General features: G+C 71.8%; 101 protein-coding genes, 1 pseudogene and 2 riboswitches (1 of these 104 cut by a window edge). Of the genes and pseudogenes, 33 read left to right on the forward strand and 69 right to left on the reverse strand.

Annotated elements, in window-relative coordinates; translation table 11 throughout:
* The 4 genes from ACIQGV_RS24380 to ACIQGV_RS24395 form a co-directional block, all read right to left on the reverse strand.
* Positions 1–225 carry the start of an AAA family ATPase gene (locus ACIQGV_RS24380; protein ID WP_402497344.1) on the reverse strand. 456 nt of this gene lie to the left of the window's left edge, so 225 of the gene's 681 nt are visible here — the first part of the coding sequence; it begins with the start codon at positions 223–225; the stop codon falls past the left edge of the window.
* 34 nt (positions 226–259) lie between these two features.
* Positions 260–1,081 (reverse strand): ABC transporter permease, encoded by an 822-nt coding sequence (locus ACIQGV_RS24385; protein WP_402497347.1) that lies wholly within the window; start codon positions 1,079–1,081, stop codon positions 260–262.
* Positions 1,082–1,166: 85 nt separating this feature from the next.
* The gene (locus ACIQGV_RS24390) at positions 1,167–2,141 is read right to left on the reverse strand and encodes an ABC transporter ATP-binding protein (RefSeq protein WP_402497349.1); all 975 of its coding nucleotides are present in this window, start codon (positions 2,139–2,141) and stop codon (positions 1,167–1,169) included.
* A 183-nt stretch (positions 2,142–2,324) separates the two neighbouring features.
* Entirely contained in the window at positions 2,325–3,542 is a 1,218-nt protein-coding gene (locus tag ACIQGV_RS24395; protein ID WP_402497351.1) for an NYN domain-containing protein, read from the reverse strand.
* A gap of 224 nt (positions 3,543–3,766) precedes the next feature.
* On the opposite strand from ACIQGV_RS24395, the gene ACIQGV_RS24400 reads away from it, so the two are divergent.
* Positions 3,767–3,940, forward strand: a complete 174-nt coding sequence (locus ACIQGV_RS24400) for a hypothetical protein (protein ID WP_402497354.1) — start codon at positions 3,767–3,769, stop codon at positions 3,938–3,940.
* Positions 3,941–4,062: 122 nt separating this feature from the next.
* Here the strand turns inward: ACIQGV_RS24400 and dnaE are convergent, their stop codons facing one another.
* A complete protein-coding gene (gene dnaE / locus ACIQGV_RS24405) occupies positions 4,063–7,602 on the reverse strand; it encodes a DNA polymerase III subunit alpha (protein WP_402497355.1) in 3,540 nt (1,179 codons plus the stop codon).
* 205 nt (positions 7,603–7,807) lie between these two features.
* Between dnaE and ACIQGV_RS24410 the strand changes: the two genes are divergently transcribed.
* The 5 genes from ACIQGV_RS24410 to ACIQGV_RS24430 all read left to right on the forward strand — a co-directional run bounded on the left by ACIQGV_RS24410 (position 7,808) and on the right by ACIQGV_RS24430 (position 13,912).
* Complete coding sequence (locus ACIQGV_RS24410) at positions 7,808–9,136, forward strand: DUF2252 domain-containing protein (protein ID WP_402497357.1); 1,329 nt, start codon at positions 7,808–7,810, stop codon at positions 9,134–9,136.
* 103 nt (positions 9,137–9,239) lie between these two features.
* Entirely contained in the window at positions 9,240–9,935 is a 696-nt protein-coding gene (locus tag ACIQGV_RS24415) for a hypothetical protein (protein WP_402497360.1), read from the forward strand.
* 90 nt (positions 9,936–10,025) lie between these two features.
* A complete protein-coding gene (locus ACIQGV_RS24420) occupies positions 10,026–10,826 on the forward strand; it encodes a thioredoxin domain-containing protein (protein ID WP_402497362.1) in 801 nt (266 codons plus the stop codon).
* A gap of 116 nt (positions 10,827–10,942) precedes the next feature.
* The gene (locus ACIQGV_RS24425) at positions 10,943–12,604 is read left to right on the forward strand and encodes an alkaline phosphatase D family protein (protein ID WP_402497365.1); all 1,662 of its coding nucleotides are present in this window, start codon (positions 10,943–10,945) and stop codon (positions 12,602–12,604) included.
* 351 nt (positions 12,605–12,955) lie between these two features.
* Complete coding sequence (locus tag ACIQGV_RS24430) at positions 12,956–13,912, forward strand: zinc metalloprotease (protein ID WP_402497367.1); 957 nt, start codon at positions 12,956–12,958, stop codon at positions 13,910–13,912.
* 1 nt (position 13,913) lies between these two features.
* Here the strand turns inward: ACIQGV_RS24430 and ACIQGV_RS24435 are convergent, their stop codons facing one another.
* Positions 13,914–14,483, reverse strand: coding sequence for a dienelactone hydrolase family protein (locus ACIQGV_RS24435; protein ID WP_402497369.1), 570 nt, complete (start codon positions 14,481–14,483; stop codon positions 13,914–13,916).
* Positions 14,484–14,577: 94 nt separating this feature from the next.
* Between ACIQGV_RS24435 and ACIQGV_RS24440 the strand changes: the two genes are divergently transcribed.
* Positions 14,578–15,678: a mechanosensitive ion channel family protein gene (locus ACIQGV_RS24440; RefSeq protein WP_402497371.1), complete on the forward strand. Its 1,101-nt coding sequence runs from the start codon at positions 14,578–14,580 to the stop codon at positions 15,676–15,678.
* Positions 15,679–15,684: 6 nt separating this feature from the next.
* On the opposite strand, the gene ACIQGV_RS24445 is transcribed toward ACIQGV_RS24440, so the two are convergent.
* The 6 genes from ACIQGV_RS24445 to ACIQGV_RS24470 all read right to left on the reverse strand — a co-directional run bounded on the left by ACIQGV_RS24445 (position 15,685) and on the right by ACIQGV_RS24470 (position 21,488).
* Positions 15,685–16,434, reverse strand: coding sequence for an SDR family NAD(P)-dependent oxidoreductase (locus tag ACIQGV_RS24445; RefSeq protein WP_402497373.1), 750 nt, complete (start codon positions 16,432–16,434; stop codon positions 15,685–15,687).
* Between the two features lie 102 nt (positions 16,435–16,536).
* A complete protein-coding gene (locus tag ACIQGV_RS24450) occupies positions 16,537–18,126 on the reverse strand; it encodes a Na+/H+ antiporter (RefSeq protein WP_402497374.1) in 1,590 nt (529 codons plus the stop codon).
* Positions 18,127–18,222: 96 nt separating this feature from the next.
* Complete coding sequence (locus ACIQGV_RS24455) at positions 18,223–18,693, reverse strand: GNAT family N-acetyltransferase (protein ID WP_402497377.1); 471 nt, start codon at positions 18,691–18,693, stop codon at positions 18,223–18,225.
* Positions 18,690–19,634, reverse strand: a complete 945-nt coding sequence (locus ACIQGV_RS24460) for an RluA family pseudouridine synthase (RefSeq protein WP_402497378.1) — start codon at positions 19,632–19,634, stop codon at positions 18,690–18,692. Before ACIQGV_RS24460 ends, ACIQGV_RS24455 begins: the two co-directional genes overlap by 4 nt.
* Before the next feature lie 83 nt (positions 19,635–19,717).
* Entirely contained in the window at positions 19,718–20,413 is a 696-nt protein-coding gene (gene lspA, locus ACIQGV_RS24465; protein WP_402497381.1) for a signal peptidase II, read from the reverse strand.
* A 61-nt stretch (positions 20,414–20,474) separates the two neighbouring features.
* Positions 20,475–21,488, reverse strand: coding sequence for a TraR/DksA family transcriptional regulator (locus ACIQGV_RS24470; protein WP_402497383.1), 1,014 nt, complete (start codon positions 21,486–21,488; stop codon positions 20,475–20,477).
* A gap of 594 nt (positions 21,489–22,082) precedes the next feature.
* On the opposite strand from ACIQGV_RS24470, the gene ileS reads away from it, so the two are divergent.
* On the forward strand, positions 22,083–25,235 hold the full coding sequence (gene ileS / locus ACIQGV_RS24475) for an isoleucine--tRNA ligase (RefSeq protein ID WP_402497386.1): 3,153 nt from the start codon (positions 22,083–22,085) through the stop codon (positions 25,233–25,235).
* Between the two features lie 360 nt (positions 25,236–25,595).
* Here the strand turns inward: ileS and ACIQGV_RS24480 are convergent, their stop codons facing one another.
* The 16 genes from ACIQGV_RS24480 to rsmH all read right to left on the reverse strand — a co-directional run bounded on the left by ACIQGV_RS24480 (position 25,596) and on the right by rsmH (position 43,545).
* On the reverse strand, positions 25,596–26,813 hold the full coding sequence (locus ACIQGV_RS24480; protein WP_402497388.1) for a DivIVA domain-containing protein: 1,218 nt from the start codon (positions 26,811–26,813) through the stop codon (positions 25,596–25,598).
* A gap of 55 nt (positions 26,814–26,868) precedes the next feature.
* Positions 26,869–27,156: a YggT family protein gene (locus tag ACIQGV_RS24485; protein ID WP_004001943.1), complete on the reverse strand. Its 288-nt coding sequence runs from the start codon at positions 27,154–27,156 to the stop codon at positions 26,869–26,871.
* A gap of 59 nt (positions 27,157–27,215) precedes the next feature.
* Positions 27,216–27,857, reverse strand: coding sequence for a cell division protein SepF (locus ACIQGV_RS24490; RefSeq protein ID WP_402497634.1), 642 nt, complete (start codon positions 27,855–27,857; stop codon positions 27,216–27,218).
* A 128-nt stretch (positions 27,858–27,985) separates the two neighbouring features.
* Positions 27,986–28,705 carry a YggS family pyridoxal phosphate-dependent enzyme gene (locus ACIQGV_RS24495; RefSeq protein ID WP_402497637.1) on the reverse strand — a complete coding sequence of 240 codons (720 nt, stop codon included), beginning with the start codon at positions 28,703–28,705 and terminating at the stop codon, positions 27,986–27,988.
* A 5-nt stretch (positions 28,706–28,710) separates the two neighbouring features.
* Entirely contained in the window at positions 28,711–29,442 is a 732-nt protein-coding gene (pgeF, locus tag ACIQGV_RS24500; protein WP_402497391.1) for a peptidoglycan editing factor PgeF, read from the reverse strand.
* Positions 29,439–30,629 carry a cell division protein FtsZ gene (gene ftsZ, locus ACIQGV_RS24505; protein WP_402497393.1) on the reverse strand — a complete coding sequence of 397 codons (1,191 nt, stop codon included), beginning with the start codon at positions 30,627–30,629 and terminating at the stop codon, positions 29,439–29,441. The genes pgeF and ftsZ overlap by 4 nt, the downstream gene beginning before the upstream one ends.
* A gap of 290 nt (positions 30,630–30,919) precedes the next feature.
* Positions 30,920–31,711: a cell division protein FtsQ/DivIB gene (locus tag ACIQGV_RS24510; RefSeq protein ID WP_402497395.1), complete on the reverse strand. Its 792-nt coding sequence runs from the start codon at positions 31,709–31,711 to the stop codon at positions 30,920–30,922.
* A gap of 35 nt (positions 31,712–31,746) precedes the next feature.
* A complete protein-coding gene (murG, locus tag ACIQGV_RS24515; RefSeq protein ID WP_402497398.1) occupies positions 31,747–32,844 on the reverse strand; it encodes an undecaprenyldiphospho-muramoylpentapeptide beta-N-acetylglucosaminyltransferase in 1,098 nt (365 codons plus the stop codon).
* 6 nt (positions 32,845–32,850) lie between these two features.
* On the reverse strand, positions 32,851–34,224 hold the full coding sequence (gene ftsW / locus ACIQGV_RS24520) for a putative lipid II flippase FtsW (protein WP_402497400.1): 1,374 nt from the start codon (positions 34,222–34,224) through the stop codon (positions 32,851–32,853).
* Positions 34,225–34,241: 17 nt separating this feature from the next.
* Complete coding sequence (gene murD, locus ACIQGV_RS24525; protein ID WP_402497402.1) at positions 34,242–35,660, reverse strand: UDP-N-acetylmuramoyl-L-alanine--D-glutamate ligase; 1,419 nt, start codon at positions 35,658–35,660, stop codon at positions 34,242–34,244.
* The gene (gene mraY, locus ACIQGV_RS24530; protein WP_402497638.1) at positions 35,642–36,712 is read right to left on the reverse strand and encodes a phospho-N-acetylmuramoyl-pentapeptide-transferase; all 1,071 of its coding nucleotides are present in this window, start codon (positions 36,710–36,712) and stop codon (positions 35,642–35,644) included. The genes murD and mraY overlap by 19 nt, the downstream gene beginning before the upstream one ends.
* The gene (murF, locus tag ACIQGV_RS24535; RefSeq protein ID WP_402497405.1) at positions 36,712–38,127 is read right to left on the reverse strand and encodes a UDP-N-acetylmuramoyl-tripeptide--D-alanyl-D-alanine ligase; all 1,416 of its coding nucleotides are present in this window, start codon (positions 38,125–38,127) and stop codon (positions 36,712–36,714) included. Before murF ends, mraY begins: the two co-directional genes overlap by 1 nt.
* 4 nt (positions 38,128–38,131) lie before the next feature.
* A complete protein-coding gene (locus ACIQGV_RS24540) occupies positions 38,132–39,787 on the reverse strand; it encodes a UDP-N-acetylmuramoyl-L-alanyl-D-glutamate--2,6-diaminopimelate ligase (RefSeq protein ID WP_402497407.1) in 1,656 nt (551 codons plus the stop codon).
* A 37-nt stretch (positions 39,788–39,824) separates the two neighbouring features.
* Positions 39,825–41,792: a peptidoglycan D,D-transpeptidase FtsI family protein gene (locus ACIQGV_RS24545; protein ID WP_402497409.1), complete on the reverse strand. Its 1,968-nt coding sequence runs from the start codon at positions 41,790–41,792 to the stop codon at positions 39,825–39,827.
* Positions 41,793–42,066: 274 nt separating this feature from the next.
* The gene (locus ACIQGV_RS24550; protein WP_402497411.1) at positions 42,067–42,537 is read right to left on the reverse strand and encodes a hypothetical protein; all 471 of its coding nucleotides are present in this window, start codon (positions 42,535–42,537) and stop codon (positions 42,067–42,069) included.
* 51 nt (positions 42,538–42,588) lie between these two features.
* The gene (gene rsmH, locus ACIQGV_RS24555) at positions 42,589–43,545 is read right to left on the reverse strand and encodes a 16S rRNA (cytosine(1402)-N(4))-methyltransferase RsmH (RefSeq protein WP_402497413.1); all 957 of its coding nucleotides are present in this window, start codon (positions 43,543–43,545) and stop codon (positions 42,589–42,591) included.
* 265 nt (positions 43,546–43,810) lie between these two features.
* On the opposite strand from rsmH, the gene ACIQGV_RS24560 reads away from it, so the two are divergent.
* From ACIQGV_RS24560 to ACIQGV_RS24575, 4 genes are all read left to right on the forward strand, one after another.
* A complete protein-coding gene (locus ACIQGV_RS24560; RefSeq protein ID WP_402497415.1) occupies positions 43,811–44,359 on the forward strand; it encodes a beta-class carbonic anhydrase in 549 nt (182 codons plus the stop codon).
* A gap of 242 nt (positions 44,360–44,601) precedes the next feature.
* Positions 44,602–45,639, forward strand: coding sequence for an AAA family ATPase (locus tag ACIQGV_RS24565; protein ID WP_402497418.1), 1,038 nt, complete (start codon positions 44,602–44,604; stop codon positions 45,637–45,639).
* Entirely contained in the window at positions 45,639–47,021 is a 1,383-nt protein-coding gene (locus ACIQGV_RS24570) for a DUF58 domain-containing protein (RefSeq protein WP_402497420.1), read from the forward strand. Before ACIQGV_RS24565 ends, ACIQGV_RS24570 begins: the two co-directional genes overlap by 1 nt.
* On the forward strand, positions 47,018–49,486 hold the full coding sequence (locus ACIQGV_RS24575) for a DUF3488 and DUF4129 domain-containing transglutaminase family protein (RefSeq protein WP_402497422.1): 2,469 nt from the start codon (positions 47,018–47,020) through the stop codon (positions 49,484–49,486). The genes ACIQGV_RS24570 and ACIQGV_RS24575 overlap by 4 nt, the downstream gene beginning before the upstream one ends.
* A gap of 212 nt (positions 49,487–49,698) precedes the next feature.
* Here ACIQGV_RS24575 and ACIQGV_RS24580 read toward each other — a convergent pair whose 3' ends face one another.
* The 3 genes from ACIQGV_RS24580 to ACIQGV_RS24590 form a co-directional block, all read right to left on the reverse strand.
* Positions 49,699–50,091, reverse strand: coding sequence for a DUF3040 domain-containing protein (locus ACIQGV_RS24580; protein ID WP_402497424.1), 393 nt, complete (start codon positions 50,089–50,091; stop codon positions 49,699–49,701).
* A gap of 278 nt (positions 50,092–50,369) precedes the next feature.
* The gene (locus tag ACIQGV_RS24585) at positions 50,370–51,140 is read right to left on the reverse strand and encodes a class I SAM-dependent methyltransferase (RefSeq protein WP_402497426.1); all 771 of its coding nucleotides are present in this window, start codon (positions 51,138–51,140) and stop codon (positions 50,370–50,372) included.
* Between the two features lie 233 nt (positions 51,141–51,373).
* The gene (locus tag ACIQGV_RS24590; RefSeq protein WP_402497428.1) at positions 51,374–51,949 is read right to left on the reverse strand and encodes an SAV_6107 family HEPN domain-containing protein; all 576 of its coding nucleotides are present in this window, start codon (positions 51,947–51,949) and stop codon (positions 51,374–51,376) included.
* Positions 51,950–52,143: 194 nt separating this feature from the next.
* Here ACIQGV_RS24590 and ACIQGV_RS24595 point away from each other — a divergent pair.
* The 4 genes and pseudogenes from ACIQGV_RS24595 to ACIQGV_RS24610 form a co-directional block, all read left to right on the forward strand.
* A pseudogene (locus tag ACIQGV_RS24595) lies at positions 52,144–52,846 on the forward strand (ATP-binding cassette domain-containing protein); the annotation flags it as partial.
* A gap of 540 nt (positions 52,847–53,386) precedes the next feature.
* Positions 53,387–55,528: a YhgE/Pip family protein gene (locus ACIQGV_RS24600; protein ID WP_402497430.1), complete on the forward strand. Its 2,142-nt coding sequence runs from the start codon at positions 53,387–53,389 to the stop codon at positions 55,526–55,528.
* 23 nt (positions 55,529–55,551) lie between these two features.
* Entirely contained in the window at positions 55,552–56,181 is a 630-nt protein-coding gene (locus ACIQGV_RS24605) for a TetR/AcrR family transcriptional regulator (RefSeq protein WP_402497432.1), read from the forward strand.
* Positions 56,182–56,613: 432 nt separating this feature from the next.
* Entirely contained in the window at positions 56,614–58,125 is a 1,512-nt protein-coding gene (locus ACIQGV_RS24610) for a phytoene desaturase family protein (protein ID WP_402497433.1), read from the forward strand.
* A 19-nt stretch (positions 58,126–58,144) separates the two neighbouring features.
* On the opposite strand, the gene ACIQGV_RS24615 is transcribed toward ACIQGV_RS24610, so the two are convergent.
* The 6 genes from ACIQGV_RS24615 to ACIQGV_RS24640 form a co-directional block, all read right to left on the reverse strand.
* Complete coding sequence (locus ACIQGV_RS24615) at positions 58,145–59,098, reverse strand: hypothetical protein (RefSeq protein WP_402497435.1); 954 nt, start codon at positions 59,096–59,098, stop codon at positions 58,145–58,147.
* Between the two features lie 56 nt (positions 59,099–59,154).
* Positions 59,155–60,078 (reverse strand): methylenetetrahydrofolate reductase [NAD(P)H], encoded by a 924-nt coding sequence (metF, locus tag ACIQGV_RS24620; RefSeq protein ID WP_402497437.1) that lies wholly within the window; start codon positions 60,076–60,078, stop codon positions 59,155–59,157.
* A gap of 141 nt (positions 60,079–60,219) precedes the next feature.
* Positions 60,220–60,867: a thiamine phosphate synthase gene (gene thiE, locus ACIQGV_RS24625; protein WP_402497439.1), complete on the reverse strand. Its 648-nt coding sequence runs from the start codon at positions 60,865–60,867 to the stop codon at positions 60,220–60,222.
* 82 nt (positions 60,868–60,949) lie between these two features.
* Positions 60,950–61,315: an Rv2175c family DNA-binding protein gene (locus tag ACIQGV_RS24630; RefSeq protein ID WP_402497441.1), complete on the reverse strand. Its 366-nt coding sequence runs from the start codon at positions 61,313–61,315 to the stop codon at positions 60,950–60,952.
* Between the two features lie 64 nt (positions 61,316–61,379).
* On the reverse strand, positions 61,380–62,555 hold the full coding sequence (locus ACIQGV_RS24635) for an NAD(P)/FAD-dependent oxidoreductase (RefSeq protein WP_402497640.1): 1,176 nt from the start codon (positions 62,553–62,555) through the stop codon (positions 61,380–61,382).
* A gap of 110 nt (positions 62,556–62,665) precedes the next feature.
* Positions 62,666–63,037, reverse strand: coding sequence for a hypothetical protein (locus tag ACIQGV_RS24640; protein ID WP_402497443.1), 372 nt, complete (start codon positions 63,035–63,037; stop codon positions 62,666–62,668).
* Between the two features lie 55 nt (positions 63,038–63,092).
* Positions 63,093–63,205, forward strand: a riboswitch (TPP riboswitch).
* Here ACIQGV_RS24640 and thiO point away from each other — a divergent pair.
* From thiO to ACIQGV_RS24670, 6 genes are all read left to right on the forward strand, one after another.
* Entirely contained in the window at positions 63,203–64,354 is a 1,152-nt protein-coding gene (gene thiO, locus ACIQGV_RS24645) for a glycine oxidase ThiO (RefSeq protein ID WP_402497446.1), read from the forward strand. It overlaps the preceding riboswitch by 3 nt.
* Positions 64,351–64,551, forward strand: a complete 201-nt coding sequence (thiS, locus tag ACIQGV_RS24650; RefSeq protein WP_402497449.1) for a sulfur carrier protein ThiS — start codon at positions 64,351–64,353, stop codon at positions 64,549–64,551. The genes thiO and thiS overlap by 4 nt, the downstream gene beginning before the upstream one ends.
* Positions 64,552–64,554: 3 nt before the next feature.
* The gene (locus ACIQGV_RS24655; protein WP_402497451.1) at positions 64,555–65,349 is read left to right on the forward strand and encodes a thiazole synthase; all 795 of its coding nucleotides are present in this window, start codon (positions 64,555–64,557) and stop codon (positions 65,347–65,349) included.
* A gap of 93 nt (positions 65,350–65,442) precedes the next feature.
* Positions 65,443–67,371 (forward strand): Stk1 family PASTA domain-containing Ser/Thr kinase, encoded by a 1,929-nt coding sequence (gene pknB, locus ACIQGV_RS24660; protein WP_402497453.1) that lies wholly within the window; start codon positions 65,443–65,445, stop codon positions 67,369–67,371.
* 107 nt (positions 67,372–67,478) lie between these two features.
* Positions 67,479–68,384 (forward strand): deoxyribonuclease IV, encoded by a 906-nt coding sequence (locus ACIQGV_RS24665; protein WP_402497455.1) that lies wholly within the window; start codon positions 67,479–67,481, stop codon positions 68,382–68,384.
* An 80-nt stretch (positions 68,385–68,464) separates the two neighbouring features.
* Positions 68,465–69,031: a DUF4396 domain-containing protein gene (locus ACIQGV_RS24670; RefSeq protein WP_402497457.1), complete on the forward strand. Its 567-nt coding sequence runs from the start codon at positions 68,465–68,467 to the stop codon at positions 69,029–69,031.
* An 18-nt stretch (positions 69,032–69,049) separates the two neighbouring features.
* Here the strand turns inward: ACIQGV_RS24670 and ACIQGV_RS24675 are convergent, their stop codons facing one another.
* Positions 69,050–69,682: a sulfite oxidase-like oxidoreductase gene (locus ACIQGV_RS24675; RefSeq protein WP_402497459.1), complete on the reverse strand. Its 633-nt coding sequence runs from the start codon at positions 69,680–69,682 to the stop codon at positions 69,050–69,052.
* 176 nt (positions 69,683–69,858) lie between these two features.
* Here ACIQGV_RS24675 and bfr point away from each other — a divergent pair, with 176 nt between their 5' ends.
* Positions 69,859–70,335 carry a bacterioferritin gene (bfr, locus tag ACIQGV_RS24680; RefSeq protein WP_402497461.1) on the forward strand — a complete coding sequence of 159 codons (477 nt, stop codon included), beginning with the start codon at positions 69,859–69,861 and terminating at the stop codon, positions 70,333–70,335.
* A gap of 10 nt (positions 70,336–70,345) precedes the next feature.
* On the opposite strand, the gene ACIQGV_RS24685 is transcribed toward bfr, so the two are convergent.
* Both ACIQGV_RS24685 and ACIQGV_RS24690 read right to left on the reverse strand, forming a co-directional pair.
* Positions 70,346–70,579, reverse strand: a complete 234-nt coding sequence (locus tag ACIQGV_RS24685) for a bacterioferritin-associated ferredoxin (RefSeq protein ID WP_402497463.1) — start codon at positions 70,577–70,579, stop codon at positions 70,346–70,348.
* Between the two features lie 164 nt (positions 70,580–70,743).
* Positions 70,744–72,096: a class II 3-deoxy-7-phosphoheptulonate synthase gene (locus tag ACIQGV_RS24690; RefSeq protein ID WP_402497465.1), complete on the reverse strand. Its 1,353-nt coding sequence runs from the start codon at positions 72,094–72,096 to the stop codon at positions 70,744–70,746.
* Between the two features lie 96 nt (positions 72,097–72,192).
* Between ACIQGV_RS24690 and ACIQGV_RS24695 the strand changes: the two genes are divergently transcribed.
* Positions 72,193–72,249: a trp operon leader peptide gene (locus ACIQGV_RS24695; protein WP_399642122.1), complete on the forward strand. Its 57-nt coding sequence runs from the start codon at positions 72,193–72,195 to the stop codon at positions 72,247–72,249.
* A gap of 105 nt (positions 72,250–72,354) precedes the next feature.
* Positions 72,355–74,235, forward strand: coding sequence for an anthranilate synthase family protein (locus ACIQGV_RS24700; protein ID WP_402497468.1), 1,881 nt, complete (start codon positions 72,355–72,357; stop codon positions 74,233–74,235).
* Here ACIQGV_RS24700 and ACIQGV_RS24705 read toward each other — a convergent pair.
* The 5 genes from ACIQGV_RS24705 to ACIQGV_RS24725 all read right to left on the reverse strand — a co-directional run bounded on the left by ACIQGV_RS24705 (position 74,187) and on the right by ACIQGV_RS24725 (position 79,217).
* A complete protein-coding gene (locus ACIQGV_RS24705) occupies positions 74,187–75,182 on the reverse strand; it encodes a 2-hydroxyacid dehydrogenase (protein ID WP_402497471.1) in 996 nt (331 codons plus the stop codon). The genes ACIQGV_RS24700 and ACIQGV_RS24705 overlap by 49 nt on opposite strands.
* A gap of 214 nt (positions 75,183–75,396) precedes the next feature.
* The gene (locus tag ACIQGV_RS24710) at positions 75,397–76,425 is read right to left on the reverse strand and encodes a 6-phosphofructokinase (protein WP_402497473.1); all 1,029 of its coding nucleotides are present in this window, start codon (positions 76,423–76,425) and stop codon (positions 75,397–75,399) included.
* 131 nt (positions 76,426–76,556) lie between these two features.
* Positions 76,557–77,237 (reverse strand): response regulator, encoded by a 681-nt coding sequence (locus ACIQGV_RS24715; RefSeq protein WP_402497475.1) that lies wholly within the window; start codon positions 77,235–77,237, stop codon positions 76,557–76,559.
* The gene (gene macS, locus ACIQGV_RS24720; protein ID WP_402497477.1) at positions 77,234–78,448 is read right to left on the reverse strand and encodes a MacS family sensor histidine kinase; all 1,215 of its coding nucleotides are present in this window, start codon (positions 78,446–78,448) and stop codon (positions 77,234–77,236) included. The genes ACIQGV_RS24715 and macS overlap by 4 nt, the downstream gene beginning before the upstream one ends.
* Before the next feature lie 40 nt (positions 78,449–78,488).
* Entirely contained in the window at positions 78,489–79,217 is a 729-nt protein-coding gene (locus ACIQGV_RS24725) for a lysophospholipid acyltransferase family protein (RefSeq protein ID WP_402497479.1), read from the reverse strand.
* Positions 79,218–79,393: 176 nt separating this feature from the next.
* On the opposite strand from ACIQGV_RS24725, the gene ACIQGV_RS24730 reads away from it, so the two are divergent.
* Complete coding sequence (locus tag ACIQGV_RS24730) at positions 79,394–80,173, forward strand: alpha/beta hydrolase (protein ID WP_402497482.1); 780 nt, start codon at positions 79,394–79,396, stop codon at positions 80,171–80,173.
* Complete coding sequence (locus ACIQGV_RS24735; protein WP_402497485.1) at positions 80,166–80,774, forward strand: hypothetical protein; 609 nt, start codon at positions 80,166–80,168, stop codon at positions 80,772–80,774. Before ACIQGV_RS24730 ends, ACIQGV_RS24735 begins: the two co-directional genes overlap by 8 nt.
* Before the next feature lie 54 nt (positions 80,775–80,828).
* On the opposite strand, the gene ACIQGV_RS24740 is transcribed toward ACIQGV_RS24735, so the two are convergent.
* The 6 genes from ACIQGV_RS24740 to ACIQGV_RS24765 form a co-directional block, all read right to left on the reverse strand.
* Complete coding sequence (locus tag ACIQGV_RS24740) at positions 80,829–81,575, reverse strand: endonuclease/exonuclease/phosphatase family protein (RefSeq protein WP_402497487.1); 747 nt, start codon at positions 81,573–81,575, stop codon at positions 80,829–80,831.
* Between the two features lie 99 nt (positions 81,576–81,674).
* Positions 81,675–82,628, reverse strand: a complete 954-nt coding sequence (locus ACIQGV_RS24745; RefSeq protein ID WP_402497489.1) for an ROK family glucokinase — start codon at positions 82,626–82,628, stop codon at positions 81,675–81,677.
* 55 nt (positions 82,629–82,683) lie between these two features.
* Positions 82,684–83,157, reverse strand: coding sequence for a DUF5304 domain-containing protein (locus tag ACIQGV_RS24750; RefSeq protein ID WP_402497490.1), 474 nt, complete (start codon positions 83,155–83,157; stop codon positions 82,684–82,686).
* A 57-nt stretch (positions 83,158–83,214) separates the two neighbouring features.
* Entirely contained in the window at positions 83,215–84,399 is a 1,185-nt protein-coding gene (locus tag ACIQGV_RS24755; protein WP_402497492.1) for an ArsA family ATPase, read from the reverse strand.
* A gap of 33 nt (positions 84,400–84,432) precedes the next feature.
* Positions 84,433–84,876, reverse strand: coding sequence for an SRPBCC family protein (locus ACIQGV_RS24760; protein WP_402497494.1), 444 nt, complete (start codon positions 84,874–84,876; stop codon positions 84,433–84,435).
* Positions 84,877–85,012: 136 nt separating this feature from the next.
* The gene (locus tag ACIQGV_RS24765; RefSeq protein ID WP_402497497.1) at positions 85,013–85,804 is read right to left on the reverse strand and encodes a metallophosphoesterase; all 792 of its coding nucleotides are present in this window, start codon (positions 85,802–85,804) and stop codon (positions 85,013–85,015) included.
* A gap of 309 nt (positions 85,805–86,113) precedes the next feature.
* Between ACIQGV_RS24765 and ACIQGV_RS24770 the strand changes: the two genes are divergently transcribed.
* Positions 86,114–87,910 carry an AMP-dependent synthetase/ligase gene (locus ACIQGV_RS24770; protein ID WP_402497499.1) on the forward strand — a complete coding sequence of 599 codons (1,797 nt, stop codon included), beginning with the start codon at positions 86,114–86,116 and terminating at the stop codon, positions 87,908–87,910.
* 25 nt (positions 87,911–87,935) lie between these two features.
* Here the strand turns inward: ACIQGV_RS24770 and ACIQGV_RS24775 are convergent, their stop codons facing one another.
* Positions 87,936–89,516, reverse strand: coding sequence for a GMC oxidoreductase (locus tag ACIQGV_RS24775; protein WP_402497643.1), 1,581 nt, complete (start codon positions 89,514–89,516; stop codon positions 87,936–87,938).
* A 608-nt stretch (positions 89,517–90,124) separates the two neighbouring features.
* Positions 90,125–91,267, reverse strand: a complete 1,143-nt coding sequence (locus ACIQGV_RS24780; protein WP_402497501.1) for a glycosyltransferase family 4 protein — start codon at positions 91,265–91,267, stop codon at positions 90,125–90,127.
* 80 nt (positions 91,268–91,347) lie between these two features.
* On the opposite strand from ACIQGV_RS24780, the gene ACIQGV_RS24785 reads away from it, so the two are divergent.
* Positions 91,348–92,622, forward strand: a complete 1,275-nt coding sequence (locus ACIQGV_RS24785) for a glycosyltransferase 87 family protein (protein WP_402497504.1) — start codon at positions 91,348–91,350, stop codon at positions 92,620–92,622.
* Here the strand turns inward: ACIQGV_RS24785 and ACIQGV_RS24790 are convergent.
* On the reverse strand, positions 92,583–93,896 hold the full coding sequence (locus tag ACIQGV_RS24790) for an MATE family efflux transporter (protein ID WP_402497506.1): 1,314 nt from the start codon (positions 93,894–93,896) through the stop codon (positions 92,583–92,585). The two genes, ACIQGV_RS24785 and ACIQGV_RS24790, sit on opposite strands and share 40 nt — an antisense overlap.
* 121 nt (positions 93,897–94,017) lie before the next feature.
* Here ACIQGV_RS24790 and ACIQGV_RS24795 point away from each other — a divergent pair, with 121 nt between their 5' ends.
* A complete protein-coding gene (locus ACIQGV_RS24795; protein ID WP_402497508.1) occupies positions 94,018–94,548 on the forward strand; it encodes a PadR family transcriptional regulator in 531 nt (176 codons plus the stop codon).
* Here ACIQGV_RS24795 and ACIQGV_RS24800 read toward each other — a convergent pair.
* From ACIQGV_RS24800 to ACIQGV_RS24820, 5 genes are all read right to left on the reverse strand, one after another.
* A complete protein-coding gene (locus tag ACIQGV_RS24800) occupies positions 94,536–95,726 on the reverse strand; it encodes a hypothetical protein (protein WP_402497510.1) in 1,191 nt (396 codons plus the stop codon). The genes ACIQGV_RS24795 and ACIQGV_RS24800 overlap by 13 nt on opposite strands.
* A gap of 29 nt (positions 95,727–95,755) precedes the next feature.
* Positions 95,756–96,772 (reverse strand): NlpC/P60 family protein, encoded by a 1,017-nt coding sequence (locus ACIQGV_RS24805; protein WP_402497512.1) that lies wholly within the window; start codon positions 96,770–96,772, stop codon positions 95,756–95,758.
* A 216-nt stretch (positions 96,773–96,988) separates the two neighbouring features.
* Entirely contained in the window at positions 96,989–98,023 is a 1,035-nt protein-coding gene (locus tag ACIQGV_RS24810) for an NlpC/P60 family protein (RefSeq protein WP_402497514.1), read from the reverse strand.
* 249 nt (positions 98,024–98,272) lie between these two features.
* Positions 98,273–99,622, reverse strand: a complete 1,350-nt coding sequence (locus ACIQGV_RS24815; protein ID WP_402497516.1) for an NYN domain-containing protein — start codon at positions 99,620–99,622, stop codon at positions 98,273–98,275.
* A gap of 37 nt (positions 99,623–99,659) precedes the next feature.
* A complete protein-coding gene (locus ACIQGV_RS24820; RefSeq protein WP_402497518.1) occupies positions 99,660–99,899 on the reverse strand; it encodes a hypothetical protein in 240 nt (79 codons plus the stop codon).
* A 155-nt stretch (positions 99,900–100,054) separates the two neighbouring features.
* Between ACIQGV_RS24820 and ACIQGV_RS24825 the strand changes: the two genes are divergently transcribed.
* Positions 100,055–100,798, forward strand: coding sequence for a rhomboid family intramembrane serine protease (locus ACIQGV_RS24825; protein ID WP_402497521.1), 744 nt, complete (start codon positions 100,055–100,057; stop codon positions 100,796–100,798).
* Complete coding sequence (locus ACIQGV_RS24830; RefSeq protein WP_356688975.1) at positions 100,795–101,076, forward strand: Lrp/AsnC ligand binding domain-containing protein; 282 nt, start codon at positions 100,795–100,797, stop codon at positions 101,074–101,076. The genes ACIQGV_RS24825 and ACIQGV_RS24830 overlap by 4 nt, the downstream gene beginning before the upstream one ends.
* Before the next feature lie 42 nt (positions 101,077–101,118).
* Here the strand turns inward: ACIQGV_RS24830 and ACIQGV_RS24835 are convergent, their stop codons facing one another.
* The 6 genes from ACIQGV_RS24835 to ACIQGV_RS24860 all read right to left on the reverse strand — a co-directional run bounded on the left by ACIQGV_RS24835 (position 101,119) and on the right by ACIQGV_RS24860 (position 108,196).
* Positions 101,119–102,480 carry an aminotransferase class V-fold PLP-dependent enzyme gene (locus ACIQGV_RS24835; protein ID WP_402497523.1) on the reverse strand — a complete coding sequence of 454 codons (1,362 nt, stop codon included), beginning with the start codon at positions 102,478–102,480 and terminating at the stop codon, positions 101,119–101,121.
* Positions 102,481–102,611: 131 nt separating this feature from the next.
* Positions 102,612–102,728, reverse strand: a riboswitch (SAM riboswitch).
* Positions 102,729–102,804: 76 nt separating this feature from the next.
* Positions 102,805–103,869, reverse strand: coding sequence for an anthranilate phosphoribosyltransferase (gene trpD, locus ACIQGV_RS24840; RefSeq protein ID WP_402497525.1), 1,065 nt, complete (start codon positions 103,867–103,869; stop codon positions 102,805–102,807).
* Positions 103,870–103,989: 120 nt separating this feature from the next.
* Positions 103,990–105,627: a cytochrome bc complex cytochrome b subunit gene (locus ACIQGV_RS24845; protein ID WP_402497528.1), complete on the reverse strand. Its 1,638-nt coding sequence runs from the start codon at positions 105,625–105,627 to the stop codon at positions 103,990–103,992.
* Entirely contained in the window at positions 105,624–106,682 is a 1,059-nt protein-coding gene (locus tag ACIQGV_RS24850) for a Rieske 2Fe-2S domain-containing protein (RefSeq protein ID WP_402497530.1), read from the reverse strand. The genes ACIQGV_RS24845 and ACIQGV_RS24850 overlap by 4 nt, the downstream gene beginning before the upstream one ends.
* The gene (locus tag ACIQGV_RS24855; protein WP_402497532.1) at positions 106,679–107,491 is read right to left on the reverse strand and encodes a c-type cytochrome; all 813 of its coding nucleotides are present in this window, start codon (positions 107,489–107,491) and stop codon (positions 106,679–106,681) included. The genes ACIQGV_RS24850 and ACIQGV_RS24855 overlap by 4 nt, the downstream gene beginning before the upstream one ends.
* Positions 107,492–107,575: 84 nt before the next feature.
* Positions 107,576–108,196 carry a heme-copper oxidase subunit III gene (locus ACIQGV_RS24860; RefSeq protein ID WP_402497534.1) on the reverse strand — a complete coding sequence of 207 codons (621 nt, stop codon included), beginning with the start codon at positions 108,194–108,196 and terminating at the stop codon, positions 107,576–107,578.
* A gap of 145 nt (positions 108,197–108,341) precedes the next feature.
* Between ACIQGV_RS24860 and ACIQGV_RS24865 the strand changes: the two genes are divergently transcribed.
* Positions 108,342–108,743 (forward strand): two-component system response regulator, encoded by a 402-nt coding sequence (locus ACIQGV_RS24865; RefSeq protein ID WP_402497537.1) that lies wholly within the window; start codon positions 108,342–108,344, stop codon positions 108,741–108,743.
* A 54-nt stretch (positions 108,744–108,797) separates the two neighbouring features.
* On the opposite strand, the gene ACIQGV_RS24870 is transcribed toward ACIQGV_RS24865, so the two are convergent.
* The 4 genes from ACIQGV_RS24870 to coxB form a co-directional block, all read right to left on the reverse strand.
* Complete coding sequence (locus ACIQGV_RS24870; RefSeq protein WP_402497539.1) at positions 108,798–110,054, reverse strand: Ig-like domain-containing protein; 1,257 nt, start codon at positions 110,052–110,054, stop codon at positions 108,798–108,800.
* Positions 110,055–110,211: 157 nt separating this feature from the next.
* Positions 110,212–110,610, reverse strand: coding sequence for a cytochrome c oxidase subunit 4 (locus tag ACIQGV_RS24875; protein WP_402497541.1), 399 nt, complete (start codon positions 110,608–110,610; stop codon positions 110,212–110,214).
* Positions 110,607–112,346, reverse strand: a complete 1,740-nt coding sequence (ctaD, locus tag ACIQGV_RS24880) for a cytochrome c oxidase subunit I (RefSeq protein ID WP_402497544.1) — start codon at positions 112,344–112,346, stop codon at positions 110,607–110,609. The genes ACIQGV_RS24875 and ctaD overlap by 4 nt, the downstream gene beginning before the upstream one ends.
* Positions 112,343–113,302, reverse strand: a complete 960-nt coding sequence (gene coxB, locus ACIQGV_RS24885; RefSeq protein WP_402497546.1) for a cytochrome c oxidase subunit II — start codon at positions 113,300–113,302, stop codon at positions 112,343–112,345. The genes ctaD and coxB overlap by 4 nt, the downstream gene beginning before the upstream one ends.
* Positions 113,303–113,467: the final 165 nt, after the last annotated feature.

The raw sequence follows: 113,467 nt of genomic DNA on the forward strand, positions 1-113,467 counted from the left end.
GTTCCACAGCAGCCCCAGGAGCACCCCGCACACCGCCGTCGCGACGACGACGACGGCGGCCTCCCGCAGTTCGGTCTTCATCCCCGGACCGTCCTTGCCGTAGCCGTACGCGTCCGCGCTCCCGGTCCCGCCCGACGGCGAGGGCCAGGCGGTGTAAGGCGAGGGCGACTGGCTGTGCGCCGACTGTTCGTGCGGCGGCGGGGGCGGAGTCAACGGTGCGGTCACCCTGACATCGTGCCAGGCCCGCCCGGCGCGTGCGTCACCGGACGGCAGCCCGGCGGTAGGCCCACGTCGCCACGGCCAGCGAGATCGCCCCGACCCCCGCGCAGACGGCCAGGTCCGCGGCGACCACGGCCCAGTCCGGACGGGCCGAGAAGGTGCGCGCATACGCCTCGACCCCATAGGTCGAGGGCAGCAGATCACGGGCGAACCGCACGAACTCCGGCATCCGCTCCGGCGGCAGCACCCCGAGCAGCAGCGCCGCCGACATGCCCAGCTGCCCCAGGACGGTCGCCAGCTCCGGCCGCGGCGCGAGCAGCCCGAGCGCCGCCCCCAGCCCGGACAGCGCGGCCCCGGCGAGCGGCACCACCGCGAGCAGCACCCACAGGTTGGCCAGCGGCAGCCCGAACAGCACGCACCCGAAGGCGGCCGTGACGAAGGTCCCCGGCACGGTGAAGGAGGCGTACGCGCCCGCCGCGCCCAGCACGACGGCCGCCGGCGGGACCGGCAGGGTCGCGTAGTGGTCGAGGCCGCCGGTGGCCCGCAGCTGCCCGAAGTACTGCGCGAGCAGGTTCAGCGCGACGAAGGCGACGACCAGCACCGCCGAGCCGGCCACGACCGACTCCGCCTGGCTGCCGCCGTCGACGACCCCGCGCATCATGATCAGGATGCCGATCGACTGGAAGGTCGCCACGAACAGCAGCGGGATGCGCGCCACCCGCGCCCGGGACAGCTGGGCCCGGTACACGGCCGCCGTCGACGGCCACAGCCGTGCCCGCGGCCCGAGCTCGGCCGCCTCGGCGGACCGCTCCTCCACGTCCAGGGCACCGCCCGGCAGCACCTCTGCGGGTACGACACTCACCTCGCGCTGCTCCCCTTCCTGGGGTTCACTGCGGATCTCGCCCCAACCCGTGCATTCTCCCGTACGACGGCGGCGGCTCTGCCGTTCACGCCTTCACCAGACCCTGCCGGGCCGCCCCGCCGAGCGTCAGGTAGACGTCCTCCAGGCTGGGCGTGGCCAGCGTGAAGTCGTCCAGCGCGGCGAACGCGGCCCCGCCGGTGACGGTGGCGACCACCGCACGGGCCTCCTCCGGGGCGAGCCGCAGCGTCCAGCGGCGCCCGGACTCCTCGGCCCCCTCGCGCAGCGCGGCGACCTCCGGCACGTCCAGCGGCGGCCGGTCGCGCCACACCAGCTCCACCCGTACCTCGCCGGCCACCCGTTCCTTCAGCCCGGCCGGGGTGTCGCACGCGATGACCCGGCCCCGGTCGAGGACGGCGACCCGGTCCAGGACCGTCTCGGCCTCGATCACGTTGTGGGTGACCAGCAGCACCGTCGTACCGCGCTCGGCACGCCGCCGGTCCACCGCGGACCACACGGCCCGCCGGGCCACCGGGTCCATCGCGGTGGTCGGTTCGTCGAGCACCAGCAGCGGCCGCTCGCCGACCAGCACGGCGGCGAAGCAGGCCAGCCGCCGCTGTCCGCCGGACAGCTTCTTCAGCGGCCGTGCGGCGAGCGCGGTCAGGTCCAGTTCCTCCAGGACGGCGTCCCGCTCGGCCCGCGCCCGCCGCGCGTCGAGGCCGCGCAGCCGCCCGGTCGTCTCGACGGCCAGGGACACGGTCAGCTCGTCCAGCGCGGTCGACTCCTGCCCGAGGTAGGCGAGGATCCGCGCGGCCCGCTCAGGGTGCCGCACGATGTCGTGCCCGAGGATCTGCACACTGCCGCCGTCGGGCCGCATCAGCCCGGTGAGCTGCCGGACGAGGGTGGTCTTGCCGGCGCCGTTCGGCCCGAGCAGCCCGAAGATCTCGCCGCGCCGGATGTCCAGCGTCACCCCGTCGGTGGCCCGCACCTCGGCCGTGGCGGGTGCGCCCCGCCTGCCCCGTACGGCCGGATAGATCTTGGTCAGCCCGCGTGCCGCGCACACGACATCACCGTTGTGTTTGAGTGCCTGTGGCGCGCGCGTACTCACAAGGGACGAGCCTACGGGGTCGGCGGGACACTTCCGCCCCGGGGTCGGCCACTCGCCGCATATGCGCAGCTCGCCGCCACAAGTCCGCGGCGGGACACAAATCCATCGCAAGCGGACTCCGGGCGCGGCCCCGGCGGCTCAGTCCCCGGCGGGCGCGTGCTCCGTGGCCGTGCGCACGTCGACCTCCCGCCAGAACCCGGCGCGGATCGCGTAGCGGTCGTGCTCGTCGATCTGGTCGTCCTTGTGGGCGAGCAGCCCGAAGCGGGCCGCGTAGCGCAGCAGCTCCCCGTCGATGCGGTGCGGGACCCGCGGGTACATCCCGGACAGCTTCTGCAGATGACCCTGGTCGCCGAGGCGTGCCATCCAGCGCCGGGCGAACACCTGTCCCACCTCGTACGGGTCCCCGCCGACCGTGGTGATGTCCTCCTCGCGGTCGGCCCATCGCTGCTCCGCGGAGGTCAGCTGGGCCAGGGTGGGCATCGCGGCGATCTCGGGCGGCTCGGCGGCGACGCCGGGGCGGTCCACCCAGCCCTTGTCGGAGGACCAGCGCAGGGTGGCGCTCGCCGGGTGCTGGGCGGGATGACCGCCGGGACCGCGCAGGGCCGCGAGGTCCTTGGGCGTGGGCACGCCCTTGGGCGCGGGCACCCGCTCCTCCCCCGCGGCGGGCGGGGCCGCGGCGGCGGCGTGGTGCGCGGGCTCCTCGGCGGGCCGCTCGGTCGCGGCGAGCCCGGAGTCGGGCAGCGGCGCGGAGAGGATCGCGGCGATCTCGGGGCGCGGCACGGGCGGCGGCGCGCAGACGCCGGTCAGCTCCTTCGCCCGTACGGCCTTGGTGATCCAGGCCCGGTCCAGCACACGGCGTTCGTCGGCCTCGGCGACCAGGTCCTCGGACTGGTTGAAGTCGCCGTCGGCGGCCTGGACGGCCCAGAGATGGACGGCGACACCGTGTTCCTTGGCGGCCATCATGCCGGGCAGCAGATCGCCGTCGCCGGTGACCAGGACGACGTCGGAGCAGGCGCGGTTGCGGGCCAGCTCGGTGAGCTCGGCGTGCATGGCGGCGTCGACGCCCTTCTGCGCCCAGCGTCCGTCGCTGCGGGTCAGGGCACCGAGCCGGACGGTGACCCGGGGCATCACGCGCAGCCTGCGGTGTTCGGGCTGCGGGACGCGGTCGGGGGCGCCGTCGAACCAGTAGATGCGCAGCAGGGGGCGCTCGGTGTCGGACTCGGCGCGTTCGCGCAGACCCTGGATGAGTGCGGCGTGGTCGACGGTGATGCGGGACCTGGAGGGTTCTCCGGCAAGGAGGCTGGCGGCGGCCCCCAGCAGATACCCGGCGTCCACCAGGACGATGCAGCGGTCCACGCGACTCACCCTCTTCCTGGGAGGTTTGCTTCGGACTTCCTTCGAGTCTGCCCGACGGCGCCTGGGTTAACGGCCGGAACTGGATCTTCGGCGTGGCGTTTCCGGGCGTCACCGTGCGACCGCACCTGTCACACACGGTAATTATCCGAAATGCGCTCTTTGTCAGCCTATGTGAATCTGGTCGCGGCTCTGGCCCTCAGATCCCCCACAGGAGGCAGATCACCATGGCCAAGAACAAGAAGCAGGACCGAAGTCGGCAGCAGTCGCCGATGGCCGAACGCGGCCGGCAGCAGGCGCAGCAGACGGCGATGCAGTCGGAGGCGGAGCACCGCATGGCGCAGGTGACCCCGAACGACGTCGCGCGCAAGGGCCGGCAGAAGCGCTTCGGGCACAACTGACGCCGTCATGACGGGTCGTCGGGACCCGGGCGCGCGACGAGGGGCGCACCCTTTCACAGGGTGCGCCCCTCGCGCTGTCCCGGGTGCGCCGCCCGGCGCCGCCCCGGCCGTCCCGCGGCCGGTCAGCCGGCCAGACAGGACGGGCCGAGCAGCACCTTCAGATCGCCGAAGAGCGCCGGGTCGGGCTTGACCCGGTGCCGGTCCAGACGCAGCACGGTCGTTCTGGTCGGCCCCTGGAGCTTGATCCGGACCTCGCTGTCGCCCTTGTGGTGGCTGAGGATCTCGCCGAGGCGGCTGACCATCGGCGGGGTGACCTTCATGGCCGGGATGGTGAGGATCACCGGCGCGTTGGTGCCGGCCGTCGACAGGTCGGGGACCATCAGCTCCATCGCCACCAGCCGCGGCACGTCCTCGCGCTTGTCGAGGCGGCCCTTGACGAACACCACCGCGTCCTCGACGAGTTGCGTCGACACCAGCTGATAGGTCGCGGGGAAGAACATGCACTCGATGGAACCGGCGAGGTCCTCCACGGTGGCGATGGCCCAGGCGTTGCCCTGCTTGGTCATCTTGCGCTGGAGGCCGGAGATGATGCCGCCGATGGTGACGACCGCGCCGTCCGCGTGCTCACCGCCGGTGAGCTGGGAGATCCCGGCGTCGGCCTTGTCCGACAGCACGTGCTCCAGACCGAACAGCGGATGGTCGGAGACATAGAGGCCGAGCATCTCCCGCTCCTGCGCGAGCAGGTAGGTCTTGTCCCACTCGTCCGGGGTGAACTCCACGTCCAGTCCGAAGCCGGGCTCGCTGTCGCCCTCGTCGCCCATGCCGCCGAAGAGGTCGAACTGGCCCTCGGCCTCCTTGCGCTTGACCGCGACCACGTTGTCGATCATCGGTTCGTACTGCGCGGTCAGGCCCTTGCGGGTGTGGCCCATGGTGTCGAAGGCGCCGGCCTTGATCAGCGACTCCGTGGTGCGCTTGTTGCAGACGACCGCGTCGACCTTGTCGAGGTAGTCGGGGAAGGAGGCGTACTTCCCCTTGGCCTTGCGGCTCTTGATGATCGACTCGACGACGTTGGTGCCGACGTTGCGCACGGCGGACAGACCGAAGAGGATCACGTCGTCGCCCTGGGCGGCGAAGTTGGACTCGGACTCGTTGACGTTCGGCGGGAGCACCCGGATGCCCATGCGGCGGCATTCGTTGAGGTAGACGGCCGACTTGTCCTTGTCGTCCTTGACCGAGGTGAGCAGCCCCGCCATGTACTCGGCCGGGTAGTTCGCCTTGAGGTAGGCGGTCCAGTAGGAGACCAGGCCGTAGGCGGCGGAGTGCGCCTTGTTGAAGGCGTAGCCGGCGAACGGGACCAGCACGTCCCACAGGGCCTGGACGGCCTCGTCGCTGTAGCCGTTCTTGCGGGCGCCGGCCTGGAAGATGGTGAAGTTCTTCGCCAGTTCGTCGGGCTTCTTCTTGCCCATGACGCGGCGGAGGATGTCGGCCTCGCCGAGCGAGTAGCCGGCGATGATCTGGGCGGCCTTCTGCACCTGCTCCTGGTAGACGATCAGGCCGTAGGTGACCGCCAGGACCTCTTCGAGAGGCTCCTCCAGCTCCTTGTGGATCGGCGTGATCTCCTGCTGCTTGTTCTTGCGCAGCGCGTAGTTCGTGTGCGAGTTCATGCCCATCGGGCCCGGCCGGTACAGGGCCGACACGGCGGAGATGTCCTCGAAGTTGTCGGGCTTCATCAGCCGCAGCAGGGACCGCATGGGGCCGCCGTCGAACTGGAAGACGCCGAGGGTGTCGCCGCGCTGGAGCAGTTCGAAGGTCGTCGGGTCGTCCAGGGGCAGGGCCAGCAGGTCCAGGTCGATGCCCTTGTTGGCCTTCACCATCTTGACGGCGTCGTCCATGATGGTGAGGTTGCGCAGGCCGAGGAAGTCCATCTTCAGCAGGCCGAGCGACTCGCACTGCGGGTAGTCCCACTGCGTGATGGTCACGCCGTCGGTGTGCCGCACCCAGATCGGGGCGTGGTCGACGATCGGCTCGCTGGACATGATCACGCCGGCCGCGTGCACACCCATCTGCCGGACCAGGCCCTCCACACCGCGCGCGGTGTCGATGACCTTCTTCACGTCCGGCTCGTTCTCGTACATCGCCCGGATCTCGCCCGCCTCGCTGTAGCGCGGGTGGGAGGGGTTGGTGATGCCGTCGAGGTCGATGCCCTTGCCGAGGACGTCGGCGGGCATGGCCTTGGTGAGCCGGTCGCCCATGGCGTACGGGTAGCCGAGGACGCGCGCGGAGTCCTTGATGGCGTTCTTGGCCTTGATCTTGCCGTAGGTGCCGATCATGGCGACCTTGTCGGAGCCGTACTTCTCCGTCACGTACCGGATCACCTCGACGCGCCGGCGCTCGTCGAAGTCGATGTCGACGTCGGGCATGGAGATGCGCTCGGGGTTGAGGAAGCGCTCGAAGATCAGTCCGTGCGGGATCGGGTCGAGGTCGGTGATGCCCATGGCGTACGCGACGATCGAGCCGGCCGCGGAGCCCCGGCCGGGGCCGACGGCGATGCCCTGCTTCTTGGCCCACATGATGAAGTCGGCGACCACGAGGAAGTAGCCGGGGAAGCCCATCGAGATGATGGTGTCCATCTCGTACTCGACCTGCTTCATGCGGTCGTCGGGGATCCCGTCCGGGAACCGGCGGTGCATGCCCCGCATGGTCTCCTCGCGGAACCAGCTGACCTCGGTGTAGCCGTCGGGGATGTCGAACTTCGGCATGAGGTTCTTCTCGACGAACATGCCGGTGGTGTCGACCTGCTCCGCGACCAGGAGGGTGTTGCGGCAGCCCTCCTGCCAGGCGTCCGAGGAGTCGACGGCGTACATCTCGTCCGTGGACTTGAGGTAGTAGCCGGTGCCGTCGAACTTGAAGCGGTCCGGGTCGGAGAGGTTCTTGCCGGTCTGGATGCACAGCAGGGCGTCGTGGGCGGTGGCCTCGTGCGCGTAGGTGTAGTGCGAGTCGTTGGTGACCAGCGGCGGGATGCCGAGCTTCCTGCCGATCTCCAGCAGGCCGTCGCGGACCCGGTGCTCGATCTCGATGCCGTGGTCCATCAGCTCCAGGAAGTAGCGGTCCTTGCCGAAGATGTCCTGGTACTCGGCGGCCGACTTCAGGGCCTCGTCGAACTGGCCGAGGCGCAGCCGGGTCTGGAGCTCGCCGGAGGGGCAGCCGGTGGACGCGATCAGGCCCTCGGACCACTGGCTGATGGTCTCCTTGTCCATCCGGGGCCACTTCTGGAGCCAGCCCTCGGCGTAGGCGTCGGAGGAGAGCCTGAAGAGGTTGTGCAGTCCGGTGGCGTTCGCCGCCCAGATCGTCTTGTGGGTGTAACCGCCGGAACCGGAGACGTCGTCGCGCTTCTGGTGCGGCTGGCCCCACTGGATCTTGCGCTTGTTGCGGCGGGACTCGGGGGCGACGTACGCCTCGATGCCGATGATCGGCGTGACCCCGGCCTTCTTGGCCGTGTGGAAGAAGTCGTAGGCGCCGTGGAGGTTGCCGTGGTCGGACATGGCGATGTGCGTCATGCCCATCTCGTTGCACGCGTCGAACATGTCCTTCAGCCGCGCGGCACCGTCCAGCAGCGAGTACTGGGTGTGGACGTGCAGGTGCGTGAACGGCGGCTTCGACACGGGGGGCCCTCCAGGGGAAACACTCGGCGACGGTCTGGCGGACAGTTCTGGGGTCAGCGTCGAAGTCTATGCCTCGCCACTGACACCCGGGCCGCATCCCCACGTACCTTCACAGCGGGGGGTCACGGGCACTTCGCGGGGCCCTCGCCCGTTGAGGACGACAGAAACGCTGTCGTACATGTCATGCACCAGGAGGCACCCAGCGATGTCGGTTCCCCAGCTCAGCGACGAGCAGCGCGGCGAGGAGATCCTCGCCGTCTTCGACACCGCCTTCGGCGAGCTCCTGGCCGCCGACCCGGCCGCGTTCCGTGTGAAGTTCCGCAAGATGGCGGCCTCGGCGTTCGCCTTCTACCGGGGGACGGCGTCCCTCTTCTACCACGACCTGAGCGCCCCGGGCACGGACGCCGGACCGTACCTGGACGAGCGCACCTCGCGCGTGTGGATCCACGGCGACCTGCACGCGGAGAACTTCGGCACGTACATGGACTCCACGGGCCGGCTGATCTTCAACGTCAACGACTTCGACGAGGCGTACGTGGGCCCCTTCACCTGGGACCTGAAGCGCTTCTCGGCGTCGATCGCCCTCATCGGCTACGCGAAGGCGCTGAGCGACGCGCAGATCACCGAGCTGGTGGGGGTGTACGCCGCCGCCTACCGCGAGCGCGTCCACGCCCTGGCCGCCGGCGCCAAGAGCGACGAGGTGCCGCCCTTCACCCTGGACACCGCCGAGGGCGCCCTGCTGGACGCCCTGCGCGACGCCCGCTCGCTGACCCGCTTCGGGCTGCTGGACTCGATGACCGAGATCCGCGACTTCGAGCGCCGCTTCTCCGGCGGCGGCGGCTCCGTCGAGCTGGACGCGGCCACCCGCTACAAGGTGCTGGCGGCCTTCGACGGCTATCTGGAGACCCTGCCGGAGACCTCGCTGGCCCGCCCCGACTCCTACCGGGTCAAGGACGTCGTCGGCCGCCGCGGCATCGGCATCGGCTCGGCCGGCCTGCCGTCGTACAACATCCTGCTGGAGGGCCACAGCGACGCCCTGGAGAACGACGTGGTGATCTACGTCAAGCAGGCGCAGACCCCGGCGGTCTCCCGCCACATCGGCGACCGGGCGATCCGCGACTACTTCCGCCACGAGGGCCACCGCACGGTGATCTCCCAGCGCGCCCTCCAGGCGCACGCCGACCCGTGGCTGGGCTGGACCGAGCTGGACGGCGCGGGCCAGCTGGTCGCCGAGGTCTCGCCGTACGCCGTGGACCTCGACTGGGGCGACATCGACGACCCGGAGGAGATCGCGGCGGTCGTCGCCGATCTGGGCCGGGCCACGGCGTCGATGCACTCGGCGGCCGACGACACCTCGGGCGAGTCCCTCGTCCCGTTCTCCACCGAGCGGGCCATCGACGCGGCGATCGCCGCCGACGAGGAGGGCTTCGCCCCCCTGCTGGTGGACTTCGCGCACAGCTACGGTGCACGCGCGCGTGCCGACCACCAGATCTTCGTGGACCTGTTCCGCAACGGCCGGATCCCGGGACTGTGAGACATCTCCCCAGGAGGCCGCTCCCGAGGTTCACGTCGCCCCCGAAGCTCACAGGGAGCCTTTAGGGCTCCCTTATGCGGGTGCGTGCCACACTTTCCGGACGATGGACATATCAGGGACCCAGCTCAGAGCCGTACGCGCGGCGCTGTTCACGGCGATGGTCGTGACACTCAGCGCCGCGTCGCACGTGCTGCTGTCCGGGGTCCCGCTGCCGGCGGGCACGGTCGCGGTGATCGCCGTCGCCGTGTTCGCCGCCGCCTACGCCCTGGCGGGCGCCGAGCGCGGCTTCGGCCGGATCGCCGCCCTGCTGATCCCGCTGGAACTGGCCGCCGACACGGTCTTCACGACCGGCCAGCACACCTGTTACGGCCAGGCGGGCGGCCCGGTCGCGGGTCCTCTGCGCTCGGTGGGCCTGGACCTGCTGTGCGCCGGTGAGGTGGGCGGCCCGCTGGCCCGGGTGACCGGCGCCCATGGCACCGACCGGATCGTGACCCTGCTGGGCGAGGCCCGGCCCGCCACCGCCTGGCTGCTGCTGGGCGCCCATGTCGGCGTCGGGCTGCTGGCCGCCCTCTGGCTGCGGCGCGGCGAGCGGGCGCTGGCCCAGCTGATGCGGGCGGCCGCCGCGACCACCTTCCGGCCCCTGCTCCTCGCGGTCGCCGCGGTCGCCGTACGGCGCACCCCGGCCCGCCCCCGCCGGCCGCGTCCGGTGCACCGTACGGCCCCGGTCCGCGAGCTGCTGCTCGCGCACTCCCTGGGACGGCGCGGACCGCCGTGCTCCCCCGCCCTCGCCGCCGTCTGAGCGCGGCCGAGGCACCTCTCTGAGCACAGGCAGTCCCCCCTCACGTATTCCGCGTACGACGTGTACGCGTCCCAGATGGAGATCACCGGCATGAGCAAGCGGAACAGCCAGGCGGCGAAGACGGCGGCCCGTGAGCGGCTGCGCGTGGAGCGCGAGCGCGAGGCGAAGAAGGCGAAGGCCAGGCGGCAGCTGATCGTCGCGGGCACGGTCGTCGGCGTGCTGGCCGCGGCGGGCGGCATCGGCTTCGCGGTCGTCCAGGCCAACCAGCCCGGCAAGTGGGAGGAGGCCGCGAAGGCGACGGTGGTCGCGCCGGCCAACACCTCCGGCAAGGACGGCGCCACGGTCGTCATCGGCGACTCCAAGACCGACAACCTCGTCCACCTCTACGAGGACCCGCGCTGCCCGGCCTGCGCCGGCTTCGAGCAGACCGTCGGCGAGACCGTCAACAAGGGCATGGAGGACGGCGACTACAAGCTGTCCTTCACCATCGGCACCTTCCTCGACGGCAACCTCGGCGGCGAGGGCTCCAAGAACGCCCTCAGCGCCCTCGGCGCCGCGCTGAACGTCGGCCCCGAGGCGTTCCTGGACTACAAGGCCGCGCTGTACTCGGCGAAGTACCACCCCGAGGAGTCGACCGACGATCTCGCCGACGACAGCTACCTGATCAAGGTGGCGGACACCGTCGACGCGCTGAAGAACAACAAGAAGTTCCAGGACGCCGTGGAGAAGGGCACCTACGACGCCTGGGCGATGCGGATGAGCAAGTCCTTCGACGACTCCGAGGGCGTGGAGTCCACCCCCACCATCAAGATCAACGACAAGGTGATCAAGAACCCCGACAGCGTCGCCGCGTGGCAGACGGCGCTGAAGGACGCGGGCGTCACCAAGTAGGTCACGGGCCGCCGGGCGACACCGGGCGGAAGAGCGGGCGAACTCTTGGGAGTTCGCCCGCTCTCGCCGTCCTCATGTCTTACATGTTGGACTACCGATCAGTAATCTGATCGCCCGTGACCAGTCGCCACAGATCTCTCATAGATCCCAACCTGCCCGCTCCGCGCCGCCGTTCGGTCGTCAAGGCCGCCGCCGCCGGAGCCGTTCTCGCCGCTCCGCTCGCCGCGAGCCTGCCCGCACGCGCCGCGGAAGCGGCCCCCGCCTTCCTGCACGGCATCGCCTCCGGCGACCCGCTGCCCGACGGCATCCTGCTGTGGACCCGGGTGACCCCGGCGCCCGAGGCGGTGCCCGGTTCGGGGCTCGGCCCGGACACCCCGGTGAGCTGGACCGTCGCGACCGACAAGGCGCTGACGAACATCGTCGCCAAGGGGTCCCTCACCGCCACCGCCGCCTCCGACCACACGGTCAAGGCGGATGTGCGCGGCCTCGCGCCCGCCACCGACTACTTCTTCCGCTTCTCCGCGGGCGGCACCGACTCGCCGACGGGGCGCACCCGCACCGCGCCCGCCGCCGACGCGGCCGTGGCGAACCTGCGCTTCGGCGTGGTCTCCTGCGCCAACTGGGAGGCCGGCCACTTCTCCGCCTACCGCCATCTCGCCGCCCGCGCCGACCTGGACGCCTGGCTGCACCTGGGCGACTACATCTACGAGTACGGCACCGGCCAGTACGGCACCCGCGACACCGTCGTACGGCCGCACGCCCCGGCCCACGAGATCGTCACCCTGGCCGACTACCGCACCCGGCACGGCCGTTACAAGACCGACCCGGACCTCCAGGCCCTGCACACCAAGGCGCCGGTCGTCGCGATCTGGGACGACCACGAGTTCGCGAACGACGCCTGGTCCGGCGGCGCGGAGAACCACACCGAGGGCGCGGAGGGCGCCTGGGCCGCACGGCAGTCCGCCGCCAAGCAGGCGTACTTCGAGTGGATGCCGGTGCGCCCGGCGATCGCGGGCACCACCTACCGCCGGCTGCGCTTCGGCAAGCTCGCCGACCTCTCGCTGCTCGACCTGCGCTCCTTCCGCTCCCAGCAGGTGAAGCTGGGCAACGGCGAGGTCGACGACCCGGACCGCACACTGACCGGCCGGGCCCAGCTGGACTGGCTGAAGGCGGGGCTGAAGTCCTCCGACACCACCTGGCGGCTGGTCGGCAACTCGGTGATGATCTCGCCGTTCGCCATCGGCTCGCTGTCCGCGGAGATCCTCAAGCCGCTGGCCGAACTGCTCGGCCTGCCCAAGGAGGGCCTCGCGGTCAACACCGACCAGTGGGACGGCTACACCGACGACCGCCGTGAACTGCTGGCGCATCTGCGCTCCCACGCCATCCGCAACACGGTCTTCCTGACCGGCGACATCCACATGGCGTGGGCCAACGACGTCCCGGTGAACGCGGGCACGTACCCGCTGTCGGCCTCCGCGGCCACGGAGTTCGTGGTCACCTCGGTGACCTCGGACAACCTGGACGACCTGGTGAAGGTGCCCGAGGGCACGGTCTCGGCCGTCGCCTCCCCGCTGATCCGGGCCGCCAACCGGCACGTCCACTGGGTCGACACCGACCGGCACGGCTACGGCGTGCTGGACATCACCGCGGACCGCGCGCAGATGGACTACTACGTGCTGTCCGACCGCACGAAGGCCGACGCGACCTCCGCCTGGGCGCGCTCCTACCGCACGCGCAGCGGCACCCAGAAGGTCGAGCGCACCTACGACCCGGTCTGAACCGGACCACTGAAGGGCGATTTTCAGCCAAGCGAGGCATGTTACTGAGCCGTTGAGGCGCGATCACATCGCTACGGCGGGTGGCGTGTTCCGGGGACTTAATCCGGACACACCACCCGCCCTCGTCACCGCTCCTGTTACATCCGGGTACCGGACTCCGGACGAGCCGTCCGGCCGCTTTCCCAATCCTCCCCGTTCGCCGGGAATTTGATTGGGCCTGATCACCGCTCTTGGCGAGTCTGCATGTCCACGTAATCTCCGGGCGGCGGCCAGGAAGATCCCTGGCCCGCGTACTCCCCACCGCATCCGCTAGGAGTCAGCATGCGTGCGCTCGCCCGGATATCCCCCCATATGAGCAGACGTCTTCTCACCACGGCCGCCGTGGCCGGAACCCTGCTGCTCACCCCGCTGACGGCACCCGCCGGTGTCGCCGCGGCCGGCACCACCGGCGCTGAATGCGCCGAGACCGCCCCCGCGCATGCGGCCGCCCGTGAGGCGAAGCCGGCCGCGGGCACGCAGACCGCCGAGCCCAACGAGGTCACCTCCGCCAAGGCGCAGGCCATGGACGCCGATCTGCAGAAGCGGCTCGACAAGCTGCGTGTGAGCGGCAAGCGCGTCACGGCCGCCGCCGCGACCACCGTCCCGGTCTACTTCCACGTCATCCACAGCGGCACGACCGGCAAGCTCTCCGCCGCCGCGGTCGACGCCCAGATGAACGTCCTGAACGCGGCCTACGCCGGCCAGGGCACCGGAAACGTCGACTCCGGCTACCGGTTCACGCTGGCCGCGACGGACTACACCGACAACGCGACCTGGTACAACCTCAGCTCCGGCTCGACCGCGGAGAAGGCGATGAAGTCCGCCCTGCGCAAGGGCGGCCCGGGCGCGCTCAACATCTACACCGCCAAGCTCGGCGGCGGGCTGCTGGGCTGGGCCACCTTCCCCAGCTCCTACAGCTCCAGCCCCTCCATGGACGGCGTGGTCGTGCTGGACGCCTCGCTGCCGGGGGGCTCGGCCGCCAACTACGACGAGGGCGACACCGCGACCCACGAGGTCGGCCACTGGATGGGGCTGTACCACACCTTCCAGGGCGGCTGTAACGGCAACGGCGACTACGTGACCGACACCCCGGCCGAGAAGAGCGCCGCCTACCAGTGCCCCACCGGCCGCGACACCTGCACCAACAAGACCGGCGCGGACCCGATCCACAACTTCATGGACTACACGTACGACGCCTGCATGTACCAGTTCACCGCGGGTCAGGTGACGCGCATGCAGCAGAGCTGGGCCGCCTACCGCGCGGGCTGAGTCAGAAGCTCTCCAGGAAGCCGAGCGCCACCCGCCAGGTGGCCTCGGCCGCCTCGGCGTCGTAGTCCGGCAGGTCGGGGTCGGTGTACAGATGACCGGCCCCGGCGTACCGGTAGACCTCCACGTCGGCACCCGTGCGGCCCATCTGGAGATACCAGGAGCTCAGCCAGTCGTCCGTCTCGAAGGGGTCGGGCTCGGCGACATGCAGCTGCACCGGCAGCTCGTCCGCCGAGGCGTTCGGCGCGATGTCCGAGGTGCCGTGCAGCAGGAGCAGGCCGCGCGCCTTCTCGTCGCCGAGGGCGAGGGTCTGCGCGACGGAGGCACCCAGCGAGAACCCGGCGTAGACCAGCCCGCGCCCGGAGTAGGGCGCCGCCGCCAGCACGGCCCGCCGCAGCAGCTCGTCCTTGCCGATCTCGTCCTTGCAGGCCATGCCCTCCTCGACCGTCTCGAAGGTGCGCCCCTCGAAGAGGTCGGGTGTCCACACCTCGTGACCGGCCGTGCGCAGCCGGTCGGCGGCGGCGCGCACCGCGGGCCGCAGTCCGTAGGCGGAGTGAAAGAGCATGATGTTCATGAGGCCATGGTGCCAGCCGGGAACGGCGCCACCGCACACGGATCGTCACAGGACTCCGTGTTCATGACGGCGTGATCCGGTTACGTTCTCTGGCATGGAGAACATACTCCGCCCATTGATCGTCATCGGCGGCTCGGTCCTCCTCGCGCTGCTCATCGGCTGGGCGACGGACCGGCTGCTGAGCCAGGCGGACCGGCGGCACAGTGAGACCCCGCTGTGGGGGCTGCTGCGCCGCGGCCGCATCCCGTGGCACGTCGTGCTCTGCACGGCCCTGCTGAGAGGCTCGTACCATCGCGCGAAAGTACTGGAGGACCACGAGGTCGGCATCGGCCAGGCGCTGACGCTGGTGCTCATCGGCTCGACCGCCTGGCTGGTGATACGGATCGCCGCCGCCGTGGTCGAGACGACGTACACCCGTTACGCACGCGCCCACCGGGATCCGGCCCGGGTCCGCCGGGTCCGCACCCAGGTGACACTCATCACACGGGTGGTGGCGGCGGTCGTCGGGGTGGTGGCCGTGGCCGCGATGCTGCTGACCTTCCCGGCCATGCGCGCGGCCGGTGCCTCGCTGCTCGCCTCGGCGGGCATCATCGGCATCGTCGCCGGTGTCGCCGCGCAGTCCACGCTGAGCAACATGTTCGCCGGGCTCCAGATCGCCTTCGGCGACATGGTGCGCATCGGCGACACGGTCGTGGTGGACGGCGAGTGGGGCACGGTCGAGGAGATCACGCTGACCTTCCTGACCGTGCGGACCTGGGACGAGCGCCGGATCACCATGCCGGTGTCGTACTTCACGTCCAAGCCGTTCGAGAACTGGTCGCGCGGCACCCCGGAGATGACCGGCATCGTCTACTGGCACCTCGACCACTCCGCGCCGGTGGACGCGATGCGCGAGAAGCTGCGGGACATCCTGCGCGAGTGCCCGGCCTGGGACGGACGCGCCTTCGGGCTGGACGTCACGGACACCACGCCCAACACCATGGAGGTGCGGGCGCTGATGACCGCGAAGGACGCGGACGACATGTGGAGCGTACGGGTCCGTGTGCGTGAGGCGATGATCCGCTGGCTGGTCACCGAGCACCCCTACGCGCTGCCCCGGGTCAACACCGCGGACGCGACGCTGCCCGGGGCCCGGACCTCGCTCGACGGCGCCCGCCCCCGGCGTGCCACGGACCCGCAGCGCAGCGACCGCTGAGCGTCCTCAGTGGCCGCGCTCGGCCCCGCCGTTGACCTGGAGGATCTGGGAGGTGAGATGCCCGGCGCCCGGGGACGCCAGCCAGTGCAGTGTGGCGGCGACGTCCCCGGGCTCCCCGGCCCGGCCGGTGGAGGTCTCGCCGATCAGCCGCTGCCGGCGGGCCTCCTCGACGGGCCCGCCGAAGAACTCCGTGTCCTCGACGTAGCCGGGCGCGACCGCGTTCACGGTGATGCCGCGCGGACCGAGCTGCCGCGCCAGGTCGTGCACATACGGGTGCAGCCCCGCCTTCGAGGCCGCGTAGGCCCCGCTGCCCGAGCCGCGGTAGGCCGCGATCGAGCTGAGGAACAGCACCCGCCCGCCGGGCTCGGCGAGCCGCTCCTTGAGTGCCTCGGTGAGCAGGACGGCGGTGAGGACGTTGAGCCGGAAGTTCACCGTCCAGTCGTGCAGCACACCGTCCAGCGGGTCCCCGTCCTCCGTGCCGGAGGCCCGCGGCTCCAGTGCGCCGTTGCCGCCCGCGGAGTGCACCAGCACGTCCACGGTGCCGAGCTCCTGCCGCACGAACTCCGCCACCCGCCGCACCTCGGCCGGCTCGGCCAGGTCCGCCGCGAAGGACAGCGCCCCCGGCACCCCGGCCTTCTCCAGCACCTCGGCCCGCCGTCCGAGCAACAGGACGCGGTCCCCGTCGGCGGCGAAGACACGGGCTGCGGCGAGCCCGATCCCGGTCCCGCCCCCACTGATCACAACGTTCCGAGTCATGATCACAGCCTACGAGGACGAGGGCCCCGGGAGCCCGAGATCCACCGGTGAGGCGGGCGACCGGGGAACGGGGGCCGGACCCGGCGGACCGGCCCGGACCGTTCATCTGAGGCTGCGCACATCCAGCTGCCGCAGGACCCGGTCCACCACCTCCGGGTCGGCCCCCGGCTCGCTGCGGGCGGCGAGCACCTCGTGGCGGGCCGCGCTGAGCATCTCCGCCTCGATGCGCCGCAGCCGCTTCGCCCGCCGTGCCCGCTGCTCGTGCGCCTCCCGCCGCTCCTCCTCCCCCATCTCGGGATGGATCCGCACCCCGATGTCGAAGGCCCGCCGCAGCATCCGCTCGGACACCTCCTCCGGCAGTTCCTCGACCTCCTCGATCTCCCGCAGCCGCCGCTTCGCCGCCTTCGCCGCCCGTACCGCCAGCGTCTTCTCGAACTCCTGCTCCCGCTCGGTGTCGGCCTGCACCCCCAGCCGCCTCACCAGCCACGGCAGGGTCAGCCCCTGGAGCACCAGCGTCGCCATGATCACCCCGAAGGCGATGAAGATGATCTCGTTGCGGTCGGGGAAGGGCGAGCCGTCGTCGGTCTCCAGCGGGATGGCCAGCGCCAGCGCCACCGAGGCCACCCCCCGCATCCCGGACCACCACATCACGACGGTCTCCCGCCAGCTCACCGGGATGTCCTCGTCCTGGTCGCGCCGCCGGGCGTGCAGCCACTTGGTGAGCCAGGTCGCCGGCAGCAGCCAGGCCAGCCGTACGAGGATCACGACGGCCGCGATCGTCGCCGCCCAGCCGAGCATCTCGCCCCACCGCCCCGACGCGGTCCGCACCGCGATGTGGAGTTCCAGCCCGATCAGTCCGAACGCCACGCCGGTGACGAGTGTGTCGACGATGTCCCAGAAGGCGTGCCCGGCGAGCCGGGTCATCACGTCGTCGGCGTCGGCGGCGTACTCGGCGAGGAACAGCGCGGTGACCAGCACGGCCAGCACCCCGGAGCCGTGCAGCTCCTCGGCCAGCACATAGGCGGCGTACGGCACCAGCAGCGTCAGCCCGATCTGCAGCGTCGGGTCGCCGAGCAGGTCGAGCAGGCGGTTCGACGCCCAGCCGAGCGCCAGCCCGACGGCCAGCGCCACCACGGCGGACAGCACGAAGTCGACGGCCGCCTCGCCGTGGGAGTAGTGCCCGCTGACGACGGCGGCGATCGCCACGTGGTAGAGCACGATGGCCGTCACGTCGTTGAAGAGCCCCTCGCCCTCCAGGATCGACACCAGCCGTCTGGGCAGCCCGAGCTGTCCGGCGACGGCGGTCGCGGCGACCGGGTCGGGAGGCGCCACCAGCGCGCCCAGCGCGAACGCGGCGGCGATCGGCAGCCCGGGCACGATCGCGCTGGAGACCCACGCGACGCTCAGCGTGGTGACGAACACCAGCGCCACGGCCAGCAGGAAGATCGGCCGCCGGTTCGCCGCGAACTGCCGCCAGGAGGTCCTGCGCACGGCCGCGTACAGCAACGGCGGCAGCAGCAGCGGAAGGATCAGATCCGGCGGTACGTCGACGTTCGGCACGAACTCGAGCAGCGCGAGGGCGATCCCGAACAGCGTCATCAGCACCGGCGCGGGCAGCCCCAGGCGGTCTCCGAGCGGGACGCTCAGCACGGCCCCGAGCAGCAGCAGGAAGACCAGGGCCAACTGTTCCACGCTCGGCGCTCCGGGTTCGGACGATCACAAACGATCACAGGCAGACCTCAAGCCTGCCACGCCACCCGCCCCGTCAGCGGTTTCACCGCCGCTCGGCTACAGCGCGCGCCGCATCGCCCGGTGCGGGATCCCGGCTTCCCGGTACTCCGGTCCGTACGCGTCGTACCCGAGGCGCTCGTAGAAACCCAGCGCGTGGGTCTGCGCGTGCAGGTCCACGGCGGCGAGGCCACGCGCACGGGCCGCGTCCTCGACGGCGCGCACCAGGGCCGCGCCGACACCCAGCCCGCGGGCCTCCGCGGCGACAGCGAGCCGGCCGAGCGAGCCGACCGTGGCGTCGCCGCCGGTCTGGGAGGCGGCCGCCTCGCCGTACAGCAGCCGCCCGGTGCCGAGCGGTACGCCGTCCTCGCTCACGGCCAGCACGTGCACCGCGCCGGCGTCGTGGACGTCGTACTCGATGTCCTGCGGGACGCCCTGTTCGACGACGAAGACCTGCTTGCGCACCGCGAAGCACGCCTCACGGTCGGCGGGGTCCTCGGCGATCCGGACGGTGCAGGGCGCCGGGCTCATCCGTAGGTCTCCTCGCGGACCTGGTCGAGAGCCTTCTGCAGGTCGGCGGGGTAGTCGCTGGCCAGCTCGACCCAGCTGCCGTCCCCGGGGTGCTCGAAGCCCAGCCGGACCGCGTGGAGCCACTGGCGGGTCAGCCGCAGCCGCTTGGCGAGCGTCGGGTCCGCGCCGTAGGTCAGATCGCCGACGCAGGGGTGGCGGTGGGCGGACATGTGGACGCGGATCTGGTGGGTGCGGCCGGTCTCCAGCTTCACGTCGAGCAGGGAGGCGGAGCGGAACGCCTCGATGAGGTCGTAGTGCGTGACGGACGGCTTGCCCTCCGCGGTGACCGCCCACTTGTAGTCGTGGTTCGGGTGGCGGCCGATGGGCGCGTCGATGGTGCCGCTGGTCGGGTCCGGGTGGCCCTGGACGAGCGTGTGGTACCGCTTGTCGACCGTGCGCTCCTTGAACTGGCGCTTGAGCGAGGTGTACGCGCGCTCCGACTTGGCGACCACCATCAGACCGGAGGTGCCCACGTCCAGGCGGTGCACGATGCCCTGGCGCTCCGCGGCACCGGAGGTGGAGATGCGGTAGCCGGCCGCCGCGAGACCGCCGATGACGGTCGGGCCGGTCCAGCCGGGCGAGGGGTGGGCGGCGACGCCGACGGGCTTGACGATGACCACGACGTCGTCGTCGTCATGGATGATCTCCATGCCCTCGACCGGCTCGGCCACCAGCTGCACCGGGGCGGCCGCCCGGGGCATCTCGACCTCCAGCCAGGCCCCGCCGTGCACACGCTCGGACTTGCCGACCACCGTGCCGTCGACCAGCACCTTGCCCGCGGCCGCCAGCTCCGCGGCCTTCGTACGGGAGAAGCCGAACATGCGGGAGATGGCGGCGTCGACGCGCTCGCCCTCCAGGCCGTCCGGTACGGGCAGGGTGCGGATCTCGGGAATCGTACTCACCCGTCGAGTATGCCGGACGCCGCCGACGGCCCGGTCGGCGCGGGCACGTCCGGGCCCTCGCCCAGTCCTTGCGGACGGTCCCGTCAGTCCTTGTGGACGGTTCCGTCCGGGTCGAGTCCGCGGAAGGACAGCAGCACGATCAGGATGCCGCCGCACACGATCGCCGAGTCCGCGAGATTGAACACGGCGAAGTGTTTGGGGGCGATGAAGTCGACGACCGCGCCCTCGAACATGCCGGGCGCCCGCAGGAGCCGGTCCGTGAGGTTGCCGAGCGCGCCGCCGAGCAGCAGACCGAGCGCGATGGCCCAGGGCAGGCTGTAGAGCTTGCGGGCGAGCCGGAAGATCACCACGATCACGGCGGCCGCGATCACGGTGAAGATCACGGTGAATGCCTGGCCGAAACCGAAGGCCGCGCCGCGGTTGCGGATGGCGTCGAACTTCAGCCACTCGCCGAAGACCTCGATCGCCTCGTGGTGCTCCAGCTTCGCCACCACGATCATCTTGCTGACCAGGTCGACGAGGTAGGCGAAGGCGGCGACCGCGAACAGGACGGCGATCCGGCGCCGCCCCCGGGGCCGCTCGGCCGTCTCCTGCGAGGTCTCCCCGGCGGACTCCCCCGTGGCCTCGGCGGGCTCCCGCAGGGCCTCCTCGGGGGTGCCGGAGCCGGCGTCCGCGGACGCGTCCGACCGCGCCTCCGTGCCGTCGCCGTCCCGCTCCTGCGCGGCCCGCGCCGCCTCGGGGATGCCCGGCGTACCGATGATGCGCTCCGCCTCTGCCACGTGAGTCCCTCAACCTAGGTGCCTGACTGAGGACGAGGGTACGGCACGCCTCCCCGGTCGATCAGTACCGGCGTTCCTGCTTCTGCTTGCACTCCACGCACAGCGTGGCCCGCGGGAATGCCTGCATGCGGGCCTTGCCGATGGGCTTGCCGCAGTTCTCGCACACGCCGTACGTGCCGGCGTCCAGCCGCTCCAGGGCGCGCTCGGACTGGAGGAGCATCTCGCGCGCGTTGGCGGCCAGCGCCAGCTCGTGCTCACGCGTGATGTTCTTCGTGCCGGTGTCGGCCTCGTCGTCCCCGGCGCCGTCGCCGGAGTCCCGCATCAGGCCCACCAGGGACTCCTCGGAGGCGGCGATCTCGGCGCGCAGCCGCTCCGTCTCGCCGGTCAGCTCCGCGCGGGCCTCCTCCACCTCCTGGGGCGTCCAGGGGTCCTCACCGGGGCGTACGGCGAGCTCGCCCGGCTCCACCGCGGCGCCGCGCGCCTTGGGAACGGCCGTCGAGGCCGCCGTGGCCGTGCCAGGGGTCTTCTTCGCAACCACCGTCGTGGCTCCCGTCTGCTCCGCGGCCTCGGCCGCGCCCGCCTTCTTCGCCGTGCTCTTCCTGCCCGTGCCGGCGCCCTTCGCGGCGGTGCCCGCCCCGGCCGGCGCCTTCTTCGCCGGTGTCCTCCGTGCCGCCGCCCTGCGCGCCGGGGTCTTCACGGCCTCCGTCCGCGCGCTCTCCGTCTCCGCTTTCGCGGATGCGGCCTTCGCGGATACGGTTCTCCCGGCCTCGGCGGTCCTCCCGGCCTCGGCGGTCCTCCCGGCCGCGGCGGTCCTCCCGGCCTCGGCGGCCTTCCTCGCCGCGGTCGCCTTCGTGGCCGGGGCCTTCTCCGGGGACGCCTTCTTCACCGCGGTCACCTTCTTCGCCGGCACCTCCCCCGTGACGGACTTCACGGACTTCACGGCCTTCGCCGCGCGCTTGCGCGAGGCCGCCCCCTGCGCGCTCTTCTTCCCGTCGACCTCCTTGGCCGCGCCGCCGGACGCCTGCGGGGATCCACCGGGCGCCGACTGCTGTTCGGCGGTCTTCTTCGCCACCATGCCGCGGCCCCTTCACATATTGTGATCTTGCTCGCGAATCGTGCTGGGACGATAAATCGACTGGAGTCCCGCGGCAACGGGGCACGCCGCCCGATTCGGCCACCCCGCGCGTGCCGCGAGGCCGGCATGCATGCGTTGTGCCCAGCTCCCCGCCGGGTAATCCGTCAGGCGGAACGTCCCGGAATCCGAACGGGCACATCTGGCCGTTCGGGGCATTCGGGACAGGCTCCGCGGCCCCGCCCGGGGGCTCGAAAACCGGTCGGCCGCCGTACGCAGGGCGCCGTACACTGGGCGGAGCGAAAAGCGTGGATGGGGACGAGTAGCGGCGTACGCAGCCCAGAGCGACCCGGGGACGGTGGGAGCCCGGGGGCGAGCGCGACGTGAAGATCACCCCGGAGCCGCCGGAAGAGAGCCGCAGCCGCCAGGCCGACGGCAGGTAGACCCGGCATCGCGACCCCAATGAGGGGGCCCACCGGAGCACACCAGGCACCGGAGGGCCAAGGAGGGTGGTACCGCGGGAGCGCGCCGAAACCGGCGCGGAGGCTCTCGTCCCTCCGGACGGAAGGCAGCAAGTCCGCCGGAGGAAGCTCGCTGATGACATCGCCTACGTACCGCCCGGTACCCGCCCAGGTCGACCTGCCCGCGCTGGAGCACGCGGTGCTGGACTTCTGGCGCGACCAGAAGATCTTCGCCAAGACCCTGGAGCAGTCCGAGGGCCGCCCCGAATGGGTGTTCTACGAGGGTCCGCCCACCGCCAACGGCATGCCCGGCGCCCACCACATCGAGGCGCGCGTCTTCAAGGACGTCTTCCCGCGCTTCCGCACCATGCGCGGCTACCACGTGGCCCGCAAGGCCGGCTGGGACTGCCACGGCCTGCCCGTGGAGCTGGCGGTGGAGAAGGAGCTGGGCTTCTCCGGCAAGCAGGACATCGAGGCGTACGGCATCGCCGAGTTCAACGCCAGGTGCCGTGCGTCGGTGACCCGGCACACCGACGCCTTCGCCGAGCTGACGACCCGCATGGGCTACTGGGTCGACCTCGACGACGCCTACCGCACGATGGACCCCGAGTACATCGAGTCGGTCTGGTGGTCGCTGAAGCAGATCTTCGACAAGGACCTGCTGGTCCAGGACCACCGCGTGGCCCCCTGGTGCCCGCGCTGCGGCACGGGCCTGTCCGACCACGAGCTGGCCCAGGGCTACGAGACGGTCGTCGACCCCTCGGTCTACGTCCGCTTCCCGCTGACCTCCGGCCCGCTCGCCGGACAGGCCGCGCTCCTGGTGTGGACGACCACGCCCTGGACCCTGGTCTCCAACACGGCCGTGGCCGCCCACCCCGAGGTCACCTACGTCGTCGCGACGAAGGGCCCCGAAGGCACGGAGAAGATCGTCGTCGCCGAGCCGCTGGTCGCCAAGGCCCTCGGCGAGGGCTGGGAGACCACCGGGGAGTCCTTCACGGGCGCCGAGATGGAGCGCTGGACCTACCGGCGCCCGTTCGAGCTGGTGGAGTTCCCCGAGCCGGCGCACTACGTGGTGAACGCCGAGTACGTGACGACCGAGGACGGTACGGGTCTGGTCCACCAGTCCCCCGCCTTCGGTGAGGACGACCTCAAGGTCTGCCGCGCCTACGGCCTGCCCGTGGTGAACCCGGTCCGCCCCGACGGCACCTTCGAGGAGGACGTGCCCCTGGTCGGCGGCATCTTCTTCAAGAAGGCCGACGAAAAGCTCACCGCGGACCTCCAGCAGCGGGGCCTGCTCTTCAGGCACCTGCCGTACGAGCACAGCTACCCGCACTGCTGGCGCTGCCACACCGCGCTGCTCTACTACGCGCAGCCCTCCTGGTACATCCGCACGACGGCGGTCAAGGACCGGCTGATCCAGGAGAACGAGGGGACCAACTGGTTCCCGGACACGGTCAAGCACGGCCGTTTCGGCGACTGGCTGAACAACAACATCGACTGGGCGCTGTCCCGCAACCGCTACTGGGGCACCCCGCTGCCCGTCTGGCGCTGCGAGGAGGGCCACCTCACCTGCGTCGGCTCCCGCGCGGAGCTGACCGAGCTGACCGGCACCGACCAGTCGGGGCTCGACCCGCACCGCCCGTACATCGACGACGTGACCTTCGCCTGCCCGCAGGAGAGCTGCGGCAGCACGGCCACGCGCGTGCCCGAGGTCATCGACGCCTGGTACGACTCGGGCTCGATGCCGTTCGCGCAGTGGGGCTACCCGTACAAGAACAAGGAGCTGTTCGAGAGCCGGTACCCGGCCCAGTTCATCTCCGAGGCCATCGACCAGACCCGCGGGTGGTTCTACACCCTCATGGCGGTCGGCACCCTGGTCTTCGACAAGTCGTCGTACGAGAACGTCGTCTGCCTCGGCCACATCCTCGCCGAGGACGGCCGCAAGATGTCCAAGCACCTGGGCAACATCCTGCAGCCGATCCCGCTCATGGACCAGCACGGCGCCGACGCGGTCCGCTGGTTCATGGCGGCCGGCGGCTCCCCGTGGGCGGCCCGCCGCGTGGGCCACGGCACCATCCAGGAGGTCGTCCGCAAGACGCTCCTCACGTACTGGAACACGGTGGCCTTCCAGGCGCTGTACGCCCGTACCTCCGGCTGGGCCCCGTCCGGGGCCGACCCGGCCCCGGCCGACCGCCCGCTGCTGGACCGCTGGCTGCTGTCCGAGCTGCACGCCCTCACCGACCAGGTGACCCAGGCCCTGGAGGCGTACGACACCCAGCGGGCCGGCAAGCTGCTGTCCGCGTTCGTCGACGACCTGTCCAACTGGTACGTCCGCCGCTCCCGCCGCCGCTTCTGGCAGGGCGACAAGGCCGCGCTGCGCACCCTGCACGAGGTCGTGGAGACGGTCACCCGGCTGATGGCGCCGCTGACCCCCTTCATCACCGAGCGGGTCTGGCAGGACCTGGTCGTGCCGGTCACCCCGGGCGCGCCGGAGTCGGTGCACCTGGCCTCCTGGCCGGAGGCCGACCTCGGCGCGATCGACCCCGGGCTGTCGAGGCAGATGGTGCTGGTGCGCCGCCTGGTGGAGCTGGGGCGTGCCACGCGTGCGGAGTCGGGCGTCAAGACGCGTCAGCCGCTGCGGCGTGCGCTGATCGCGGCGACCGGCTTCGAGTCGCTCGACCCCGAGCTGCACGCGCAGATCACCGAGGAGCTGAACGTCGAGGGTCTGGCGTCGCTGTCCGAGGTGGGCGGTTCCCTGGTGGACACGACCGCCAAGGCCAACTTCCGCGCGCTCGGCAAGCGGTTCGGCAAGCGGGTGCAGGACGTGGCGAAGGCCGTCGCGAACGCGGACGCCGCCGCGCTGTCTCTCGCGCTGCGCGAGGGCACGGCGTCGGTGGAGGTCGACGGGGAGACCGTCACCCTGGCACCGGACGAGGTGATCATCACCGAGACGCCGCGCGAGGGCTGGTCGGTGGCCTCCGACTCGGGTGCGACCGTCGCGCTGGACCTGGAGATCACGGAGGAGCTGCGGCGGGCCGGTCTCGCGCGGGATGCCATCCGGCTGATCCAGGAGGCCCGCAAGAACAGCGGGCTGGACGTGGCCGACCGGATCGCGCTGCGGTGGACCGCCACCGACGCCGCCACGGAGGCGGCCCTCGCCGCGCACAGCGGGCTGATCGCGGACGAGGTGCTCGCCACCGACTTCGCCCGGGGCGAGGCCGACGACACCTTCGGGGCGCCGTTCAGCGACGAGGGGCTGTCTCTGACGTTCCGCCTGCGCAAGGCGTAGACGACCCCCGCCGACGGCGGCCGTCCCCACGGGGCGGCCGCCGTCGGCGTCTTCGGCCTCGCCGGGTGCGGCATCTTCGGCCTCGCCGGGTGCGGCATCTTCGGCCTCGCCGGGTGCGGCATCTTCGGCCTCGCCGGGTGCGGCATCTTCGGCGGCGCCGGGTGCGGCATCTTCGGCGGCGCCGGGTGCGGGCGGTGCGGCGCCGGTCGCGGCCCCGCGGGCGGGGCCGGAAGGCGGCACGACTCCGCGCCGCCTACAGCCCGTGACCGTGTCAACACGCGTAAAAGGGGCGGGCCCCGGATCGGAATCCGGGGCCCGCCCCTTGAAACGCTGCCGACGCCTAAGGCGTGGTGGCGGCCGTCAGTTGTCGTCCTCGTCGATGAGGAAGCCACGCATCGGAGACGGCGCCTGGCCCATCGGGGAGGGACCCTGCGGGCGGACCGGAGCCATCGGCTGGGTCATCGCCGGCGACATCTGCTGCTGACCGCCGTAGGACGGAGCGGCCGGAGCAGGGGCGCCGCCCATCGGGGCGTTGCCGCCGTACGACGGGGCGGTCGCGCCGGCCGGGGCCATGGAGGGCGCCGGGGACGGCGGCAGCGACGCGGTCGCCGGGGTCCGCGGCGGGGCCAGGGAGTCGTCGGCCTGGGTCTCCAGCTGACGCAGCTGCGACTCCAGGTACGACTTCAGGCGCGTGCGGTACTCGCGCTCGAAGCCGCGCAGGTCTTCGACCTTGCGTTCCAGCGTGGCGCGGGCGGACTCCAGGGAGCCCATGGCGACACGGTGCTTCTCCTGCGCGTCCCGCTCCAGGGCGTCGGCCTTGGCACGGGCGTCACGCTCCAGACCCTCGGCACGCGAACGAGCCTCGCCGACGATCTTGTTGGCCTCGGAGCGGGCCTCGGCGATCGCCTGGTCGGCGGTCTGCTGGGCCAGCGAGAGGACACGGGCGGCACTGTCGCCGCCGGGGCCCTGACCGGGACCTCCCATGGGGCCGCCCATGGGACCGCCCATGGGGCCGCCCATCTGCTGCGGCATGGGGGGCTGGCCCATCGGACCGCCCTGGCCCATGGGACCCTGACCCATCGGACCCTGGCCCATGGGACCGCCCTGGCCCATCGGACCGGGACCCTGACCCATCGGACCGCCCTGGCCCATCGGACCCGGGCCCTGGCCCATGGGGCCCTGACCCATCGGACCCGGACCCTGAGGGCCCTGGCCGCTGGGACCGGCAGGGAGCTGCGGGGCACCGCTCGGCAGCTGGGGCGGGCCACCCATGGGGCCACCCATCTGCTGCTGCGGCGGGCCCGATATGCCGGCGGGCACCGGAGCGCCGGGTCCTCGCATGCCCTGGGGCGGCCCGTCCTGCTGCTCCGGGGGCTTGCGCATGTTCTGCTGGTTCTGGGCAGCGGCGCGCGTGGCCGCGGCCAGTTTGGCGCGCAGGTCCTCGTTCTCACGGAGCAGGCGCGTCAGCTCGGCCTCGACCTCGTCGAGGAAGGCATCGACCTCGTCCTCGTCATAGCCTTCTCGGAGGCGGACGGTCGTGAACTGCTTGTTCCGCACGTCCTCGGGGGTCAACGGCATCTCTTCACCTCAACGTTGTCGTCGGCAGTCGGCAAGACCGTATCTGTCACATCGCTCACATCGCGCTCCGCACGAGCGTGATCAGGATGTAGACGATGATCATCAGTACGAAGAAGGACAGGTCGAGCGCCACGCCCCCGAGACGCAACGGCGGGATCACCCGCCGCAGAAGCTTGAGCGGTGGATCGGTGACAGTGTAGGTGGCCTCCAGAACGACCACCATCGCCTTGCCTGGTTGCCACGAGCGGGCGAACTGGAAGACGTAGTCCATGACCAGCCGGAAGATCAGCACGATGAGGAACACCATCAGCGCGATGTAAAGAACCTGCAAGACCACGCTCATGTCTGGTGCTTCCCTCTCCCCTGTTCCCTGTCATGTGCTGTTCGTTCCGGTGGTGCGTCTCAGCTCTGGTTGAAGAACCCGCCCTCTGCGATGCGGGCCTTGTCCTCCGCCGTGACATCGACGTTAGCAGGCGACAACAGGAACACCTTCTGCGTCACCCGCTCGATGCTGCCGTGGAGACCAAATACCAAACCCGCTGCAAAGTCGACAAGTCGCTTCGCGTCTGTGTCGTCCATCTCAGTCAGGTTCATGATCACCGGGGTGCCCTCACGGAAGTGTTCCCCGATGGTACGGGCCTCGTTGTAGGTCCGCGGGTGCAACGTGGTGATCCGGTAAGGCTCTCGTTCCGACACGACCTTGGGCATGATCACCGGCGCGTTCTTCTCCAGGCTCTGACGTTCTTGTGTGATGGACGCCACGGGCGCGATGCGCGCCGGGCGGCCGGATTCCGCGACCGGCGAAGCGGATCGGGCGACCGGCTCGCGCGGCGCGGGCGGATGCACGATTCGCACCTCTTCATCCCTTTCGGGCTGATGTGCGAGGTGCGACTGATGCGACGGCTCGTGCCGCCGGTGATCCCGTTCGGGCTCCGGGTCGAGTTCGGGCTCGAAGTCGTCGTCGGGGTCGAATCCCCGGCCGTCGTACCCATCGTCCTCCACGAGGCCGAGGTAGACCGCCATCTTGCGCATCGCGCCGGCCATGCTCTGAGTCCTCCGCTCTGTGGTGGATCGGGTGACGACTGCCAAGTGCCCGCGATCCACGAGGTCGTTGCGCAGCCCTTCGGTGGCAATGACCATATTTTCTGCTGTGGTCCGACTTCCTGGCGACGTTACCCGAGCCCGGCGCGGACTCCGAGTACCGCGGTACCGACGCGTACATGTGTCGCCCCGGCCGCCACGGCCTCCTCAAGGTCCGCACTCATCCCTGCAGAGACCATGTTCGCAGCCGGATGGGCTCGGCGCAGGTCAGTCGACAAATCCATCAACCGCCCGAACGCCGCCCGTTGCCGCCCGGCGTACTCCCCGGTCAGCGGGGCCACGGTCATCAGACCGTCGAGCCGCAGCCCGGGGGAACCGGCGACGAGGTCGGCCAACTCTTCGATTCCGCGAGGCGCGACGCCGCCCCGCTCGCCCCGCCCGCTCTCCCCCGCGTCGAGCGCGACCTGGATCAGACATCCCAGCTCACGCCCCGCCCGCACGGCCTCCCGGGAGAGCGCCGTCACCAGCCGGTCCCGGTCCACGGACTGCACGACCCCGGCGTATCCGGCCACGGAACGCACCTTGTTGGTCTGCAACTGACCGACAAAGTGCCAGGTGAGCGGCAGATCCGAGCATGCGGCGGCCTTCGGCGCCGCGTCCTGGTCCCGGTTCTCCGCCACATGACGCACGCCGAGCTCCGACAGGATCCGCACGTCGCTCGCCGGATAGGTCTTGGTGACCACGATCAACGTGACCTCGCCGCGGTCGCGTCCGGCGGCCGCGCACGCCGCGGCGATACGCTCCTCCACTTTCGCCAGGTTCGCGGCGAGTTCGTCCCTACGGTCCTTCATGCCCATCAGTCCAGCCAGACGTAGCTCGCGAGGCGCCCCGTGACGCGGTCGCGGCGGTACGAGAAGTGATCGCCCGACTCCAGCGTGCACACCGGCGAGTGCGCCCGGTCGGCGACCCCGAGCCGGTCGAGCTGCGCGTGCACACCGGCGGCGACGTCCACCGCGGGGGTGCCCCAGCTCGTCCCGGCGTGCGCCGCCGGTTCGACCGCGGCCACCTCGGCGCGCATCGCCTCCGGCACCTCGTAGCACCGGCCGCACACCGAGGGTCCGGTGCGGGCGACGATCCGGGCCGGGTCGGCGCCGAGGCCGGTCATGGCCCGTACGGCGGCGGGGACGACTCCGGCGATCATGCCCGGCCGGCCCGCGTGGGCCGCGGCCACGACACCGGCGACCGGGTCGGCGAGCAGGACGGGCACGCAGTCGGCGGTGAGGACAGCGAGTGCCAGGCCGTGACGGGCGGTGACGACCGCGTCGACCCGGGGGATCTCGGCCCGGTCGGCCCAGGGCCCGTCGACCACGACCACGTCGGCGCCGTGCACCTGGTTCATCCAGACGACCCGCGCGGGGTCGAGCCCCAGCGACTTCGCGGCCAGTTCCCGGTTGGCGCGCACCGACTCCGGGTCGTCGCCGACGGCGCCGCCCAGGTTGAGCTCCTCATACGGAGCGGCGCTCACCCCGCCCCACCTGTCGGTGAAGGCGAAGTGCGCGCCGCTCACGCTCTCGCGCTGTCCTATCACTTGAGGAAGTCCGGCACGTCCAGTTCCTCGGCCGCGCTGTCCGAGTAGCTCCGCGACGGCGGGACCGGCGGGGCGACCGGGATGTCGGCCACCGGCTCGGGGGCGGGCTCCGGCTCCTCCTTCGGCGTGACGCTGCCGAGCGAGCCGAAGCTCGGACGGGTCTCCGTCTGCCGGACCGGCGCCGGCTCCTCGCGCTTGGCCGAGGAGCTGCCGAGGACGTTGTCCCGGCGGGCGGGCGGCTGGCCGCCGTCGAAGCCGGCCGCGATGACGGTGACCCGGACCTCGTCGCCGAGGGCGTCGTCGATGACCGCGCCGAAGATGATGTTGGCCTCGGGGTGGGCGGCCTCGCTGACCAGCTGGGCGGCCTCGTTGATCTCGAACAGGCCGAGGTCGGAACCGCCGGAGATGGACAGCAGCACGCCGCGGGCGCCGTCGATGGACGCCTCCAGCAGCGGCGAGGAGATGGCCATCTCGGCCGCGGCCACCGCGCGGTCGTCGCCGCGGGCCGAGCCGATGCCCATCAGCGCCGAGCCGGCCTCGGACATGACCGACTTGACGTCGGCGAAGTCCAGGTTGATCAGACCGGGCGTGGTGATGAGGTCGGTGATGCCCTGGACGCCGGAGAGCAGGACCTGGTCGGCCGACTTGAAGGCGTCCAGGACGGAGACCTGGCGGTCCGAGATGGACAGCAGCCGGTCGTTGGGGATGACGATGAGGGTGTCGACCTCTTCGCGGAGTTCCGCGATGCCGTCCTCGGCCTGGTTGGCGCGGCGCCGGCCCTCGAAGGTGAAGGGGCGGGTGACCACGCCGATGGTGAGGGCGCCCAGGGAGCGGGCGATGTTGGCCACGACGGGCGCGCCGCCGGTGCCGGTGCCGCCGCCTTCACCGGCGGTCACGAAGACCATGTCGGCCCCCTTGAGGACCTCCTCGATCTCCTCGCGGTGGTCCTCGGCGGCCTTGCGGCCGACGGCCGGGTTGGCGCCGGCGCCGAGTCCGCGGGTGAGTTCGCGGCCGACGTCGAGCTTGACGTCGGCGTCGCTCATCAACAGCGCCTGCGCGTCGGTGTTGATGGCGATGAACTCGACGCCCTTGAGACCGACCTCGATCATCCGGTTGATGGCATTGACACCACCGCCGCCGACACCGATGACTTTGATGACTGCGAGGTAGTTCTGCGGTGCTGCCACGTCGAAGGCCTCTCGCCTCGAGTTACGTGTCGACGGATCGCCGGTACGCGCTGCGCCCCGCGGTCAGACGACTGATGCCGAATGTGGGACGGTCCGTTTCGCCGACCCGAACCCTAACCCTGAAGTTTAGGGTTACCAGTATGTCTGTTCCTTGAAGTCTTCTGAACGAGACACTAAGTCGACAAGTGGCGCGCGTTCAACGAACACGCCGAACCTCCCGTTTTTCTTTTCACCCTATGTGATCAGCCGTAGCGCTGCCCAACCAGGGTGCTGGCCTGCGCCGATGCACGTCAACTCCCCGATGACGCGGGCGCCGTGGGGACGCTCACATCGAAGTGCCGCGCGCCGGGGGCCGCTTTCATGAGAGCGGTGAGGGTACGGGCCTTCGCGCGGCCCTTCTCGGAGCTGCCCCAGGCGACCGTGCGGCCGCCGCTCAGCTCCAGCGAGATGGCGTCGTAGGAGCGCACCTTGACCACCCGGGTGTCGCGGGCGACCTCGTCCGGGACGGCACCGGCCACCCGGACCGCCTCGCGCACCAGCCGCGGCTCACCGAAGCGGCGCAGACTGGCGGCGGCCGAACTGGACCGGGAGACGGCCAATTCCAGAAGCGGAATTCCCCGCGGAGCCTTGGAAACCGTAGCGAAACGGACGCCCTCATCGTCCACTTCGATAAACTTTCCGCCCTTTTCGACCAGAAGAACCGGAGTGCGTTCCACTACTTTCAGGCTGATTCCGTCCGGCCAGGAACGGACCACATCAACCGTGTCGATCCGGGGCAGTTCGCGGCGCAGCCGCGACGCGACGGCGCCGGTGTCGACCGAGACGAGCGGGTCCCCGACCGGCACGTCGGCCACCGCACGCACCCGCTCCGGCGCGAGCACCCGGGTGCCGGAGACGGCGACCTTCTGCGCGCGCAGCCACGGGGAGCCGTACAGCAGCCAGACGCCGCCCGCCGAGACCAGCACGAGGGCCGCGAGGGCGAGGACGAGGCGCAGACGGCGCCGGGCGAACCGCCGGGCGGGGGGCGGGCCGGACGACTCCCGCTGACGGTCACCGCGCTCGGCGGCGGTCGTTCCGGCCACGCTCCCTGCCTTTCGCCTACATGTGCATACGGTTCCTACGACTGTGCACGGCGGGCGGCGATCGCCTCGTACACCATGCCGACGAGCAGGTCGTCGGCGTCGCGCCGGCCGAACTCACCGGCGGCGCGGGACATCTGGTACAGCCGGTGCGGGTCGGCGAGCACGGGCAGCACGTTCTGCTGGACCCACTCGGGGGTGAGCTCCGCGTCGTCGACCAGCAGGCCGCCGCCGGCCTTGACCACCGGCTGGGCGTTCAGCCGCTGCTCGCCGTTGCCGATGGGCAGCGGGACGTAGGCGGCCGGGAGCCCGACGGCGGAGAGTTCGGCGACGGTCATCGCGCCCGCGCGGCAGAGCATCATGTCGGCCGCGGCGTACGCGAGATCCATCCGGTCCACGTACGGTACCGGGATGTACGGGGGCATTCCCGGCATCTGCTGGACCTGCGGCAGTTCGTTCTTCGGGCCGACCGCGTGCAGGATCTGGATGCCCGCCTGCTGGAGCCACGGGGCGACCTGCTGGACGACCTCGTTCAGCCGGCGCGCGCCCTGCGAGCCGCCGGAGACCAGCAGCGTCGGCAGGTTCGGGTCGAGCCCGAAGGCGGCCCGGGCCTCGGGGCGCACCGCGGCCCGGTCCAGGGTGGCGATGGAGCGGCGCAGCGGGATGCCGATGTAGCGGGCACCGCGCAGCTTGCTGTCCGGGGTGGAGACGGCGACCTGGGAGGCGTAGCGCGAGCCGATCTTGTTGGCCAGGCCCGGCCGGGCGTTCGCCTCGTGGATGACGATCGGCACACCGAGCCGTTTGGCGGCCAGATAGCCGGGCAGCGCCACATAGCCGCCGAAGCCGACGACACAGTCCGCCTTGGTGCGCTCCAGGATCTGCTCGGCGGCCTTGATCGTGCCGCGCAGCCGGCCCGGAACGGTGATCAGCTCCGGCGTGGGCTTGCGGGGCAGCGGCACGGCCGGGATCAGCGCGAGATCGTAGCCGCGCTCCGGGACGAGGCGGGTCTCCAGGCCCCGCTCCGTGCCGAGGGCCGTGATCCCCGTGGTCGGGTCCTGCCTGCGCAGGGCGTCCGCGAGGGCGAGCGCGGGCTCGATGTGGCCGGCGGTCCCCCCACCGGCGAGTACGACATGCACCGAAATTCACCGCTCTCCGGACGAGCGCGCGGGCGCGCGCCGTCGCATCGTGTTCCATCTCCGGGGACTCCTGCGTCCAGGGACATCGGACCCGGAGACCCCCGTACCCCGCTTTCTACCAAAGCGAGGTTGCCGCATCGCAAGCGCCGCCCGCGCAGCGGGCTCCTCCCGCGCGAAAGCGATCAGCAGCCCGATGGCGAACATGGTCGGCAGCAGGGCGGACCCACCGTAGGAGAACAGCGGGAGGGGGACACCGGCGATCGGCAGCAGGCCGAGCACCGCACCGATGTTGATCACGGCCTGGGCCGTGATCCAGGTGGTCACACCTCCCGCGGCGTACCTCACGAAGGGGTCCTCCGTGCGTCCGGCCACGCGGATGCCCGCATAGCCTAGAGCGGCGAAGAGGGCGAGCACCGACAGCGTCCCTGCCAGGCCCAGCTCCTCACCGGTGACGGCGAAGATGAAATCGGTGTGCGCTTCGGGGAGTTGGCCCCATTTCTCCACGCTCGCACCGAGTCCGGATCCGAAGATTCCGCCGGAGGCGAGGGCGTAGATGCCGTGCACCGCCTGCCAGCAGTCGACGGGGCCGCTCTGCGGCTCGGTGGCGCCGATGCAGGACAGCCGCGCCATGCGGTTGGCACTGGACCTGATGAGGACCACGCCGATCAGGGCGGCCACCGACAGCACCCCGGCGAACAGCCGGGTCGGCGCGCCGGCCAGCCACAGCAGGCCGAACAGGATCGCGGTCAGGATGATCGCGGTGCCCATGTCGCCGCCGAGCATGATCAGCCCGAGCACCAGGAAGGCCACCGGGACCAGCGGCACCAGCATGTGCTTCCACTGCGTGAGCAGCTTCTTGTCCTGTTTGCGGGCGAGCAGGTCGGCTCCCCACAGCACGAGCGCGAGCTTGCCGAACTCGCTGGGCTGGAGCTGGAAGGGACCGCCGATGGAGAGCCAGTTCTGGTTGCCGTTGACCGACATCCCTATCCCGGGCACCTGTACCAGTGCCATCAGGAAGACCGCGCCGGCCAGGATCGGGTAGGCCAGCGCGCGATGCAGCTTCACGGGCATGCGGGAGGCCGCGAACAGCAGTCCGGCGCCGATCGCGGCGGCCAGGAGCTGTTTGCGGAAGAAGTAGGAGCCGCCCAGGGACATCTGGAGCGCCTTGATCTGGGAGGCCGAGTAGACCATCACCAGACCCAGCACGATGATCAGCAGGCTGCCGCCGAGGATCAGGTAGTACGCCGTCAGCGGCCGGTCCCAGGCCCGGCGGGCACGGGCGTGGAGCCGTAGGACGGGGTTGTCGCGCGGGGAGCGGGCGGCGGGCCGCACGGCCGCGCGCTGGACGGGCGGCCGGCGGCCGGTACGGCTACTGGGCATCAGCGCCTCCGCGTCGGTCAGGAGCCGAGTTCGCGAACCGCCTCCGCGAACGCGTCACCGCGCTTGTTGTAGTTGGCGAACATGTCCATGGAGGCGCAGGCGGGGGCCAGCAGTACGGTGTCGCCCGGCTGTGCGAGCCGCCGGGCCTCCTGGACGGCCTGGAGCATCGCCCCAGTGTCGGTCCGGTCGAGGTCGACGACGGGTACTTCCGGGGCGTGTCGCGCGAGGGCCTCGCGGATCAGCGCCCGATCGGCACCGATCAGGACGACGCCCCGCAGCCGCTTCGCCGACGCCGCGACCAGTTCGTCGAAGGTGGCGCCCTTGGCGAGTCCGCCGGCGATCCACACGATGGGGTCGTAGGCCGCCAACGACGCCTGGGCGGCGTGCGTGTTGGTCGCCTTGGAGTCGTCCACGTAGGCCACCCCGTCCACGTCCGCCACATGCGCGATGCGGTGGGCGTCCGGGGTGAAGGCCCGCAGCCCGTCCCGTACGGCCGTGGCGGGCACCCCGAAGGCGCGCGCGAGGGCCGCCGCGGCAAGGGCGTTGGCGATGTTGTGCGGGGCCGGCGGGTTCACGTCGGAGACCTCGGCGAGCTCCTGGGCGTTCTTGTGCCGGTTCTCGACGAAGGCGCGGTCGACCAGGATGCCGTCCACCACACCGAGTTGGGAGGGACCGGGGGTGCCGAGGGTGAAGCCGATCGCCCGGCAGCCCTCCTCGACGTCCGCCTCGCGCACCAGGTCCTCGGTGGCCTTGTCGGCGACGTTGTAGACGCAGGCGACCCGGTTGCCCTCGTAGACCCGGCCCTTGTCGCGCGCGTACGCCTCCATGGAGCCGTGCCAGTCGAGGTGGTCCGGGGCGAGGTTGAGGACGGCCGCGGAGTGGGCGCGCAGGGAGGGCGCCCAGTGCAGCTGGTAGCTCGACAGCTCCACGGCGAGGACGTCGTAGGGCTCCTCGCCGAGGACCGCGTCGAGCAGCGAGACGCCGATGTTGCCGACGGCCGCCGTGCGCAGGCCCGCCGCCTTCAGGACGGAGGCGAGCATCTGCGTGGTGGTGGTCTTGCCGTTGGTGCCCGTGACGCACAGCCAGGGGGCCGCGTCGGGACCGCGCAGCCGCCAGGCCAGCTCGACGTCGCCCCAGATCTCGACCCCGGCCTCGTGGGCCGCCGCGAACAGCGGCTTGTCCGGCTGCCAGCCGGGGGCGGTGACGATCAGCTCGGTGCCCTCGGGCAGGGTCGCCCCGTCACCGAGGCGCACGGTGACGCCCAGCGCCCGGAGTCCGGCGGCCTGGGCGCGGGCCCGGTCGTCGTCGCCGTCGTTGACGACGGTGACCTTCGCACCGAGCCCGTGCAGCACCTTGGCCGCCGGGACGCCGGAGACGCCGAGTCCGGCGACGGTGACGTTCTTCCCCTGCCAGTCGGTCACTTGTCCGCTGCCCATCCCGCGTAGAAGAGGCCCAGTCCGACGATCACACAGATGCCCTGGATGATCCAGAAACGGACCACCACGAGGACCTCGGACCAGCCCTTGAGTTCGAAGTGGTGCTGGAGCGGCGCCATCCGGAAGACGCGCTTGCCCGTCAGGCGGAAGGAGCCGACCTGGATGACCACCGACATGGTGATCAGCACGAACAGACCGCCGAGGATGGCGATCAGCAGCTCGGTGCGCGAGCAGATGGCAAGGCCCGCGAGGACACCGCCGAGCGCCAGCGAACCGGTGTCGCCCATGAAGATCTTGGCCGGCGAGGTGTTCCACCACAGGAAGCCGAGGCAGGCGCCCATCAGCGCGGAGGCGACCACCGCGAGGTCGAGCGGGTCGCGCACCTCGTAGCAGGCGCCCGGGTTGGTGAGCGTCTGCGCGTTGGCGCAGGACTCCTGGAACTGCCAGACGCCGATGAAGGTGTAGGCGCCGAAGACGAGCACCGAGGCGCCGGTGGCCAGGCCGTCCAGACCGTCGGTCAGGTTCACGCCGTTGGACATGGCGAGGATCATGAACAGCGCCCAGAGCACGAACAGCACCGGGCCGATGGTCCAGCCGAAGTCGGTGATGAACGACAGCTTGGTGGAGGCCGGGGCGTTGCCGCGGTTGTCGGCGAACTGGAGCGACAGCACGGCGAAGCCGACACCGACGATCAGCTGGCCGGCCATCTTCGCCTTGGCCCGCAGACCCAGCGAACGCCGTTTGACGATCTTGATGTAGTCGTCCAGGAAGCCGACCAGGCCCATGCCGACCATCAGGCCGAGCACCAGAAGACCCGAGAAGGTCACCGAGTAGCCGGTGATGATCTTGGACAGGAAGTACGCGGCGACCGTGGCCAGGATGAAGGCGATACCGCCCATGGTCGGCGTACCGCGCTTGCTGGCGTGCTCGCGCGGACCGTCGTCACGGATGTACTGGCCGTACCCCTTGCGGGCCAGCAGCTTGATCAGCAGCGGCGTGCCGACCAGCGTCAGGAACAGGCCGATGACGCCGGCGAACAGGATCTGCTTCATCATCGGGCGGCGACCTCACCCTCGGCACCGGACTCGATCAGCGCCTGGGCAACGCTCTCGAGGCCGACCGAACGGGACGCCTTCACGAGGACGACGTCCCCCGGGCGCAACTCGCTGCGCAACAGGTCGACCGCCGCCTGTGCGTCGGACACGTGCACCGACTCCTCACCCCACGAACCCTCGTTATATGCGCCCAGTTGCAGCCAGGAGGCTTCCCTGCCCCCGACCGCGACGAGCTTGCTGACGTTGAGCCGGACGGCGAGCCGTCCGACCGCGTCGTGCTCGGCGAGCGCCTCGTCCCCGAGCTCGGCCATCTTGCCGAGCACCGCCCACGTACGACGCCCCTTGCCCATCGCCGCCAGCGCACGCAGGGCCGCTCGCATGGACTCGGGGTTCGCGTTGTAGGCGTCGTTGACGATCGTCACGCCGTCCGGGCGCTCGGTGACCTCCATCCGCCAGCGGGAGAGGGTGCCCGCCCCGGAGAGCGCGGTGGCGATCTCTTCCGCGGACATGCCCAGCTCATGGGCGACGGCGGCCGCGGCGAGCGCGTTCGACACGTGATGCTCACCGTACAGGCGCATGGTCACATCGCTGCACCCGGAGGGTGTGTGAAGGGTGAAGGAGGGCTGCCCGCTGTCCGTGAGTCGTACGTTCTCGGCGCGTACGTCCGCTTCGTCGGTCTCGCCGAAGAGGACCACCTTCGCCTTCGTACGGGAAGCCATGGTCCGTACCAGCGGGTCGTCCGCGTTGAGGACCGCCACGCCGCCGTCCTCGGCCGCGGGGAGCGCCTCCACGAGTTCGCCCTTCGCCCGGGCGATCTGCTCGCGGCCGCCGAACTCGCCGATGTGGGCGGTGCCGACGTTCAGCACGAGCCCGATCCGCGGGGGCGTCAGGCCGGCGAGGTAGCGGATGTGGCCGATGCCGCGGGCGCCCATCTCCAGCACGAGGAACTTCGTCTCCTCGGTGGCGGACAGCGCCGTCAGCGGAAGTCCGATCTCGTTGTTGAGCGAGCCCGGCGTCCACACGGTCGGCGCCCGGTGCTGGAGCACCTGGGCGATCAGGTCCTTGGTGCTGGTCTTGCCGGCGGAACCGGTCAGGGCCACGAGGGTGGCGCCGAGACGGGTGACGACATGACGGGCGAGGGCGCCGAGCGCGGCCTGCACGTCGTCGACGACGACGGCGGGCACCCCGACCGGCCGGGAGGCCAGTACGGCCGCCGCGCCCGCCTCGACGACGGCGGCTGCGAAGTCGTGGCCGTCGACGCGTTCGCCGACGAAGGCGACGAACAGACAGCCGGGCACCACCTCACGGGAGTCCCGGACGACCGGCCCGGTGACCTGCGCGGCCGGATCCGGTATGTCGTACGTCTGCCCGCCGACGACTTCTGCGATCTCGGCGAGAGAGAGGGCGATCACAAGTTCATCCCTGGGTCTTCTGGATAGCTTCGCGAAGCACCTGGCGGTCGTCGAAGGGACGGACCACGCCGGCGATGTCCTGGCCCTGCTCGTGGCCCTTGCCCGCGACGAGCACGGTGTCACCGGGGTGCGCGCGCTGGACGGCGGCGGCGATCGCGGCCGCGCGGTCCTCGAAGAGGAGCACCTCGCCGCGCTCGTGGGCCGGCACGGACGCCGCGCCCTCCAGCATGGCCGCCAGGATCGCGAGGGGGTCCTCGGAGCGGGGGTTGTCGGAGGTCAGCACGGCCGTGTCGGAGAACCGGGCCGCGGCGGCGCCCATCGGGGCGCGCTTGGTGGTGTCACGGTCGCCGCCGCAGCCGAGGACGACGTGCAGCCGGCCCTTGGTGACCTTGCGCAGCGCCTTGAGCACCGACTCGACGGCGTCGGTCTTGTGGGCGTAGTCCACGACCGCCAGGTAGGTCTGGCCCGCGTCCACCCGCTCCAGCCGGCCGGGCACGCCCGGCACCGCGGCGACACCGTCGGCGGCGGTCTGCGCGTCGAGGCCGGCGGCGGCCAGGGCGACGATCGCGGCGAGGGTGTTGGCCACGTTGAACGGGCCGGGCAGCGGCGACCTGGCGGAAACGCGCTCGCCGTCCGGGCCGAGCACCGTGAACGTCGAGTCCATCGGACCGATCTCGACGCCCTCGGCACGCCAGTCGGCGTCGGGGTGGCCCTCCGCGGAGAAGGTCACGACCGGCACGGTCGCCTCCCGCGCGAGCCTGCGGCCGTGCTCGTCGTCGAGGTTGACCACGCCGAGCCTGCTGCGCTCCGGCGTGAACAGCTGCGCCTTGGCCCGGAAGTAGTCCTCCATGCCGGAGTGGAACTCCATGTGCTCCGGGCTGAGGTTGGTGAAGACGGCGACGTCGAAGACGCAGCCGTCGACCCGGCCGAGCACCAGGGCGTGGCTGGAGACCTCCATGGCGACCGCCTCGACGCCGCGTTCGCGCATGACCGCGAACAGGGCCTGGAGGTCGGTGGCCTCGGGGGTGGTGCGCTCGGACTTGATGCGCTCGTCGCCGATGCGCATCTCGACCGTGCCGATCAGACCGCTGCTGCGGGAGGTCCGCAGTCCGCCCTCGACGAGATAGGCGGTGGTGGTCTTGCCGGAGGTGCCCGTGATGCCGATCTGCAGCAGGGCCTCACCGGGCCGGCCGTAGATCTCGGCGGCCAGCCCGCCCATCCGGGCCCGCGGGTCGTCCACCACCAGCACGGGCAGTCCCGTGGCCGCGGCGCGCTCGGCGCCCGCCGGGTCGGTCAGCACGGCCGCGGCGCCCAGGCCCGCCGCCTGCGCGACGAAGTCGGCGCCGTGGACACGGGCGCCGGGCAGCGCGGCGTACAGGTCGCCGGGGCGGACGGCGCGTGAGTCATGGGTGATGCCCGTGACCCCGGCGGCTCCCCCGGGGGCGGTGACGCCCAGCCGGCCGGCGAGTTCCGCGAGGGGTGTGGCGGGCACCCGGGCCGGTCGCGGCGGTCCCGGGTATGTCACGGGAGCGCCCTTCTGGGTGGTTCGGGACTGATCAGCGTGTGGCACGGCGGTGAGCGTACCGGGCTCACCCGCTCCGGGGCGAAGCGAGGGGCGGGGGGTGTTCTGGTTCCCGGGGTCGGGGGTGATCGTTGTCACGAGCTCGTTCCTGGCTGTCATGGCTTGAGCAGGTCGGTCAGGGTACGTAGTCGACGGGCAGCCTGGCGGGGCCGGCTCCGGTGGGCGGGACCTGGAGGGTCTTCAGGGCGAACTCCATGACCTTCTTGTAGATGGGGCCGCAGATCTGGCCGCCGAAGTAGTTGCCCTTGGTGGCGTTCTGGATCGCGCAGTAGACGGTGATCCGGGGTTTGTCGGCGGGTGCGAACCCGGCGAACGAGGACGTGTAGCCGCGGTACTTGCCGGTGGCCGGATCCACGCGGTTGGCCGTACCCGTCTTGCCCGCGACCCGGTAGCCGGGGATGCGCGCCTTGGTGCCGGTGCCCTCCTCGTCGTCCACGACCGACTCCAGCATCCGGGCGAGCGTCTTCGCCGTCTTCTCGCCGACGACCCTGCTCTTCGCGGGTTCGGGGGCGGGGGTGAAGCGTCCGTCGGGTCCCTTGGTGCCGCGCACCAGGGTCGGCTCGATGCGGACGCCGCCGTTGGCGATGGTCGAGTACACGGAGGCGGCCTGGACGGCGTTGACGGACACGCCCTGGCCGAAAGGAATCGTGTACTGCTGCGAGGTCGACCACTTGTCGGGCGGGGCGAGGATGCCCGCGGTCTCGCCGGGGAAGTCGAGCCCGCTGTAGCTGCCCAGGCCGAACTTGCGCAGATACGAGTACAGGACGCGGTTGGCCTCGGGCTGCGTCCTGCCGAGCTGGCCGGTGGCGAGGATGGTGCCGATGTTGCTGGACTTGGCGAGCACGCCGTTGAGCGTGAGGTACCAGGTCTTGTGGTCGATGTCGTCCTTGAAGAGGCGGTCGCCGCGGTGCAGCCGGTTGGGCACCACGACATGTGTCTCGGGGGTGGCCGCGCCCTCCTCCAGCACCGCGGCCATGGAGATGATCTTGGCGGTGGAGCCGGGCTCGTAGGCGTCCAGCAGGGCCGCGTTGCTCAGCGCCGCGGGATCGGCCCTGGTGAGGTCGTTGGGGTCGAAGCCGGGCGAGTTGGCCATCGCGAGGATCTCGCCGGTGCGGGTGTCCTGGACGATGACGTAGCCGCGGTCCGCGCGGGACTCGCGCACCTGCTCGGCGATGGCGTTCTGCGCGGCCCACTGGATGTCGCGGTCGATGGTCAGCTCGACGTCGGAGCCGGGCACGGCGGGCGTCTCGGTGGAGCCGGCCGTGGGCACCTGGCGTCCGCCGGACTGGGCGTAGCGGATCTTGCCGTCCTGGCCGGCGAGCTGCTTCTCCAGCTGCTGCTCGATGCCGCCGCCGCCCTTGCCCTCGGCGTTGACCCAGCCCAGTATCCCGGCGGCGAGGTCGCCGTTGGGGTACACGCGCTTGCTGCTGGGCGCGGAGAGGACACCGGCCAGGACGTTGACGGTGCCGGGGTCGGTGCCGGCCTTCGTGGCGAGGGCCGACTTCAGGTCCTTGATCTGCTGCCGGACCAGCGGGGTCTGCCGGTTGGCGAGCAGGGTGTAGCGCAGCTGCTTGTTCTCGGGGCGCAGCTTGGCGACGAGGTCGGCCTGGTCCTGGCCGAGGATCGGGGCCAGCAGGGCGGCCGCCTGCTCGGGGCCGTCGTCGATCTTGAGCTGCTCACGGCTGAACAGCGTGGGGTCGGCCGTGATGTCGTACGCGTCGACGCTGGTGGCGAGGGCGACGCCGGTCCGGTCGGTGATCTCCCCGCGCTCGGCGGCCAGCACCTGGCCGACGTAGCGGTTCTGTTCGGCCTTGGCGGCGTAGGTGCTCGCGTCGACGGCCTGCACCTGGAGCAGGCGTACGACGAAGGCGGCCATGACGAGCGTCAGCGCGAGGCCGACCAGGCGCAGCCGCGGGCGCGGGCTGCCGAGCCGGAGCGGACGGGAGGCGGCGGGCCGCGGCACCGCCGGACGGCGCGCGGGACGGGCCGGGCGGCCGCCCGGGCCGGACGGCCTGCGGCCCGCGGGCCGCGCGGGGCGCGCGGGTCCGGGCACGCGCCGGCGCGGCGGTTGCCTGTCGGTCACTTCCGTCACCTGCCGGGGGTCGGAGTCGGATACGGGATGGGCGCGGCGGTACGGCCGTGGGGCCCGGGACCGGCCGTGCCGCCCGGCGCGGGGACGCAGAGCGCTTCCGGGCCGGCCGTCCGCCCCGGACCGGCGCCCCCGCGGCCCGGCGGTCGCCCGTCGGCCGTTCCCGTCACCTGCCCCGGAACCGGAACCGGAACCGGGGTGGGCGCGGCGGCAGAGGCGGCACGGCCCGGCGCACGGAGGTGCGGCGGTCGCCTGTCGGTCACGTCCGTCACCCGCCCGGGGCCGGGGACGGGGTGGCGGGCGGGGCGGCCGGTGCCGTGGTGATCGCCTCGGGGGGCAGCACCAGCGGGGTGCGCGCGGATGCCTGCTCGGGGGCGGAGGCCGGGGACGGGACGCCCTTGACCTTGCCGTCGGGTTCGAGGAAGGCCGGGTCGCCGCCGGGGACCATGCCCAGCTCGCGGGCCCGGCGCTGGAGGGCGTCCGGGGCGGAGTAGGCGTCGATGTCGCGCTGGAGCGCCTGCTCCTGGTCGGTGAGGTTCTTGGTGGCCCTCTTCAGGTCGTCCAGCCGGAAGGAGCCCTCGCTGAGCGCGGAGTTCAGCACCAGAAGGCCGATGAGGCCGCCGCCGAGGAGCAGGACGACGAGCAGGACGAAAGGGGTGCGGGCGGCCTGCCCCCGACCGGTCGGCAGCAGCTGCGCGAGCCGTGCGGCCCGTCCCCTGAGCTGAGGTTTCCTACTCACTCGCCCTCCCCCGCAGGTACTGCGGCACGGCCGCCCGCCCCTTCGCCTCGCTCACTCCACGTCCTCCCTGATGCGCTCGGCGCCGCGCAGACGCGCCGGAGCCGCGCGCTTGTTCTCGGCGACCTCTTCCTCGGTGGGAAGTTCGGCACCGCGCGTGAGCAGCTTGAGCCGGGGCTGGTAGCGCTTGGGGACGACGGGCAGGCCGGGCGGGGCGGTGGTGGCGGCACCGGCCGCGAGGACCTGCTTGACCAGCCGGTCCTCCAGCGACTGGTACGACAGGACGGCGATGCGTCCGCCGACCGCGAGGGCCTTCACCGCGGCGGGGACCGCCCGCTCCAGGACGGACAGCTCGCCGTTGACCTCGATGCGCAGTGCCTGGAAGGTGCGCTTGGCCGGGTTCCCGCCGGTGCGCTTGGCGGCCTGGGGCAGCGCGTCCCGGATCAGTTCCACCAGGCGGGCGCTGTTGGTGAAGGGCTCCTTCTCGCGCTCGCGCACGACGGCCGCGACGATCCGCCTGGCCTGCTTCTCCTCGCCGTAGGCGCGCAGGATGCGGACGAGTTCCCCGGCCGGGTAGGTGTTGAGGACCTCGGCGGCGCTCATCCCGGTCGTCTGGTCCATCCGCATGTCCAGGGGGGCGTCCTGGGCGTAGGCGAAGCCGCGGTCGGCCTCGTCGAGCTGCATGGAGGAGACACCGAGGTCGAACAGGACGCCCTGGACGCGCGGGATGCCGAGACGGTCCAGCACCTCGGGCAGCTCGTCGTAGACGGCGTGCACGAGCGTGGCGCGCTCCCCGAAGGGGGCGAGCCGCTCGCCGGACAGGCGCAGGGCCTCCTTGTCGCGGTCGAGGGCGACGAGGCGGACCTCGGGGAACTGCTCCAGGAGGGCCTCGCTGTGGCCGCCGAGACCGAGGGTGCAGTCGACGACCACGGCGCCCGGCTGCCGCAGGGCGGGGGCCAACAGGTCCAGGCAGCGCTGGAGCATCACCGGGACGTGCCGACTGTTGTTCAAGGGGGCCCTCTCAGGTCCGGCGGGGCCGTACGCACCGCCGGGTCCCCGCCCTCTCGTGACGGAAGCGGGAGTGCCTCGCCTCCCGCTTCGCGTCACTTTAGTCCACCCTGTCTTGCGGTCAATCAACCGGCCCGCGCGTGGCGGCGGGGGCCTGGGAGCAGCCTCACGGACAAGCTGTGCATTGCCTCACAACAAGAACTCAATGGCGTTCTTTGTCCCCTCTCACAACGGGCCCCGCCCCCAGGTGACCAGTAACGTCATAACCATGACGACTTCTGCATCAGTTCCCACCGGATCCGAGGGCTCGATAACCCGTGACGGCACGGTCACCGACCGTCTGGTCGAGGCGAACGGGCAGTACGCCGCCGACTTCACCGACCCCGGCATGGACGCCCGTCCCGTCCTCCGGGTCGCCGTCGTGGCCTGCATGGACGCGCGTCTCGACCTGCACGCCGCGCTCGGCCTGCAGCTCGGCGACTGCCACACCGTCCGCAACGCCGGCGGCGTGGTCACCGACGACGTGATCCGCTCGCTCACGATCAGCCAGCGCGCCCTCGGCACCCGCAGCGTGGTCCTCATCCACCACACCGGCTGCGGCCTGGAGACCCTCACCGAGGAGTTCCGGCACGACCTGGAGATGGAGGTCGGCCAGCGTCCCGCGTGGGCGGTGGAGGCGTTCCGGGACGTCGACCAGGACGTCCGCCAGTCGATGCAGCGGGTGCGCACCTCGCCGTTCCTGCTCCACACCGACGACGTGCGCGGTTTCGTGTTCGACGTGAAGACGGGGCTGCTGCGCGAGATCGACCCGGCCTGACCTCGGGGTCCGCCGGGCTCGTTTTTCGCTGATTCCAGGTTCTGCGATGCACAAAAGACCCTAAGACCCGACATATCGCGGCCAGTTGTCCACAGGCGAGTGACACGAACCGGTAACGGCAACAAGAATGCGGTGGGGGCGCCACGCGGAACTTTTCCTGCGTGTCGTCCGTGATTCGGGGTGGGCCGGTTTCGCATCGCAGAGCGTCGGCCCGGAAACATGAACGGGCCGAGGAGGGCCGGGTGACGACCTATGACGATCGAGCGAGCCTCACTGATCTGACCGCCACCGTAGATCGGGTGCGCAGCTCGGTGGAAGAGGTGATCGAGGGCAAGCCCGAGGTCGTCCGCCTTTCGCTGACCGTGCTGCTCGCCGAGGGGCATCTGCTGATCGAGGATGTCCCCGGTGTCGGCAAGACCATGCTCGCCAAGACCCTGGCCCGGTCCATCGACTGTTCGGTGCGGCGTATCCAGTTCACGCCCGACCTGCTGCCCTCGGACATCACCGGTGTGTCCATCTGGGACCAGCAGCGCCGGGACTTCGAGTTCAAACCGGGCGCGATCTTCGCCCAGATCGTGATCGGCGACGAGATCAACCGCGCCTCCCCCAAGACCCAGTCCGCGCTGCTGGAGTCCATGGAGGAGCGCCAGGTCACGATCGACGGCCAGACCTACGAGCTGCCCAGCCCGTTCATGGTCGTGGCGACGCAGAACCCGGTCGAGATGGAGGGCACCTACCCGCTGCCCGAGGCCCAGCGCGACCGCTTCATGGCCCGCGTCTCCATCGGCTACCCCAGCCCCGAGGCCGAGCTCCAGATGCTCGACGTGCACGGCGGCGTCAGCCCGCTGGACGACCTCCAGCCGGTCGCCCACGCGCACGAGATCGTGAAGCTGATCGAGGCCGTGCGCGGGGTCCACGTGGCCGACGCCGTCCGGCGCTACGCCGTGGACCTGGTCGCCGCCACCCGCACCCACCCCGACCTCAGACTGGGCGCCTCCCCGCGTGCGACGCTGCATCTGCTGCGCGCGGCCAAGGCGTCCGCCGCCCTGAGCGGCCGGGACTACGCCCTGCCGGACGACATCCAGGCCCTCGCCGTCGCCGTCCTGTCCCACCGTCTGCTGCCGACCGCGCAGGCCCAGCTCAACCGCCGCACGTCCGAGCAGGTCGTCCAGGAGATCATCCAGCACACCCCGGTACCGGCCGGACCGCAGCAGAACGTCTTCGGCGGCCTCGGCCGCGCCACCCCGGGCTACGGCCAGCAGCCGCCGCGGAGGCTGTGATGAGCGACGCCGCCACGAGGGGGGCGAGCCAGGCGGAGGCCGACACGGGCGGCAGAGGCGCGGTGCGCACGGCTCTGGCCGGTCTGACCACCCGCGGCCGCTCCTTCCTGGCCGCCGGTGTGGCGGCCGCCGTGTGCTCCTACGTCCTCGGCCAGAGCGACCTGCTGCGCGTCGGGCTGCTGCTGGCGGTGCTGCCGCTGGTGTGCGCGACGGTGCTCTACCGCACCCGCTACCGGGTGGCCGGCAGCCGCCGGCTCTCCCCCGCGCGGGTGCCCGCCGGTTCCGAGGCCCGTGTCCATCTGCGCATGGACAACGTCTCGCGGCTGCCCACCGGCCTGCTGATGCTCCAGGACCGGGTGCCCTATGTGCTCGGCCCGCGGCCCCGTTTCGTGCTGGACCGGGTGGAGGCGGGCGGCCGCCGCGAGGTGTCCTACCGGGTCCGCTCCGACCTGCGCGGCCGCTACCCGCTGGGCCCGCTCCAGCTGAGACTGACCGACCCGTTCGGGATGTGCGAGCTGACCCGGTCCTTCTCGACGTACGACACCCTGACGGTGATCCCGCGCGTGGAGGCGCTGTCGCCGGTGCGGCTGAGCGGCGAGGCCAGCGGCTACGGCGACGGACGGCAGCGCTCGCTGGCGCTGGCCGGCGACGACGACGTCATCCCGCGCGGCTACCGCTACGGCGACGACCTGCGCCGCGTCCACTGGCGCTCCACCGCGCGCTACGGCGAGCTGATGGTGCGCCGCGAGGAACAGCCCCAGCGCTCCCGCTGCACGGTCCTCCTCGACACCCGCGCGCTCGCCTTCCGCGGCGCGGGACCCGACTCGGCCTTCGAATGGGCCGTCGCGGGCGCCGCCTCGGTCCTGGTGCACATGCTCGAACGGGGCTTCTCGGTGCGTCTGCTGACGGACACCGGCAGCTCGGTGCCCGGCGAGGGCGCCGACGGCTTCGCAGGCTCCGGCCAGGGGTCGGCCGACGCGGCCGGACTGATGATGGACACCCTCGCCGTGATCGACCACTCCGACGGCACGGGCCTGTCCCGCGCCCACGACGTGCTGCGCGGCGGCAACGAGGGGCTGCTGGTGGCGTTCTTCGGCGACCTCGACGAGGCGCAGGCCACGATGGCCGCGAAGATGAGCCGGCGCAGCGGCGGCGCGCTCGCGTTCGTGCTGGACAGCGGCACCTGGACCCATGAGCCGTACGACGTGCAGGCCCCGGACGGCCGGAGCGAGGAGCGGCTGCGCATGCTGCGCGAGGCCGGCTGGACGGCACTCGCCGTACCGCGGGGCGTCCCGTTGGGCGACCTGTGGCGTCAGGCCGACCGTGACCACTCGGGCCTGACCACGACGGGCGGCACGACCGCCGGGGAGGTGCGGTCATGAGCGGACGGGCTCGGATGGCGCTGTTCGCCCTCGCCGCCACCCTGCTGGCGTCCTGCGCGCTGCTGCCGCTGGTGGACACGCCCGCGTGGCTGATGCACGCGGCCGTGCTGCTGTCGGTCCAGTCGGGCGTCGGCGCGCTGGCCCGCCGGGTGCCGCTGGCCCGGGCGGCGACCGTGGCCGCGCAGGTGCTGGTGTCGCTGCTGCTGCTCACCCTGTCCTTCGCCCGTGCGCAGGCGTTCCTGGGGCTGTTCCCGGGGCCGGAGGCGTTCCGTCACTTCGCCGACCTGCTGGACCAGGGCACGCTGGACGTCGAGCGGTACGCGATCCCGGCCCCGATGACGGACGGCATCCAGCTGATGACGGTCGGCGGGGTGCTGCTGATCGGGCTGATGGTCGACGCCCTCGCGGTGACCTTCCGCAGCGCGGCCCCGGCGGGACTGCCGCTGCTCGCGCTGTACTCGGTCGCGGCGGGACTGGCGGACGGCGCCGGCGGCTGGGTGTGGTTCCTGCTCGCCGCCGCCGGCTATCTGATGCTGCTGCTGGCCGAGGGCCGCGAGCGGCTCTCCCAGTGGGGCCGCGTCTTCGCCGGCGGTCCGCGCGCCGGGGCCGGTGTCCCCGGCTCCGACGGGGCGGTGGCACCGGTGCGTGCCGGACGGCGGATCGGCGCGGTGGCCCTGGGCATCGCCCTGGTGGTGCCGCTGGCCCTGCCCGCCATGAACGGCGGCCTGCTGGAGGCGGCCGGCTCGGGCGTGGGACCGGGCGGCGGGGGCGGGGGCACCATCTCCGCGGTCAACCCGCTGGTGTCGCTGCGCGACAGCCTGAACGTGGACGAGGACCGCACGGTCCTGGTGCTGCGCACCGACTCCGAGGACAGGTCGGGCATGTATCTGCGGATCGTGTCCCTGGACGAGTTCGACGGCTCCACCTGGCGCCCCGCCAAGCGGCACATCGTCGGCGTGCCCGACGAGTTCCCCACGCCGACCGGCCTCGACCCGGACATCGCGCGCCGCGAGGTGCGCACCCGGATCGCCGCCGCCGACTGGTACGCGCAGGACTGGCTGCCGATGCCGTACCCGCCGAGCGGCGTGGACATCGACGGCCGCTGGCGGTACGAGCCGGTCGGTATGACGGTGGTCGGCGACCGGGGCGAGGACACCCGCGGCAAGACCTACGAGGTGCGCAGCCTGGAGGTGCGGCCGACGGCCGCGCAGCTGGCCCGGGCCGACGAGCCGCCCGCCTCGATCCGGCGCCCGTACACGGAGGTGCCGGACTCGATGCCGTCGGTGGTGGCGAGGACGGCCCGCGAGGTCACCGCGGAGGCGAAGAACCCCTACGAGCAGGCGGTCGCGCTCCAGGAGTACTTCGCCCTGTCCGGCGGTTTCCAGTACGACACCGAGGTCGAGGTCGGCGACGACCGGGAGGCGATCGCCCGGTTCCTGCGGGACAAGCGGGGCTTCTGCGTCCACTACTCCTTCGCGATGGCGACCATGGCCCGTTCGCTGGGGATACCGGCCCGGGTCGCGGTGGGCTTCGCGCCGGGCACCCCGCAGGCGGACGGCACGATGTCGGTGGGCCTGCGCGACGCGCACGCCTGGCCGGAGCTGTACTTCGAGGGCGTGGGCTGGACCCGCTTCGAGCCGACGCCCACCCGGGGCAGCACCCCTCCCTACACCGTCCCGGAGTCCTCGGGCAGCAACGACCCCGAGCTGCCGGAGAACGCCCGGCCGACGGACTCGGCGCCGGCCGCGGAGCCTTCGCGGAGCACGGACTGCTCGGCCGAGGACAGGCGTCTGGATGCCTGCGCGGCCGTGCTGCCGCTGGACCCGGGCTCCTCGGCCGACGACGGGACGCCCTGGTACCGGCTCGCCGGCTGGATCCTGCTGGGGTTCGGGCTGGTCGCGGTGCCGCTGACGCCGATGCTGTACCGGCTCAGGAGGCGTGCGGTGCGGCTGGCCTCGGCCCGGCACACCTCGGCGGGGGCGGAGGCGTCCGGCGACGTCGGCATCACGGCACCGCCGTCCGGCGCGGTGCCCGACCGGCAGCCCTCCGAGGCGGTCTCCGGGCATGTGCTGGCCGTGTGGCGCGAGCTCACGGACACCGCCTGGGACTACGGCGTCCCGCCGGACGACGCGCTCACCCCGCGCAAGGCGGCTGCCCGGATCGTACGGCTCGGGGAGCTGGACGAGACCGCCGCGCAGGCCGTGCACCGGGTGGCGGGCGCGGTGGAGCAGGTGCTGTTCGCGCCGCGGCCGCAGGCCGTGTCCGGGCTCGCCGACGATGTGCGCACGCTGCGGATCGCGCTGCGGTCCCGGGCCGGCCGCACGACCCGGGTGCGTGCGGTGGTCGCGCCCCGTTCGGCCGTCCGGGCGGTGTGGGACCTCACCGACCGCTGGGCCGCCTTCAAGGAGCGCCTGACGGCCCGTCTCACGGCCCTGGTCCGCCGGCCCTCGGACCAGCGCGGCTGACGGCACGGCACCGAGGACGGCCGGTGCCCGGCACGGAATGTCCGTGCCGGGCACCGGCCGTCCTCGGCTCTCGCGGGCTCGCCCGGCACCCTCGTCCGGCTCGGCGGAGCGGGGGGCGGGCGGGCCGGACGAGCGGGCATGCGTGAGGGGGCTGCCACCCACCGGTGGCAGCCCCCTCACGCAGGTCTACGTCGTAGACGCGAGAGTACGGCTCAGTGGCCCTGCTCGTCGCGGCGCCGCTGCCAGCGCTGCTCGATGCGGTCCATCATGGAACGTCGCTGATGGTGTCCCTGTCGGCGGCCCTGCGGACCGGCGGCATGCTGCTCACCGGGCCTGGGGGCCTTGCGCCAGCCGGTCACCGCGAGTACCGCGCACCCCAGCATGACGAGGAATCCCACCACGCTGAGCCACACCTGCTTGGCGACCATTCCGGCCATGAGGAGCGCGATACCTACGAGGAAGCCCGCGACCGCCTGGTAGACCCGTCGCCGGGTGTACGTGCGCAGCCCGCTTCCCTCAAGCGCTGTCGCGAACTTGGGATCTTCGGCGTACAGCGCTCGCTCCATCTGCTCGAGCATGCGCTGCTCGTGCTCCGAGAGCGGCACGGAGTCCTCCTCATCGTGCAGTCGCCTGGGCGACTCGGGGGGTCCCTTCAGGATAGGCAGGGAATCGACCCCGTGAAACCCGCCCCTCTGCGCCAATTGCCCGACCGGTTCCCGCCATGGGCGTACCGGCTCGCTGAGGCTTCCATTCCCCGGCGGCCGACCCGTCATGCCGGGGCGGTCTCCCTCGATCATACGGCGGGAACCGTCCGATCGGGTGGCCTGTGGTGCACTCCATGCGGAGCCGACCCCGCTGATCAGCGGCGCGGCACAGCGGGCACTCAGACCTCCGCGGCCCCTCGCGTCTCACCGAGGATGTGCAGCTGGGTGGCGACCGCGTGGAACGCCGGCAGCTCGGCCGCGGCCTCCTCCAGCTTCAGCAGCGCCTCCAGCGCGCCGGGCTCGGTGTCCACGAGCACGCCGGGCACGAGGTCGGCGAAGACCCGCACGCCGTGCACGGCGCCCACGGCGAGGCCCGCGCCCTCGACGAGACCGGTGAGCTGCTCGGCGGTGAACCGGCGCGGCATCGGGTCGCCCTGGCCCCAGCGTCCGGCCGGGTCCTCCAGCGCCTGCTTGGCCTCCTTGAAGTGGCCGGCGAGGGCACGGGCGAGCACGGCTCCGCCGAGGCCGGCGGCGAGCACGCTGAGGACGCCCTCGGAGCGCAGCGCGGCGACCGCGTTGCGGACGCCCTCGGCCGGGTCGTCGACGTACTCCAGTACGCCGTGGCACAGCACGGCGTCGTAGCCGCCGCGCTCGACCACGTCGAACAGCCCGTGGGCGTCGCCCTGCACGCCCTTCACCCGGTCGGCGACACCGGCCTCGGCGGCGCGGCGCTCCAGCGCGAAGAGCGCGTTGGGGCTGGGGTCGACGACGGTGACACGGTGGCCGAGCCGTGCGGCGGGCACCGCGAAGTTGCCGCTGCCGCCCCCGGTGTCGAGGACGTCCAGGGACTCGCGGCCCGTGGCCTTCACCCGGCGGTCCAGGGCGTCCCGCAGGACCTCCCAGACGACGGCGGTACGAAGAGAGGCGCGGGGGCGCATCGGGTCCGACACGGCAGTTGACTCCTCGGCGGGGCACCGCCTCTTGCAGGGCGGAGCGAACGGTCACCCTCCCGGTGCCCTGGAGGGTGACGGGGAGGAAGGACATCAGGCGCCTCCACCCTATTGCCTCTGACGCGACGGCAGGTCACCCCGGTTCCGCACGGCCCCGCCGCCCCCGGACGGGGCCGGCCGCTCCGGTACGGCCGGCCCCTCGCGCGCCGGGCGGACCGCCGCGGCCGGTGCTCTCAGCCCGCGTCCGGCATGTCCGGCCGGCCGTCCGCGGGGGCGGACGGCCGGGGTGTCACGTCCACGTCCGGGCGGGACCGGGGCAGGACCGGCTGGAGCACGAGCAGGCGCTCGACCATGCGGATGAACATCGCCACGTCGCGTATCAGGTCGTCGGCGTCCCGGCGGCCGGCCGCGCCCTGGATGCCCGCCTCGGCCCGGGCGCGACGGGCGGCCCCGGAGGCGAACAGCGCGCTCCACTCGGTGAGCTCGGGCGCGATCTCGGGGAGCACTTCCCAGGCGCTCCGGATGCGGGCCCGGCGCTTCTGGGTCGGCTCGGGGCGGCCCCGGGCGGCGAGGACGGCGGCGGCGGTGCGCAGGGCGGCGAGATGCGCGGTGGCGTACCGCTCGTTGGGGGTCTCCAGGACGGCGGCCTCGTCGAGCGAGGCGCGGGCCCGGGCGAGCAGGTCGAGGGCGGCGGGCGGGGCCGAGGACCGGCGCAGCACCGGGTGCACGTCGCTCGCCGGGCCGGTCGGTGAGGGGGCAGGACCGGTGGCGTGGCGCCGGGGCGCGGCTGCTGCGTGGGAGCTGGCCATGACGAACCTCCTGTCGTCTGCGGCACGGCAGGTCCTCATACGGAGCTGCCGTATGTCCTCATCGTGAGGTATGGCACTGACAATCCGTTCTGACCTGGGCTTTTGCTTCAAACGAAGGTTCGGGTTACTTTTTGAACTGACCAGTCAGTTCAAAAAGTTGCACCCCGTGGCACGGGGCGAGGCAGGGGGAGGTCATGGGGGAAACCGAAGCCGAGGGCGGCGGTCTCGCCGTCACGGCCCGGGACTTCGGGCTCAGGGGACCCCGCGGATGGGCGTTCCGCGGGGTCGGCGTCGACGCGGGGCCCGGCTCGCTGATCGCGATCGAGGGGCCGTCCGGATCGGGCCGTACGTGTCTGCTGCTCGCCCTGACCGGCCGGATGAAGGCGACGGAGGGGACCGCCGCCGTCGGGGACACGGCCCTGCCGGGCCGGATGGCGGCCGTGCGCCGGGTCAGCGCGCTCGCGCATGTTCCCGGGGTCACCGACCTCGACCCCGCGCTGACCGTGGCCGAGCATCTGCACGAGCGCGCGCTGCTGGAGCGGCGGTTCACCGGCTCCGTACGGACGCTGCTGCGGCCGCGCGGGGAGCGCGTCGCCGGGGAGAGGCTGCGGATCGACAGGGCGCTGACCGCCGCCGGTCTCGACCCCGCGGCCCTGCCCAAGGGGTCCCGGACGGCCGTACGTGATCTGGAGCGGCTGGAGGCGCTGCGGCTGTCGATCGCGCTGGCGCTGATCGGCCGACCCCGGCTGCTGGGGATCGACGACACGGATCTGAAGCTGTCGGACGCCGAGCGGGCCGAGGTCTGGTCCCTGCTCGGCTCGCTGGCCGCGGACGGCACGACCGTGCTGGCCGTGTGCAGCGAGGCCCCCGAGGGGGCGGTGGTCGTGTCCACCGGGACGGCGCCGGGGGGCGACCCGGCGGACACGGCCACCGTGGCGGGCCGGAAGCCGGGCGAGACACCCGGCACCGCCTCCGAGGAGACCACCGGGGAAACCGCCCGGGGGACCGCCGAAGGCACGGCGGAGCCGACGGGGAGCGCACAGCCCACCCGCTCGAAGCGGGCTGCTCGGGCGACACGCATGAAGCGGACCCGCAGAACCACCACCGCCACCACCGCCGCCACGGACGCCACCGCCGCCACGGACGCCACGGACGCCACGGACGCCACGGACGCCACGGACGCCACGGACGCCACGGACGCCACGGACGCCAACGTGCCCGCGAGCGCCCCGGACACGCCGGACACGCCGGACGCCACCGGCCTCGCGAGCACCACGACGCCCCCGGGCGTCACCACGGCAACGAGCACCGCGAAAGCCGCAGGCACCGACCGGACCGCGAGCACCGCGAAAGCCGCGGACACCGCCCACGGCACCGATCCCGACCCCGATGCCGATGCCGCGCACGACCCCGACGAGGAAGCGAAGGAGGCGGCCGATGCGCTCGCCGAGACTGGCCGCTCTTGAGCTGCGGCGTTTCGCCCGGGGCCGGCTGCCCCGGGCCGCTCTGGTGGCACTCCTGCTGCTGCCGCTGCTGTACGGGGCGCTGTACCTGTGGTCCTTCTGGGACCCCTACAGCCGCCTGGACCGCATCCCCGTGGCACTGGTGAACGACGACCGGGGCGCGAGCGCCGACGGGAAGCGGATCCACGCGGGCGACGACATCACCGAGGGGCTGCGCGAGAGCGAGACCTTCGACTGGCACGAGGTGAGTGCCGAGGCGGCGCGCGCGGGTGTCGAGGACGGCACGTACTACCTGTCGCTGACCATGCCGGCCGACTTCAGCGAGCGCATCGCCTCCAGCTCGGGCGACTCCCCGGAGACGGGCGCCCTCCAGGTGCGCACCAACGACGCGAACAACTACATCGTCGGCCAGATCTCGCGCACGGTCTTCAGTGAGGTGCGCACGGCGGCGTCGACGAAGACCTCGCGGTCCTTCCTGGACAAGATCTTCATCTCCTTCTCCGACATCCACGGCGCGACCGTGGAGGCCGCCGACGGGGCGGACAGGCTCAAGGGCGGCATCGGGAAGGCGGAGAAGGGCTCCAAGGCCCTCGCCGACGGCCTGAAGGAGGCCAAGGACGGCAGCGGTTCCCTGTCCAAGGGCGTCAGCAGGCTCGACACGGGCGCGGGCGACCTGGAGGACGGGTCCGCGCAGGTCGCCGAGGGCACACAGGCGCTCGCCGACAAGGTCAACGGCTTCGCGGACGAGGTGGGCCCGTTCCTGCGGAAGAACGAGAAGAGCATCGGGGAGACGGCCCAGCTCGTCGCCGACGCCGCCGGGACCGTACGGGAGAACCTGGACGACCTGGTGGAGCGCGCGCCGGCCGCCGCGCAGGACGCGCGGGACGCCTCCGACCGGCTGGCCGACGTCTACCGCACGCGCTGCGAGAGCGGTACGGCCCCCGTGCCCGTGCCCTCCGCGTCCGGCGGTCCCGGCGACGTCCTGCCCGAGGACCCGGCCGGGCCGGTCTGCGCCGACCTGGAGCTCGCCAAGGACGCGGCCGCCGATGTGGCGGAGATCGCCGGGCAGCTGGAGACGCTGGCCGGTGACGCGGACGGGGAGCTGGCGAAGCTCGACCGGCATCTGGCGACCCTGCAGAAGCAGGCCCAGGCGCTCGCCGACCGCGCGCCGCACCTGTCGGAGGACCTGGCCGAGGCCGTCAGCAAGGTCAACGAGCTGAACGAGGGTGCCGGGAAGGTCGCCACGGGGTCGAAGAAGCTGCACTCGGGGCTCGGCACGGCCCGGACCGGCGCGAAGGACCTCGACGAGGGCGTGGGCGAGCTGAAGACCGGCGCGACCGACCTGAACGGCGGACTGTTCAAGCTGGTCGGCGGTTCCGGGAAGCTCGCCGACGGCCTGCACGACGGAGCCGAGCAGATCCCCGACTACGACAAGGACGAACGCGATCTGCGCACCGAGGTCATGGCCGACCCCGTGCAGCTCGCCAACCAGGCGCTGCACAAGGCACCCAACTACGGCACCGGCTTCGCCCCGTACTTCATCCCGCTGTCGCTGTGGGTCGGCGCGATGGTCGCCTACATGCTGATCGCGCCGCTCAACCGGCGGGCCCTCGCGGCCGGCGCCTCCGCCTGGCGGATCGCGCTGGCGGGCTGGCTGCCGGTCGTGGCGGTCGGTGTCCTGCAGACGGTCGCCCTGATGGCGGTGCTGCACTGGGCGGTCGGGCTCCAGATGGCCCGGGCGGCCGGGACGGTGGGCTTCCTGTGCCTGGTCACGGCGTGCTTCGCGGCGATCGTGCAGTGGCTCAACGCCCGCTTCGGCGCGGCCGGCCGGATCCTGGTCCTCGCGGTGCTGATGCTCCAGCTGACCTCGGCCGGCGGCACCTACCCCGTCCAGACCAGCCCGGGCTTCTTCAACGCGATCCACCCCTGGCTGCCGATGAGCTACGTCGTGGAGGCCCTGCGGCGGCTGATCAGCGGAGGCGGGCTGGGCCCGGTGTGGCAGGCGTGCGCCGTGCTGGCCGTGTTCACGGCCGGAGCACTCGCCCTGACCGCGCTGTCGGCCCGCGGCAAGCAGGTGTGGACGCTGGACCGGCTGCATCCGGATCTCAGCCTGTGAGCGGGCGCGGGACAATCAGGCTCATGGAAAGCAGCAGCGCCGCGTCGGGCGGCAGCACACGCCGTGAGGCCACCCGGCAGAAGCTCTACGAGGCCGCCGTCACGCTCATCGCCGAGCAGGGCTTCTCCGCCACCACGGTGGACGAGATCGCCGAGCGGGCCGGGGTCGCGAAGGGCACCGTCTACTACAACTTCGCGAGCAAGTCCGTCCTCTTCGAGGAGTTGCTGAGGCACGGCGTGGGCCTGCTGACCGCCTCCCTGAAGGAGGCGGCGGAGCGGACGGCACGCAGCGGCGGCTCCCAGGTGGACGCGCTCGACGCGATGATCCGCGCGGGCCTCGAATTCATCGCCCGCTACCCCGCCTTCACCCAGCTGTACGTGGCCGAGCTCTGGCGCACCAACCGGGCGTGGCAGTCCACGCTGATGGTGGTGCGCCGGCAGGTGGTCGCGGTCGTGGAGGACGTGCTGCGGGCGGGTGTGAAGAACGGCGAGCTCAGCGAGGAGATCGACATCCAGCTGACCGCCGCCGCGCTGGTCGGCATGGTGCTGGTGGCCGCCCTGGACTGGCAGTCGTTCCAGCCGGAGCGCTCGCTGGACGACGTGCACTCCGCCCTGTCCCGGCTGCTCCAGGGACGGGTGAGCGGGCGCGGCTGAACGGGCCCGGACACAGGAGAGCGCCGGTCCGCCTCCGGCCGCGTCCCCCGCGGGCCGGAGGCGGACCGGCGCTTCCCGCCGGGCCCCCGTGCTTCCCCCGTGCTTCCCCCGTACTCCCCCGTCTCCCCGTACTCCCCCGTACCCCGCCGGGCCCCCGTCCGGTCGTCCCCCGGGTTCCCCCGTGTCCCGCTTCCGCCGACCGGGCCGGCGGAAGGAGCGGTCGGGGGCCGCGCCGTTCCGCCGCCCCGTGTCGGCGGTACAGGCGCCGTGCCCCTTTCCGTGCCTCCACTCTCCCGTCCGGACGGGCCCCGGCCCATCCGTGCGCGTACTCATCTCCGCGCCTGAGTACGGGTACTCACCCCTGGGTACCGGCCCCCGGCACCGGACGGCCCCCGGACCGGACGGCCGGCACCGGCCGATAAAGTCGCAGGCATGGCACGGATTGCGGTGATCGGCGCCGGACTGGGCGCGATGGCGGCCGCTGCCCGGCTGGCCGTCGCGGGCCACCGGGTGACGGTGTACGAGCGGACGGACACATACGGCGGAGCGGTGCGCAGGCTGGAGCGCGACGGCTTCCGCTTCGACACGGGCCCCGGCCTGCTGCCGCTCCCGGCGGTCTACCGCGACCTGTTCATCAAGACCGGCAAGGAGCCGCTGGAGTCCTGCGTCGAGCTGGTGCAGGTCGCCCCCTCCTCCCGGCATGTCTTTTCGGACGGCAGCGAGGTCGCGCTGCCCGACGCCTCACGCGCGGGCGTGGTCGCCGCGCTCGACGAGGCACTCGGTGCGGGTGCGGGTGCCCGCTGGGGCGACTTCCTGGTCAGGGCCCGCGAGGCATGGGACCGCTCGCGCCGCCCGCTGCTGGAGGAGCCGCTGTGGCCGAACTGGCCGGTGCTGGCCGGCCAGGAGCCCTATCCGGCCGTCCCGCACAAGCGGCTGCTGCGCACGCGCCGTGCGAGGACGCTGCGCGAGATCGGCCTGTGGGAGCTGCGGGACGAACGCCTGGCCGACCTCCTGGAGAGCCAGGTCCTCGCCCACGGCCTCGACCCGCGCACCGCTCCGGCGGCCGCCGCCCTGCTGCCGTACATGGAGCACGCCTTCGGCACCTGGTACGTCCGGGGCGGCCTGCGCGAGCTGGCCCGCGCGGTGTACGAGCGGTGTGTGCAGCGCAGGGTCGACTTCGTCTTCGGCGCCGAGGTCACCCGGATCGTGGAGAAGGACGGCCGGGCGGCGGGCGTGGAGCTCGCCGACGGCGCTGTGGCGGAGGCGGACCATGTCGTGGCCGACGTCGACCCGGCGGCGCTGCGGATCCTCACGGGGCATCCGCTGGACCAGGACGGCGACGTGCGCGCCGACCCCGAGGCGGCCCGGCCCGGCCGGTTCACGCTGCTGCTGGCCCTGCGCGGCGGACGCGAGGCCACGGCGGTGCACCGCACGGTCGTGCACGCGCCGGACCGCGAGACGGAGCTGGACTTCCTGTCGTCCCCGGGCGGCGACGAGCCTCCGTGTCCCACGGTGACCGTCCTGCGCCCCGACGACCCCACGCTCGCCCCGGACGAGGCGCACGAGGCCGTGGTGGTGTCCGCGGTGGTGCCGGCCTTTGCCGGATGGGACGAGGAGTCCACCGTGCGGCGGTACACGGAGCTGCTGCTCGAAGCGGCCGGGCCGGCGGTCCCCGGGCTGCCGGAGCGCCTGCTGTGGCACGAGGCGCGCACGCCCCGGCACACCGAGGCCGAGACGGGGGCCCGCGCCGGTTCCGTGCCCGCCCCGGCGCTGGCCGCCGGCGCGGGGCGTCTGCTGCACCCGTCCAACACGACGCGGCTGCCCGGCCTGTACCGGGTCGGCGGCTGGTCGCACCCGGGCGGCGGACTGCCGCACGCGGGCATGTCGGGGGCCCTGGTCGCGGGCCTGATCGTGGAGGGGGCGGACTTCCGGGGCTCTCGGTGAGCGCTGCCGGCGGCCGCTCTCAGTAGCGGTACCGCTCGTCGTACGCGCCGCCCTGGGCCTGGCCGTCGCCCTGGTAGGGGTAGGGCTGCTCCTGCGGGAGCTCGCCGCCGTACTGCTCGTCGGTGCGCTGCTGCGGGACCCACGCCCCGCCGGAGGTGTTCTCGCCGTAGCCGCCGGTGCCGTACTGGTCCTGGCCGTACGCCTGCTGGCCGAACTGCTGCTGGCCGCCGTAGCTGGTGTCGTACGAGGCGCCGCCGTAGGTCTGGGTGCCGATGTACGGGTCGGAGTAGGCGGCGTACTGCTGCTGGCCGGTGGCGTCGTAGCCGTAGCCGTAGCCCTGCTGCTGGGCCTGGCCGGAGTAGGCGTCGTAGCCGTAGGTCTGGTCGGCGCCCTGGGCGGTCGCGGCGTAGCTGTCCTGGGTCTGGTCCGCCGAGGCGTAGGACGTGTCGCCGTATATGCCGTAGGAGCCGGTGTCGTCGGGGAGGGGCTGGGGCTCGTAGACGGCGGCGCTCTCGCCCGCGCCGGGCTCCTGGGCGCGGGCGGGGGTGAAGACGTCGTCGTGGTCGTAGTCGTCGTCCTGGCGGTAGCCGGCGACCGGGCGGTCGTAACCGTCCGTGGCGTGGTCGTCCGCGGAGGCGTCGGACGCCTCCAGGTCGGAGACCTCCAGGGTCGGGTCGCGGTACTCCTCGCCGCGGCCGCGGCGGGGGGCGTCGGAGCCGGGCCGGCTGACCGCCCAGCCCGCCGCGAAGCCGCGGCGGAAGGACATGGTGACGTAGACCTGGCCGATCGCGAAGGCGCAGGCGCCCAGACCGATGACGACGACGGAGGAGATCAGCACACCGGCGACGACGCCGAGGAAGCCCGCGAAGGCGAGCAGCCGCCAGCGCAGCCGTGCCTTGTACTGCAGCAGCACCTCGCCCAGCAGCCACAGCGCGACGACGCCGAACGCGATGTAGAGGACCGTCCAGCCCATGTACGCCCCTCTCCCAGTGACCGCTACGCAGTGTGTCGTAAACCGGTGCGGCGGGTCTAGGCCTGCGGGGGGTGGTGCAGGCCCAGGTTCTCGTAGATTTCCAGGGTCGCCGTGGAGTTGTTGAGCGTGATGAAGTGCAGTCCGGGGACACCCTCGGCCAGCAGACGCGCACAGAACTCGGTGGCGAACTCGATACCGATCGAGCGTACAGCGGCGGGATTGTCTTTGGCTGTGAGGATCCGCTCTTTCAGCTCGGCCGGGATGGCGGCGTTGCTGAGCTGGGGAAGCCGCTCCAGCATCCGGACGCTGGTGACGGGCATCACCTCGGGGATCACCGGCGTCTCGCAGCCGGCGGCCGCCACCCGGTCGCGCAGCCTCAGATAGGACTCCGGCTGGAAGAACATCTGCGTGATCGCGTAGTCCGCCCCGGCGCGGCACTTGTCGACGAAGTGTTCCACGTCGAGGTCCCACTCCGAGGAACGCGGATGCATCTCCGGGAAGGCCGCCACGCCGACGCAGAAGTCGCCCGACTCCTTGATGAGCCGGACGAGTTCGGCGGCGTAGGTCAGGCCCTTGGGGTGGGGCACCCAGTCGCCCATCGGGTCGCCGGGCGGGTCGCCGCGCACGGCGAGCATGTTGCGGATCCCGGCGTCGGCGTACTGGCCGATGATGTTGCGCAGTTCCGCGATGGAGTGGTTGACCGCGGTGAGGTGGGCGACCGGGGTGAGCGTCGTGTCCACGACGATCTGCTGGGTCTCCTTGACGGTGCCCGCGCGGGTGGAGCCGCCGGCGCCGTAGGTGACGGAGACGAAGTCCGGGGAGACCGCCTCGACCCTGCGCAGGGCGCTCCACAGGTTCTTCTCGCCCTTGGGGGTCTTCGGCGCCGAGAACTCGAAGGAGTACGTCGTCTTGCCTGCGGCGAGGATGTCGCGCACGGTGCGTGCGCGATCGGTCCTGGTGGATGCGGTTCCTAGGGCCATACCGGCAGGTTAGCCAGGGGGCGGCGGTCCCCCAACCGGATCACGGAAATTTGCCCGAATTGCCGGAGTCTTGTCCAAGGACTGGACAAGGGGTGCCCGAAATGCCCCGGTCAGGGAGGACGGGCGTCTCGCCATGCGGCCTCAGACCGCCCGCAGCCGCTCGGCGAACTCGGCCGCCGCCGCTCCGGGGTCGTCGGCCTCGGTGATCGCCCGGACGACGACCACCCGCCGGGCGCCCGCCGCGAGCACCTCGTCGAGGTTGCCGAGGTCGATGCCGCCGATGGCGAACCAGGGACGGTCGGTGCCGAGAGCGGCCGTGCGGCGCACCAGCTCCAGGCCGGGGGCGTGGCGGCCCGGCTTGGTGGGGGTGGGCCAGCAGGGGCCGGTGCAGAAGTAGTCCACGCCCTCCTGGACGGCGGCCGCGGCGGCCTCCTCCTCGGCGTGCGTGGAGCGGCCGACGAGGACGTCGTCACCGAGGATCGCGCGGGCCGCGGGGACGGGCAGATCGCCCTGGCCGAGGTGCAGGACGTCGGAGCCGGCGGCGTGGGCGACGTCCGCGCGGTCGTTGACGGAGAACAGCCTGCCGTGCCGGGCGCACGCGTCCGCGAAGACCTTCAGATGCTCCAGCTCCTCGCCGGCCTCCATGCCCTTGTCGCGCAGCTGGACGATGTCCACGCCGCCCGCGAGGACCGCGTCCAGGAACTCGGGCAGATCGCCCTGGCGCCTGCGGGCGTCCGTGCAGAGGTAGAGCCGGGCGTCGGAGAGCCGGGCTCGTGCGGTCGCGGGCATACGTGTGTCCCCCCGTGGTCGGTGGTGCACGGGCCGTGGGCGGACCACGGCCCGTACATCCGGGTGTGCTGGGCTGCTCAGGTCAGACGGCGAGCGCCTGGGCGCGGCGCTTCACCTCCGTGCCGCGATTCTCGCTGAGGGCCTGTGCGGGGGTGCCGGGCAGGCTGTCGTCGGGGGTGAAGAGCCACTCCAGCATCTCTTCGTCGGTGAAGCCGTCGTCCCGCAGGAGCGTCAGGGTGCCGGTGAGGCCCTTGACGACCTTGTCCCCGTCGACGAAGGCGGCGGGGACGTGCAGCGCGCGGTTCTCACCTCGGCGTACGGCGATGAGCTGGCCCTCCTTGACCAGCTGCCGCACACGCGTCACCTCGACACCGAACTGCTCGGCGATGTCGGGGAGGGTGAGCCAGGCGGGGACGAGAGCATCGGTCTTTGCGTCAATCTCGGTCACGGGAACAAGCCTGCCATCCCCCACCGACAGTCGGAAGTCGAGCCCGTCCGCCCGGGCGGACGCGTCACGCCGCCGCCGTCTTCAGCGGCCGCGCCGGGTCCCCGAGCAGACCGGGGTCCATCACCCTGCCCGACTCGATCAGCCGGCGCCCCTGGGCGAGGTCGCGCGGGCGCCCCACCGCCAGCAGGGCGGCCAGCCGGCCCTCCCGCAGCCAGCACACCGACCAGGCCGGGCCCGAGGGGTCGCCGCGCCACAGCAGCGTGTCGGCGTCCGTGTGGTGCCCGGCGTACTGGACGAACCGGCCGAACTGCTCCGACCAGAAGTACGGCACCGGGTCGTAGGCCACCGGGGCCTCGCCGGTCTGCGCGCCGACGATGTTCCCGGCGACCGTGCGCGGGCCCTGCAGGGCGTTGTCCCAGTGGTGGACCAGCAGCCGCTCACCGTAGCGGCCCGAGGGGAAGGAGGCGCAGTCGCCGACCGCGTAGACGTCCGGCGCGGAGGTCCGCAGATGCGCGTCGGCCACGACCTCGCCGTCCGCGCCCAGCTCGATGCCGGAACCGGCGAGCCATCCGGTCGCGGGGCGGGCGCCGATGCCGACGACGACCGCGCCCGCGGGCAGCCGGGTGCCGTCGTCGAGGACGACCTCCCCGGGCTCCACCCGCGCCACGCGAGCGTGGGTGCGCAGTTCGGCGCCGCTGTCGGCGTACCAGGAGGTCATGGGCGCGGCGACCTCCGCGGGCAGCGCCCCGGCGAGCGGCCGGTCGGCGGCCTCCACGACGGTGACCGCGCAGCCCGCCTCGCGCGCGGCGGTGGCGAACTCCGCGCCGATCCAGCCCGCGCCGACGACCACGATGTCGTGCTGCCGGCCGAGGACGGGCCGCAGCCGCTCGGCGTCGTCGAGGGTGCGCAGCAGATGGACGCCGGGCACGCCCTCGGCGCCGGGCAGACGGACCGGTTCGGCGCCGGTGGCCAGGACCAGCACGTCGTAGGGCACCGGCCCCTGGTCGGTGTCCAGCTCGTGGTCGGCGGGGCGTACGCCGAGGGCCTCGCGGCCGAGGTGCAGCGCGATGTCCAGGGCCTCGAAGTCGACGTCGAAGGCGGAGCCCTCGGCGGTGCCGAGCAGGACGGCCTTGGACAGCGGCGGCCGGTCGTACGGCTGATGGGGTTCGGCGCCGATCAGGGTCACCGTGCCGGTGAAGCCCTGTTCGCGCAGCGCGACCGCGGTCTGCACCCCGGCCATGCCCGCGCCGACGACGACCGCGCGCGGCGGCGCTCCCGTGCCCTGGTCCCGGCGCTGAGCCGGCGTCTCCTCGCTCACCTGATCACCATAGACACCTGACATCCCGTCAGTCAGCGGTCCGCTCCCGTGACGTGCTCCACACCCTCGGCGACCTGCTCCACGACGCTCGTCCCGCTGCCCGTCTGCGACTCCCACTGCCAGGTCTCCTCCAGCCGGATCCGTCCGTCGGGCAGTTCCACGACCCGGGACGCACAGTGACCGCCGGACGTCGTGCCGTCCCGTTTGAGCTGGACATACCGAAAGTCCAGCCGGTCTCCTTCCCGTGTTCCCACAAGTCGGCCCCGTACGACGTCGCCGCCCGCGTAGTCGGCCCAGATCTCACCGTCCTTCTCGTGGTAGTCGAACCGGGTACGGGTGCCCACCTGACCTGGGGCTTGGTCGGCGACCGGGGCGAGGGTCAGACCGTCGAGCGAACGGGCCACGGGCGAAGGCTCCCTTACAGACGTGCGGGACCAGCGGTTAGGGTGGTGGCCAACGTAAAGCACTCGCGGGAGCCCGGACGCACCGGGCTGAGAGGGAGGCTGGCCGGCCTCCGACCGTACGAACCTGATCCGGGTCATGCCGGCGAAGGGAGGGGCTGGACGCCCATGTCGCGTACGTCAGACGTCCTCGTCGTGGGGGGCGGCATCATCGGTCTGGTGACGGCCTGGCGGGCCGCGCAGCGCGGTCTCGTCACGGCCGTCGTGGATCCCGAACCGGGCGGCGGGGCCGCCCAGGTGGCGGCCGGGATGCTGGCCGCCGTCACCGAACTGCACTACGGCGAGGAGACCCTGCTCGGGCTGAACCTCGCCTCGGCACGCCGCTACCCGGAGTTCGCCGCCGAGCTGACCGACCTCACCGGACACGGCCTCGGCTACCGGCAGTGCGGCACGCTGGCCGTCGCGCTGGACGCCGACGACCGCGCGTACCTGCGCGAACTGCACGCCCTCCAGCAGCGGTCGGGCCTGGACTCGCAGTGGCTGTCCGGACGGGAGTGCCGGCGCCTGGAACCGATGCTGGCGCCGGGCGTGCGCGGCGGGCTGCGGGTGGACGGCGACCACCAGATCGACCCGCGGCGGCTGGCCGCGGCACTGGTCACGGCCTGCGAGCGGACGGGCGTGGTGTTCCACCGGGACCTCGCCGAGCGGCTCTCCGTCACCGGGGAGCGGGCCACGGGTGTCGTCACCCGCGCGGGCACGCCGCTGGAGGCCGGGCAGGTCGTGCTGGCCGCGGGCAGCCTCAGCGGGCGGCTCGCGGGCGTCCCGGGCGACGTGCTGCCGCCGGTGCGCCCGGTGAAGGGGCAGGTGCTGCGGCTGACGGTGCCGAAGCCGTACGCGCCCTTCCTGAGCCGTACCGTCCGCGCGGTGGTGCGCGGCAGCCAGGTCTACCTGGTGCCGCGCGAGAACGGCGAGCTGGTCGTCGGCGCCACCAGCGAGGAACTCGGCTGGGACACGACGGTGACCGCGGGCGGCGTGTACGAACTGCTGCGCGACGCCCATGAGCTGGTCCCCGGCATCACGGAACTGCCGCTGACGGAGACCCGGGCCGGTCTGCGTCCGGGCTCCCCCGACAACGCGCCGCTGCTCGGCCCGACCGGGCTGGACGGCCTGCTGCTGGCCACCGGCCACTACCGCAACGGCGTCCTGCTCACCCCCGTCACCGGGGACGCCATGGCCCATGTGCTCACCACCGGTGAACTCACCGCCGAGGCCCGCCCCTTCACCCCGAAGCGATTCGCACTCACGGAGCAGCCCGTATGAACATCTCGGTCAACGGCGAGCGTCGGCAGATCGAGCCGGGAACGGCTCTCGACACGCTCGTGAAGTCCCTCACCCCGGCACCCTCCGGTGTGGCCGCCGCGCTCAACGAGACCGTCGTCCCGCGGACGCAGTGGGCGGCCACCGCGCTCGCCGACGGCGACCGCATCGAAGTTCTCACCGCCGTCCAGGGAGGCTGACCCATGGCCGACGATCCGTTCGTTCTCGGCGGTACGACGTTCAGCTCCCGGCTGATCATGGGCACCGGGGGCGCGCCCAGTCTCGACGTGCTGGAGCGGGCGCTGGTGGCGTCCGGGACGGAGCTGACCACGGTCGCGATGCGGCGGGTGGACCCCTCGGTGCACGGCTCGGTGCTGTCGGTCCTCGACCGCCTCGGGATCCGGGTGCTGCCGAACACGGCGGGCTGCTTCACCGCCGGCGAGGCCGTGCTGACCGCCCGGCTGGCCCGTGAGGCGCTCGGCACCGACCTGGTGAAGCTGGAGGTCATCGCCGACGAGCGCACCCTGCTGCCGGACCCGATCGAGCTGCTGGACGCGGCCGAGACCCTGGTCGAGGACGGTTTCACGGTGCTGCCGTACACCAACGACGACCCGGTGCTCGCCCGGAAGCTGGAGGACGTGGGCTGTGCGGCGGTCATGCCGCTGGGCTCGCCGATCGGGTCCGGGCTCGGCATCCGCAACCCGCACAACTTCCAGCTGATCTGCGAGCACGCGCGTGTGCCGGTGATCCTGGACGCCGGGGCCGGCACGGCGTCGGACGCGGCGCTCGCGATGGAGCTGGGGTGTGCCGGGGTGATGCTCGCCTCCGCGGTGACCCGGGCGCAGGAGCCGGTGCTGATGGCCGACGCGATGCGGCACGCCGTGGAGGCGGGCCGGCTCGCCCACCGGGCGGGGCGGATCCCCAGGCGGCACTTCGCCGAGGCGTCCTCGCCGGCCGGCGGGCTGGCCCGGCTGGACCCCGAGCGGCCGGCCTTCTGACGCCCGCGCGGTCCGTCACAGCTCGGCTGCAGTACGGCCCCGATCGCCCCGGACGCGGCAGGTGCGGCGGTCACGGCTCGTAGACTCACCTGCGTGGACACGACCCTTCAGGACCCTCTGGTCGGACAGGTGCTCGACGGGCGTTATCGCGTCGAGGCGCGGATCGCGGTCGGCGGGATGGCCACGGTCTACCGGGCCGTGGACACCCGCCTGGACCGCGTGCTCGCGCTGAAGGTGATGCACCCGACGCTGGCGGCCGACAGGTCGTTCGTCGACCGGTTCATCCGGGAGGCGAAGTCGGTCGCCCGGCTCGCCCACCCGAACGTGGTGCAGGTCTTCGACCAAGGCACGGACGGGTCGTACGTCTATCTGGCGATGGAGTACATCGCCGGCTGCACCCTGCGCGACGTGCTGCGCGAGCGCGGGGCGCTCCAGCCGCGGGCCGCGCTGGACATCCTGGAGCCGGTGCTGGCCGCGCTGGGCGCCGCCCACCGGGCCGGGTTCGTGCACCGGGACATGAAGCCGGAGAACGTGCTGATCGGGGACGACGGCCGGGTGAAGGTCGCCGACTTCGGGCTGGTGCGCGCGGTGGACACGGTGACCAGCACGACGGGCACGGTCCTCGGCACGGTGGCCTACCTCGCGCCCGAGCAGATCGAGCACGGCACCGCGGACCCGCGCGTCGACGTGTACGCGTGCGGCGTGATGCTGTTCGAGATGTTCACCGGCGGCAAGCCGCACCACGGGGACTCCCCCGCGCAGATCCTGTACAAGCACGTCCACGAGGACGTGCCGCCGCCGTCGGCGTCCGTGCCCGGGCTGCCGTTCGCGCTGGACGAGCTGGTCGCCTCGGCGACGGCACGCACCGCCGGGATCCGGCCGTACGACGCCGTGGCGCTGCTCGCGCAGGTGCGCGAGGCGCGGGCCGGGCTGACCGACGCGCAGCTGGACGCCGTGCCGCCGCAGGCGGTCTCCGCGGAGCACGACAACGCCGAGGACCGCACGAGCGTGATCCCGCGGTCGCTGACGGTGCCGCGCCCCCTGCCGGTGAACGAGGACGAGGAGTCCGAGGGCGTCCAGCGCACGAGCCGGCTGGCGAGCCCGCCGCCGCTTCCGCCGCCGAGCCGCCGGCCGGTGCCCCGGCGCGGGCTGGTCACGGTCCTGGCCGCCCTGCTGCTGGTCCTCGGCGTCGGCGCGGGTGTCTGGTACATCAACTCCGGCCAGTTCACCAAGGTCCCGCCGGTGCTGGCGAAGACCGAGGAGCAGGCCCGTGACCGGCTGTCCGGCGCGGGGCTGGAGGTCGGCGAGGTCGAGCGCGCCTACTCCGACACCGTCGGACGCGGTCTGGTGATCCGTACGGACCCGGCGCCGGGCGCCCGCATCCGGGACAACGACTCGGTGACGCTCACGATCTCCCGCGGCCCCCAGACCGTACGGGTGCCCGCGCTGGCCGGCGAGCCGCTGGACGAGGCGAGGCGGACCCTGAAGCGGGAGGGCCTTCAGCCGGGCATGGTCACGCGCGAGTTCAGTGACGAGGTGCCCAGGGGCTCGGTGATCGGCACCGACCCCGAGGGCGGCGTCGAGGTGCGCGCGGACTCCGCCGTCGCCCTGGTCGTCAGCAAGGGCAGTCCGGTGGACGTCCCCGACGTCGTCGGGGAGGACCTGGCCGACGCCCGCGCGGACCTGCTGGAGGCGGGTCTGAAGGTCGAGATCGCCTCCGCGCAGATCCACTCCGAGCACGACAGGGGCAAGGTCGCCCTGCAGTCCCCGGACTCGGGCGGCCGGGCCGCCGAGGGCGACACCGTGACGCTGACGCTCTCCAAGGGCCCGGTGATGGTGGAGGTGCCCGACGTGGTCGGCGACAGCGTGGGCGACGCCAAGGACAAGCTGGAGGGCGCGGGCTTCGAGGTGGACGAGGACCGCGGGCTGCTCGGACTGTTCGGCGACACGGTGAAGGACCAGTCGGTGGCGGGCGGCGAGACCGCGCCCAAGGGCTCGACGATCACGATCAAGATCCGGTAGGGGCGGCGCGACCGCGGCGCGACCGCGGCGCCCCGCAGGATGCCCGGCGGGATGCCCGGCGGGATCCTCCGGCGGGGGTGTCCCGCGGGGCATGACACCCTGAACGGGTGAGCAGTGAGCAGCATCCCCGTGGCCCGGTGGGCCCTGTCCCCGGCCCGTCCCGCAACCCCGTCGGCAGCCATGTGCCCGTCGCCGGGGGTCTGAGCACCGTAGGGCTGTCCTACGCCCGGGACCTGAAGGCCGAGACCGTGCAGGTCTTCGTCGCCAACCCGCGCGGGTGGGCGACCCCGGCCGGGAACCCCCGGGAGGACGAGGCGTTCCGGGCGGCGTGCGCGGCGGAGTCGATCCCGGCGTACGTCCATGCCCCGTACCTGATCAACTTCGGCTCCCACACCGAGGCGACCGTCGAGAAGTCCGTCGCCTCGCTGCGGCACTCGCTCAGGAGGGGCCGGGAGATCGGCGCGCTCGGCGTGGTGGTGCACACCGGCAGCGCGACCGGCGGCCGGGACCGCTCGGTGGCGCTGAGGCAGGTGCGGGAGCACATGCTGCCGCTGCTGGACGAGCTGACCCATGACGACGACCCGTGGCTGCTGCTGGAGTCGACCGCGGGCCAGGGGTCCTCCCTGTGCTCGCGGACCTGGGACTTCGGGCCGTACTTCGAGGCGCTGGACGCCCATCCGAAGCTGGGCGTCTGTCTGGACACCTGCCACGTCTTCGCCGCCGGGCACGACCTGACCGGGCCGAGCGGCATGCACCAGACCCTGGACCTGCTGGTGGACACCGTCGGCGAGGGCCGGCTGAAGCTGGTCCACGCCAACGACTCCCAGGACGTCGTGGGCGCGCACAAGGACCGGCACGCGAACATCGGCGCCGGTCACATCGGTGAGGACGCGTTCCGCGCGCTGATGACCCATCCCGCGACCGAGGGCGTCCCGCTGGTCATCGAGACTCCCGGCGGCAAGGAGGGACACGCCGACGATGTGGAGCGGCTGAAGAAGCTCCGCGACGGATGACCCCTGGCGGGAATACCCCAGGGGGGTATACGGTTCCTGTGACGGCGCAGGAACCGCAGTCCGGCCATGGGGGCAGAGCCATGCAGCACGAGGCACACACTGCACATCAGCACCACCACGAGGGCCACGAGGGCCACGAGGGCCACGAGGGCCACGAGGGCCACGAGGGCCACGAAGATCATGGAGCCCACGCCCCCACGGGGCACGGCACCGTCAGCTGGTCGACGGCCGCACGGGCGACCCTGCACTGCCTGACCGGCTGCGCCATCGGCGAGGTGCTCGGCATGATCATCGGCACCGCCCTGGGCTGGGGCAACATGGAGACGATGGTCCTGGCGATCGTCCTGGCCTTCTTCTTCGGCTACTCGCTCACCCTGTGGGGCGTCCTGAAGGCGGGCGTCGGCATGAAGTCCGCGATCCGGGTCGCGCTGGCCGCCGACACCCTCTCGATCGCCGTGATGGAGCTGATCGACAACGGCGTGATCGCCCTGTGGCCGGGCGCCATGGAGGCCCACCTCGACGACGCGAAGTTCTGGTGGGTGCTGGCCATCGCCCTAGCCGCCGCGTTCGTGATCACCACCCCGGTCAACAAGTGGATGATCGGCCGGGGCATGGGCCACGCGGTGGTGCACCGGTACCACCACTGACCGCGCGCGGACCGGGAATCAGAGCCCGGGGCCGTCCCCGGGCTCTTCCTGGTAGGAGTAGCGCTGCTCCTTCCAGGGATCGCCGATGTTGTGATAGCCGCGCTCCTCCCAGAAGCCCCGGCGGTCGGCGGTCATGTACTCCACGCCCCGGACCCACTTGGGCCCCTTCCAGGCGTAGAGGTGCGGCACGATCAGGCGCAGCGGGAAGCCGTGCTCCGCGGTGAGCAGCTCGCCGTCCTTGTGCGTGGCGAAGATCGCGCGGTCGGAGGCGAAGTCGGCGAGCCGCAGATTCGAGCTGAAGCCGTACTCCGCCCACACCATCACATGGGTGACATCGGCGGCGGGCGGCGCGATCTCCAGGACGGTCCGGGCGGGGACACCGCCCCACTCCGCACCGAGCATGCTGAACTTCGTCACGCAGTGCAGATCGGCCACGACGGTGGTGTGCGGCAGAGCCGTGAACTCCTCATGGCTCCAGCAGTGCTTCCCACCGCCGGCGGTGGCGCCGAAGACCCTGAACTCCCAGCGTTCGGGCCGGAACTTGGGGACGGGTCCGTAGTGCGTGACCGGCCAGCCCCGCTGCAGTCGCTGTCCCGGCGGAAGCTCGGCCGGCGCCGCTTCTCCTGATTCGCGCTCCACCGGATGACCCATGGCTCCATCCTGACAGACCCGGGACGGTGCACATGACCACGCAGGTACGGAAACGGACAACCAGCACCAAGCATGCCCTTACTTACTAAGCACGCACTTACTGGACGATCTTCCTTGGCTGGTGCAATCATGCGGCGCAATCTGCCAGTTCTCCCCGTGCGGAAGGAGCCTCTGCGATGCAGGGCAACGACGAGGTCCTCGAATTCCTCAACGAGCAGCTGACCGGCGAGCTGACGGCGATCAACCAGTACTGGCTGCACTACCGGATCCAGGACAACAAGGGCTGGACCAAGCTCGCCAGGTACACGCGTGAAGAGTCCATCGACGAGATGAAGCACGCGGACAAGATCACCGAACGCATCCTCATGCTGGACGGCCTGCCGAACTACCAGCGTCTCTTCCATGTACGGGTCGGCCAGACGGTCACCGAGATGTTCCAGGCCGACCGGGAGGTCGAGGTCGAGGCGATCGACCGCCTCAAGCGGGGCATCAAGGTGATGCGCGAGAAGGGCGACGTCACGTCCGCCAACCTCTTCGAGGAGATCCTCGCGGACGAGGAGCACCACATCGACTACCTGGACACCCAGCTGGACCTGATCGACAAGATCGGCGAGGCGCTCTACATCGCCCAGCAGATCGAGCAGCCGAGTTAGGGGCGCCCTCTCAGGCCGCCTCCTCCAGCCCGGCGAGCACCGGCTCGCCCTGGCCGGCCGCTTCACGGCGGGGGCAGGCACCCCGGCCGAGCAGGGCCTGGATCCGGCGGACGCAGTTCCCGCAGTCCGTGCCGGCCTTGCAGGCGGAGGCTATCTGGCGCGGTGTGCAGGCGCCGTTCTCCGCGTGCTTCCTCACCTGCTGTTCGGTGACGCCGAAGCAACTGCACACGTACACGCGGTCCACCTCCCGCCGGGGTCGAAGGGTCGTGCCGTCCCGACGTACCGAGTGTCCGATGATCGGTGAGGCTAACCTAACCTTACCCGGGACACAGGAACCGCAAAAGTGCCGTGGGGCGCGGATCGCATGTGATCCGCGCCCCACTCATGCCGCTGCGACAGCCGTGGCCGTCACTGGTCCCGGTACATCTCCGCCACGAGGAACGCCAGGTCGAGCGACTGGCTGCGGTTCAGCCGGGGGTCGCACGCCGTCTCGTAGCGCTGGTGCAGATCGTCGACGAAGATCTCGTCGCCGCCGCCCACGCACTCGGTGACGTCGTCACCGGTGAGCTCGACGTGGATGCCGCCGGGGTGGGTGCCGAGGGCCTTGTGGACCTCGAAGAAGCCCTTGACCTCGTCGAGCACGTCGTCGAAGCGGCGGGTCTTGTGGCCCGAGGCCGCCTCGAAGGTGTTGCCGTGCATCGGGTCGGTCACCCAGGCCACCGTGGCGCCGGAGGCGGTGACCTTCTCGACCAGCTCGGGGAGCTTGTCGCGGATCTTGTCCGCACCCATGCGGACGATGAAGGTCAGCCGGCCCGGCTCGCGGTCCGGGTCCAGGCGCTCGATGTACTGGAGCGCCTCCTCGGCCGTGGTGGTCGGGCCGAGCTTGATGCCGATCGGGTTGCGGATCTTCGATGCGAACTCGATGTGCGCGTGGTCCATCTGCCGGGTGCGCTCACCGATCCACACCATGTGCCCGGAGACGTCGTAGAGCTGGCCGGTGCGCGAGTCCACACGGGTCAGAGCCGACTCGTAGTCGAGCAGCAGCGCCTCGTGCGAGGCGAAGAACTCGACGGTCTTGAACTCCTCCGGGTCGGCCCCGCAGGCGTGCATGAAGTTCAGCGCGTTGTCGATCTCGCGGGCGAGCTGCTCGTAGCGCTGGCCGGAGGGCGACGACTTCACGAAGTCCTGGTTCCAGGCGTGCACCTGGCGCAGGTCGGCGTAGCCGCCGGTGGTGAAGGCGCGCACCAGGTTCAGCGTGGAGGCGGACGCGTGGTACATCCGCTTCAGCCGCTCCGGGTCCGGGACACGGGACGCCTCGGTGAAGTCGAAGCCGTTGACGGAGTCGCCCCGGTAGGTCGGCAGCGTCACCCCGTCGCGGGTCTCGGTGGGCTTGGAGCGCGGCTTGGAGTACTGGCCGGCGATACGGCCGACCTTCACCACGGGCACCGAGGCCGCGTACGTCAGGACGGCGCCCATCTGGAGCAGCGTCTTGAGCTTGTTGCGGATGTGGTCGGCGGACACCGCGTCGAACGCCTCGGCGCAGTCGCCGCCCTGGAGGAGGAACGCCTCTCCCTTGGCGACGGCCGCCATCCGGGCGCGCAGCTGGTCGCACTCGCCCGCGAAGACGAGCGGCGGATACGACTCGAGGTCCGCGATCACTGCGCGCAGAGCCTCGACGTCGGGGTAATCGGGCTGCTGCGCCGCGGGCAGGTCTCGCCAGGTGTTGCCAGCGGTGGGGCTGGTCTTAGCGTTCACGGTCACGACCACAACACTACGGGGTCGTGTCGGGCGTCCCGCCCCATGCCCAGCAATTGAGACACGAGGTACATCCCTCGGACATGGGGTAGGGTGCCTGTCATGTTCGCGCATTCGACCCAGAACTGGTGGTGGCCCGCTCATCCGGCGGCCCACTGACTGCGCGTACGCAAGACTTCGCGAAGGCCGCCCGAGGGGCGGCCTTCGGTGTTTCCCGGGGTCCGTTCCTCTCCCGCCGCACCCACGGAGAAGGAGCACGGATCCATGAACCTGCTCGGCTTGCCGGACGACTCCCGTCCGTTCGCCCTGCTGCGCCGCCGCACCCCCGGCCACGACCACGACGTGGTCGAGGTGCTGGTCGGTCCGGTGACGTCGTACGACCGTCTGGCCGACCTCCCCGACGACGGGCTCGCCCTCGTCCCCTTCCGGCAGATCCGCGAGCGCGGTTTCGACGTCCGTGACGACGGGACGCCGCTGTCGGTGCTCACCCCCGAGGAGACGTGCACGGTGCCCCTCGCCGAGGCCCTCGCCCAGCTCCCCGCGCACGACGTGCAGGTCGAGGGCGGCGGCTTCGACGTGGACGACGAGGAGTACGCGCGGATCGTCGGGCGGGTGCTGGACGAGGAGATCGGCCAGGGCGAGGGCGCCAACTTCGTGATCCGGCGGACCTACGAGGGCGCGATCCCGGGGTTCTCCCGCTCCGACGCGCTCGCGCTGTTCCGGCGGCTGCTGGAGGGCGAGCGGGGCGCCTACTGGACGTTCGTCGTGCACACCGGGGAGCGCACGCTGGTCGGGGCGAGCCCCGAGGTGCATGTGCGGATGTCCGGCGGCACCGTGGTGATGAACCCGATCAGCGGGACCTACCGCTATCCCGCCGAGGGCCCCACCCCTGAGCATCTGCTCGGCTTCCTCGCCGACGGCAAGGAGATCGAGGAGCTGTCGATGGTCGTCGACGAGGAGCTCAAGATGATGTGCACGGTCGGCGACATGGGCGGGGTCGTGATCGGGCCCCGGCTGAAGGAGATGGCCCACCTCGCGCACACCGAGTACGAGCTGCGCGGGAAGTCCTCGCTGGACGTGCGCGAGGTCCTGCGGGAGACGATGTTCGCCGCGACCGTCACGGGCTCGCCCGTGCAGAACGCGTGCCGGGTCATCGAACGGCACGAGACCGGCGGGCGCGGGTACTACGCCGGCGCGCTGGCCCTGCTGGGCCGGGACTCCGGCGGGGCCCAGACCCTCGACTCCCCCATCCTGATCCGCACCGCCGACATCGACGCCGGCGGGCGGCTGCGGGTCCCGGTCGGCGCCACGCTGGTGCGCGGCTCGGACCCGCGGAGCGAGGTCGCCGAGACCCATGCGAAGGCGGCGGGGGTGCTGGCCGCCCTGGGGGTGCGTCCGCCCGTGCCGCGCACGGAGCACACGCGCGTACGGCTCGCGGACGACCCGCGCGTGCGGGCCGCGCTCGACGGGCGCCGGGCGTCGCTGGCCCCGTTCTGGCTGCGGATGCAGAAGCGGGACGCGGAGCTCACCGGACACGCCCTGGTCGTCGACGGCGAGGACACCTTCACCGCGATGCTCGCGCATGTGCTGCGCTCCTGCGGCCTGGAGGTGACCGTGCGGCGCTACGACGAGCCGGGGCTGCGCGAGACGGTGCTCGCGCACGAGGGGCCGCTCGTGCTCGGCCCGGGGCCCGGTGACCCCTCGGACCTGGCCGACCCGAAGATGCGGTTCCTGCGGGAGCTCACCGCGGACGTCGTCCGCAGCCATGCGCACGGCGTCCTCGGCGTCTGTCTGGGGCACGAGCTGATCGCGGCCGAGCTGGGGCTGGACATCGTCCGCAAGGACGTGCCGTACCAGGGGGCGCAGACCGTGATCGACCTGTTCGGGCGGCCTGAGACCGTCGGCTTCTACAACAGCTTCACGGCGCGCTGCGACGACGAGGCGGCGGCCGAGCTGGCCGCGCACGGGGTGGAGGTGAGCCGGGCCGCGAACGGTGAGGTGCACGCGCTGCGCGGCGCCGGGTTCGCGTCCGTGCAGTTCCACCCGGAGTCGGTGCTGACGCTGGACGGGGCGACCGTCGTACGGGAGCTGCTCGGTCAGCTGCGCGGCACCAGCACGTTCTCCGAGCGGCGGCCCGCCCGGTAGTCGAGCACGTTGCGCACCGTGGCCTCGACGATCTGGCCGACGGCCTCCACGGTGTAGTACGCCTGGTGTGACGTGACCAGGACGTTCGGGAACGTGACGAGGCGGGCCAGGGTGTCGTCCTCGACGGCCTGCAGGGACTTGTCGAGGAAGAACAGGCCCGCCTCGGCCTCGTACACGTCGAGGCCGACGCCGGTGAAGCGCCCGGCGCGCAGCTCGTCGACGAGGGCGGCGCTGTCGACGAGGCCGCCGCGGCTGGAGTTGACCAGGACCGCGTCGTCCTTCATCGCCTTCAGCGCGGCGGCGTCGATGAGGTGCCCGGTCTCCGGCATCAGCGGGACGTGCAGGGTGACCAGGTCGGACTCGGCGAGGAGCTGCTCCTTGGAGACGTAGCGCATGCCCAGGCGCATGCACTCGGGGTTCTCGGCGATGTCCCAGCCGAGCAGGCGCATGCCGAAGCCGTGCGCGATCCGGGCGAACGCCTCGCCGATCTTTCCGGTGCCGAGGACGCCCGCGGTGCGGCCGTGCATGTCACGGCCCATCAGGCCGTCCAGACGGAAGTCGAAGTCGCGGGTGCGGGTGGAGGCCCGCACGATCCGGCGGTTGACGGCCATGGCGAGGGTCCAGGCGAACTCGGCCACCGCGTACGGCGAGTAGTACGAGACCCTCGCGACCGTCATGCCGAGCCGCTCGGCGACGGCGAGGTCGATGTTGTTGAAGCCGGTGGAGCGCTGGGCGATCATCCGGGTCCCGCCCGCCGCGAGGATCTCCAGCACGCGCGGGCCGAGTTCGGCGTTGACGCTGGTGGAGATCACCTCGTAGCCGGCCGCGATCGGGGCGGTGTCCTCGTTGAGGAAGACGTCCAGGCAGCGGATCTCGTGGTGGCCCTTGAAGGCGTGGTCCAGGAGGGGCGTCTCGTCCGCCTGCACACCGAATGCCAGGATTTCCAACGGGTTCCTCCGGGATATTTCGCAGGTTTCGAGGTGATACCCGTGAATATAGACAGTCGTTGCCGTCCACGGCCGACGGCGCCTCCCGGCGCCCGGTGCCGCTCCGCGGCGGGACACCGGGGCCGCCGCCACCGCGATCGGGCCGCCGCCGCGCACGGCGGGCCGGGACGGCCCCGCCGTGCCGGGCTCCGCCCCGGGAGCTCATGAGGGACGGTCAGCCGAAGAAGACGCCGACCTCCTCGTACAGCCTCGGGTCGACCGTCTTCAGCCGTGCCGTCGCCTCGGCGATGGGCACGCGCACGATGTCCGTGCCGCGCAGCGCGACCATCTTGCCGAAGTCGGCGTCGCGCACGCAGTCGATCGCGTGCAGTCCGAAGCGGGTGGCGAGCCAGCGGTCGAAGGCGCTGGGGGTGCCGCCGCGCTGGACGTGGCCGAGGACGGTGGTGCGCGCCTCCTTGCCGGTGCGCCGTTCGATCTCCCGGCCGAGCCACTCCCCGACTCCGGACAGCCGTACGTGGCCGTAGGAGTCCGTCGAGTCGTCCTTGAGCACCGCCTCGCCGTCCTTGGGCACGGCGCCCTCGGCGACGACGACGATCGGGGCGTACGACGCCTTGAAGCGGGAGGTGACCCAGGCGCACACCTGGTCGACGTCGAAGCGCTGCTCGGGGATGAGGATCACGTTGGCGCCGCCCGCGAGCCCGGCGTGCACGGCGATCCAGCCGGTGTGACGGCCCATCACCTCCACCACCAGGACCCGCATATGGGACTCGGCGGTGGTGTGCAGCCGGTCGATGGCCTCGGTGGCGATGCCGACGGCGGTGTCGAAGCCGAAGGTGTAGTCGGTGGCCGACAGGTCGTTGTCTATCGTCTTGGGCACACCCACGCAGGGCACGCCGTGTTCGTCGGCCAGCCGGGCGGCGACGCCGAGGGTGTCCTCGCCGCCGATGGCGATCAGCGCGTCGACCTCCAGCTTGGCGAGGTTCTCCCTGATCCGCCGGATGCCGTTGTCGTGCCGGAACGGGTTGGTGCGCGAGGAGCCGAGGATGGTGCCGCCGCGGGGCAGGATGCCGCGCACGGCGGGGATGTCCAGGGGCACGGTGTCGCCCTCCAGGGGACCGCGCCAGCCGTCCCGGAATCCGGTGAACGTGTAGCCGTACTCCTGTACGCCTTTGCGGACGATGCCGCGGATGACGGCGTTGAGCCCGGGGCAGTCGCCGCCTCCGGTCAGTACTCCGACCCGCATGGAAATGTCCCTTCGCCACGGTTGCCGAATACGCGTGTGCCGAGTGCCGTAGGCAGCACGCTAACCGTGACCCAGGTCACTTCGGCACGGTCAGGACCGGGCATTTCCGGTGAACTCGCGGGCGTGGGGGTTCATTCGTCGTCGAGACCCCGCTCTATGGCGTAACGCACCAGCTCCACGCGGTTGTGGAGCTGGAGCTTGCCGAGGGTGTTCTGGACGTGGTTCTGGACGGTGCGGTGGGAGATGACGAGGCGTTCGGCGATCTGCTTGTAGCTCAGGCCCTTGGCGACCAGCCGCAGCACCTCCGTCTCGCGGTCGGTGAGCCGGGGCGCCTCGGGGTCGTCGCCGTTCGTGCCCGGGGCCGGGGCGGGCTCGGAGGCCAGCCGGCGGTACTCGCCGAGGACCAGGCCGGCCAGGCCGGGCGTGAACACCGGGTCGCCGACGGCGGTGCGGCGCACCGCGTCCAGCAGTTCCTCGGTGGAGGCCGACTTCAGCAGGTAGCCGGTCGCGCCGGACTTCACCGCCTCCAGCACGTCGGCGTGCTCGCCGCTGGCGGACAGCACCAGCACGCGCAGCGCCGGATCGTGGCCGACCAGCTCCTTGCAGACCTGGACGCCGGGCTTGGCGGGCAGGTTCAGGTCCAGGACGAGGACGTCGGGCGCGGCCGCCTTCGCCCGGCGCACGGCCTGCTCGCCGTCACCGGCGGTGGCGACCACGTCGAAGCCGGACTCGGCCAGGTCGCGGGCGACCGCGTCCCGCCACATGGGGTGGTCGTCGACCACCATCACCTTGATCGGGCCCTGTTCGCTCATCGCTCGTCCGCCTTCCCCCGTGGGACCTTCGGTACCTTCAGTTCGACCTCCGTGCCCTGGCCCGGGACCGAGATCAGCTCGGCGGTGCCGCCGAGGTCGCGCAGCCGCCCGCGGATGGACAGGGCGACACCCATGCGTCCCTCGCCCTCGGCCTGTGCGAGCCGGCCCTCGGGGATGCCCGGGCCGTCGTCCCGTACGGTGACGATCACCTCGTCGGGCCAGTCCTCGACGAGGATCCAGGCGCGGGCGTCCTCCCCGGCGTGCACCCGGACGTTGTCCAGGGCCGCCCCGACCGCCGCCGCCAGTTCACGGGCCGCCGCGGGCGGCATCGGCACGGGCGCGCCGGGCTCGGCGAGGCTGACCCGGGCGGAGGCGAAGGACGCGAGCAGGGTGCGCGCGTCCACCGGTCCGTCGTCGTCCGGCTCGTCCACGGCCCGTACGACGGCCCCGTCGGCGGCGTCCTCCGACACGCGGGAGACGGGCACCAGGCCGCCGGAGACCAGGGTGCGCAGCGCGACCTCCTGCTCCCCGGCCATCCGGCCCAGCTCGGCCGCCTCGCCGCCGATGACGGCGCCGCGCCGCTGCACCATGGCCAGCACCTGGAGCACGCTGTCGTGGATGTCCCGGGCGAGCCGCTCCCGCTCCCGGGTCGCGGCCTCGATCTCCAGGGCGCGGGCGAGGGTGCGCTCGGAGGCGCGGGCGACCTCGACGACGTAGCCGATGGCGATGGCGGCGACCCAGACGAGGATGACGTTGTGGACGGTGTCGCGGGCGGGGGCGCCGCGCTCGATCAGGTTGGCGACCGCGACGGCCGTGGAGGCCCCGGCCGCCCAGCGCCAGCCGCCCTTGACGGCGAAGGCCAGCACCGAGCCGGCCGTCCATATCGACGGCAGCGTCGGACCGCCCTCGGCGATCCGCGCGGGCGCGTCCGCGAGCGGGGTGAGCAGGATGCCGGTGAGGGCGACGGTGAGGTCGACGGCGAGGAAGCGCCGGGTGCAGCTCGTCGCGTTCTGCACCCGGGGCAGGGTCGCCAGGGTCCACACGACGAGGACGGCGTAGTAGCCGACGGCGAGCCAGGGGCGGGTGAACTCCTCGTAGGCGGTGACGAACAGGCCGACCGCGTACAGCATGGTCAGCAGCCGGTAGGCGGTGAGCGCACGCCACAGCGGCAGCTCGACCGACATCGTCATGACTCTCTCGCGCCGCGCCACCGGCCCACCCCCCGATTCCCCCGGATCCCCTTCCCCGTCCCTACGTCCCGCTCCTGGCCGCCTTCGCCGCTTCCTTGGCCGCGTCCTTCTCGGCCTTGGCGGCGTCCGCGATCTGCCGCTTGGCGGCCGTCGCGTACATGTCGACGTACTCCTGGCCGGAGAGCTTCATGATCTCGTACATGACCTCGTCGGTCACCGCCCGCAGCACGAAACGGTCGTGCTCCATGCCGTGGTACCTGCTGAAGTCCATCGGCCTGCCGATGCGGATGCCGGGGCGCATGACCTTCGGGACGACCTTGCCGGGCGGCTGGATCTTCTCGGTGTCGATCATGGCCACGGGGATCACCGGGGCACCGGTGGCGAGCGCCACGCGCGCGAGGCCGCCGGGCTTGCCGCGGTAGAGGCGGCCGTCGGGCGAACGGGTGCCCTCGGGGTAGATGCCGAACAGCTCACCGCTCTCGATCACCTCTATGCCGCTCTTGATCGCGGCCTCCCCGGCACCGCGCGCGCCGGAGCGGTCCACGGGGAGCTGGCCCACGCCCTTGAAGAACGCGGCGGTCAGCCGTCCCTTGACGCCCGGAGTCGTGAAGTACTCGGCCTTGGCGATGAAGGTGACCTTCCGGTCGAGCACCGCCGGGAGGAAGAAGGAGTCCGAGAACGACAGGTGATTGCTCGCGAGGATCGCGGCACCCTCGGCGGGAACGTTCTCCAGGCCCTCCACCCAGGGCCGGAAGACGAGCTTCAGCGAACCCCCGATGGTGACCTTCATCGCGCCGTACAACAACCGAGTGCCTCCTGTGTCTGTGGATCAGACCTTAACCCGGAAGGTCCCGCGAGTGGCCCGACGGCCCTGGTCGGTGTCGGTGCGGTCGCGTACGGTGAACCACACCCGAACTCTTTCCGCAGCACGATCCACAGCCCCTCTGATGATCAAGGAGACAGAAGGTGCCGGTCCTTCCCGGAGCCGAGCCGTACCGCCACGAGGGCGGCGAGGTCGGTGTTCTGCTCTGCCACGGCTTCACCGGTTCCCCCCAGTCGCTGCGCCCCTGGGCGGAGTTCCTCGCCGAGCGCGGTCTGACGGTGTCCCTGCCGCTGCTGCCCGGCCACGGCACCCGCTGGGAGGACATGCAGCTCACCGGGTGGCAGGACTGGTACGCGGAGGTGGACCGCGAGCTGCGCGCCCTCACCGAGCGCTGCACGCAGGTGTTCGTGTTCGGTCTGTCCATGGGCGGCGCCCTGGCCCTGCGCCTCGCCGCGCGGCACGGCGAGCGGATCTCCGGCGTCGTGGTCGTCAACCCGGCGAACAAGGTGCACGGTCTGTCGGCGTACGCCCTTCCGGTGGCCCGGCATCTGGTGCGCACGACCAAGGGCATCGCCAGCGACATCGCCAGGCCCGGCAGCACCGAGATCGGCTACGACCGGGTGCCGCTGCACGCGGCCCATTCGCTGCGGCAGTTCTTCCGGGTCGTGGACGGCGAGCTGCCCCAGGTCACCCAGCCGCTGCTGCTGCTGCACAGCCCGCAGGACCATGTCGTGCCGCCCGCGGACTCGGCCCGCATCCTCAGCCGGGTGTCCTCCACGGACGTCACCGAGCTGCTGCTGGAACAGAGCTACCACGTCGCGACGTTGGACCACGACGCGGACCGGATCTTCGAGGAGAGCCACGGGTTCATCGGCCGGCTCGCACCCAGCGTCGGCAAGGAAGGGACGGCCGCAGGTGGCTGAGCACGACTCCGAGGAGCAGAGCGTGCCCTTCGACGAGGACGCCGCATGGGCGGCGATCGTCGCGGGGTACGGCGACGAGCCGCCGGACCCGCCGGGCTCGAAGCCGTTCAAGTCGGTGGAGGACCTGGCTTTGCTGGAGTCCGACAAGAACGGCACCGGCTCCCAGGGCTCCCAGGACCCCGGTTCCGACGACGCCGGCCCGGACGACGCCGGCCGGAGCGGGGGCGAGGCGCCGGCCTCCCCGAAGCAGGACCCGGCGAAGCCGCTGGGCAGTTCGGTGTCGTTCGCGCCCGGTGTCGGTCCGCGCGACTACTCGGTCGCCGAGCCCTCCGAGCAGGACTTCGACGCGGACGACGAGGGCCACTTCGAGCCCCCGGAGCCGCCGCCGCTGCCGGAGGCCGACGTCACCGCGAAGTTCGCCTGGCTGGCGGTCGTGGGCGGACCGGTGCTGCTTCTGCTGGCGGTGCTGCTGGGCTGGGAGATGACCTGGTGGCTGACCACGCTGGGCATCGGCGGCTTCCTCGGCGGCTTCGCCACCCTGGTGGCGCGGATGCGCACCGACGACGAGGACGACGACCCCGGGCGCGGGGCGGTCGTCTGACCGGCGGGAAGCGGGACCGCGGAGAGCGGACCACGAGAAACGGGACCGCGGAGATCAGACCGCGGGGATCCTGAGGGCGGCCAGGACCGGAAGGTGGTCCGTGGCCGCCCTCAGGTCGTCCACGGTGATTCCCGGCTGCTCCAGGGGCACCCCGCAGCCCAGCACCTCCACGCCCCCGGTCGCGAAGACCGCGTCGATCCGGCGGTGCGGCTCGTCCCGGACCCAGGTGTCCGACGCCCCCCAGGGGGCGACCGCGTGGCAGTCCTGGAGCTGCTCGGAGAGCCTGCGGAAGGTGCGGCCGGAGGGGCGCTCGTTGAGATCGCCGCCCGCGACCGCGTACGGGGTGTCCAGCGCGGCCAGCCGGTCCAGCAGCAGTCCGCCCTGCTCGTGTCGCTCGGTGCGCTCCAGCGACAGATGGCAGCTGATCACGCCGAGGCGGGCGCCGCCGAAACGGACCACCGCCGTCGCGAGACCGCGCCGGTGCTGCCCCGGGGTGAGCGGCAGCAGGACGTCCTCGGTGCGTTCGACGCCCGCTCTCAGCGAGCAGAGCAGGGCGGGGCCCGCGGCGGTCGCGCCGCCGGAGAGGACGACCAGGTCGGCGGCGTGGGCCAGCCGGGCGAGTTTCTTGCGCCAGCGGAAGAAACGGGGGGCTTCCTGCACGAGGACCAGGTCGGGGGCGCAGGCCCTGATGACACGGACCAGGGCCGCGGTGTCGTCCCTCAGGGAGCGGACGTTGTAGCTGAGCACCCGGATGACCGCGGAACCGTCGGACTCTGTACGGGAGTCGGGGAGCGCCACCATGGCCGCCAATGTACGCCCACCGGGCCGGGGCGCGGCGGACGTGCGCGACTGGCCGTCTCCCGTGGCTCGTCGCGCCGTTCTCCGCGCCCCCGTACGGCATCACATGATCGGGTCGGGCTCCCGGGCCAGGTCCGCGGCGCCCACCATGCCGGCCTTGTTGCCCAGCTGGGCCGCGATCACGTCGGCCACGGGACGCCAGTTGCCACCCACCAGCCAGCGCTTGTACGACTTGCGGATCGGGTCGAGCACCAGGTCGCCCTCGTCCGAGAGACCGCCGCCGACGATGAAGGCGGACGGGTCGAAGAGAGAGGCCAGGTCGGCCAGGCCGGCACCGGCCCAGCGGGCCAGCTCGCGGTAGGAGTCGACCGCGACCGGGCAGCCCTGGCGGGCGGCCACGGAGATGTGCTTGCCCTCGATGCCGTCCGGGCTGCCGTCGCCGAGGGCGAGCAGCACCTCGGCGCGCTCCGGCGTGGCGTTGGCGCGCTGCTTGGCGTAGCGGACGAGGGCGCGGCCGGAGGCGTACTGCTCCCAGCAGCCCTGCGAGCCGCAGCCGCACAGCAGGCCGTCCGGCACCATGCGGATGTGGCCGAACTCGGCGGCGACGCCGAAGTGGCCGCGGCGCAGCTTGTTGCCGATGATGATGCCGCCGCCGAGGCCGGTGCCGAGCGTGATGCAGATGACGTTCCGGTGGCCCTTGCCCGCGCCGAACCTGTACTCGCCCCAGGCGGCCGCGTTGGCGTCGTTCTCCACGACCACCGGGAGGCCGGTGCGGGCCTCGACCTTCTCCTTGAGCGGTTCGTTGCGCCAGTCGATGTTCGGCGCGAAGTAGACGGTCGAGCGCTGACGGTTGACGTATCCCGCGGCACCGATGCCCACGCCGACGATCTCGTGCCCCGCGCGCGCGCCCTCCACCGCCGAGGCGATGGCGTCGATGATGGCCTCGGGCGTGGTGGGGGTCGGCACCTTGAAGGTCGAGAGGATGTTGCCTTCCTCGTCGACCACGCCGGCCGCGATCTTCGTGCCGCCGATGTCGACGCCGATGGTGAGTCCCATGAATCCCTCAGTTCCGGTCGAGCCCCGCTACGGCCAACCGTACCCGAGTGGGGGGTCAGTCCAGGTCGATGCGTTCGCCTGGTGGACCACCGTTCTCGCCCTTGCCGGGGTCCCGCTCGACGTCGGCGGCGCGGGCGGTCCAGCGTTTCTCCTGGGCCTGGACCGCGGAGCGGTAGGCGGCGAGGAGTTCCTGGCCCGCGGAGGCGAGGTGGTCGAAGACGTCGGGATTGCGCTCGATGACGGGTTCGACGGCCGCCTTGGCCTGCTGGACGACCTGCTGGACGATCTGCTGCGCGGCGGGTCCGGCGACCGCGCCGAGCAGCGGGGACTGGAGGCCGGAGAGCTTGTCGGCGACGGAGTCGACGAGCCGGCGCAGCTCCTCGGCGGCCGAGCCGGGAGGCGGCCCGTGCCGTTCCCGGCGCCGGGTCCGCTCCGCCGCGAGGTCCTCGGCGCAGGCCGTCGCCCAGGCGTCGGCGTCGGCGTCGGCCGTGGTCGCACGCTCCCCCGCTGCGGGGTGCTCTTCGCTCATGGCGGGCTCCTGACTGCGGTTCGTCCTTCCGACGTTACCGGACCGGACGCGGCGTTCTCACCGTGCCGTCGGCCAGAGCCCGGGGTCCGGCGCGAAGCGGATGCGCAGTTCCTCCTCGCGCAGGCTCGCCCCGGCCACGGTGCACCGGCGCAGCGCGGAGGGCAGCGGTACGACCCGGCGGAACGGGCCGACCCCGAGGACGAGTTCGTCGCCGCGCCGCATCAGGTCGAGCTGGTCGCGGGCGGCGCCGGGCAGCGGGATGTGCCAGACGAGGACACCGTCCTCGGCGAGCCGGTCGAGGACGGGCCACTCGACGCAGGAAGCGCGGGGGGGCGTGTCGTCGTCCAGGGCCGCGCCGAGGGCGGCCAGGTCGTCCGTGCCCTGCGGGTCGCGCCCCAGGTGGGCGGCGGTCGCCACCTCGTGCACGCACCGCCACTCCTCCAGCACCTTGCGCTGCTGCGCCACGGGTCCGGCGAGCCAGCTGCCGGGGGCCGCCTCGGACTCGGGCAGGACCCGGCTGGCGACCAGCCGGGCGGGCCGCCGGGCGCGCAGGGCGAGCCCGAGGGCGGCGGTGCGGACGGCGTCGGCACCGGCGGGGGTGGGTTCGGCGACCACCTGGACATGGGTGTCCCGGTCCGCGAGCACCGCCTCGACGGCGCCCAGCTCCAGGGCCCACCGCTCGGCGGCCTCGTACAGCCATTCCGCGGGCATCGGCACCCCGGCGAGCCGGCCGAGCACGGGCCGCAGCGCGCGGGCCGCCTGCCGTTCGGGCGGCAGCAGCCGCCGCAGGCACCGGCGCAGTTCCTCGGGGAGGCCCAGCAGGGTGAGGGCCCGGTCCAGGGGCGGCAGGTCCACGACGACCAGGTCATGGGCCTCGGAGAGCACCGCGTCGCGCAGCGCCCGCAGCAGTGCCAGTTCGTCGGCGCCCGGCAGCGGCGTCAGCTCCGCGGGGTCCAGCGGGGCGGCGCCGAGGAGGTCGAGCGCGCCGGCGGCGCGGTCCTGGAGCGCGGCGAGGTCCTCGCGGAACCCGGCGGCGGGGTCGGGCCGCCAGGCGGTGAGACGCTCCTCGGCCTGTACCGGCTCGGGCCCGGTGGGCGTGCCCAGGGCCGTGCCGAGCGTGTCGGCGCGGTCGGCGCTCAGGACGAGGGTGCGGGCCCCGCGGCGAGCGCCGGCGAGCGCGGTGGCGGCCGCGAGGGTGGTGCGCCCCGCACCGCCGGGGCCCGTGATCAGGATGGTGCGCATGAGGGTGACGTTAGCCCCCTGCGCGCGGCGCCCTCACTTCGCGCCCGACTCCACCCGCTTCTTCAGCCCGGCCAGGGCCCGGTCGATGATGACCTTCTCGGCCTTGCGCTTGATCATCCCGAGCATCGGGATCTTGACGTCGACGGTGAGCTGGTAGGTCACCTGGGTCGACCCGGGGCCCGCGGGCTTCAGGAGGTACGACCCGTCGAGCGAGCGCAGCATCTGCGACTTCACCAGGGTCCAGGAGACCTCGTGCTCGCCGGTCCAGGTGTAGGCCAGGACCTGGTCGTCCTTGATCGCGCCGGCGTCCATGACGAGCCGCACCTGCTCGGCCCGGCCCTGTCCGTCCTTCGCGAGGACCTCCGCCTCCTTCACCTCGCCGGTCCAGTCCGGGTAGCGGACGAAGTCGGCGATCACCCCCATGACGTCGGCCGGTGCCGCCTCGATCGTGATGCTCGAGCTGGTGTGTTCCGCCATCGCCGTGGCTCCTCCAGATGCGGTCCGGCAAGAGGTCGTGGTGCGCACAGGTGTGCAGCGTGGTCACGGTGCGCACGTGTGTGCAGCGTGAAGGCTACCGCGCGGCCGACCTGCCGCCCTCACCCCCTGCCGCCGCTCACCATTCGAGCGCCCAGGGCCTTCCGCTGCCCGCGAAGTGGCCGACGTTGACGCATTCCGTCGCCCCGATCCGCATCCGCCGCGCCAGTGGCTGATGGACATGGCCGAACAGGGAGTAACGGGGCCGGGTCCGGCGGATCGCCGCCAGCAGGGCCCTGCTCCCCCGCTCGAAGCGGCGTGCCACCGTGTCGTACACCAGTTCCGGGACCTCGGGCGGGATGTGGGTGCACAGCACGTCGACCTCGCCGACGGCCTCGATCTTGGCGGCGTACTCCTCGTCGGAGATCTCGTACGGGGTGCGCATGGGGGTGCGCAGGCCGCCGCCGACGAAGCCGAAGACACGGCCGCCGATCTCCACGCGCTCGCCGTCCAGGACGGTGAGGCCGGGGCGGGCGTACTCCGGCCACAGCGGCGGCAGGTCGACGTTGCCGTAGGTGGCGTACGTAGGGGTGGGGAAGGCCGCGAACAGCTCGGCGTACTGCTTGCGCACGGCACCCTCGATCACGGCGGTCCGGTCGGCGCCGACACCGGCCCACAGCCGGGCGCCGAGCGCACGGGCCTCCTCGAAGCGGCGGGCGGTGCGCAGCTCGACGAGGCGGTCGGCGTTCTCCACGCCGAACAGGTCGGGGAAGATGCCGCGCGAGTGGTCGGCGTAGTCGAGGAAGAGGACGAGGTCGCCCAGACAGATCAGGGCGTCGGCGCCGTCCCCGGCCCGGGCGAGGTCCGCCGCGTTGCCGTGCACGTCACTGACCACATGGACGCGCGTCCTGCTGCCTCGTGTGGATGCCATGGCGATCAAGGGTAGGCGGCGGAACGCGCCTGTGAACAGTGGCGGGCGGACCTGCGGTTACTGGCTGGTTCCGAACGCTGTCGACTACTGTGCGCGAAGAAACATCGACAGCAGTACCGATCTGTGTGACGCAGCGAACATCTCCCCGGGACCCCCTGTCGGAGACGCCATACCGGCGGGTAACGTCCGGGCAGTCCAGTCGTGCTCTGGATTTCAACATGTGAATCCGCGAGCACTTGCCCGAGCCTTGGACCGCACCGTCGCAGCACACAACGTCGTGGCGCCGGCGCCCTGTGAGGAGCAGCAGTCTTGCGCGAGTTCAGCCTTCCGGCCTTGTACGAGGTCCCCGCGGACGGCAATCTGACCGACATCGTGCGCAGAAACGCCGCGCAGCATCCCGATGTCGCCGTCATGGCCCGCAAGGTGTCCGGCCGCTGGCAGGACGTCACGGCCACGCAGTTCGCGGCCGAGGTCCGGGCCGCGGCCAAGGGCCTGATCGCCTCCGGCGTGCAGCCGGGCGACCGCGTCGGCCTGATGTCGCGCACCCGCTACGAGTGGACGCTGCTGGACTTCGCGATCTGGAGCGCGGGTGCCGTCACCGTGCCGGTGTACGAGACCAGCTCGCCGGAGCAGGTGCAGTGGATCCTGTCCGACTCGGGCGCCACCGCCTGCATCGTGGAGCTGGACGGCCACGCCGCCGCGCTGGAGGAGATCCGCGAGGCGCTGCCCGCCCTGAAGAACGTCTGGCAGATCGAGGCCGGCGGGCTGGAGGAGCTGGGCAGGCTCGGACAGGACGTGGCGGACGAGACGGTCGAGGAGCGCAGCTCGATCGCCAAGGCGGACGACGCGGCGACCATCGTCTACACCTCGGGCACCACGGGCCGCCCCAAGGGCTGTGTCCTCACCCACCGCAGCTTCTTCGCCGAGTGCGGCAACATCGTCGAGCGGCTGCGGCCGCTGTTCCGCACGGGCGAGTGTTCCGTGCTGCTGTTCCTGCCGCTGGCCCATGTCTTCGGCCGCCTGGTGCAGATCGCGCCGATGATCGCGCCGATCAAGCTGGGCTGTGTCCCGGACATCAAGAACCTCACCGACGAGCTCGCCGCGTTCCGCCCGACGCTGATCCTGGGTGTGCCGCGCGTCTTCGAGAAGGTCTACAACTCCGCGCGCGCCAAGGCGCAGGCGGACGGCAAGGGCAAGATCTTCGACAAGGCCGCGGACACCGCGATCGCCTACAGCAAGGCGCTGGACACCCCCTCGGGCGCGTCCTTCGGCCTGAAGCTGAAGCACAAGGTCTTCGACAAGCTCGTCTACAGCAAGCTGCGCACGGTCCTCGGCGGCCGCGGCGAGTTCGCCATCTCCGGTGGTGCCCCGCTCGGCGAGCGCCTCGGCCACTTCTTCCGCGGCATCGGCTTCACGGTGCTGGAGGGCTACGGGCTGACCGAGTCCTGCGCGGCGACCGCGTTCAACCCGTGGGACCGGCAGAAGATCGGCACGGTCGGCCAGCCGCTGCCCGGCTCGGTGGTGCGCATCGCGGACGACGGCGAGGTGCTGCTGCACGGCGAGCACCTGTTCAAGGAGTACTGGAACAACCCGGGCGCGACGGCGGAGGCGCTGGCCGACGGCTGGTTCCACACCGGTGACATCGGCACGCTCGACGAGGACGGCTACCTCAGGATCACCGGGCGCAAGAAGGAGATCATCGTCACCGCGGGCGGCAAGAACGTCGCCCCGGCCGTGATCGAGGACCGCATCCGGGCGCACGCCCTGGTCGCGGAGTGCATGGTGGTCGGTGACGGGCGGCCGTTCGTGGGCGCGCTGGTCACCGTCGACGAGGAGTTCCTGGGCCGCTGGGCGGCCGAGCACGGCAAGCCGGCGGGGTCCACCGCGGCGTCGCTGCGTGAGGACGCGGACCTGCTGGCCGCGATCCAGTCGGCGGTCGACGACGGCAACGCCGCGGTGTCGAAGGCGGAATCGGTGCGGAAGTTCCGCATTCTGTCCTCCCAGTTCACGGAGGAGTCGGGCCACCTGACTCCGTCGCTGAAGCTGAAGCGGAACGTGGTGGCGAAGGACTACGCCGCCGAGATCGAGGCGATCTACGCCAAGTAGGCGGCCGGCCGACGCGACGTCGGGTTCATGGCGCGGTGTCCTCCACGAGGACCCGCGCCATGATGCGTTCGGCGAGGGCGGTGATGGTGACGAAGGGGTTCACGCCGATCGAGCCGGGCACGAGCGAGCCGTCCACGGCGTAGAGCCGCCGGTAGCCCTTGACGCGTCCGTAGCCGTCCGTGGCCCTGCCCAGGACGCAGCCGCCCAGCGGGTGGTAGGTGAAGTCGTCGGCGAAGACCCGGCCGGACGAGCCGAACAGGTCGTAGCGGTAGATCGTGGCGTTCGCCGCGTTGATCCGGTCGAACAGTTTCTTCGCCATGCCCGCCGAGACCGCGCTCTGCGCGGCGCTCCAGCCGAGCCGCAGCGCGCCGTCCGTGCAGCTGAAGGAGGCCCGCTCCGGGTTCTTGGTGATGGCCAGGTAGAGGCTGACCCAGTGCTCCAGGCCCATGGGCAGCGGGGCGATCTCGGCGAAGACGGGGTTGGCGGGGTTCGACCAGTCGTCGATGCCCATGACCGGCATCGTGGACTGGTTCGCCCCCACGGTGTCCCACAGATGGTTGGCCCGGCCCAGCATCACGTTGCCGTTGGGGCCCCAGCCGGTGCCGACGCCGGCGTCCAGGTCGGGCAGGGTGCCCGACTCTCGGGCGCGCAGCAGGAGTTCGGTGGTGCCGAGGCTGCCGGCGCCGAGGAAGAGGTACGTGCAGCCGTACTCCTTGGTCTCGACGACCCTGCCGGTCAGGTCGATGCGCTCGGCGGTCAGGACGTAGCTCCCGTCGGGCGCCCGGCGCACCGAGGTGACCCGTTCTAGGGTGTGCACGGTGACGTTGCCGGTGCCGAGCGCGGCGGCCAGGTAGGTCTTGTCGAGGCTGCGCTTGCCGTGGTTGTTGCCGTAGATGACCTCGCCGGCCAGGGCGGACCTCGGGGCGGTGCCGGCGGCCTCGCGGCGCATGTGCTCGAAGTCGTAGACGTTGGGCACGAAGGTGGTGCGCAGGCCGGCCCGCGCCGCGTGCCTGCGGGAGATCCTGGTGAAGCGGTACCACTCCGTGGACTCGAACCAGGTGGGGTCGACGGTGTTGACGCCGAGCATGGAGCGGGCGCGCGGGAAGTAGGTGCCGTACATCTCGTCGGCGTCGACGGCGGGGAACTGCTCGGCGAAGTAGTCCCGGGGCGGGGTCACCGCCATGCCTCCGTTGACCAGGGAGCCGCCGCCGACGCCCCGGCCGACGTAGACGGACATGTGGTCGAAGCGGACGCGGTCCAGGGTGCCGGGGTGGCGGGCGATGTCCTTGTTGACGACGTCCAGCCAGAGGAAGGTGGCGAGCGGGGCCTCGGTGCGGGTGCGGAACCACATGGCTCGCTCGTCGGGGGCGGCGGTGGAGCAGAAGACCTTGCCGTCCGCGCCCGGGGTGTTCCACAGACGGCCCATCTCCAGGACCAGGGTGCGGATGCCGGCCTGGCCGAGGCGGAGGGCGGCGACCGCGGCGCCGTAGCCCGAGCCGACGACGACGGCCGGGGCGGAGTCGGCCGGGGCGGGTTCGGCCGCGTGCGCGGACTGCAGGCCGATCCGGGTGAAGCCGGAGGCCGCCGCGGTCTGGAGGGCCATCATGCCCAGGATCTGACGTCTTGTCAGCTGACGCTGCATCAGGTTTGCTGTCATGTTCCGCAGCATGCGTCGACTTTCCGGTTCCGCCTAGGGCGTGCGCGCGGTCCGGTGCGCCGCGGTCCGCCCGTCCGCGGCTTCCCGTCGCCCGCAGCCTGCCCGCACGGTCCCCCGCACCCCCGGCGGGTCCCCGCACCCCCGGTGCGTCCGCGTCGATTCCCCACGTCCCTGGTGCGTCCGCGCCGATTCCCCGCACCCCCGGTGCATCCGCGCGGTCCCCGCGTCCCCGGCGGGTCCCCGCCGATCCCCCGCACCCCCGGCGCATCCGCGCCGATCCCCCGCACCCCCGATGCGTCCGCGCCGATCCCCCGCACCCCGGCGGGTCCGCGCCGATCCCCCGCACCCCGTCGGCTCCCCGCGTCCCCGGGCAGGTCCGCGCCGGTCCCCCGCACCCCCGGCGGGTCCCCGCCGATCCCCCGCACCCCCGGCGGGTCCCCGCCGATCCCCCGCACCCCCGGCGCATCCGCGCCGATTCCCCGCACCCCCGGCGCATCCGCGCCGATTCCCCGCACCTCCGGCGGGTCCCGTCGGTTCACCGCGTTCCGGCGAGGGCCCTACAGCAGCGTCCTCAGGTTCTCCGCCAGCAGGTCCCAGCGCCACTTCTCCTCGACCCAGGCCCGGCCGCGCTCGCCCATGGCACGGCGCAGTTCCTCGTCCCCCAGGAGGGCGACGATCCGCTCCGCGGCGTCCTCGGGGGAGCCGCCCCGCACGACCCAGCCGGTCTCGCCGTCCAGGACCGCGTCGGGAGCGCCTCCGGAGTCGCCGGCCACGACCGGGAGGCCGGTCGCGGACGCCTCCAGGTAGACGATGCCGAGGCCCTCCACGTCCAGGCCGCCGCGGCGGGTGCGGCACGGCATCGCGAAGACGTCGCCGGCGCCGTAGTGGGCGGGCAGCTCGGACCACGGCACGGGGCCCGTGAAGCGGACGGAGTCCGCCACCCCGGTCTCGCTCGCCAGACGGCGCAGGTCCTGCTCGTAGGGGCCGCCGCCCACGATCAGCAGGACCGTGTCCGGCTCGGCGGCCAGGATCCGCGGCATGGCCCGGATGAGCGTGTCCTGGCCCTTGCGGCGCACCAGCCGCGAGACGCAGACCACGACCGGGCGGTCGGTGAGGCCGAGCCGGGCGCGGACCTCGTCGCCGCCGGAGGCCGGGTGGAAGATCTTCTCGTCGACGCCCGGCGGCAGCTGCACCATGCGCGAGGCCGCGGCCGGGCTCAGCGCGGTCGCGATCCGCGAGCGGGTGTACTCGCCGAGGTAGGTGATCGTGTCGGTGGAGTCGCCGATCCGGCCCAGCAGCTGCCGCGCGGCGGGCAGCTGGGCCCAGCCGGCCTCGTGGCCGTGGGTGGTGGCCACCAGGCGCTCGGCACCCGCCCGGCGCAGCGCGGGCGCCATCAGACCGAGCGGTGCCGCCGCCCCGAACCACACCGAGGTGCAGCCGTGCTCCCGCAGCAGCCGCACGGCCGTCCGGGTCGCGCCCGGGGTCGGCAGCAGCATGGTGGTGCGGTCACGGACGACGGTGAAGGGCTGCTCCGCGTCGAAGGCGGCGGTCGCCTCGGCGCCCTCGCGTCCGCGCTTCCAGGTGGAGGCGTACACGACGAGCTGCCCGGGATCGAGCCGCAGCGCCATGTTGTGCAGGAACGCCTGGATGCCGCCGGGGCGGGGCGGGAAGTCGTTGGTCACGATCAGGGTCTTGCGCATCGCCGCCGACCTTACCCAACGTAGACTCGCGGGTCGGCACGGCCGCGCTGCACGGCTCGCGCACAGGCCGACGGGGGATCATGGACCGGACGGCGGCCGGCGGACGAAGTGGGGCTCAGGTGAAGAATACGGACGTCGGACGTGCCGCGTTCGCTCTGTTCGCGGTGTGGGGCCTGACGCGTCTGGCCCTGCTGCTCTTCGTCTTCAAGGTCTTCGTCTTCCCCGGCCCCGACGTCACCAGCGACGTGTCGTTCATCTACCACGGCTGGTACGAGGTCCTGCGTGAGGGAACGTTCCCGCAGGAGGACGTCACCTGGCAGTACCCGCCCGCCGCCGCCCTGGCGATCCTGTCCCCCGCCCTGCTGCCCTTCCTGGAGTACGCGCAGGCGTTCTTCGTCCTGGCCTTCCTCGCCGACTTCGCCGTCCTGGCCCTGCTCATGTCCGCCGGGCAGCGGCCGGGCCGTACGCTGCGCGGCGCCTGGGTGTGGGTGGCCGGTGTGCCGCTGCTCGGCCCGACGGTGTACGCCCGCTACGACCTGATGGTGACCGCGGTCGCGGTGGCCGCGCTGCTCGCGGGGGCCCGGCGGCCCCGGCTGATGGGGGCGCTCGCCGGGTTCGGGGCGATGCTGAAGGTGTGGCCGGCGCTGCTGCTGGTGGGCTGTGTGAAGCGCCGGGCCTGGGGCGCGGCGGCCGCGACCGCGGCCGGGCTGGCGGTGCTGTTCAGCCTGGTGATGCCCGGCGCGTTCGCCTTCCTGACCTTCCAGCGCGACCGGGGCACCGAGGTGGAGTCGCTGGGTTCGCTGGTCTTCCATGTGGCCCGGCACCACGGCTGGGAGGGCCAGGTGCTGCTGAACTACGGCTCGGTGGAGTTCCTCGGCCCGTACGTCGACATGGTGAGCACGGCCGCGCTGGCGCTGACGGGCATGGCGATGGGCTGGCTGCTGCTGTGGCGGCTGGCGGCGGTGCGGTTCACGGCGACCACGCTCGCCGACGCCGCGTTCACGGCGGTGCTGCTGTTCACCGCCACCAGCCGGGTGATCAGCCCCCAGTACATGGTGTGGCTGGTCGGCCTCGCCGCGGTCTGCCTCGGGTACCGCTCCAGCCGGATGCGGCTGCCGGGCCTGCTGGTGGTGGCGGCGTCGCTGGTGACGGTGCTGGAGTTCCCGGTGTGGTTCGCGCACGTCGTCGCGAGCGACACGCTGGGCGTCGGCCTGCTGGTCCTGCGCAACGGCATGCTGGTGGCCGCCGGGTTCCTCGCGGCCCGTGAGCTGTGGCGGGCGACCGCGGCCCGCACACCCCCCGCGCCGCTGCCCGGTCAGACCGCCGCGGCCAAGGGGACCCCCGTCTCCTCCTGACGCCCGGCCCGCCGGAACAGCACGGCGCACACCGCACCCTGCAGGCCCGTCGCGAGCGCCGCCGCCAGGGCCACGCCGGGCAGACCGAGTCCTGACAGGCCGTACGCCAGCGGCAGCTGCACGGCCGTGCCGAACAGGGTCACCCGCAGCAGCACCCCCGCTCCCCCGCCACCCTCGAAGACCCCGCCGAGCGCGATGAAGCCCGCCATGAGGACCAGGTAGGGGCCGATGCAGCGCAGGAACAGCACGCCCTCGCGGGCGACGTCGGGGCCGGCGCCGAAGGCGGCCATGATCCAGGAGGCCGTGACCGCGAGCAGCACGGCACCCGCCAGCGCGACCGCGCAGGCGACCAGCACGGCCTCCCGTCCGATCGCCCGCCGCTCCTCACGGCCCTCCCCGAGGGTGTGCGCGGTGTGGATGGAGGCGGCCTGCCGCACCGCGTAGCAGGCCATGGTCACGACGAACATGACCTTGAACGCGATCGCGTACGCGGCCACCGCCGTCACCCCGAGCCGTGCCACGATCGCCACCAGCACCAGCGTGCCGGTCTGCCGCACGGTGAAGTCGGCGGACATGGGCAGCCCGGTCCGCAGCGTGCGCCGCAGCGCCGCCGCCACCGGCCCGGCGGGCCGCGCCCCGGCCCCCCGCAGCACCGCGTTGCGGCGTACGGCGACCAGTCCGGCCGCGAGGGCCGCGCAGCGGCACAGCACGGTGGAGGCGGCGGCGCCCTCGACGCCGTAGCGGTGCACGAACCAGGGGTCGCACACGAGGATCAGCCCGTTGGCGAGCAGGGCGAGCCGCATCGGCGTCCGGGTGTCGCCCGCGCCCTTCAGCAGGCCGTCGACGAGCTGCTGCGCGAAGAAGACCGTGACGCCCGGCAGGGAGACCGCGAAGTAGGCGGCGGCCAGGGGCACCGCGTCGCCGCCGCCCAGGGCGAGACGGGCCAGCGGCTCCCGCAGCAGGAACCCGCCGACGGCCACCACCGGGGTCACCAGCGCGCACAGCGCCCAGCCGCCCCGTACGGCCGCCCGCACCGCGGCGGGGTCCCGTGCGCCCCGTGCGTGCGCGACCAGCACGGTCGTGCCCGAGCCGAAGACGAGAGCCACACCGAGCAGCACGTTCTCCACCGTGGTCGCCATCGCCACGGCGGCCACGGCCGGCCCGCCGAGCCGGGCGACCCAGACGGTGTTGACGATCCCCGCGGCGACGAAGGCCAGGAACTGCACATAGACGGGTCCGGCGAGCGAGACGAGCTGCTTGCGATGGGCGTTCACGGATGTCCCCCTCGGATCGGCGCGGCACCTCGTTTCGAGTTGCCACACTTCGAGCTACCTCGATTCGAGGTAGCTCGATAAGAGGTAGCATGAGGCAGCGGCACATCACAAGGAGGAAAAGGTGCTGGAGCTGTCGATCCTCGGCTTCCTCGCCGAGACACCCCTGCACGGCTACGAGCTCAAGGAGCGGATCAGGGCCCTCAGCGGCCATGTCCGCCCGGTCAGCGACGGGGCCCTCTACCCGGCGATCAACCGCCTGATCGCCTCGGGCAGGCTCGACCAGCACACCGAGGAGGGCGCGAGCGCGGCGCCCCGCCGGGTGCTGTCCCTGACGCCGGAGGGCCGCGAGGACCTGCTGGAGCGGCTGCGGCACCCGAAGCAGACCGAGATCACCGACCAGGTCCGCTTCAACATCCTGCTCGCGTTCCTGCGGCATCTGCCCGACCGGCAGGAGCAGGCCGCCGTGCTCCGCCGCCGCCTGGACTTCCTGGAGACCCCGACGAGCTTCTTCTACGACGACGGCGCACCCGTGCGCGCCGAGGAGGCCGACGACCTCTTCCGGCAGGGCATGCTGCGCGTGGCGCGGGCGACCGGGAAGGCCGAGCTGGAGTGGCTGAGGGAGGCTCTGGACGTGCTCGGTCAGCCGAGCTGAGCCCGCAGATACTCCCGCCACTGCCCGGTGAACTCCTCCGGGGTCGTCCCGAGCACCCGCTCCAGCGCGTCCTCGACCGACCCGGCCCGCTGCCGGTGCTCCCCGACCGCGCGGTAGAACGCCCCGAGCCGGGCCTCGCCCCAGCGCTCGGCGATCATCCGGCACGCCAGCCAGCCGCCCTCGTACGCCCGGGCCAGCGCGGCCGAGTCCCCGTCGAAGCCGAAGTCGCCGTCCGCCGGCAGCGCCGCGGGCAGCCGCCCCTCGGTCACCGCCCGGGCCAGCTCCGGCGCGGCCTCGGCGGGGGTGCGGCCGGTGCCGCGGTAGCCGACCCAGTCGGCGTACCCCTCGGACAGCCACAGCGGGGTCGCGGCGTTGGTGTGGGCGCGGGTGGCCACATGAGTGGTCTCGTGGGTGAGCACGACCTGCCGGCCCGTCGGGCCGAGGACCCCGTACGCGTCGGGGTTGACGATGACCCGGTCCGCCGGCGCCCGCCGCGAACCGCCGACCTCGCCGGTGGTGACGGCGGCGATCCCCCGGTAGGCGGAGGCCGGTGAGCCGAGCAGCCCCGCCATGCCGTCCAGCGACCGGGGCACCAGCACCACGACGCGCCGGCTCCACTCCCCGTCCCAGGCGTCGGACACGGCCGGTACGGCGTCGTCGGTGAGACGCGCGAAGCCGTCCAGCGCCTCGCGGGACTGCCCGACGCCCAGCACGATGCCGTGCCGGGCGCGCACGACCGCGACCTCGCCCTGGTCCCACAGCTGCTGCGCGGACCTCCGCGCGGGCCGGTCGGACACCACCCGCCAGTCGCCCTCCGCGTCGCGCGCGAGGTCCAGCGTGCGGCCGGCGGTCGCGGGGGCCGTGTCGTAGCCGGAGAGGCTGTAGCGCAGCTCGGCGTCGGCGGTGGCCGTGTCGCCGCTGCGGCGCAGACCGGTGACCTCGTAGGTCCAGCCGGCCAGCGACACGGCCCGCAGCCGGTCGTACGTCACGGCGCCGCCGGTGGCCCGGTACGCCTTCGCGTCATGGGCGACGAGCGCCCGCCCGCGCCGGTCCAGCAGCTGCTGCACCTCGGTGCGGGTGTCGTCCCGCACGGCCGGCGCCCCGCACCCGGCCGGGGAGACGAGCAGCACACAGAGCAGCGCGACACCCGCGCTCAGCGCCCGCCTTCGACCAGCCACCTTTCCGATCGTAAGGCCGGCCGGCGGGATCAGACCCTGGTCACCGACGCGACGGGCATCATCCCGACCGGGTCGTAGCGCACCGGGGCGCCCGGGTAGGGGGCGTGGATGACCTGGCCGTCGCCGACGTACATGCCGACATGGCTGGCGTCGGAGCGGTAGATGACCAGGTCGCCGGGCTGCGCCTGGGACAGCGGCACCTGACGGCCCGCGTGACGCTGGGCCTGCGAGGTGCGCGGGATGGCGACGCCGGCCTGGGCGTACGACCACTGCATCAGGCCCGAACAGTCGAACCCGCCGGGCCCGTTGGCGCCCCAGACGTAGGGCCTGCCCAGCGCGGAGCGGACGGCGGCGACGGCGGCACCCGCGCGGCCCGGGACAGAGACGGCGCCGTCCGGGCCCGGCATGCCCGAACGGCCGGAGCGTGAGGCCCGGTCGTAGGCCGCACGGTCGGCGTCCGGCAGGGAGGCGAGCAGCTGACGCGCCCGCAGGAGCTTCTGCTCCACCGTGCGCTTGTGGGAGGCGACCGCCCTGCGGCTCCGCTCCAGCTCGTCGAACGTGCCGAGCGCCTCGGCGCGCTCCTGGGAGAGTTCGCGCAGGGCGCCGCGGAGTTCCTTCAGCTGTCCGGCCTGGCGGGCGCCGATGCGGTCCAGGACGGACGCCTTGTCGAGGTAGTCGTCCGGGTCGTCGGAGAACAGCAGGGCGACGGCGGGGTCGATCCCGCCGGAGCGGTACTGGGCCCCGGCCAGCGAACCGAGCTTCTCCCGCAGGGTGTTGACGCGCTCCTGCTGGCGGGCCATGCGGTCCTGGGCGTGCGCGATCCGGTCGCGCAGCGCGTCGGCGCGCTCGTCGGCCTCGTTGTACGCCTCGGTGGCCCTCTCCGCCTCCGCGTGGAGACGGTCCACCTCGGCGCGGGGGTCGTCGTGCGGCGCGGCCACCGCGGACGTGGCGGCGGGTACGGCGCCGAGAGCGGCGACGGAGAGGGCGCACAGGGCACCGATCCCGCGGTCGAACCCGGACGGTGCAAGGCGGCGGTGAGAGCCCACGACGGGACGCGCTCCTTCCACTGGCTGGCTGGAAACGCGGCAGACAGTAACCCCGCGCGGGGGCACCGGCCAAAGACCTCGGCGGGCACACACGGTGACGCCCCGCCGCAGACGCAGGTCAGCAGCGGGGCGTGGAGTCAGAACGCGCCCGTGCAATTCGCCCGTTCGGGCGGCACGGTGTCCTGATCTTGAAGGAGTCGCCGGGACGTCCGGAGGTCAGATCCGGACGCCGAACTGGTACGGCATGTTGTTGATCGACTCGTAGCGCACATAGGCGCCGGTGCGCGGGGCGTGCAGCACCTGGCCGTTGCCCGCGTAGAAGCCGACGTGGTGCAGGTCGCCGTAGAAGATGACCAGGTCGCCGACCTTGAGGTCGGACTGGCTGTAGATGCGGGTACCGGCGTTGGCCTGGTCCTGCGAGATGCGCGGGATACCGACACCGGCCTGGGCGAAGGCCCAGGAGGTCAGACCCGAGCAGTCGAAGGAGGACGGGCCGGAGGCACCGTAGACGTAGGGCGTGCCGATCTTGCTCTGGGCGGCCTGGAAGGCGGCCATGGCGCGGCCGGAGCCCTTCGCGCTGTTGCCGAGGTCCACGCGCTCCGCGGAGGAGCGGTTGGCGCGGGCCTGCTCCTCGGCGAGGGCGGCCTTCTCGGCGGCGTCGAGGGAGTTGAGCAGCTTCTGGGCCTCGGAGAGCTTGCCCTGGACCTCTTCCTTCTTCTTGCCCAGCTCCTCGCGGGTGGAGGCGAGGTCCTTGAGCTTCTCCGTGGCCTCGGCGCGCTCCTGGGCGAGTTCGCGCTGTTTGTCCTGGATCTTCTTCAGCGACTCGACCTGCTGGCCGCTCAACTGGTCGAGCGTGGACGCCTTGTCGAGGTAGTCCTCGGGGTCGGCGGAGAGGAAGAGCTGGACGGAGGGGTCGATACCGCCGCTGCGGTACTGGGCGCTGGCCATCGAACCCAGGCCGTCGCGCAGCTCGTTGAGCTCCTCCTGGCCGCGGGCGACGTTGTCCTGGACGGTGGAGATCTCCTTCTGGAGCTTCTCCTGCTTCTCCTTGGCCCCGTTGTACTTCTCGGTGGCCTGCTCCGCCTCTTCGTAGAGCTTGTCGACCTTCGCCTTGACCTCGTCCTTGCTCGGCTTCTCGCTGGGCGCGGCATTGGCGGCCTGCGCGCTGATCGCGACGGCAGCGGCGGCGGCGGTGGTCAGCACCGTCACGCGTGCGCGACTGGGCTGCTTGGGTCGACGGTGGGAAGCCACGGGGGTGGACTCCTTCTTGTGAGCGATCACCCGATCGGAGGTTCGAGGCATGACCCTAGTGACCTTGCTGTGATCAGTTCAAATCCTGAGGCAAAAATTCCGCTCACGGAGCGCATTCTTTGCCCGCAACTCACGTGCAGTGATACGCGCTTGACGCTACGTTGCGTGAAGAACGGGCCAATTCGGGCAATGCGCCTGTACGTTGCGCTTGGTGCGTACGTGGCCCATGGGGCATACGCCGTGACGGGCTCAGCCGCGCGAGAACCGCTTCAGCAGCACCACCGACGCCACCGGGCGGGCCCCGGCGCGCGCGACCCCGTCGGCCACCTCACGGTCGGTGGAGACGACGATGACAGGCCGGCCCGGCGGCTCGGCGCGCACCAGCTGACGGATCAGCTCGTCCGCGGTGACGCCGGGCTTGGAGAACAGCACCCGCACCCCGCGCGGCGGCGCCAGCAGCACCGGCGCGGCCAGTTCGGCGCCGTCGAAGACACAGGTGACCTCGGCGCCGGTCTGCGCGGCGAGCTGCGAGAGCTGGCCCAGCAGTCTCAGCCGCTGCTTCTCCAGCGGCATCTGCGGATAGCCGGTCTTGGTGACGTTGTAGCCGTCGACCACCAGATGCGCCTGCGGCAGGGCGAGCAGCTGGTCCAGGATCGCCGGGTCGTCCTCGGACAGCGCCCGCGCGGCGATGTCCTTCGGCGTCATCCGCCCCGGCTCGACCGCGTCCACGGTCTCCGCCGGGCGCACCGACACCGGCGGCAGGGCGAGTTCACGGCGCAGCCCCTGGGACGCCTCCAGGACGGTGTCCAGCAGCAGCCGCACCCGCATGTCCTCGACGCTGCGCCCTTCGCGTGCCGCCTTGCGGCTGGCCTCCAGGGCGGCCTCGGTCTCCCCGAGGCGGGCCTTGAGACGCCGTGTCTCGCTCTCGGCGGCGGACACCTGCGCATGGCTCTCCGTGCGCACGCCCTCGATCTCGCCCTGGATCTTGCGCAGGGCGGCCTCGCCGCGCTTGACGTCGCTGAGCGCGGCGCGCAGCTTGCGGTGGAGCGACTCCGTCTCCTTGCGGGCGGCCTCCAGCTCCACGCGCGTGCGCTCGGTCTCGGCGCGGGCCTGTTCGCGCGCGGCGGCCAGTTCGGCGCGCAGCCGCTCCAGTTCGGCCCGGCTCTCCTCGTCGGCGCGTTCGGCGTCGGCGCGCTGGGCCTCCTCGCCCGCGGCCGTCACCAGCTTCACCCAGCCGGCCGGACGCAGCACATAGGCCGCGGCCGCCACGTCGAGGGGGTCCGCGGCCGGCGGGGGCGACCCCGAGTCCAGCGCGGCGGCCAGTTCGGGCTGGGCCTCCCGGAACTTCTCCCCGATCCGCTGCCGGAACAGGGAGTCGGTCTCCAGCGCGGAGGCCATCGCGTTGCCCGCGAACTTGGCGCGGCGGTTGGCTGCGAATCGGGCGTACTGTCTGAGCTGGGCGGGCAGTTCGGCCACGGTCAGCCCCCCGAACCCGTCCGAGACGATCTGCACGACCCGGCGCCGCACCCCGTCGGGCAGCGGACGGTCGAGCACCTCGGCGGCGCCGTCGCCCGGCCCCCCGCCCGTGGTCTCCACCATCCGTCACACCCCAATGCCCGTGCGGGGCCCGCTCCCGTCAGGAGCCGGCGCCCGGCCTGTCCACCAGTTCCACCTGATCCACCGCGTTGCACCAGCGGCAGCGCACCGACTCGATGGTCTCACTGACCACCTCGCGCTCCTCCACGCTCGGCTGTCCTGCGAGGTCGAGGTGGACGTACTCCACGACCTTCGACGAGCGGGTCACATCGAAGCGGGTGAGGTTGCCGCACAGGGTGCAGCGCCACCGGGTCGAGTCGGTGGGCAGGGGAACCGTCATCGTGGCTGTTCACTTCCTTCTAGTCTCCGCGATGCGCCGGCGTACCGGCACGTGTGGCTCGTAACCCTACGGCCTGGGGACGACACCCCGCCCGCCTGTCCACGGCGGCGAGGCGATCTGTATGTATGCGTCCGGTTACGCCATGCTCTGTGTTCATGATCAGCGACTGGAGCGCGAGGGCCGGCCGGACGGCCGTGGCGATGCGGCGGCCGACGGCGCCGGTGACGTACGGACTGATCGGCCTGTGCTGCCTGATCTTCCTGATCGGCCCGGCGTCGGGCCTGAACCCGGTCCACGGCAGCGGGGACGGGCTGGCCCTGGCGCAGCGGGCCTACTTCCGGCGGTGGGGAGTGGTCCCGGACCAGTTGTTCGAGGGCTCCCCCCGGGCCGCGCTGACCACGGCGACGGCGCTCTTCGTGCACGCCAGCTGGGTGCATCTGCTCGGCAACATGCTCTTTCTCTACGTCTTCGGCGTGATGACCGAGAGACGCCTGGGGCGAGTCGAGTTCACCCTCTTCTATCTGGGGTGCGGCTGTCTGGCCCTGCTGGGCTACGCGGCCGCCAACTCCGGCTCCGGGCAGTCGCTGGTGGGGGCGTCCGGGGCGATCTCGGCGGTGCTCGGGGCGTTCCTGTACCTGTTCCCGAGGGCGCGGGTGACCAGTCTGCTGCCGTTCCTGTTCTTCCTGCCGCTGCGGTTCCCCGCGTGGGTCGTGCTGCCGTTCTGGGCGGCCCTGCAGTGGCTGGCCGCGGGGCGGGCCACGGGCGGGCCGGGGGTGGCGTACCTGGCGCACCTGGTGGGCTTCGGCCTGGGCTTCGCCTACGCGTGGGCCCGTCACGGCCGTACGACTAGAGTGAAAGCCGCCCCAGCTCCGGCCCCCGAGGGAGAGAACCAGCCGTGATCACCGCGATCGTTCTGATCAAGACCAGCGTGGACCGGATCCCGGAGATCGCCGAGCAGGTCGCCTCGCTGGATTCCGTGAGCGAGGTCTTCTCCGTGACGGGGACGTACGACCTGATCGCCATGGTCCGGGTGCGGCAGCACGAGGACCTGGCCGATGTCATTCCGGGGCGGATCAGCAAGATCGCGGGCGTCGAGGCGACGGACACGCATGTCGCCTTCCGGACGTACTCGCAGCACGACCTCGAGGCGGCTTTCGCGATCGGGCTCGATTCCTGAGCGTCCCGTGCCCCCTGGAGCGTCCCCAGGGGGCGCGTCACCTCACACGGCCGGGACGCAGCGGCCCTCCTCCGTGCGGTAGGTCCACCTGGCGCCCTCGGTCACCAGTTCCTTCACGGCCGCCACGAAGCGGTCGACGTGCTCGTCGGGGGTGCCCGCGCCGAAGCTCACCCGGATGGCGTTGAGGGACTTCTCGCCGGGAGCCGCCTCGGGGGCACCGCACTCGCCCTGGGTCTGGGGGTCGCTGCCCAGGAGGGTGCGGACCAGGGGGTGGGCGCAGAAGAGGCCGTCGCGGACGCCGATGCCGTACTCGGCGGAGAGGGCGGCGGCGAAGTGGGAGCTGTTCCAGCCCTCCACGACGAAGGAGATCACCCCCACCCGCGGGGCGTCGTCGCCGAAGAGGGAGAGGATCCTGACCTCGGGGACCTCGGCGAGGCCCGCGCGGACCCGGTCGACCAGCTGCGTCTCCCGGGCGACGAGGGAGTCCCAGCCCGCCTCCGTCAGGGCCTTGCAGGCGGAGGCGATGGAGTAGGCGCCGATCACGTTCGGGGAGCCGGCCTCGTGGCGGGCCGGGCTCTCGTGCCACTCGACGGCCACGCCGCCGTCCTCCCGCCGGGTGACCTTGCGGCTGGCGCCGCCGCCCGCCAGATACGGCTCCGCCTCCCGCAGCCAGTCGGCACGGCCGGCCAGGACGCCCGAGCCGAAGGGCGCGTACAGCTTGTGCCCGGAGAAGGCGACCCAGTCGACGTCCAGGTCGCGCACGCTCACCGGGTGGTGCGGGGCCAGCTGTGCGGCGTCCAGCACGATCCGGGCGCCGTGCGCGTGGGCGGCCGCGGCGAGCTCGCGCACCGGCCAGATCTCACCGGTGACGTTGGAGGCGCCCGTCACGCACACCAGGGCCGGGCCGTAGGGGTCACGGCCGGCCAGCGCGCGCTCCAGGGTCTCCACCGCCTGGCGCGGGGTGCGCGGGGCGTCGAGGCAGGTGACCCGGGCGTCCCGCCAGGGCAGCAGCGAGGCGTGGTGCTCGGTCTCGAAGACGAAGACCTGGCAGTCGGCGGGCAGGGCGCGGGCGAGCAGGTTGAGGGAGTCGGTGGTGGACCGGGTGAAGACCACCTGGTCGTTCTCCCGGCAGTCCAGGAACCCGGCGACCGTGCGGCGGGCGTTCTCGAACAGGTCGGTGGACAGCTGGGAGAGGTAGCCGGCGCCGCGGTGCACGCTGCCGTAGTACGGGGCATAGGCGGCCACGTCGTCCCAGACGCGCTGGAGGGCGGGGGCGCTGGCCGCGTAGTCGAGGGCCGCGTAGACGACCTCGCCGCCGGTGACGAGCGGGACGGTGACATCCCGGCCCAGAACGGGCAGCGGGGCACAAACGGACTGGTCGGCGGCAGCGACGGAGACAGACATGGCGAGGACTCCCGTGAGGGTGGAGGAAGAAGAGAAAGAAGGGAACGCGGAGGCGGGGCTCGGCGGCCCTATCGCATTCGCTTGCTCACGGAAGGCTCCCTCGAACGACCAGGACCCCTGGTGTCGAGAGGGGTCCGCGCTTGCCGTGGACCTTGCTGTCCACGGCCTGGTCCTCACCCGGGGCACCCCGCCACGGACGGAGGGTTGCCGGACAGTCGGCCGGGGCCTCATGACTGTCACTCATGACCTGGTACAGGAACGTACGCGAAGTGATCGCCGCCCCGCAACCCGTGTCCGGATCGCGGGACGGCCGTCGGCGGGAGGTCAGGCGTTGCTGGCCGCCACCCAGCGGTCCAGCGTCCGCTGCGCCGCGCCCGAGTCGATCGACTCCGCGGCCTTCGCCATGCCGGCCCCGATCTGCTCCGCCAGCGGCGCTCCGGTCGGCTCCAGCGCCACCAGCGCGGCCGCCGAGTTGAGCAGTACGGCGTCCCGGACGGGCCCCGTCTCGCCGCCGAACACGCGCAGCGCGACCTCGGCGTTGTAGGAGGCGTCCGCGCCCCGCAGGGCCTCCACCGGGACCAGGCCGATGCCGACCTCGCGCGGGTCGAACGCCTCCTCGGTGACCTTGCCGTCCCTGACCACCCACACCCGGGAGGTGGCGGTGGTCGTCAGCTCGTCGAGGCCGTCGTCCCCGCGGAAGACCAGCGAGGAGTTGCCGCGCTCGGCGAAGACGCCCGCGACGATCGGCGCCATGCGCGCGTCCGCGACCCCGACCGCCTGGGCCCTGACCTTCGCCGGATTGGTGAGCGGGCCGAGGAAGTTGAAGGTGGTCCGGATGCCCAACTGCCCGCGGGCGGCGGCCACATGACGCAGCGCCGGGTGGAACTTCACCGCGAAGCAGAAGGTGATCCCGGCCTCCTCCGCGACCTGCGCCACCCGCTGGGGGGTCAGCTCCAGGTTGACGCCGAGCTTCTCCAGCACGTCGGACGCGCCGGACGCCGACGACGCCGCGCGGTTGCCGTGCTTGACGACCTTCGCGCCGGTGCCGGCGACCACGATCGAGGACATGGTGGAGATGTTCACCGTCCTGGCGCCGTCCCCGCCCGTGCCGACGATGTCGACGGTGGCGCCGGGCACCTCGATGACATTGGCGTGCTCGTACATCGTGCGGACCAGACCGGTGATCTCCTCCACGGTCTCGCCCTTGGCGCGCAGCGCCACCGCGAACCCGGCGATCTGGGCGTCGGTGGCCTCGCCGCGCATGATCCGGTCCATCGCCCAGGCGGTCGCCTCGGCGCTCTGGTCGTGCCCGTCGAGCAGGGCGTTCAGCACCTGGGGCCAGGAACGGCCCGCCGCGGTGTCGCCTCCAGCGGGGGTCACAGCGCTCATCAGCCGCTCCTGAGTGTCGTGAGGGAGTGTGATCCCCAGCCTATCCAGCCCGGGGCAGGGCGAAGGGCCCCGTCCGAACACCGGACGGGGCCCTTCGCTGTGGCGTGGCGAACGCAGCGATCAGTGGTGGCCGTGGCCGCTCGTGATCTCCTTGTACTCCTCGACGGTCGGCTTCTCGATCTGGGAGTCCTCGCCGAAGTACGCCTTGCTCAGCTTGGCGCGCAGCTTCTCGGAACCCTTGACCTTGCGCTCGACACCGTTCTCGTCGACCGTCGGCCCGATCTCGGCCGGCTTGTACTGCTCGTGCGCGGTGAGGGTGTGCAGCTGCTCCTGGCTGAGCGGCTCGTGCACCTCGATGAACTCACCGTGCGGCAGGCGCTTGATCGTGCCGGTCTCGCGGCCGTGCAGGACCTTGTCCTTGTCACGGCGCTGGAGGCCGAGGCAGATCCGCTTGGTGAGGACGAACGCGATGATCGGTCCGGCGAAGAAGCCGATGCGGACGAACCAGGTGACCGCGTTGATCGACAGGTGGAAGTGGGTGGCCCAGAGGTCGTTTCCACCACCGATCAGCGTGATCATGTACATCGTGATCCAGGCGACGCCGAACGCGGTGCGCGTCGGGGCGTTGCGCGGACGGTCCAGGATGTGGTGCTCGCGCTTGTCGCCGGTGATCCAGGACTCGATGAAGGGGTAGACCGCGAGGGCGATCAGCACCACACCGAACAGGACCAGCGGGATGAACACGCCCAGGACCAGCGTGTGGCCCCAGAGGTTGATCTCCCAGCCCGGGAAGAAGCGGATCAGACCCTCGGCGAAGCCCATGTACCAGTCGGGCTGGGCGCCGGTGGACACCTGGTCCGGACGGTAGGGGCCCATGGCCCAGATCGGGTTGATCTGCGCGATCGCCGCGATGGCCGCGATGACACCGAAGACCAGGAAGAAGAAGCCTCCGGCCTTGGCCATGTAGACCGGCAGCAGCGGCATGCCGACGACGTTCTTGTTCGTCTTTCCGGGGCCCGCGAACTGCGTGTGCTTGTGGTAGAAGACCAGGATCAGGTGGCCGACCACGAGACCGAGCATGATGCCCGGCAGCAGCAGGATGTGGATCGAGTAGAAGCGGGCCACGAAGTCGGTGCCCGGGAACTCGCCGCCGAAGAGGAAGAACGAGATGTAGGTGCCGATGACCGGCGTCGACAGGATCGCGCCCTGCGTGAAGCGGACACCGGTGCCGGAGAGCAGGTCGTCCGGGAGCGAGTAACCGGTGAAACCGGTGAACATGCCGAGGACGAACAGCAGGAAGCCGAACAGCCAGTTGATCTCACGCGGCTTGCGGAACGCGCCCGTGAAGAACACGCGCATCATGTGCACGAACATGCCCGCGAGGAAGATCAGCGCGGCCCAGTGGTGGATCTGCCGGATGAGCAGACCGCCACGGACGTCGAAGCTGATGTCCAGCGTGGAGGAGAACGCCTCCGACATGAGCTGGCCCTGCAGCGGCACGTAACTGCCGTGGTACTCCACCTCGTTCATCGACGGGTGGAAGAACAGCGTCAGGTACACACCCGTGAGGATGATGATGATGAAGCTGTAGAGGCAGATCTCACCCAGCATGAACGACCAGTGGTCGGGGAAGATCTTGCGCATGTTGGCCTTGGCCAGGGAGTAGATCCCGAGCCGGCCGTCGGCCCAGTCGGCGATGCGCTCGCCGGCCGGGGCCTTCCCGCGAGAGCGGGACTCGGTGGTCTCTTGAGTGCTCATCCGCGCTCCCAGAAAGCAGGACCGACGGGCTCCGCGAAGTCGCCGAGCGCCTCGAGGTAGCCCTCGTCGTTCACGCCGATCTGCAGCTGCGGAAGGGCGTGACCGGCGGGGCCGAAGATGACCCGGGCACCGTCGGACAGGTCGAAGGTGGACTGGTGGCAGGGGCAGAGCACGTGGTGCGTCTGCTGCTCGTACAGGGAGATCGGGCAACCGACGTGGGTGCAGATCTTCGAGTACGCCACGATGCCCTGGTGGGACCACGCGAGCTCTTGCTTGTCCTTGATGTCCTCCGGCTGGAGCCGGACGATCATCAGAGCAGCCTTGGCGATCTCGTTCTGGAAGTCGTGGTCGTCCTCCTCCAGGCCCTCCGGCTTGGCGAACGTCAGCGAGCCGACGGCGACGTCGGACGGACGCAGCGGCTCGTTGGTGTTCATGTTGACGAGCAGCTTGCCCTTGCTCCACAGGGTGTGGCGGAGCTTGTCCTCGGGCAGCGGGCCGAGGTCGCGCAGCAGCACGACGCCCGACAGCGGCACCAGGGTGAGCGCACCGAACATGGTGTTGCGGATCAGCTTGCGCCGGCCGATCACCGACTCCTTGGCGCCCTGGCGGAAGTCCTCGTGGACCTTCGCGCGGACCTCCTCGGACGCGGCGATCGGGTGACGGTCGTCGGCGACCTCCACGTCGGACATCAGGGTGCGGGCCCAGTGGACCGCGCCCGCGCCGATGCAGAACAGGGCCGTGCCGAGGGTCAGGCCCAGCGCGAAGTTCAGCGCGTTGAGGTGACCGATCGGGAAGACGAAGACCGACTTGTCGTGCGGGATCGCCACGTACGAGGCGATGAAGCCGACGGTGGCCAGCATCGACACCGTGAACAGCAGGGCGACCGCACGCTCGGACCGCTTGGCGGCCCGCTCGTCGATGTCCTGGATCCGGTGCTCGTGGGGCGGCAGCCCCGGGTCGGCGAACGGGTTCTTCTCGTCCGCGACGCTCACCGCGCCGTGCGCGGTCCCCTGCTCAGCGGGCAGGTTCTCTTCTGGAATGTCTTGGCTACTCATGACTTCTTGGCCTTTGCGGTCCGAGCGGCGACCCAGACGGCGACCGCGATCAGCGCGCCGAGGCCGAAGATCCAGGAGAAGAGGCCCTCGCTGACCGGCCCGAGGCCGCCCAGCTCCAGACCACCCGGGTTCTCGGTGTCGTCGCTGTTGACCGCGTCGAGGTACGCGATGATGTCCTTCTTGTTCTGCTCCGACAGGGTGGTGTCGGGGAAGGAAGGCATGTTCTGCGGGCCGGTCTGCATGGCCTCGTAGAGGTGCTTCGGGTCGACGCCCTCCAGGCTCGGGGCGTACTTGCCCTTGGTGAGCGCGCCACCCTTGCCGGTGAAGTTGTGGCACTGCGCGCAGTTCGTGCGGAAGAGCTCGCCACCCTTGGCGATGTCCGCACCCTCGGGGCCGTACTGCTCCTCGGTCGGAACGGTCGGGCCCGCGCCCAGCGAGGCGATGAACGCCGCGAGCTGGTCGATCTCGGCCTGCGAATAGAGGTTCTTCTTCTTCGGCACCTGGGCGCCCTGGGAGGTCGCCGCCGGCATGCGGCCGGTGCCCACCTGGAAGTCGACGGCAGCGGCGCCCACGCCGACCAGGCTGGGGCCGTCGGTGCTGCCCTGACCGCCGGTGCCGTGGCAGCTGGCGCAGCCTACGGCGTAGAGCTTCTTGCCCTCGTCGATGGCGAGGGACTGGGCGGTTTCATCGGCCTGCGCCTTGTCCGCGGGCGCGAACACGGCGTACAGCCCCCCGGTGGCCGCCAGCGCGAGGAGTAGGACGACGACCGCCGCCAGCGGATGGCGTCGTCGTGCGGAGAGCTTTTTCACGGATTACCCCGGTGTCAGGATCTTCTGCGTCGATGCTTCTGGGATGTGCGCGCGTCGGGTGAGCGCGCGAGTGATCGGTTCCTGCTACTTGATCATGTAGATCGTGGCGAAGAGACCGATCCAGACGACATCGACGAAGTGCCAGTAGTAGGACACGACGATGGCGGCCGTCGCCTGCTCGTGAGTGAACCTGCGGGCCGCGTAGGTGCGCCCGAGGACCAGCAGGAAGGCGATGAGTCCGCCCGTCACGTGCAGGCCGTGGAAGCCGGTGGTCAGGTAGAAGGCCGAGCCGTACGGGTCGGAGGAGAGCGAGAGCCCGTCCACCTTCACCAGCTCGGTGTACTCGTAGACCTGACCGCCGATGAAGATCGCACCCATGACGAAGGTGACGATGAACCACATCCGGAGCTTCTTCACGTCACCGCGCTCGGCGGCGAACACGCCGAGCTGGCAGGTGAGGGAGGAGAGCACCAGGATCGTGGTGTTGGTCGCCGAGAACGGGAAGTTCAAGGCGTCCGCCTTTTCACTCCAGAACTCTGGACCCGTCACCGATCGCAGGGTGAAGTACATCGCGAAGAGGGCCGCGAAGAACATCAGCTCGGAACTCAGCCAGATGATGGTTCCGACGCTGGTGAGGTTCGGCCGGTTGACCGACGGGTGCGCGTGCCCGGTTTCTACTGTCGTTGCTGTCGCCACGACCGACATTATGTCGGTCGCTTATCCCGCCCTCACTCCGGGGGGTGCCGTTCGGAGTGTTGCTGCCCTCCGAACCGGTGTTGACGTGGTGTTCATGGGAGTAGCATCCGAGCGAAGGGCCCCGTCCGTACGACGCCGACGTCTCGGAGGAACCATGCAGCCGACCGCCACCGTGCTGGTCTACAGCGACGACTCCAACACCCGTGAGCAGGTCCGGTTGGCCGCGGGGCGCAGGCCCGCCCCGGACGTCCCCTCGGTGGAGTTCGTGGAGTGCGCGACGCCGGACGCGGTGCTGCGGGAGCTGGACCGCGGCGGCATCGACGTGTGCGTGCTCGACGGCGAGGCCGTGCCCATGGGAGGCATGGGGATGTGCCGGCAGATCAAGGACGAGGTCTTCAACTGCCCGCCCGTGCTGCTGCTCATCGGCCGGCCGCAGGACGCGTGGCTGGCCACGTGGAGCCGGGCCGACGCCGCTGTGACGCTTCCTGTGGATCCGGTGGAGTTCGCCGCGGCCCTGGCCTCCCTGCTGCGCCAGAAGCGCCTCCAGAGCGCCTGAGCACCCCGAGGGGCGCGGACCGTGGTCCGCGCCCCTCGGGGTGCCCGCGTCCGGCTACACCGCGGCCGGTCTGAGGCGGGCCGTCTCCTCCGCCTTCGGGGTCTCCGGCTTGCCGCCGGTCAGGGCGCTGCCCTCGCGCCACTTGGCCCAGGTGAGGTTCCAGTCGCCGAAGCCGTTGCTGAAGGGCTCCATCGTGTCGCCGTAGGAGTTGACGACCTTGACCAGGTCGCCCTCGCGGACGTTGTCGAAGAACCACTCGGCGTTGGCGGTGCTCATGCCGACGCAGCCGTGGCTGACGTTGTCGTAGCCCTGGGAGCCCACGGACCAGGGCGCGGCGTGCACGTACTCGCCGCTCCAGGTGACACGGGTGGCGTAGTAGACCGGCAGGTCGTAGGACTCGGCGGAACCCTCGGCGATGCCGATGCTGGTGCCGCGCATACGTACGTAGTACTCCTTGCCCAGCACGACCTTGACACCGTTGCGGGTCTCGAAGCCGGGCTTGCCGGTGGTGACCGGCATGGAGTTGATCTCCTTGCCGTTCTTGTAGACGGTCATCCAGTGCGAGGACGCGTCGGTGACGGCCATGACGCGGTCGCCGGTGGTGATCGTCAGGGGCTTGGCCCGGCCGCCCCAGAGGCGGTCGCTGACCTTGATGCCCTCCAGGTTGCTGCTCATCCGGATCGTGGCGCCCGCGGGCCAGAAGTCCTTGGGCCGGTAGTGCAGGTTCTTGTCGTCCACCCAGTGCCAGACACCGTCCGCGCTGGGGGTGGAGCGGACCTTCAGGGCGCGTTCGACGACGGCCCGCTGGGCGGGGTCCTTGACGGGCCTGCTCAGCTCGGCGGTGACGGGCTGGCCCACGCCGTACTTGCCCGCCTTGGGGCCGAAGGTGACGTCCAGGCGCTGCTTGGTGAGGGGTTTCCCGGTGTCGAAGGTGACGACCTTGCGGCCGGGGGCGCCGCCCTCGTCCTCGGTGCTCACCCGGACCGTGTAGCGGGCGTCCGCGGCCAGCGGTGAGGTGCTGTGCCAGCGGGTGCCGTCGGCGGAGAGTTCGCCCGCCACATGGCGTCCTGCGGCGTCGACGGCGGTGACGTCGGTGATCCGGCCGTCCGAGTCCTCGGCCGTGATCTCCAGGGGCCTGGCGGGATCGGCTTTCTCGCCGTCGCCCTCGGGAGCGTTGAAGGAGACCTGGTCCGCGGCGTCGTACGGCGCCTCGGACAGCGGGTTGCCGTCGCCGCCACAGGCGGCGAGGGCGGATCCCAGGGCCATGACCAGCAGGGTGCAGCCGGCGACGATGCGCGGAGAGGTGTTCATGGCCTCACGCTAGGAAGCCGCGTCAACCGCGGCACGCCGGGGAACTCGATCGGATTACGGATGTTGCGCGAAAAGGCGGAACCCGGACCCTCCGTGACGGAGTGTCCGGGTTCCGAAGCGCTCAGCGCGTGTTACTGGTTGCGGTTCTCACCGCGGTTCACTGGGTGCGGTTCTCACCGCGGTAGTACTCGAAGACCCAGCCCCAGATGCCGAGCAGGATGATCGGGGCGGCGAAGTACAGCAGCCACCAGCCGACGGCCACGCCCAGGAAGGCGATGGCGCCACCGGCACCCAGCATCAGCGGCTGCCAGCTGTGCGGGCTGAAGAAGCCCAGCTCACCGGCGTCGTCCGCGACGTCGGCCTCCTTGTTGTCCTGGGCACCGGTGTCGACACGCCGGGCGGTGAAGCCCAGGTAGAAGCCGACCATGATGCACAGGCCGAAGGCCAGGAACAGAGCGGTGGTACCGGCCGGCTCCTTCGACCACACGCCGTAGAACACGGCCATGGCGAGCACGAAGACGCTCAGCCACATGAACATCTTGCCCTGGATCTTCACTTGCCGGCCTCCTTGCCGCCCGCCAGCGCGGCGGCTTCCTGGCCACCGTGGCCCAGCTGCTCCAGCGCGGCGATCTCAGGGTGGTGCAGGTCGAACGCCGGGGATTCGCTGCGGATCCGCGGCAGGGTGAGGAAGTTGTGCCGCGGCGGCGGGCAGGACGTGGCCCACTCCAGGGAGCGGCCGTAGCCCCACGGGTCGTCGACCTCGATCTTCTTGCCGTACTTGGCCGTCTTCCAGACGTTGTACATGAACGGCAGGATCGACAGACCGAGCACGAACGAGGCGATCGTCGAGATCGTGTTCAGGGCGGTGAAGCCGTCGGCCGCCAGGTAGTCGGCGTACCGGCGCGGCATGCCCTCGGCGCCCAGCCAGTGCTGGACCAGGAAGGTGCCGTGGAAGCCGATGAACAGCGTCCAGAACGTGATCTTGCCGAGGCGCTCGTCGAGCATCTTGCCCGTCCACTTCGGCCACCAGAAGTGGAAGCCGGAGAACATCGCGAAGACGACCGTGCCGAAGACGACGTAGTGGAAGTGCGCCACCACGAAGTACGAGTCGGAGACGTGGAAGTCCATGGGCGGCGAGGCCAGGATGACACCGGTCAGACCACCGAACGTGAAGGTGATCAGGAAGCCGGTCGCCCAGAGCATCGGTGTCTCGAAGGACAGCGAGCCCTTCCACATCGTGCCGATCCAGTTGAAGAACTTCACGCCGGTCGGGACGGCGATGAGGAACGTCATGAAGGAGAAGAACGGCAGGAGCACGCCGCCGGTGACGTACATGTGGTGCGCCCACACGGTGACCGACAGACCGGCGATGGCGATGGTCGCCGCGATCAGACCCTGGTAGCCGAACATCGGCTTGCGGGAGAAGACCGGGATGACCTCACTGATGATGCCGAAGAACGGCAGGGCGATGATGTACACCTCTGGGTGTCCGAAGAACCAGAAGAGGTGCTGCCACAGCAGGGCGCCGCCGTTGGACGCGTCGAAGATGTGCGCACCGAACTTGCGGTCCGCCTCCAGCGCGAACAGGGCCGCGGCCAGGACGGGGAAGGCCAGCAGGACCAGGACACCGGTCAGCAGGACGTTCCACACGAAGATCGGCATACGGAACATCGTCATGCCCGGAGCGCGCATGCAGATGATCGTGGTGATGAAGTTGACCGAGCCGAGGATGGTGCCGAAGCCGGAGAAGGCCAGACCCATGATCCACATGTCGGCGCCGATGCCCGGCGAGCGGACCGCGTTCGACAGCGGGGAGTAGGCGAACCAGCCGAAGTCGGCCGCGCCGTCCGGGGTGAGGAAGCCGGCCACCGCCACGAGGGAGCCGAACAGGTACAGCCAGTAGGCGAACATGTTCAGCCGCGGGAAGGCGACGTCGGGGGCACCGATCTGGAGCGGCATGATCCAGTTCGCGAAGCCGGCGAACAGCGGCGTCGCGAACATCAGCAGCATGATCGTGCCGTGCATCGTGAACGCCTGGTTGAACTGCTCGTTCGACATCATCTGCAGACCCGGGCGCGCCAGCTCGGCGCGCATGAGCAGCGCCATGACGCCGCCGATGCAGAAGAAGACGAACGACGTGGCCAGGTAGAGCGTTCCGATCGTCTTGTGGTCGGTGGTCGTCAGCCACTTCACCACGACGTTGCCGGGCTGCTTGCGCCGGACCGGCAGCTCGTCCTCGTAGTACGAGTCTTCGGCTGCCCCGGCACCCTGAGGTTCGTTGAGGATGCTCACAGTTGGTTCGTCTCCCGGTTCTTCTCATGGGCGGTCTGCTCGATGCCCGCGGGAACGTAACCGGTCTGCCCCTTCTTGGCGAGGTCCTTCAGGTGCTGCTCGTAGCGCTCCGGGGAGACGACCTTCACGTTGAACAGCATCCGGGAGTGGTCGACGCCGCACAGTTCGGCGCACTTGCCCAGGAAGGTGCCCTCGTGGTTCGGGGTCACCTGGAAGGCGTTGGTGTGGCCCGGGATGACGTCCTGCTTCATCAGGAACGGCACCACCCAGAAGGAGTGGATGACGTCACGCGAGGTCAGGACGAAGCGGACCGTCTTGCCCTCGGGCAGCCACAGGGTCGGACCGGGGTTGCCGGTCTGCGGGTTGCGCTCACCGGGGACACCGCAGGCGTACACGCCGCCGGCGTTGTCCGGGAACGCCTCCTTGTAGCGGTCCGGGATCGCGTCCAGTTCCTTGGAGGTCTTGGCGTCGCCCGTGGAACCTTCGACGTTCTCGATGTAGTTGAAGCACCAGCTCCACTGGAAGCCGACCACGTTGACCGTGACGTCGGGCTTCTTGGACAGTTCGAGGAGCTTCGACTCGTCACGGGCCGTGAAGTAGAAGAGGACCGACACGATGATGATCGGGACCACCGTGTACAGGGCCTCGATCGGCACGTTGTAACGGGTCTGCGGAGGTACCTCGATCTTCGTGCGGCTGCGCCGGTGGAAGATGGCACTCCAGAGGATCAGGCCCCACACCAGCACGCCAACGGCGAGCGCGGCGGCCCAGGAACCCTGCCACAGGGAGAGGATCCGCGGAGCCTCTTCTGTGACGGGGGTGGGCATGCCAAGGCGGGGGAAGTCCTTCCATGTGCAACCGGTCGCGGTCGCCAGGACCAGGCCCGCGGTCAATGCCTGCAGCAGCTTCCGCCGCATCGGGCGCCGCGGCGAGCGGTCGGAGCCGTTGGGACTCACGTAGCGCCTTCCCGAGAGTCTCGCCCGCGCTGTACGGCTGCGGCCTTCTCGCTGGTCGGTCGCCGCCCTGCGTCGGGCAGGGGTTTGGATGTTTATGCGGACCAAACCCTAGCCGACGCCTTCCAGGGGTTCGCGGGGAGGGGTGCCTAGTGAAGGGGGTGGTTC

Source organism: Streptomyces sp. NPDC093094, assembly GCF_044754345.1.
GTDB lineage: Bacteria > Actinomycetota > Actinomycetes > Streptomycetales > Streptomycetaceae > Streptomyces.

What these genes read in the sequence shown, in the direction of transcription:
- ACIQGV_RS24400 (WP_402497354.1), top strand. Translation starts at nt 3,767, where the DNA reads ATGGCCAAGAACAAGAAGCAGGACCGAAGTCGGCAGCAGTCGCCGATG.
- ACIQGV_RS24410 (WP_402497357.1), top strand. Translation starts at nt 7,808, where the DNA reads ATGTCGGTTCCCCAGCTCAGCGACGAGCAGCGCGGCGAGGAGATCCTC.
- ACIQGV_RS24415 (WP_402497360.1), top strand. Translation starts at nt 9,240, where the DNA reads ATGGACATATCAGGGACCCAGCTCAGAGCCGTACGCGCGGCGCTGTTC.
- ACIQGV_RS24420 (WP_402497362.1), top strand. Translation starts at nt 10,026, where the DNA reads ATGAGCAAGCGGAACAGCCAGGCGGCGAAGACGGCGGCCCGTGAGCGG.
- ACIQGV_RS24430 (WP_402497367.1), top strand. Translation starts at nt 12,956, where the DNA reads ATGAGCAGACGTCTTCTCACCACGGCCGCCGTGGCCGGAACCCTGCTG.
- ACIQGV_RS24435 (WP_402497369.1), bottom strand. Translation starts at nt 14,483, where the DNA reads ATGAACATCATGCTCTTTCACTCCGCCTACGGACTGCGGCCCGCGGTG.
- ACIQGV_RS24440 (WP_402497371.1), top strand. Translation starts at nt 14,578, where the DNA reads ATGGAGAACATACTCCGCCCATTGATCGTCATCGGCGGCTCGGTCCTC.
- ACIQGV_RS24445 (WP_402497373.1), bottom strand. Translation starts at nt 16,434, where the DNA reads ATGACTCGGAACGTTGTGATCAGTGGGGGCGGGACCGGGATCGGGCTC.
- ACIQGV_RS24455 (WP_402497377.1), bottom strand. Translation starts at nt 18,693, where the DNA reads ATGAGCCCGGCGCCCTGCACCGTCCGGATCGCCGAGGACCCCGCCGAC.
- ACIQGV_RS24470 (WP_402497383.1), bottom strand. Translation starts at nt 21,488, where the DNA reads ATGGTGGCGAAGAAGACCGCCGAACAGCAGTCGGCGCCCGGTGGATCC.
- ileS (WP_402497386.1), top strand. Translation starts at nt 22,083, where the DNA reads ATGACATCGCCTACGTACCGCCCGGTACCCGCCCAGGTCGACCTGCCC.
- ACIQGV_RS24480 (WP_402497388.1), bottom strand. Translation starts at nt 26,813, where the DNA reads ATGCCGTTGACCCCCGAGGACGTGCGGAACAAGCAGTTCACGACCGTC.
- ACIQGV_RS24485 (WP_004001943.1), bottom strand. Translation starts at nt 27,156, where the DNA reads ATGAGCGTGGTCTTGCAGGTTCTTTACATCGCGCTGATGGTGTTCCTC.
- ACIQGV_RS24490 (WP_402497634.1), bottom strand. Translation starts at nt 27,857, where the DNA reads ATGGCCGGCGCGATGCGCAAGATGGCGGTCTACCTCGGCCTCGTGGAG.
- ACIQGV_RS24495 (WP_402497637.1), bottom strand. Translation starts at nt 28,705, where the DNA reads ATGAAGGACCGTAGGGACGAACTCGCCGCGAACCTGGCGAAAGTGGAG.
- ftsW (WP_402497400.1), bottom strand. Translation starts at nt 34,224, where the DNA reads ATGCCCAGTAGCCGTACCGGCCGCCGGCCGCCCGTCCAGCGCGCGGCC.
- murD (WP_402497402.1), bottom strand. Translation starts at nt 35,660, where the DNA reads ATGGGCAGCGGACAAGTGACCGACTGGCAGGGGAAGAACGTCACCGTC.
- mraY (WP_402497638.1), bottom strand. Translation starts at nt 36,712, where the DNA reads ATGAAGCAGATCCTGTTCGCCGGCGTCATCGGCCTGTTCCTGACGCTG.
- ACIQGV_RS24560 (WP_402497415.1), top strand. Translation starts at nt 43,811, where the DNA reads ATGACGACTTCTGCATCAGTTCCCACCGGATCCGAGGGCTCGATAACC.
- ACIQGV_RS24570 (WP_402497420.1), top strand. Translation starts at nt 45,639, where the DNA reads ATGAGCGACGCCGCCACGAGGGGGGCGAGCCAGGCGGAGGCCGACACG.
- ACIQGV_RS24575 (WP_402497422.1), top strand. Translation starts at nt 47,018, where the DNA reads ATGAGCGGACGGGCTCGGATGGCGCTGTTCGCCCTCGCCGCCACCCTG.
- ACIQGV_RS24590 (WP_402497428.1), bottom strand. Translation starts at nt 51,949, where the DNA reads ATGGCCAGCTCCCACGCAGCAGCCGCGCCCCGGCGCCACGCCACCGGT.
- ACIQGV_RS24600 (WP_402497430.1), top strand. Translation starts at nt 53,387, where the DNA reads ATGCGCTCGCCGAGACTGGCCGCTCTTGAGCTGCGGCGTTTCGCCCGG.
- ACIQGV_RS24605 (WP_402497432.1), top strand. Translation starts at nt 55,552, where the DNA reads ATGGAAAGCAGCAGCGCCGCGTCGGGCGGCAGCACACGCCGTGAGGCC.
- ACIQGV_RS24610 (WP_402497433.1), top strand. Translation starts at nt 56,614, where the DNA reads ATGGCACGGATTGCGGTGATCGGCGCCGGACTGGGCGCGATGGCGGCC.
- ACIQGV_RS24615 (WP_402497435.1), bottom strand. Translation starts at nt 59,098, where the DNA reads ATGGGCTGGACGGTCCTCTACATCGCGTTCGGCGTCGTCGCGCTGTGG.
- metF (WP_402497437.1), bottom strand. Translation starts at nt 60,078, where the DNA reads ATGGCCCTAGGAACCGCATCCACCAGGACCGATCGCGCACGCACCGTG.
- thiE (WP_402497439.1), bottom strand. Translation starts at nt 60,867, where the DNA reads ATGCCCGCGACCGCACGAGCCCGGCTCTCCGACGCCCGGCTCTACCTC.
- ACIQGV_RS24635 (WP_402497640.1), bottom strand. Translation starts at nt 62,555, where the DNA reads ATGGCCGGGGTGCAGACCGCGGTCGCGCTGCGCGAACAGGGCTTCACC.
- thiO (WP_402497446.1), top strand. Translation starts at nt 63,203, where the DNA reads ATGTCGCGTACGTCAGACGTCCTCGTCGTGGGGGGCGGCATCATCGGT.
- thiS (WP_402497449.1), top strand. Translation starts at nt 64,351, where the DNA reads ATGAACATCTCGGTCAACGGCGAGCGTCGGCAGATCGAGCCGGGAACG.
- ACIQGV_RS24655 (WP_402497451.1), top strand. Translation starts at nt 64,555, where the DNA reads ATGGCCGACGATCCGTTCGTTCTCGGCGGTACGACGTTCAGCTCCCGG.
- ACIQGV_RS24670 (WP_402497457.1), top strand. Translation starts at nt 68,465, where the DNA reads ATGCAGCACGAGGCACACACTGCACATCAGCACCACCACGAGGGCCAC.
- ACIQGV_RS24675 (WP_402497459.1), bottom strand. Translation starts at nt 69,682, where the DNA reads ATGGGTCATCCGGTGGAGCGCGAATCAGGAGAAGCGGCGCCGGCCGAG.
- bfr (WP_402497461.1), top strand. Translation starts at nt 69,859, where the DNA reads ATGCAGGGCAACGACGAGGTCCTCGAATTCCTCAACGAGCAGCTGACC.
- ACIQGV_RS24700 (WP_402497468.1), top strand. Translation starts at nt 72,355, where the DNA reads ATGAACCTGCTCGGCTTGCCGGACGACTCCCGTCCGTTCGCCCTGCTG.
- ACIQGV_RS24710 (WP_402497473.1), bottom strand. Translation starts at nt 76,425, where the DNA reads ATGCGGGTCGGAGTACTGACCGGAGGCGGCGACTGCCCCGGGCTCAAC.
- ACIQGV_RS24715 (WP_402497475.1), bottom strand. Translation starts at nt 77,237, where the DNA reads ATGAGCGAACAGGGCCCGATCAAGGTGATGGTGGTCGACGACCACCCC.
- ACIQGV_RS24725 (WP_402497479.1), bottom strand. Translation starts at nt 79,217, where the DNA reads ATGAAGGTCACCATCGGGGGTTCGCTGAAGCTCGTCTTCCGGCCCTGG.
- ACIQGV_RS24740 (WP_402497487.1), bottom strand. Translation starts at nt 81,575, where the DNA reads ATGGTGGCGCTCCCCGACTCCCGTACAGAGTCCGACGGTTCCGCGGTC.
- ACIQGV_RS24745 (WP_402497489.1), bottom strand. Translation starts at nt 82,628, where the DNA reads ATGGGACTCACCATCGGCGTCGACATCGGCGGCACGAAGATCGCGGCC.
- ACIQGV_RS24750 (WP_402497490.1), bottom strand. Translation starts at nt 83,157, where the DNA reads ATGAGCGAAGAGCACCCCGCAGCGGGGGAGCGTGCGACCACGGCCGAC.
- ACIQGV_RS24755 (WP_402497492.1), bottom strand. Translation starts at nt 84,399, where the DNA reads ATGCGCACCATCCTGATCACGGGCCCCGGCGGTGCGGGGCGCACCACC.
- ACIQGV_RS24760 (WP_402497494.1), bottom strand. Translation starts at nt 84,876, where the DNA reads ATGGCGGAACACACCAGCTCGAGCATCACGATCGAGGCGGCACCGGCC.
- ACIQGV_RS24765 (WP_402497497.1), bottom strand. Translation starts at nt 85,804, where the DNA reads ATGGCATCCACACGAGGCAGCAGGACGCGCGTCCATGTGGTCAGTGAC.
- ACIQGV_RS24775 (WP_402497643.1), bottom strand. Translation starts at nt 89,516, where the DNA reads ATGATGGCCCTCCAGACCGCGGCGGCCTCCGGCTTCACCCGGATCGGC.
- ACIQGV_RS24780 (WP_402497501.1), bottom strand. Translation starts at nt 91,267, where the DNA reads ATGCGCAAGACCCTGATCGTGACCAACGACTTCCCGCCCCGCCCCGGC.
- ACIQGV_RS24785 (WP_402497504.1), top strand. Translation starts at nt 91,348, where the DNA reads ATGGACCGGACGGCGGCCGGCGGACGAAGTGGGGCTCAGGTGAAGAAT.
- ACIQGV_RS24815 (WP_402497516.1), bottom strand. Translation starts at nt 99,622, where the DNA reads ATGGTGGAGACCACGGGCGGGGGGCCGGGCGACGGCGCCGCCGAGGTG.
- ACIQGV_RS24820 (WP_402497518.1), bottom strand. Translation starts at nt 99,899, where the DNA reads ATGACGGTTCCCCTGCCCACCGACTCGACCCGGTGGCGCTGCACCCTG.
- ACIQGV_RS24825 (WP_402497521.1), top strand. Translation starts at nt 100,055, where the DNA reads ATGATCAGCGACTGGAGCGCGAGGGCCGGCCGGACGGCCGTGGCGATG.
- ACIQGV_RS24835 (WP_402497523.1), bottom strand. Translation starts at nt 102,480, where the DNA reads ATGTCTGTCTCCGTCGCTGCCGCCGACCAGTCCGTTTGTGCCCCGCTG.
- trpD (WP_402497525.1), bottom strand. Translation starts at nt 103,869, where the DNA reads ATGAGCGCTGTGACCCCCGCTGGAGGCGACACCGCGGCGGGCCGTTCC.
- ACIQGV_RS24845 (WP_402497528.1), bottom strand. Translation starts at nt 105,627, where the DNA reads ATGAGCACTCAAGAGACCACCGAGTCCCGCTCTCGCGGGAAGGCCCCG.
- ACIQGV_RS24850 (WP_402497530.1), bottom strand. Translation starts at nt 106,682, where the DNA reads ATGAGTAGCCAAGACATTCCAGAAGAGAACCTGCCCGCTGAGCAGGGG.
- ACIQGV_RS24860 (WP_402497534.1), bottom strand. Translation starts at nt 108,196, where the DNA reads ATGTCGGTCGTGGCGACAGCAACGACAGTAGAAACCGGGCACGCGCAC.
- ACIQGV_RS24865 (WP_402497537.1), top strand. Translation starts at nt 108,342, where the DNA reads ATGCAGCCGACCGCCACCGTGCTGGTCTACAGCGACGACTCCAACACC.
- ACIQGV_RS24870 (WP_402497539.1), bottom strand. Translation starts at nt 110,054, where the DNA reads ATGAACACCTCTCCGCGCATCGTCGCCGGCTGCACCCTGCTGGTCATG.